At 73.1% G+C, this 113020-nt stretch carries 97 protein-coding genes, 1 tRNA gene, 4 pseudogenes and 3 CRISPR repeat arrays (2 of these 105 running past the window's edge); of the genes and pseudogenes, 61 read left to right on the top strand and 41 right to left on the bottom strand.

Features of this window, described 5'->3' with window-relative positions; all coding sequences use genetic code 11:
* The 5 genes in view from ACLJPL_RS07035 to ACLJPL_RS07055 are tightly spaced (each overlapping or abutting the next) and all read right to left on the bottom strand, a layout consistent with a single transcriptional unit that may run on beyond the window.
* A protein-coding gene (locus ACLJPL_RS07035) for a cytochrome P450 (RefSeq protein ID WP_411079814.1) crosses the window boundary here: on the bottom strand, positions 1-176 show its beginning. 1096 nt of this gene lie to the left of the window's left edge; the window shows 176 of its 1272 coding nt (coding positions 1-176); the start codon lies at positions 174-176; its stop codon lies beyond the left edge, outside the window.
* A complete protein-coding gene (locus tag ACLJPL_RS07040) occupies positions 173-868 on the bottom strand; it encodes a GTP-binding protein (RefSeq protein ID WP_411079815.1) in 696 nt (231 codons plus the stop codon). Before ACLJPL_RS07040 ends, ACLJPL_RS07035 begins: the two co-directional genes overlap by 4 nt.
* Positions 849-1220: a DUF742 domain-containing protein gene (locus tag ACLJPL_RS07045; RefSeq protein ID WP_411079816.1), complete on the bottom strand. Its 372-nt coding sequence runs from the start codon at positions 1218-1220 to the stop codon at positions 849-851. The genes ACLJPL_RS07040 and ACLJPL_RS07045 overlap by 20 nt, the downstream gene beginning before the upstream one ends.
* A complete protein-coding gene (locus ACLJPL_RS07050) occupies positions 1217-1669 on the bottom strand; it encodes a roadblock/LC7 domain-containing protein (RefSeq protein ID WP_411079817.1) in 453 nt (150 codons plus the stop codon). Before ACLJPL_RS07050 ends, ACLJPL_RS07045 begins: the two co-directional genes overlap by 4 nt.
* Positions 1666-3342 carry a sensor histidine kinase gene (locus ACLJPL_RS07055; protein ID WP_411079818.1) on the bottom strand — a complete coding sequence of 559 codons (1677 nt, stop codon included), beginning with the start codon at positions 3340-3342 and terminating at the stop codon, positions 1666-1668. The genes ACLJPL_RS07050 and ACLJPL_RS07055 overlap by 4 nt, the downstream gene beginning before the upstream one ends.
* A gap of 300 nt (positions 3343-3642) precedes the next feature.
* On the opposite strand from ACLJPL_RS07055, the gene ACLJPL_RS07060 reads away from it, so the two are divergent.
* Positions 3643-6540, top strand: a complete 2898-nt coding sequence (locus ACLJPL_RS07060; protein ID WP_411079819.1) for an FAD-binding and (Fe-S)-binding domain-containing protein — start codon at positions 3643-3645, stop codon at positions 6538-6540.
* Positions 6541-6584: 44 nt separating this feature from the next.
* A pseudogene (locus ACLJPL_RS07065) lies at positions 6585-6848 on the top strand (phosphotransferase-like protein); the annotation flags it as partial.
* Between the two features lie 120 nt (positions 6849-6968).
* Here the strand turns inward: ACLJPL_RS07065 and ACLJPL_RS07070 are convergent.
* Complete coding sequence (locus ACLJPL_RS07070) at positions 6969-7793, bottom strand: NmrA family NAD(P)-binding protein (protein WP_411079820.1); 825 nt, start codon at positions 7791-7793, stop codon at positions 6969-6971.
* A 79-nt stretch (positions 7794-7872) separates the two neighbouring features.
* Here ACLJPL_RS07070 and ACLJPL_RS07075 point away from each other — a divergent pair, with 79 nt between their 5' ends.
* From ACLJPL_RS07075 to ACLJPL_RS07085, 3 genes are all read left to right on the top strand, one after another.
* Positions 7873-8850: a helix-turn-helix transcriptional regulator gene (locus tag ACLJPL_RS07075; protein ID WP_411079821.1), complete on the top strand. Its 978-nt coding sequence runs from the start codon at positions 7873-7875 to the stop codon at positions 8848-8850.
* Between the two features lie 163 nt (positions 8851-9013).
* Positions 9014-10102 carry a hypothetical protein gene (locus ACLJPL_RS07080; protein ID WP_411079822.1) on the top strand — a complete coding sequence of 363 codons (1089 nt, stop codon included), beginning with the start codon at positions 9014-9016 and terminating at the stop codon, positions 10100-10102.
* Positions 10099-11550, top strand: a complete 1452-nt coding sequence (locus tag ACLJPL_RS07085; protein WP_411079823.1) for a hypothetical protein — start codon at positions 10099-10101, stop codon at positions 11548-11550. The genes ACLJPL_RS07080 and ACLJPL_RS07085 overlap by 4 nt, the downstream gene beginning before the upstream one ends.
* Positions 11551-11747: 197 nt before the next feature.
* Here ACLJPL_RS07085 and ACLJPL_RS07090 read toward each other — a convergent pair whose 3' ends face one another.
* The gene (locus tag ACLJPL_RS07090; protein WP_411079824.1) at positions 11748-12665 is read right to left on the bottom strand and encodes a LysR family transcriptional regulator; all 918 of its coding nucleotides are present in this window, start codon (positions 12663-12665) and stop codon (positions 11748-11750) included.
* A gap of 262 nt (positions 12666-12927) precedes the next feature.
* Here ACLJPL_RS07090 and ACLJPL_RS07095 point away from each other — a divergent pair, with 262 nt between their 5' ends.
* Positions 12928-13962 (top strand): EamA family transporter, encoded by a 1035-nt coding sequence (locus ACLJPL_RS07095; protein WP_411079825.1) that lies wholly within the window; start codon positions 12928-12930, stop codon positions 13960-13962.
* Positions 13963-14007: 45 nt separating this feature from the next.
* Here the strand turns inward: ACLJPL_RS07095 and ACLJPL_RS07100 are convergent, their stop codons facing one another.
* Both ACLJPL_RS07100 and ACLJPL_RS07105 read right to left on the bottom strand, forming a co-directional pair.
* Entirely contained in the window at positions 14008-14724 is a 717-nt protein-coding gene (locus ACLJPL_RS07100) for an NUDIX domain-containing protein (RefSeq protein WP_411079826.1), read from the bottom strand.
* A gap of 28 nt (positions 14725-14752) precedes the next feature.
* Positions 14753-15790, bottom strand: coding sequence for an oxidoreductase (locus tag ACLJPL_RS07105; RefSeq protein ID WP_411079827.1), 1038 nt, complete (start codon positions 15788-15790; stop codon positions 14753-14755).
* Between the two features lie 72 nt (positions 15791-15862).
* On the opposite strand from ACLJPL_RS07105, the gene ACLJPL_RS07110 reads away from it, so the two are divergent.
* The 13 genes from ACLJPL_RS07110 to ACLJPL_RS07170 all read left to right on the top strand — a co-directional run bounded on the left by ACLJPL_RS07110 (position 15863) and on the right by ACLJPL_RS07170 (position 34684).
* Positions 15863-16516 carry a TetR family transcriptional regulator gene (locus tag ACLJPL_RS07110; protein ID WP_411079828.1) on the top strand — a complete coding sequence of 218 codons (654 nt, stop codon included), beginning with the start codon at positions 15863-15865 and terminating at the stop codon, positions 16514-16516.
* A gap of 212 nt (positions 16517-16728) precedes the next feature.
* On the top strand, positions 16729-17277 hold the full coding sequence (locus tag ACLJPL_RS07115) for a DinB family protein (protein WP_411079829.1): 549 nt from the start codon (positions 16729-16731) through the stop codon (positions 17275-17277).
* A 25-nt stretch (positions 17278-17302) separates the two neighbouring features.
* Positions 17303-17551 carry a hypothetical protein gene (locus ACLJPL_RS07120; protein WP_411079830.1) on the top strand — a complete coding sequence of 83 codons (249 nt, stop codon included), beginning with the start codon at positions 17303-17305 and terminating at the stop codon, positions 17549-17551.
* 119 nt (positions 17552-17670) lie between these two features.
* On the top strand, positions 17671-18483 hold the full coding sequence (locus tag ACLJPL_RS07125; protein ID WP_411079831.1) for a TIGR03084 family metal-binding protein: 813 nt from the start codon (positions 17671-17673) through the stop codon (positions 18481-18483).
* A complete protein-coding gene (locus ACLJPL_RS07130; protein ID WP_411079832.1) occupies positions 18480-20315 on the top strand; it encodes an acyclic terpene utilization AtuA family protein in 1836 nt (611 codons plus the stop codon). Before ACLJPL_RS07125 ends, ACLJPL_RS07130 begins: the two co-directional genes overlap by 4 nt.
* Positions 20312-21910 carry an acyl-CoA carboxylase subunit beta gene (locus tag ACLJPL_RS07135; protein WP_411079833.1) on the top strand — a complete coding sequence of 533 codons (1599 nt, stop codon included), beginning with the start codon at positions 20312-20314 and terminating at the stop codon, positions 21908-21910. Before ACLJPL_RS07130 ends, ACLJPL_RS07135 begins: the two co-directional genes overlap by 4 nt.
* 36 nt (positions 21911-21946) lie before the next feature.
* Positions 21947-23935: a biotin carboxylase N-terminal domain-containing protein gene (locus tag ACLJPL_RS07140; protein WP_411079834.1), complete on the top strand. Its 1989-nt coding sequence runs from the start codon at positions 21947-21949 to the stop codon at positions 23933-23935.
* Positions 23932-25116, top strand: a complete 1185-nt coding sequence (locus ACLJPL_RS07145; protein WP_411079835.1) for an acyl-CoA dehydrogenase family protein — start codon at positions 23932-23934, stop codon at positions 25114-25116. The genes ACLJPL_RS07140 and ACLJPL_RS07145 overlap by 4 nt, the downstream gene beginning before the upstream one ends.
* Positions 25117-25258: 142 nt before the next feature.
* The gene (locus tag ACLJPL_RS07150) at positions 25259-26866 is read left to right on the top strand and encodes a 4-coumarate--CoA ligase family protein (protein WP_411079836.1); all 1608 of its coding nucleotides are present in this window, start codon (positions 25259-25261) and stop codon (positions 26864-26866) included.
* A gap of 51 nt (positions 26867-26917) precedes the next feature.
* Positions 26918-27652, top strand: coding sequence for an enoyl-CoA hydratase family protein (locus tag ACLJPL_RS07155; protein ID WP_411079837.1), 735 nt, complete (start codon positions 26918-26920; stop codon positions 27650-27652).
* A complete protein-coding gene (locus ACLJPL_RS07160; protein ID WP_411079838.1) occupies positions 27640-28245 on the top strand; it encodes a TetR/AcrR family transcriptional regulator in 606 nt (201 codons plus the stop codon). Before ACLJPL_RS07155 ends, ACLJPL_RS07160 begins: the two co-directional genes overlap by 13 nt.
* Positions 28246-28764: 519 nt before the next feature.
* Entirely contained in the window at positions 28765-33984 is a 5220-nt protein-coding gene (locus ACLJPL_RS07165; protein WP_411079839.1) for a hypothetical protein, read from the top strand.
* Between the two features lie 103 nt (positions 33985-34087).
* Positions 34088-34684, top strand: coding sequence for an MBL fold metallo-hydrolase (locus ACLJPL_RS07170; RefSeq protein WP_411079840.1), 597 nt, complete (start codon positions 34088-34090; stop codon positions 34682-34684).
* Positions 34685-34787: 103 nt separating this feature from the next.
* On the opposite strand, the gene ACLJPL_RS07175 is transcribed toward ACLJPL_RS07170, so the two are convergent.
* The 6 genes and pseudogenes from ACLJPL_RS07175 to ACLJPL_RS07200 form a co-directional block, all read right to left on the bottom strand.
* Entirely contained in the window at positions 34788-36005 is a 1218-nt protein-coding gene (locus ACLJPL_RS07175) for a MarR family transcriptional regulator (RefSeq protein WP_411079841.1), read from the bottom strand.
* Positions 36006-36398: 393 nt separating this feature from the next.
* Complete coding sequence (locus tag ACLJPL_RS07180; protein ID WP_411079842.1) at positions 36399-36812, bottom strand: NUDIX hydrolase; 414 nt, start codon at positions 36810-36812, stop codon at positions 36399-36401.
* Positions 36809-37000 (bottom strand): annotated as a pseudogene (locus ACLJPL_RS07185) (NUDIX hydrolase); the annotation flags it as partial. The pseudogene ACLJPL_RS07185 and the gene ACLJPL_RS07180, both read right to left, overlap by 4 nt.
* 27 nt (positions 37001-37027) lie before the next feature.
* A CRISPR array of direct repeats spans positions 37028-37728; the repeat unit is 29 nt; unit sequence GGGACCACCCCCGCGTGCGCGGGGACCAC.
* Positions 37729-38078: 350 nt separating this feature from the next.
* Entirely contained in the window at positions 38079-38660 is a 582-nt protein-coding gene (locus tag ACLJPL_RS07190) for an HD domain-containing protein (protein ID WP_411079843.1), read from the bottom strand.
* A gap of 387 nt (positions 38661-39047) precedes the next feature.
* Positions 39048-39533, bottom strand: a complete 486-nt coding sequence (locus ACLJPL_RS07195; protein ID WP_411079844.1) for a hypothetical protein — start codon at positions 39531-39533, stop codon at positions 39048-39050.
* A gap of 11 nt (positions 39534-39544) precedes the next feature.
* A complete protein-coding gene (locus ACLJPL_RS07200) occupies positions 39545-40153 on the bottom strand; it encodes a hypothetical protein (RefSeq protein ID WP_411079845.1) in 609 nt (202 codons plus the stop codon).
* Between the two features lie 269 nt (positions 40154-40422).
* Positions 40423-41305: direct repeats of the CRISPR family, unit length 29 nt; unit sequence GGGACCACCCCCGCGTGCGCGGGGACCAC.
* A gap of 268 nt (positions 41306-41573) precedes the next feature.
* On the opposite strand from ACLJPL_RS07200, the pseudogene ACLJPL_RS07205 reads away from it, so the two are divergent.
* The 5 genes and pseudogenes from ACLJPL_RS07205 to ACLJPL_RS07225 form a co-directional block, all read left to right on the top strand.
* Positions 41574-42102: pseudogene (locus ACLJPL_RS07205) on the top strand (HAD family hydrolase); the annotation flags it as partial.
* A 344-nt stretch (positions 42103-42446) separates the two neighbouring features.
* Complete coding sequence (locus tag ACLJPL_RS07210; protein ID WP_411079846.1) at positions 42447-43085, top strand: HAD family hydrolase; 639 nt, start codon at positions 42447-42449, stop codon at positions 43083-43085.
* Between the two features lie 44 nt (positions 43086-43129).
* Positions 43130-44314 (top strand): helix-turn-helix domain-containing protein, encoded by a 1185-nt coding sequence (locus ACLJPL_RS07215; protein WP_411079847.1) that lies wholly within the window; start codon positions 43130-43132, stop codon positions 44312-44314.
* Between the two features lie 636 nt (positions 44315-44950).
* A complete protein-coding gene (locus ACLJPL_RS07220) occupies positions 44951-45076 on the top strand; it encodes a hypothetical protein (RefSeq protein WP_411079848.1) in 126 nt (41 codons plus the stop codon).
* Positions 45073-46167, top strand: coding sequence for a methyltransferase domain-containing protein (locus tag ACLJPL_RS07225; RefSeq protein WP_411079849.1), 1095 nt, complete (start codon positions 45073-45075; stop codon positions 46165-46167). The genes ACLJPL_RS07220 and ACLJPL_RS07225 overlap by 4 nt, the downstream gene beginning before the upstream one ends.
* 90 nt (positions 46168-46257) lie before the next feature.
* A CRISPR array of direct repeats spans positions 46258-46774; the repeat unit is 29 nt; unit sequence GGGACCACCCCCGCGTGCGCGGGGACCAC.
* 257 nt (positions 46775-47031) lie between these two features.
* Here the strand turns inward: ACLJPL_RS07225 and ACLJPL_RS07230 are convergent.
* On the bottom strand, positions 47032-47736 hold the full coding sequence (locus ACLJPL_RS07230; RefSeq protein WP_411079850.1) for a uridine kinase: 705 nt from the start codon (positions 47734-47736) through the stop codon (positions 47032-47034).
* 217 nt (positions 47737-47953) lie between these two features.
* Between ACLJPL_RS07230 and ACLJPL_RS07235 the strand changes: the two genes are divergently transcribed.
* A complete protein-coding gene (locus ACLJPL_RS07235) occupies positions 47954-48547 on the top strand; it encodes a hypothetical protein (protein ID WP_411079851.1) in 594 nt (197 codons plus the stop codon).
* Between the two features lie 68 nt (positions 48548-48615).
* Here ACLJPL_RS07235 and ACLJPL_RS07240 read toward each other — a convergent pair whose 3' ends face one another.
* Positions 48616-49152, bottom strand: a complete 537-nt coding sequence (locus ACLJPL_RS07240; RefSeq protein WP_411079852.1) for a VOC family protein — start codon at positions 49150-49152, stop codon at positions 48616-48618.
* 251 nt (positions 49153-49403) lie between these two features.
* Positions 49404-50504 (bottom strand): citrate synthase 2, encoded by a 1101-nt coding sequence (locus tag ACLJPL_RS07245; protein WP_411079853.1) that lies wholly within the window; start codon positions 50502-50504, stop codon positions 49404-49406.
* Between the two features lie 355 nt (positions 50505-50859).
* On the opposite strand from ACLJPL_RS07245, the gene pdxH reads away from it, so the two are divergent.
* Positions 50860-51555: a pyridoxamine 5'-phosphate oxidase gene (gene pdxH, locus ACLJPL_RS07250; protein ID WP_411080039.1), complete on the top strand. Its 696-nt coding sequence runs from the start codon at positions 50860-50862 to the stop codon at positions 51553-51555.
* A 438-nt stretch (positions 51556-51993) separates the two neighbouring features.
* Here the strand turns inward: pdxH and ACLJPL_RS07255 are convergent, their stop codons facing one another.
* Entirely contained in the window at positions 51994-53508 is a 1515-nt protein-coding gene (locus tag ACLJPL_RS07255; RefSeq protein ID WP_411079854.1) for a PQQ-binding-like beta-propeller repeat protein, read from the bottom strand.
* 327 nt (positions 53509-53835) lie between these two features.
* On the opposite strand from ACLJPL_RS07255, the gene ACLJPL_RS07260 reads away from it, so the two are divergent.
* A complete protein-coding gene (locus tag ACLJPL_RS07260) occupies positions 53836-55416 on the top strand; it encodes a PAS domain-containing protein (RefSeq protein WP_411079855.1) in 1581 nt (526 codons plus the stop codon).
* 179 nt (positions 55417-55595) lie between these two features.
* On the opposite strand, the gene ACLJPL_RS07265 is transcribed toward ACLJPL_RS07260, so the two are convergent.
* The 4 genes from ACLJPL_RS07265 to ACLJPL_RS07280 form a co-directional block, all read right to left on the bottom strand.
* The gene (locus ACLJPL_RS07265; RefSeq protein ID WP_411079856.1) at positions 55596-56807 is read right to left on the bottom strand and encodes an ABC transporter permease; all 1212 of its coding nucleotides are present in this window, start codon (positions 56805-56807) and stop codon (positions 55596-55598) included.
* 56 nt (positions 56808-56863) lie between these two features.
* Positions 56864-57694 carry an ABC transporter ATP-binding protein gene (locus tag ACLJPL_RS07270; protein WP_411079857.1) on the bottom strand — a complete coding sequence of 277 codons (831 nt, stop codon included), beginning with the start codon at positions 57692-57694 and terminating at the stop codon, positions 56864-56866.
* Positions 57695-57906: 212 nt separating this feature from the next.
* Positions 57907-58971 carry an efflux RND transporter periplasmic adaptor subunit gene (locus ACLJPL_RS07275; protein WP_411079858.1) on the bottom strand — a complete coding sequence of 355 codons (1065 nt, stop codon included), beginning with the start codon at positions 58969-58971 and terminating at the stop codon, positions 57907-57909.
* Positions 58968-59504: a hypothetical protein gene (locus tag ACLJPL_RS07280; protein WP_411079859.1), complete on the bottom strand. Its 537-nt coding sequence runs from the start codon at positions 59502-59504 to the stop codon at positions 58968-58970. The genes ACLJPL_RS07275 and ACLJPL_RS07280 overlap by 4 nt, the downstream gene beginning before the upstream one ends.
* 133 nt (positions 59505-59637) lie before the next feature.
* Here ACLJPL_RS07280 and ACLJPL_RS07285 point away from each other — a divergent pair, with 133 nt between their 5' ends.
* Both ACLJPL_RS07285 and ACLJPL_RS07290 read left to right on the top strand, forming a co-directional pair.
* A complete protein-coding gene (locus ACLJPL_RS07285) occupies positions 59638-60345 on the top strand; it encodes a response regulator transcription factor (RefSeq protein ID WP_411079860.1) in 708 nt (235 codons plus the stop codon).
* Positions 60342-61517: a sensor histidine kinase gene (locus ACLJPL_RS07290; RefSeq protein WP_411079861.1), complete on the top strand. Its 1176-nt coding sequence runs from the start codon at positions 60342-60344 to the stop codon at positions 61515-61517. The genes ACLJPL_RS07285 and ACLJPL_RS07290 overlap by 4 nt, the downstream gene beginning before the upstream one ends.
* Before the next feature lie 45 nt (positions 61518-61562).
* Here the strand turns inward: ACLJPL_RS07290 and ACLJPL_RS07295 are convergent, their stop codons facing one another.
* A complete protein-coding gene (locus ACLJPL_RS07295) occupies positions 61563-62318 on the bottom strand; it encodes an SIS domain-containing protein (protein ID WP_411079862.1) in 756 nt (251 codons plus the stop codon).
* Positions 62319-62539: 221 nt separating this feature from the next.
* Between ACLJPL_RS07295 and ACLJPL_RS07300 the strand changes: the two genes are divergently transcribed.
* Complete coding sequence (locus tag ACLJPL_RS07300; protein WP_109164245.1) at positions 62540-63232, top strand: metal-dependent transcriptional regulator; 693 nt, start codon at positions 62540-62542, stop codon at positions 63230-63232.
* 800 nt (positions 63233-64032) lie between these two features.
* A complete protein-coding gene (locus ACLJPL_RS07305; protein ID WP_411079863.1) occupies positions 64033-64941 on the top strand; it encodes an alpha/beta fold hydrolase in 909 nt (302 codons plus the stop codon).
* A gap of 72 nt (positions 64942-65013) precedes the next feature.
* Here ACLJPL_RS07305 and ACLJPL_RS07310 read toward each other — a convergent pair whose 3' ends face one another.
* The 3 genes from ACLJPL_RS07310 to ACLJPL_RS07320 form a co-directional block, all read right to left on the bottom strand.
* A complete protein-coding gene (locus ACLJPL_RS07310; RefSeq protein ID WP_411079864.1) occupies positions 65014-66678 on the bottom strand; it encodes a transporter in 1665 nt (554 codons plus the stop codon).
* Positions 66675-67502: an ABC transporter ATP-binding protein gene (locus tag ACLJPL_RS07315; RefSeq protein WP_411079865.1), complete on the bottom strand. Its 828-nt coding sequence runs from the start codon at positions 67500-67502 to the stop codon at positions 66675-66677. The genes ACLJPL_RS07310 and ACLJPL_RS07315 overlap by 4 nt, the downstream gene beginning before the upstream one ends.
* Before the next feature lie 104 nt (positions 67503-67606).
* Positions 67607-68293: a bifunctional DNA primase/polymerase gene (locus ACLJPL_RS07320; RefSeq protein WP_411079866.1), complete on the bottom strand. Its 687-nt coding sequence runs from the start codon at positions 68291-68293 to the stop codon at positions 67607-67609.
* Positions 68294-68573: 280 nt separating this feature from the next.
* On the opposite strand from ACLJPL_RS07320, the gene ACLJPL_RS07325 reads away from it, so the two are divergent.
* Positions 68574-69956: a transcriptional regulator gene (locus ACLJPL_RS07325; protein WP_411079867.1), complete on the top strand. Its 1383-nt coding sequence runs from the start codon at positions 68574-68576 to the stop codon at positions 69954-69956.
* A gap of 197 nt (positions 69957-70153) precedes the next feature.
* Positions 70154-71764 carry a hypothetical protein gene (locus ACLJPL_RS07330; protein ID WP_411079868.1) on the top strand — a complete coding sequence of 537 codons (1611 nt, stop codon included), beginning with the start codon at positions 70154-70156 and terminating at the stop codon, positions 71762-71764.
* A 53-nt stretch (positions 71765-71817) separates the two neighbouring features.
* On the opposite strand, the gene ACLJPL_RS07335 is transcribed toward ACLJPL_RS07330, so the two are convergent.
* Entirely contained in the window at positions 71818-73143 is a 1326-nt protein-coding gene (locus tag ACLJPL_RS07335; RefSeq protein ID WP_411079869.1) for an ABC transporter substrate-binding protein, read from the bottom strand.
* Positions 73144-73317: 174 nt separating this feature from the next.
* On the opposite strand from ACLJPL_RS07335, the gene ACLJPL_RS07340 reads away from it, so the two are divergent.
* Positions 73318-73764, top strand: a complete 447-nt coding sequence (locus tag ACLJPL_RS07340) for an SCO4402 family protein (RefSeq protein ID WP_411080040.1) — start codon at positions 73318-73320, stop codon at positions 73762-73764.
* A gap of 120 nt (positions 73765-73884) precedes the next feature.
* The gene (purU, locus tag ACLJPL_RS07345) at positions 73885-74784 is read left to right on the top strand and encodes a formyltetrahydrofolate deformylase (protein WP_411079870.1); all 900 of its coding nucleotides are present in this window, start codon (positions 73885-73887) and stop codon (positions 74782-74784) included.
* A gap of 28 nt (positions 74785-74812) precedes the next feature.
* On the opposite strand, the gene ACLJPL_RS07350 is transcribed toward purU, so the two are convergent.
* Together ACLJPL_RS07350 and ACLJPL_RS07355 are read right to left on the bottom strand one after the other, a co-directional pair.
* Positions 74813-76273 (bottom strand): zf-HC2 domain-containing protein, encoded by a 1461-nt coding sequence (locus ACLJPL_RS07350; RefSeq protein ID WP_411079871.1) that lies wholly within the window; start codon positions 76271-76273, stop codon positions 74813-74815.
* On the bottom strand, positions 76270-76878 hold the full coding sequence (locus tag ACLJPL_RS07355) for an RNA polymerase sigma factor (protein WP_411079872.1): 609 nt from the start codon (positions 76876-76878) through the stop codon (positions 76270-76272). The genes ACLJPL_RS07350 and ACLJPL_RS07355 overlap by 4 nt, the downstream gene beginning before the upstream one ends.
* A 443-nt stretch (positions 76879-77321) precedes the next feature.
* Here ACLJPL_RS07355 and ACLJPL_RS07360 point away from each other — a divergent pair, with 443 nt between their 5' ends.
* Positions 77322-77696 carry an STAS domain-containing protein gene (locus tag ACLJPL_RS07360; RefSeq protein WP_411079873.1) on the top strand — a complete coding sequence of 125 codons (375 nt, stop codon included), beginning with the start codon at positions 77322-77324 and terminating at the stop codon, positions 77694-77696.
* A gap of 105 nt (positions 77697-77801) precedes the next feature.
* Positions 77802-78329: an EF-hand domain-containing protein gene (locus ACLJPL_RS07365; protein ID WP_411079874.1), complete on the top strand. Its 528-nt coding sequence runs from the start codon at positions 77802-77804 to the stop codon at positions 78327-78329.
* A gap of 68 nt (positions 78330-78397) precedes the next feature.
* Here the strand turns inward: ACLJPL_RS07365 and ACLJPL_RS07370 are convergent, their stop codons facing one another.
* The gene (locus ACLJPL_RS07370) at positions 78398-79975 is read right to left on the bottom strand and encodes a class I adenylate-forming enzyme family protein (protein ID WP_411079875.1); all 1578 of its coding nucleotides are present in this window, start codon (positions 79973-79975) and stop codon (positions 78398-78400) included.
* A 173-nt stretch (positions 79976-80148) separates the two neighbouring features.
* Between ACLJPL_RS07370 and ACLJPL_RS07375 the strand changes: the two genes are divergently transcribed.
* The 4 genes from ACLJPL_RS07375 to ACLJPL_RS07390 all read left to right on the top strand — a co-directional run bounded on the left by ACLJPL_RS07375 (position 80149) and on the right by ACLJPL_RS07390 (position 84458).
* Positions 80149-81366: an amidohydrolase family protein gene (locus ACLJPL_RS07375; protein ID WP_411079876.1), complete on the top strand. Its 1218-nt coding sequence runs from the start codon at positions 80149-80151 to the stop codon at positions 81364-81366.
* Between the two features lie 14 nt (positions 81367-81380).
* Positions 81381-82538 (top strand): acyl-CoA dehydrogenase, encoded by a 1158-nt coding sequence (locus ACLJPL_RS07380; protein WP_411079877.1) that lies wholly within the window; start codon positions 81381-81383, stop codon positions 82536-82538.
* 7 nt (positions 82539-82545) lie between these two features.
* The gene (locus ACLJPL_RS07385; RefSeq protein ID WP_411079878.1) at positions 82546-83541 is read left to right on the top strand and encodes an acyl-CoA dehydrogenase family protein; all 996 of its coding nucleotides are present in this window, start codon (positions 82546-82548) and stop codon (positions 83539-83541) included.
* A gap of 416 nt (positions 83542-83957) precedes the next feature.
* Positions 83958-84458, top strand: coding sequence for an ATP-binding protein (locus ACLJPL_RS07390; protein WP_411079879.1), 501 nt, complete (start codon positions 83958-83960; stop codon positions 84456-84458).
* Positions 84459-84500: 42 nt separating this feature from the next.
* Here ACLJPL_RS07390 and ACLJPL_RS07395 read toward each other — a convergent pair whose 3' ends face one another.
* On the bottom strand, positions 84501-85427 hold the full coding sequence (locus ACLJPL_RS07395; protein ID WP_411079880.1) for a cyclase family protein: 927 nt from the start codon (positions 85425-85427) through the stop codon (positions 84501-84503).
* Positions 85428-85511: 84 nt separating this feature from the next.
* Here ACLJPL_RS07395 and ACLJPL_RS07400 point away from each other — a divergent pair, with 84 nt between their 5' ends.
* The 4 genes from ACLJPL_RS07400 (at position 85512) to ACLJPL_RS07415 (ending at position 89800) form a co-directional block, all read left to right on the top strand.
* Complete coding sequence (locus tag ACLJPL_RS07400; protein WP_411079881.1) at positions 85512-86429, top strand: SDR family oxidoreductase; 918 nt, start codon at positions 85512-85514, stop codon at positions 86427-86429.
* Between the two features lie 237 nt (positions 86430-86666).
* Positions 86667-87833 carry an acyl-CoA dehydrogenase family protein gene (locus ACLJPL_RS07405; RefSeq protein ID WP_411079882.1) on the top strand — a complete coding sequence of 389 codons (1167 nt, stop codon included), beginning with the start codon at positions 86667-86669 and terminating at the stop codon, positions 87831-87833.
* Positions 87830-88879, top strand: a complete 1050-nt coding sequence (locus tag ACLJPL_RS07410; RefSeq protein WP_411079883.1) for a Zn-dependent alcohol dehydrogenase — start codon at positions 87830-87832, stop codon at positions 88877-88879. Before ACLJPL_RS07405 ends, ACLJPL_RS07410 begins: the two co-directional genes overlap by 4 nt.
* 228 nt (positions 88880-89107) lie before the next feature.
* Entirely contained in the window at positions 89108-89800 is a 693-nt protein-coding gene (locus ACLJPL_RS07415) for a TetR/AcrR family transcriptional regulator (protein WP_411079884.1), read from the top strand.
* A gap of 6 nt (positions 89801-89806) precedes the next feature.
* Here the strand turns inward: ACLJPL_RS07415 and ACLJPL_RS07420 are convergent, their stop codons facing one another.
* Positions 89807-90796, bottom strand: coding sequence for a GlxA family transcriptional regulator (locus tag ACLJPL_RS07420; protein ID WP_411079885.1), 990 nt, complete (start codon positions 90794-90796; stop codon positions 89807-89809).
* A gap of 140 nt (positions 90797-90936) precedes the next feature.
* On the opposite strand from ACLJPL_RS07420, the gene ACLJPL_RS07425 reads away from it, so the two are divergent.
* Together ACLJPL_RS07425 and ACLJPL_RS07430 are read left to right on the top strand one after the other, a co-directional pair.
* Positions 90937-91242: a hypothetical protein gene (locus tag ACLJPL_RS07425; protein WP_411079886.1), complete on the top strand. Its 306-nt coding sequence runs from the start codon at positions 90937-90939 to the stop codon at positions 91240-91242.
* Between the two features lie 26 nt (positions 91243-91268).
* Positions 91269-91628, top strand: a complete 360-nt coding sequence (locus tag ACLJPL_RS07430; RefSeq protein WP_411080041.1) for a DUF2809 domain-containing protein — start codon at positions 91269-91271, stop codon at positions 91626-91628.
* Between the two features lie 27 nt (positions 91629-91655).
* Here the strand turns inward: ACLJPL_RS07430 and ACLJPL_RS07435 are convergent, their stop codons facing one another.
* Positions 91656-92006 (bottom strand): hypothetical protein, encoded by a 351-nt coding sequence (locus ACLJPL_RS07435; protein ID WP_411079887.1) that lies wholly within the window; start codon positions 92004-92006, stop codon positions 91656-91658.
* A 175-nt stretch (positions 92007-92181) separates the two neighbouring features.
* On the opposite strand from ACLJPL_RS07435, the gene ACLJPL_RS07440 reads away from it, so the two are divergent.
* Positions 92182-93534, top strand: a complete 1353-nt coding sequence (locus ACLJPL_RS07440; RefSeq protein WP_411079888.1) for an MFS transporter — start codon at positions 92182-92184, stop codon at positions 93532-93534.
* Here ACLJPL_RS07440 and ACLJPL_RS07445 read toward each other — a convergent pair.
* Both ACLJPL_RS07445 and ACLJPL_RS07450 read right to left on the bottom strand, forming a co-directional pair.
* Positions 93524-94162: a flavin reductase family protein gene (locus ACLJPL_RS07445; protein ID WP_411080042.1), complete on the bottom strand. Its 639-nt coding sequence runs from the start codon at positions 94160-94162 to the stop codon at positions 93524-93526. The genes ACLJPL_RS07440 and ACLJPL_RS07445 overlap by 11 nt on opposite strands.
* Before the next feature lie 192 nt (positions 94163-94354).
* The gene (locus ACLJPL_RS07450) at positions 94355-94939 is read right to left on the bottom strand and encodes a CGNR zinc finger domain-containing protein (protein WP_411079889.1); all 585 of its coding nucleotides are present in this window, start codon (positions 94937-94939) and stop codon (positions 94355-94357) included.
* A gap of 181 nt (positions 94940-95120) precedes the next feature.
* Between ACLJPL_RS07450 and ACLJPL_RS07455 the strand changes: the two genes are divergently transcribed.
* The 4 genes from ACLJPL_RS07455 to ACLJPL_RS07470 all read left to right on the top strand — a co-directional run bounded on the left by ACLJPL_RS07455 (position 95121) and on the right by ACLJPL_RS07470 (position 98216).
* Positions 95121-95576 carry a VOC family protein gene (locus ACLJPL_RS07455; RefSeq protein ID WP_411080043.1) on the top strand — a complete coding sequence of 152 codons (456 nt, stop codon included), beginning with the start codon at positions 95121-95123 and terminating at the stop codon, positions 95574-95576.
* A 117-nt stretch (positions 95577-95693) separates the two neighbouring features.
* Positions 95694-96632 (top strand): pyridoxamine 5'-phosphate oxidase family protein, encoded by a 939-nt coding sequence (locus tag ACLJPL_RS07460; protein WP_411079890.1) that lies wholly within the window; start codon positions 95694-95696, stop codon positions 96630-96632.
* A 157-nt stretch (positions 96633-96789) separates the two neighbouring features.
* A complete protein-coding gene (locus ACLJPL_RS07465; protein WP_411079891.1) occupies positions 96790-97002 on the top strand; it encodes a ferredoxin in 213 nt (70 codons plus the stop codon).
* Positions 96999-98216 carry an NAD(P)/FAD-dependent oxidoreductase gene (locus tag ACLJPL_RS07470; protein WP_411079892.1) on the top strand — a complete coding sequence of 406 codons (1218 nt, stop codon included), beginning with the start codon at positions 96999-97001 and terminating at the stop codon, positions 98214-98216. The genes ACLJPL_RS07465 and ACLJPL_RS07470 overlap by 4 nt, the downstream gene beginning before the upstream one ends.
* A gap of 41 nt (positions 98217-98257) precedes the next feature.
* On the opposite strand, the gene ACLJPL_RS07475 is transcribed toward ACLJPL_RS07470, so the two are convergent.
* Together ACLJPL_RS07475 and ACLJPL_RS07480 are read right to left on the bottom strand one after the other, a co-directional pair.
* The gene (locus ACLJPL_RS07475; RefSeq protein ID WP_411080044.1) at positions 98258-99034 is read right to left on the bottom strand and encodes an enoyl-CoA hydratase/isomerase family protein; all 777 of its coding nucleotides are present in this window, start codon (positions 99032-99034) and stop codon (positions 98258-98260) included.
* Positions 99035-99276: 242 nt separating this feature from the next.
* Complete coding sequence (locus tag ACLJPL_RS07480) at positions 99277-101505, bottom strand: acetate--CoA ligase family protein (RefSeq protein ID WP_411079893.1); 2229 nt, start codon at positions 101503-101505, stop codon at positions 99277-99279.
* 258 nt (positions 101506-101763) lie between these two features.
* Between ACLJPL_RS07480 and ACLJPL_RS07485 the strand changes: the two genes are divergently transcribed.
* Both ACLJPL_RS07485 and ACLJPL_RS07490 read left to right on the top strand, forming a co-directional pair.
* Positions 101764-101837: transfer RNA gene (locus ACLJPL_RS07485), tRNA-Met, on the top strand.
* A gap of 300 nt (positions 101838-102137) precedes the next feature.
* The gene (locus tag ACLJPL_RS07490) at positions 102138-103004 is read left to right on the top strand and encodes an NAD(P)H-binding protein (protein ID WP_411079894.1); all 867 of its coding nucleotides are present in this window, start codon (positions 102138-102140) and stop codon (positions 103002-103004) included.
* A 23-nt stretch (positions 103005-103027) separates the two neighbouring features.
* Here the strand turns inward: ACLJPL_RS07490 and ACLJPL_RS07495 are convergent, their stop codons facing one another.
* A complete protein-coding gene (locus ACLJPL_RS07495; protein WP_411079895.1) occupies positions 103028-103495 on the bottom strand; it encodes a MarR family winged helix-turn-helix transcriptional regulator in 468 nt (155 codons plus the stop codon).
* 166 nt (positions 103496-103661) lie between these two features.
* On the opposite strand from ACLJPL_RS07495, the gene ACLJPL_RS07500 reads away from it, so the two are divergent.
* Positions 103662-104837 carry an NAD(P)-dependent oxidoreductase gene (locus ACLJPL_RS07500; RefSeq protein ID WP_411079896.1) on the top strand — a complete coding sequence of 392 codons (1176 nt, stop codon included), beginning with the start codon at positions 103662-103664 and terminating at the stop codon, positions 104835-104837.
* Positions 104838-104979: 142 nt separating this feature from the next.
* Here ACLJPL_RS07500 and ACLJPL_RS07505 read toward each other — a convergent pair whose 3' ends face one another.
* A complete protein-coding gene (locus ACLJPL_RS07505) occupies positions 104980-105942 on the bottom strand; it encodes an AraC family transcriptional regulator (RefSeq protein WP_411079897.1) in 963 nt (320 codons plus the stop codon).
* Between the two features lie 101 nt (positions 105943-106043).
* Between ACLJPL_RS07505 and ACLJPL_RS07510 the strand changes: the two genes are divergently transcribed.
* Positions 106044-107015 (top strand): NAD(P)H-binding protein, encoded by a 972-nt coding sequence (locus ACLJPL_RS07510; protein WP_411079898.1) that lies wholly within the window; start codon positions 106044-106046, stop codon positions 107013-107015.
* 12 nt (positions 107016-107027) lie between these two features.
* Here the strand turns inward: ACLJPL_RS07510 and ACLJPL_RS07515 are convergent, their stop codons facing one another.
* A complete protein-coding gene (locus ACLJPL_RS07515) occupies positions 107028-107918 on the bottom strand; it encodes an NAD(P)-dependent oxidoreductase (RefSeq protein ID WP_411079899.1) in 891 nt (296 codons plus the stop codon).
* A gap of 274 nt (positions 107919-108192) precedes the next feature.
* Between ACLJPL_RS07515 and ACLJPL_RS07520 the strand changes: the two genes are divergently transcribed.
* The 5 genes and pseudogenes from ACLJPL_RS07520 to ACLJPL_RS07540 all read left to right on the top strand — a co-directional run.
* Positions 108193-108522, top strand: coding sequence for a winged helix-turn-helix transcriptional regulator (locus ACLJPL_RS07520; RefSeq protein WP_411079900.1), 330 nt, complete (start codon positions 108193-108195; stop codon positions 108520-108522).
* Between the two features lie 354 nt (positions 108523-108876).
* Positions 108877-110175: a S41 family peptidase gene (locus ACLJPL_RS07525; RefSeq protein WP_411079901.1), complete on the top strand. Its 1299-nt coding sequence runs from the start codon at positions 108877-108879 to the stop codon at positions 110173-110175.
* 271 nt (positions 110176-110446) lie between these two features.
* Positions 110447-111271 (top strand): annotated as a pseudogene (locus tag ACLJPL_RS07530) (ABC transporter ATP-binding protein); the annotation flags it as partial.
* A gap of 263 nt (positions 111272-111534) precedes the next feature.
* Positions 111535-112833, top strand: coding sequence for an FtsX-like permease family protein (locus ACLJPL_RS07535; RefSeq protein WP_411079902.1), 1299 nt, complete (start codon positions 111535-111537; stop codon positions 112831-112833).
* Between the two features lie 146 nt (positions 112834-112979).
* Positions 112980-113020: the 5' portion of a sensor histidine kinase gene (locus tag ACLJPL_RS07540; RefSeq protein ID WP_411079903.1), read on the top strand. 1285 nt of this gene lie beyond the right edge of the window; the window shows 41 of its 1326 coding nt (coding positions 1-41); it begins with the start codon at positions 112980-112982; its stop codon lies off the right edge, out of view.

Genomic DNA, 113020 nt, shown 5'->3' on the forward strand with positions numbered 1-113020 from the left:
GGCACGTCGCCGTCCAGCACGACCGGGGCGACCGCGCCGTGGTCGCGCCGCATGTCGCGGTAGAGCCGCACGGGGTCGCTCTGGAAGCGGGGCCCGGACAGGGGGACGGAGCCGGGGGGCGCCGACCCGGGGGCGGTGGCCCCGTGGGCGACGGGGCAGCCGGGGGCAGTGGTCACGGGGCGGGCTCCGGGGTCGGGGCGGCCGCCGCGAGCGCCGCTTCGGGGGCGTCGGCTTCGGTGGCGGCGAGGCGGGCGGCGGAGAGCGCGGCGAGGTGCTCGACGAGCGTGATGAGCACGTACTTGCTGGAGGACCGGTCGCGGGCGTCGCACTCCACCAGCGGCACGTCGTCCGAGAGGTCCAGGGCCTCGCGGATCTGCTGCTCGGTGTGGAGCGGCCCGCCGAAGTCGTTGCACGCCACGATGAACGGCGTGCCGTGGTGCTCCAGGCGGTCGATGGCGTACCAGGAGTCGGCGAGCCGGCGGGTGTCGACCAGGACGACCGCGCCGAGCGTGCCGGAGAACAGCCGGTCCCACAGGAACCAGAACCGCTCCTGTCCGGGCGCGCCGAAGAGGTACAGCACCGAGCGTTCGTCGAGCGTGATCCGGCCGAAGTCGAACGCCACGGTGGTGGACGACTTGGCCTGTACGCCGTCGAGGTGGTCGACGGCCTCGCCCGCGCGGGTCATCGTCTCCTCCGTGTTGAGCGGACGGATCTCGCTCACGGATCGGACCATGGTGGTCTTGCCGACCCCGAAGCCGCCGACGACGACGATCTTCAGTCCGTTGTCGGCCGTGGCGCTCAGGGCGGCGCGGTCGGAGGCTTCGGAGCGCTCGGACGGTGCGGAGCGGTCAGAGGTTGCGGAGTCCAACGAGCACCTGTTCCAGGATGTCGGGGTCGGGGAGCCGGTCCGCGACACGGGCGGTACGGGGGTGGCGGGCGCTGATCCGGCCGGTGTCCAGCAGGTCGCACAGCATGATGCGGACGATGCCGACCGGCAGGTTCAGGGTCGCGGCGATCTCGACGACGGCGGTGGGCCCCTGGCACATCCGCAGGATCGCGACGTGCTCCGACTGCATGCCGGGGGCCGGGTCGCACTCGGCGACGACGAGCGTCACCAGGTCGAAGGCGGCCGAGTCGGACCGGCTGCGTCCCCCGGTGAGGGTGTACAGCCGGTCCGGATCGTCGTCGCGGCCTGGGCGGGGGCGGGGCGCCGTCGTCATACGGCCGAATTCTCGGCTGCCGCCGGGGCCTCGGGAGCGGGGGCGGGGGCGGGGGAGCGCGGCGGGGCGACCAGGTGTTCGCCGAGCTGCTCGACGAGCTCGCTCATGTTGTGGCCCACCAGGCCCACGTCGGAGTCCTCGTCGGCGACGACGGCCAGGTGTGCGCCCGCGCCCGCCTCGACGATGAACAGCACGCCGCCGTAGAACTCGGCCATCGCGGAGCGTACGCCGCCGGTGCCGTCGCCGAACTCGATGGACGCGCCGTGCGACAGGCTCTGGATCCCGGCGGAGATCGCGGCCAGCTGGTCGGCCTGGTCGACGGAGAGCTCGGGGGTGCGGCACAGCTTGAGGCCGTCGCGGGACAGGACGAGGGCGTGGCGGGCGCCGGGCGTGCGGTCGAGCAGCCCCTCCAGCAGCCAGTTGAGCTTCTCGTCGGTGGTCGCGGTCATCGGGTGTTGCCTTCCGGGTGCGGGGAGTTGGCACGTACCGCCCGGCTGAAGGTGCTGAAGCGCGCTGCCTGCACCTTCGGGTCGGTGGCGGTACGGGCCCGGGGGGTTTCGGCTCCGCCGGGGGTGACGTTGCCGGTGACGTTGCCGGTACGGGACTCGGCGGCGGCCAGCGTGCGGCCGCGGCGGCGCCTGGGCAGGCCGCTCTCACCGAACGCGGGGACGGCCCCGGTGGATTCGGACGCCGACTCCGCCGCGGGGGCCGCCGCCGGGGCCGCCGGGTGGTCCGCCGTCGTGGCCGGGGCCGCCGGGTGGTCCGACGCCGACCCCGGGGCCGACGCCGACGCCGGGAACGCGGAGCCCCGGGAGTCGGCGGAGCCCCGGGAGTCGGCGGCGGTCCGGGCCGGGGGAACGCCGTCCGGGGAGCCCGTGCCCTCGGCCGACGCGTGGGACGGCTCCGGCTCGGCGGGAGCGGCGACGGCGGCCGGGGACGCGGCGGCCGGGAGCGCGGTGGTCGCCGGGGGTGCGGTGGCCGGCGCCGGGGCCGGGGCGGTCGCGCGGGAGATGAGCTCCTGCGGGAGCATCATCAGCGCGCCGGTGCCGCCGCGCGCGGAGGGCCGGAAGGAGACGGTCAGGCCGTGCTTACGGGCCAGCCGGCCGACGACGGCGAGTCCGAGCCGGGTGCCGGAGAGGTTGGTGAGGTCCTGGTTCTCGGCGGAGACGGCCCGCTCGGCGCGGCGGAGCTGCACCTCGCTCATGACCAGGCCGCTGTCCTCGACGGTGATGACGATGCCCGCCGGGACCTCCTCCACGTACACATGGACCTCGGCGGTCGGCGGCGAGAAGTTGGCCGCGTTGTCGAGGAGTTCCGCGAGCGCGTGCATGACGCCCTCGGCCGCGTGCCCGGCGATCGCGACGTCGCTGGTGGAGTGGAGGCGGACGCGCTGGTAGCTGCCGATGCGGCCCATCGCGCCGCGCAGGATCGACTCCATGACGATCGGCTTGGCCCAGCGCCGCCCCGAGCGCGCCCCGGTGAGCACGGCGATGGAGTCCGCGAGCCGGCCCGCCTGGGCGGTGCGGTGGTCCAGGTACAGCAGGTCCCCGAGCACGGACTCGTCCGTGTGCCGGTGCTCCATCTCCCGCAGGTCGGCCAGCATGCTGGTGGCCAGGGCCTGCATCCGGCCGGCCGCGTTGGCGCAGGCCGCGACGGCGGCGGAGCGCTCGGCCTCGGCGCGGGTGGCGCGGGCGGTCAGCCGCTCGACGGAGATGGCCAGGCGGGACTGCTGGTCGGCGGCCTCCGCCGCCATCCGCTCGTTCTCGGCGCGGGCCTCGGCCGCCACCCGGGCGGTCTCGGCCGAGGCGGCGGCCTTGCTCCGGGCGCTCTCCGCGGTGAAGCGCTGGGCCTCGGCGGCGGAGGCGGAGACCAGGCGCGAGGTCTCGGAGGTGAACCGCGCCGTGTCGGCCGCCCGCAGGGCGCGCAGTCTGCGCGCGGTCCCCAGGGTGTGGACGGTGACGGCCACGCAGACGCTCAGCAGCACGGCGGCCGCGCCCGCGCCCCAGGCCAGCGGGGTCCGTACCGAAGCGGGGGCCGCGGCGAGCGCCCACAGCGTCAGCGTGCCGGTGACGGCTGCCGAGATCAGCAGGGCGAGTGCGGTGGGCCGGAGTGAGGGGCGCAATCGGAGTCCTCGGTGGCGGACGGTACGGGACAGAGGGCGGAGGGCGGGGAGCGGAGAGCGGGGGACTTCGGGGACAGGGGGGCGAAATCGCGACAGTTGGCGACCGTGCGAATCAGGACAGTTCATCACGCGGAGGGGTGATCGTTACAACTGGAGCTGTTAATTCCTGCTCAAGTCTTGGTCACTATAGGAGAATTGACGATCTATTTGGGAAGTTCTTGTGGGGTTTTTTGTGTACCTTGGGAGCTTTCGTCCGCCCGCATCCCAAGAGTTCACCTGCTGCGACGGCATCCTGAAGGCATGGCCGAACATCATCGCCCGCATACCGGACCGTCTCCCGCTTTCGTCGCCGCGCTCCGCTCCGCCGTGCGCGGCGAGAGCGACTTCGGGGCCGCCGCCCGCGCCCTGACGACCATGGACGCCTCCAACTACCGCCGCGTCCCGCTCGGCGTCCTCGCCCCGCGCGACGCCGAGGACGTCGCCGCCGCGCTGACGGTCTGCCAGGAGCACGGCGTCCCCGTCGTCCCGCGCGGCGGCGGCACGTCCATCGCCGGGCAGGCCACCGGGACGGGCCTGGTCCTCGACCTCACCCGCCATCTGCGCTCGATCCTCGACCTGGACCCGGCCGCCCGCACCGCCGTCGTCCAGCCCGGCGTGATCCTGGACGACCTGCGGGCCGCCGCAGCCCCGCACGGCCTGACCTTCGGACCCGACCCGTCCACGCACAGCCGCTGCACCCTCGGCGGCATGATCGGCAACAACTCCTGCGGCGCGCACTCGGTGGCCTGGGGCACCACGGCGGACAACGTGCGGGCCCTGTCGGTGGTGCGGTACGGGGGCGAGGCGCTGCGGCTGGAACAGGGCGGAGGCCCTGGGCTTCCCGGGCTCCCCGGCGTACGCGAGGCGTCGGCTCACGGCCCCGAAGGCGTACGCGAACTGATCGACGCCCACCTCGCCCTCCTCCGCACCGGCTACCCCCGCCTCCCGCGCCGCATCTCCGGCTACGCGCTCGACGCCCTGCTCCCCGAACACCCCGGCGGCCCCGACCCCGTACGGGCGTTCTGCGGCAGCGAGGGCACCCTCGCCGTGGTCACCGAGGCGACCGTCCGCCTGGTCGAGACCCCGCGCGCCCGCGCCCTGGCCGTCCTCGGGTACGCCGACGAGGCAGCCGCCGCCGAAGCCGCCCCGGGCCTCCTCCCGTACCGCCCGCTCACCGTCGAGGGCATGGCCGCCGACCTCGTACGCGAACCGGCCGGGCTGCCGCGCGGGGCCGCCTGGCTCTTCGTCGAGACGGGCGGCGACACCCCGGCGCAGGCGCGGGCGCACGCCGAGCGCGTCCTGCGCGGGGCCGACGCGGTGGACGGGACGGTCGTCACCGACCCGGCCGGGCAGCGCGCCCTGTGGCGCATCCGCGAGGACGCCGCCGGGACCGCGACCCGGATGCCGGACGGCAGCGAGGCGTGGCCCGGCTGGGAGGACTGCGCGGTCCCGCCCGCCCGGCTCGGCCCCTACCTCCGCGACTTCCGCGCCCTGCTCGCTCAGCACGGGCTGCGGGGCACGCCGTACGGCCACTTCGGCGACGGCTGCATTCACGTTCGCATCGACTTCGATCTGCTCACCCCGCCCGGGGTCGCCCGGTTCCGCCGCTTCTCCGAGGAGCTGGCGGACCTCGTCGTCGCGCACGGCGGCTCCCTCAGCGGCGAGCACGGCGACGGACAGGCGCGCGCGGAGCTGCTGCCCCGGATGTACGGGGACGAACTCGTCGCCCTCTTCGGCCGGTTCAAGGACCTGTGGGACCCGGACGGGGGCCTGAACCCCGGGATCCTCGCCCGCCCGGCCCGCCTGGACGAGAACCTGCGCTTCGCCGTCCTGCCGCAGCGCCCGGTCGACGTGGCCTTCGGCTATCCGCAGGACGGCGGCGACTTCGCGGGCGCGGTTCGGCGGTGCGTCGGCGTCGCCAAGTGCCGTACGACGCATACGGCACAGGGCGCGGGCGCGGGCGTGATGTGCCCCTCCTTCCGGGCGACCGGCGAGGAGGCCCACTCGACGCGGGGGAGGGCCCGGCTGCTGCACGAGATGCTCGCGGGCGAGGTGATCACGGACGGCTGGCGGAGCACGGAGGTACGGGACGCGCTCGACCTGTGCCTGTCCTGCAAGGGGTGCCGCAGCGACTGCCCGGTGGGGGTCGACATGGCCACGTACAAGGCGGAGTTCCTGCACCACCACTACCGGGGCCGGCTCCGCCCCGCCGCCCACTACGCGATGGGCCGCCTCCCGAGGTGGCTGCGCCTGGCCGCGCCCTTCGCCCGCCTCCTCAACGCCCTGGCCCGGCTGCGCCCGCTCGCCGCCCTCGCGAAACGGCTGGCGGGGATCGCGCCCGAGCGCACGATTCCGGTGCTGGCGACGGAGACGTACAGCCGGTGGCTGCGCGGGCGGCACGGCGAGGGGACGCACATCTACTCGTCCAGTCGGGTGGTGCACCTCTGGGCGGACACCTTCACCGAGTACCTGTCCCCGCAGGTGGGCCGGGCGGCGGTCCGGGTGCTGGAGGAGGCGACGGGGCGTACGGTGCTGCCGCCGCCGAGCGGGTTGTGCTGCGGCCTCACGTACGTGTCGACCGGCCAACTCGACGCGGCCCGCCGGGCGATGCGCGACACCCTGGACCAGGTCGACCTGCTCCCCGGCCACCCGCTGGTCGTCCTCGAACCGAGCTGCGCCGCCACCCTCCGTACCGACCTCCCCGAACTCCTCCCCGACGACCCGAGAGCCGCCGAACTCGCGTCGAGCGTAAGGACCTTGGCCCAGTACTTGGAGGAGTACGCCCCTGACTGGACCCCGCCCCGCGTCGACCGCCCGGTGGCCGGCCAGACGCACTGCCATCAGCACGCGGTCCTGGGGGACGCGGCGGAGCGGCGGTTGCGGGAGCGGATGGGGCTGACGGGCGAACTGAGCGGCGGATGCTGCGGTCTGGCCGGGAATTTCGGCTTCGAGAAGGGGCACTGGGAGGTGTCCGTCGCCTGTGCGGAGGAGCAACTGCTGCCCTCGGTACGGGAGTCGGAGCCGGGGACGGAACTGCTGGCGGACGGGTTCTCCTGCCGGACGCAGTTGGACCAGTTGGCGGGGCGCGGGGCGCGGCACCTGGCGGAGGTCATCGCTGAGGCGCTGGAGGCCGAGGGGGACGGTGAGAGGGGCCGTTGAAACGCGCTTCCCGCGTTCCCGGGTCCGCTTGTGCGGTGACGCGTGTGAAGACTCAGGTGATCGTTCTCAACGGCGGTTCCAGCTCCGGCAAGTCCGGGTTCGCGCGGTGTCTCCAGGCTGTTCTGCCGGGCCCCTGGCTCGGCGCCGACACGATGGTCGACGCGATCCCCGCCGCCCTCCAGCACTCGGAGACGGGGATCGCGTTCGGCCCGGACGGCGGGGTGGGCATCGGGCCGGAGTTCCGGGAGCCGGAGGACGCCTGGACCGAGGGCGTCGCCGCGATGGCCCGCGCGGGAGCCCGGGACATCGCGGCGACCTGGAGGCCGACACCACCACCGCCGAGTCGCTGGTGTGCGCGCGGACGATCGCCCGGCACGTGAGGTGAGTGCGGAGGGCCGCCGGGGGTGCGTGCCGGGCGTCGTGGAGCCTCAGGCCGTGAAGGCCGCGGCGTTCTCCTCGACCCACTGGACGAAGGTCCGCGGGGGCTTGCCGGTGACCCGCTCCACCGTGTCCTGGACGGTGTAGCCGGCCTCCGGCGGGTTGGTCCGCATCGTGAGGAAGAAGTCGACGTCCTCGTCGGAATATCCCGTCCGGCGCCACTGGGCGACGATCTCGTCCTGGCTGAGCTCGACGTACTTCACCTCGCGGCCGAGGGCTTCGCCGATGGCGCGGACCTTCTCCGGCGGGGTCAGCGCCTGGGGGCCGGTGATCCAGTACTCCTGTCCGGCGTGTCCACCGGCGGTGAGGGCGACCGCGGCGACGGCGGCGATGTCCGCGTCGTGCACCATCGCGCTCCTCGCCTCCGGGAACGCCTCCCGCACGACGCCCTCCGTCGTCACGGAATCGGCCCACTCCAGGGCGTTCGACATGAACTCCACCGGCGAGAGGAAGGTCCACTCCAGACCCCCGGCCTCCACGGCCTCCTCCAGCGGGCTCTTGGTCACGTCGCCCTTGAGCACGGTCACCTTGCGGACACCGGACTCCTCGGCCAGCTTCACGATCTCAACGCCGTTCGCCAGCGGCGAGAAGTCCTCACCGCTGAAGCTGATCAGATGCGCGGCGGTCACCCCCCGGAACGCCTCGACCAGGGAACCCGTGTCGGCGAGGTTTCCCGCGATCACCTCCGCCCCGGCCGGCAGATTCGCCTTGGCGGGGTCGCGGGTGAGCGCGCGCACCGGGTGGCCGGCGGCGAGCAACTGCTCCACCAGGGGGCGTCCGACGTTTCCGGTGGCGCCGGTGATGAGAATGGTCATGAGATCTCCTTCGGTCGGAGGCTCACGCTAAAAGCATTCGCGGTCACCTCCTGTCCTCGATCGATGAGAAGGTCGAGGCATGCTGGAAACCTCGGCCCGACTGCTGCGCCTGCTGGCGTTGCTCCAGGCCCACCGGGAGTGGTCGGGGGCCGATCTGGCCGACCGTCTCAAGGTGAGTCCCCGCACGGTTCGCCGTGACATGGACAAGCTGCGGACCCTCGGCTATCCGATCGACGCGACGGGCGGTGTCGGGGGCGGCTACCGACTGGCCGCCGGGGCGTCGCTGCCGCCTCTGCTGCTGGACGACGAGGAGGCCGTCGCGGTGGCGGTCGGCCTGCGCACCGCGGCCGGCGGCGCGATCACCGGGATCAGCGAGATCTCCGTACGGGCCCTGGCCAAGCTCGACCAAGTCCTGCCCTCGCGGCTGCGCCACCAGGTCAACGCGCTCAGCGCCGCGCTGGTGACCATGCCGATGCTCGGCCCCACCGTCGACCCCACGGTGCTGACCGCGATCGCCGCGGCGGTACGGGACCACGAACGGCTGCGGTTCGACTACACCGCACGCGACGGTTCGACGACCGTCCGTGATGTGGAGCCGTACCGCCTGGTCCACGACGGGCAGCGGTGGTTTCTGGTGACCTGGGACACCCACCGGGAGGACTGGCGCCGCTTCCGGGTCGACCGGCTGGCGCTGCGCATCCCCAACGGCCCCCGGTTCACCCCCAAGCCGCTGCCGTCAAGGGACATGGCCGCCTATGTGGCGTCGGCCGTCACCAGCGGCCAGTACCGCTACCGCGCGGTGCTCACCATGCACGGCCCGGCCAGTGAGGTCGTGCTGGAAGTGCCGCCGTCCCTGGGCGTGGTGGAGCCGGTCGACGCCCACACGTGCGTTCTGCGGATCGGGTCCACGAGCCTGGACCACCTCGCGGTCTGGGTGGCCGCGTTCGGCTTCGAGTTCGAGGTGCAGGAGCCGCCGGAACTGGTGGAGCACCTGCGGACGCTCGGCGGCCGGTTGCACCGCGCGGCCCGAGCGCGGGGCGGTGCGACCGACAGCTGAGCCGTGGACGTTTCCACCCATGAATCCTCAGCCCGCAACACCCCGCCCATACAAGGGAAATACCCCACCCGTACGGGAGGAATGCCCGCGTCACGGCCTTCTGCGACACGCTTTACCATCGATGCGTTTGCAGTCATCGTTGTGGTTCGCAAGGGGGAACGTCATGGTGGACGGCGGCAAGCGGCGAAGGAGGTGGGCGGTCCTCGGCGCGGCGCTGGCGGGGGCGGTGCTCATATCCGGCGTCGGGCTCTGGGCGACGGACGGTCGGCCCTTCAAGGACCGCTACTGCTGGGAGTCCTGGCAGCAGGACAGCGGCCCGCGCTTCCTCGGTGACCACGCGCTCGGCAAGTCCGGCTCGGAGCGGGTCGCCGTCGAGTCCGGGACGCCCGGCTCCGGCGGCGGGACGGCGACCTGCACCCTCACCGTGTCGTCCGCCGTCCCCGACGACGACTCCCCGCAGCCGATCGGCTTCCAGGACCGGGTGACCCTCAGCTACGGACCCGTGCCCGAGGCCCCGGAGGAGCGCCGCGACTGGATCGACCGCTACTTCAGCGGCTCGGCCTCGCCGCTGCCGGACGGACTCGACGGGCTCGTCTCGAACGACCGGGCGATGCTGGTCCTGCCCGAGGCGTGCGACGTCGACGGCCGGCCCTCCGCGGTGACGCTGTGGGCCGAGAGCTGGGGCGACGGCCACCGGGGCAAGCGCGCGATGCCCCTGAGCATCGCCACCCTGCCCGACGTCTCCAGGATGCTGCTGGACGCGGCGGACGCCGGGATGCGGAAGGCGGGCTGCGCGCCCGAGGAGCCGCTGCGGACCACCGCGCCGATGGCCCGGCTGGCGGAGGACGGCGACGGCGCCGAGAACCCCGTCTGCCGGATTCCCGGGGTGACGTTCGACCTGGGCGAGGACAGGCGGTACGAGCAGCAGGTGGGGGTGGTCGGGGACCGGCTCCAGACCTGTTCGGTGGTCTCGCGGCAGCTCGGCAGCCCCGACGAACCGGAGGCCCAGTTCGTGATGGCCGCCTCTCCCCGTACGGCGGCGGTGTTCGCCGGACTTCCCGAGGGCGTCGGTCAGGGGCTCGTACGCACCGCCTGCGACGGCCGGAACACGGTGTTCTACGCCCATGTCGGGCCGGGACTCGGTGACGGCGGCGGAAAGAAGGACCGGCAGGTGTTCGAGCGCTTCACCGACGCGGTGGGCCGGCGCGTCGGGTGCGAGCCCGCGAAGGGGACCGAGGGAGCGACGCGATGACGGACGACAGGAAGCCGGGGGCGGCGGGAGAGCCGGGGCCGGAGGCCGCCGCTGATACGGCTGCGGCTCCGGCTGCGGAGGTACGGGCGTCGGCTTCGGTTCCGGAGGCGCGGGCTTCGGCTCCGGCTCCGGCTCCGGCTCCGGAGGGGGCGGCTTCGGTTCCGGAGGCGCGGGCTTCGGCTCCGGCTCCGGAGGGGGCGGCTTCGGCTGCGGAGGCGCGGATTCCGGCTTCGGAAGGGGCCGCTTCGGCTCCCGAAGCGCGGGCTTCGGCCCCCGACGTCCGCAGTCCCGGTGAGCGGGTCTCGGCGCTGCTGCGGCGGCTGGTACGGAGCCGGGTCGCCCGGGCCGTCACCGCCGCCGGTCTCGTCGGCGCGCTGCTCGGCGCGGGTGCGGTCGCGTGGCGGACGGAGACGCTGCCCCTGCTCTCCCCCGACCCCTGCTGGGACAGCTTCGACGACGCGCTGGCCTCCCGGGTGTTCGGCGACCTCGAAACCGTCGCCGAGAACCAGCAGCTCCGCACCGACCCGCGCAGCAAGGCCGTCTCGTACGGGCAGTGCCGCATCTCCGGTTACCGGAACGAGGCGAAGGAGCGGGCGTCGCGCCAGCTCACCGCGCGGGTGCACCGGCCGGCCGGCTACGGCGGCCAGGACCTGTGGCCCGCCGAGTTCCTGGGGGCGGACATGGTTCCGCTCGGTTCGGGGCTGCGCGGCATGGTCTCGCCGTCCCGGGCCTGGCTGGCGCTGCCGGAGAGCTGCACCGGGCCGTCGGGCACCCTGTCGACCCCGACCCTGGTGGACCTCACCATGGGCGACGGGACCGGCGGCGGCATCGTCCCGGAACGCGACCGCGAGGACCGTGCCGCCCTCGCCGCGGCGGTGGTGGCGGTCACCAACGGCGTGATGCGGGAGCTGGGGTGCTCCGGTACGTATTCCGCTCCCGATCCCGCTCCGGACGAGCGCGCCGCCCTCATCGGTTGGCAGCCCGCGAAGCCGGGCGCGTTCTGCGGGGTCGAGGGGCTCGACGTGCCCGCCGCCTACAGCGACTCGCTGCGGCGCGTGCGGGTGCGCGAGGGCGGGGGCGAGGGCGCGGCCCGGACCTGCGAGGCCGGCGGCGTCTACCCGCCGGGCGACCTGAGGCTGACGACGGTCCTCGACCCCGGGCTGGCCCGGGTCTTCACCGACGAGGCGTTCTACGGCGGCACACGGCTGCGCGGTGAGAAGGGCGGCCCTTCGGGCTCCGGCACGATCAACGTGACGCGCGGGGTGTACCTGGCGCGGTGCCAGACCGGTGACGTGGCGTTCGTGGTCGAGCGGCGGAGGTCGATCGGCAGCGGCAAGGGCGAGGGACCGAACCTGGTCCGGGCGCTGCTGCCGAAGTACGTGGAGGCGGAGGCCGAACGCATCGGCTGCGGCACGATCCGGCTGCGGCTGCCGGAGGTCCTGGAGTAGCTGTACGGAGGTCCTGGAGTTCTGGAGTTCTGGAGTTTGCTGTACGGAGGCGGGCGCGGGGCCGGAGGCGGGCGCGGGGCGGCCCGGGCGTTCGCGCCCCCGGCTGGAGCGCGCCCCCGGCCTGGGCGTTTCGCGCGCGCCCGGCCTGGGCGTTTCGCGCGCGCCGGGCCCGGGCGTTCGCCCCCCCCCCCCCCGGCTCACCCCCGCGCGACGATCTCCCGGGCCAGGGCGGCGAGCTTCGGCAGGGCGGGGTGGCCGGGGCCGTCGCGGCGGGCGAGGAGGACCGGGACGCCCGGGGCGTCGTCGAGCGGGACGTAGGCGACGCCCGGGTGCGGGTGCATGGCGACGGTGGAGGCGGCGGAGACCCCGCTGCCGCGCCCGGCGGCGATGGCGGTCAGCCAGTCGTCGGTGTTGGCGACGGTGAGGGTGGCGGCGGGCCGGGCGTGCGGCGGCCACAGCTCGGTGGTCGTGGTGCCGGAGACCGTGTTGAGGACGACGGGGCCGCCCGCGAGGTCGGCGAGGCTCAGCGACGTACGGGATGCCAGCGGGCCGTCCGCCGTCACCGCCGCCACCCGCGCCTCGGTGAACAGCACCTCGGTGACGAGCCCGGGCGTGTCCACCGGTCCGCGCAGGAGCGCCGCGTCCACCTCGCCCCGGGTGAGCCCGGCGGTGCGGTCGTCGATCCGGAGCAGCTCCAGCGGGGTGGCCGGATGCCGCTCCTGCCAGGTCCGCAGGAGCGGTGTGGTGTAGGGGCCGAAGGCCGACCAGGCGTGCCCGAGCCGCAGGGGCCAGTGGCGCAGCCGCCCGGGGTCGAGCGCCTCGTCGAAGGCGGCGACCGCTGCGGCGGCCTTGTCGCGGAAGGCGACGCCCTCGGGGGTCAGGGCGAGATGGTGGGTGGAGCGGTCGACGAGCCGGACGCCGAGGTACTTCTCCAGGGCGGCGAGGGTGCGGGAGGCGGCGGGTTGGGTGAGGCCGATGCGGGCGGCGGCCCGGGTGACGTTGCCCTCCTCGGCCACGGCGAGGAAGGCCCGCAGATGGCGGAGCTCGACGGGGCGGGCGGGGGCGGCCGGGCGGCCCGGGCCCGCCGCGTTTCCCGCGTCTTCAGGATGGCTCATGCGTCCGGAGCATAACGGGAGCCCAGAAGTCATTTCACGGGAGGCGCGCGGGTCCCTAACGTGGAGCCTGCACCGCCGACCGGGCGATGTATCGCTCCGTACCACTTGTACCGTTCGCATCTCTCGTATCGCCCGCATCTCTCGTATTGCTCGTACCCCCCCGTATCGCTCGTACCTCCCGTATCGCTCGTATCGCTCGTACCGTTCGTATCCCCTGTATCCCCCGTATCCCGTTACCTCTCGTGTTTCCGGAAGGCCGCCCGTGAACGTCCAGCGCAGTGCCGCAGAGCCGGCCGCCGCAGCCGTCGCCGTACCCGAGGCGGTGCCCGCCCTGGACGATGCCGTGCACAGGGCCGGCAGCGGGTCGAAGGACGGCCCCGGGCGGGGTGCGGGCCTGGTGCCGATCGTGCTGGTGGTCGCGGGCGGCCTGTCCGTCCAGTTCGGCTCGGCCGTCGCGGCGCTGCTGATGCCGAAGGCGGGGGCGCTGGGCGTCGTCACGCTGCGGCTGGCGGCCGCCGCGCTGATCCTGCTGGTGGTGTGCCGGCCCAAGCTGCGCGGCCACTCGCGCGCGGACTGGGGCACGGTGCTCGCCTTCGGCGTCGCGATGGGCGGCATGAACACGCTGTTCTACCAGGCGTTGGACCGTATCCCGCTCGGCATCGCGGTGACCCTGGAGGTGCTCGGCCCGCTCGCGCTCTCCGTGTTCGCCTCGCGCCGCCTGATCAACGTCCTGTGGGCCGGCCTCGCGCTGGTCGGCGTGGTCCTGCTCGGCGGCGGGGGCTTCGACCGCCTGGACCCGGTCGGTGTGGCGTACGCCCTGGGGGCGGGGGCGATGTGGGCGGCGTACATCGTGTTCAGCGCCCGCACCGGCCGCCGCTTCCCGCAGGCGGACGGGCTGGCCCTGGCGATGGTGGTGGCCGCCGTCCTCTCGCTGCCGCTGGGCATCTGGGAGTCCGGGGCCAAGCTCACCGTGCCCTCCACCCTGGCGCTCGGCGCGGCGGTGGCGGTCCTGAGCTCGGTCCTCCCGTACACCCTGGAGCTCATGGCCCTGCGCCGCCTGCCCGCCTCCACGTTCGCCGTGATGATGAGCCTGGAACCGGCGATCGCGGCCACCGCGGGCTTCCTGATCCTGAACCAGGCCCTGTCCACGACGGACGCCCTCGCCATCGCCCTGGTCATCGGCGCGAGCATGGGCGCGGTCCGCAGCCAGTCGGGGAAGCGGAAGCCGGGGATGCGAAAGATGGGGATGCGGAAGCCGGGGATACGGAAGACGGTGGCGCAGAAGTCGAAGGCGTAGAAGAGGGGAAGGGAGCGGAGAGGGAGGGAGCGGAGGGGAGGCCGGTCACCAGGTGCAGGGCGCCTGAAGGTCCTCGATGGAGTCGGCGAGCTCGGCCGGGTGCGCGGGCCAGCCCGTCCGGTGCCAGTGCTCGATCCGCCAGGACAGCCGGCGCGGCCACAGCGGGGTGGCGGGCAGGTCCGCCACGGGAACCCAGACGGGCACGCCCCCGTAGGTGTCCAGGGTCTCCAGAGGCCCGACGCGCCCCTCGGCCGTCATGAGGAAGTAGTGCTCGTGACGCCCTCCCCTCCAGACCCGCGCCACCTCGCGCCCGATGGTCCCGTGCAGCCCGCTCTCCTCCCGGAGCTCCCGTACGGCCGCCTCCTCGGGAGTCTCGCCCGCCTCGACCCCGCCGCCTGGAATCTCGAAGTGCGGGCCGCCGACCTCCGGCTCCCGGAAGTGGAGGAGCAGCATCCGCCCGTCACGGATCACGATCGCCCCGGCCCGTACCCGTACGGGAGCGAGGGCGGCCGGGTCGTGCACCTCGACCGCCGACGCCGCCCCGGCTCCCCGCTGCGCCCAGGCCCGCAGGACGAGCTCCGCCGTACCGGCCGGCTGGATACGCGCGTGCAGGGCCTCGTCCAGGGAGAGCGCGTGCAGCGCTTCCGGGGGCGTCGACGTACCGGGGAAGACATAGCGCACGCGCCCCGCGTCGCGACGCTCCTCCAGGACGAGCCGGTCGCCGTCGAAGTGCGGGTTCACCAAGTGGGGTTCGGCAGTCATCGGCGGAGGTTAGCAGCGGCGCTCCACGTCACGCGGAGGCCGGGAACGAGAACCGGACATCGGTCAGCTCCTCCGAGACCTCCCACAGCCGCCGTCCGGTCTCCGCGTCGGTGGCCGCCGGGGCGAGCGCGACCGGCGTCGGCCCGCCGCGCAGTTCCCCCCGGCCGTCCGGTCCGATGAGCTCGCCGCTCCGCGCGCCCGGGTCGGTCGCCGCGTACAGCTGCGGGAGCGCGCCGGCGTCGGGGCGCTGGGCGAGCGGGAGGAGGACCCGGCCGAACAGCAGCTTCACCAGGCCCGTCGGCCCGCTCGTCTGGAGGTTGGTGGCGGTGTAGCCGGGGTGCGCGAGCACGCTGCGGACCGGGCTGCCGGACGCGGCCAACCGCCGGTGCAGCTCGTACCCGAAGACGGCGTTGGCCAGCTTCGACCGGTCGTAGGAGACCATCGGCCGGTAGCCGCGCTCGCCGTGCAGGTCGTCGAAGTCGAGGTGCGCCCTGCGGTGGTTGACCGAGGTCACCGTGACGACGCGCGGGTCCCGCCCCTCGGCCAGCAGGTCCAGCAGCAGCCCGGTGAGCGCGAAGTGGCCGAGATGGTTGCAGGCGAACTGCGACTCGTGGCCCTGCGCGCTGGTCGAGCGCGGCGGCGCCATCACCCCCGCGTTGTTGACCAGCACGTCCAGCCGCGAGTGGTCGGCGTGCAGGGCGTCGGCGAACTCCCGTACGGAGTCGAGGTCGGCCAGGTCCAGGCGGCGCACCTCCAGCCGGGCGTCGGGCTGCCGGGCGTCCCGCCGTCCGGCGGTGATGTCCTCGACGGCCCGGCGGCCCTTCTCCTCGTCGCGCACGGCGAGGATCACATGGCCGCCCCGGCGGGCCAGGGCGCGGGCGGTCGCCAGACCCAGGCCGCTGTTGGCCCCGGTGACGACGGAGACGCGGCCGGCTTGGTCGGGGATCCGCTCGGCGGTCCAGCGCTGCTTCGGCGTCGTGCCGGCCGTCGTGCCGGCCGTCGTGCCGGGCGTCGCACCGCGTGCCGTGTCGCGCGTCCCGTCGCCCTGAGTCTCGTTCTGTGTCATGTGGCATACGTTGTCGTCAGTGGCACTTGGTGTCAAGAAGTTATTGGGTGTCATTCATGGCATGGCGCTACGATGAGAGACGTGAGCCCCCGCCCCGCAGTGACCATGGCCCAGCGCAAACGTCAGCTCGTCTCGGACGAACTGACGGAAGCTGCACTCCAGTTGATGGCGCGGGAGGGGTTCGACGCGGTCACGGTCGACGAGATCGTGGCCACCGCCGGAGTCTCCAAGCGGACCTTCTTCCGCTACTTCGCGTCCAAGGAGGACGTGGTCGTCCAGTTCCTGGCCGACATGGGCGCCGGCATGCGCGCCGAACTCGCCGCCCGCCCCACCGACGAGCCCCCCTCCGTGGCGCTGCGGCACGCGGTCTGGGTCGCCATGGCCGCCTGTGCGGACGGCGTCGACCACTCCGGCCGCGCCCTGCGGGTCGTGCAGCTGATCCTGCGCACTCCCGCTCTGCGCGCCCGCTTTCTGGAGCACCAGGGGCAGTGGCGCGACGACCTCGCCGCCGAGGCGGCCCACCGCCTCGGGCTCGACCCGGAGGCCGACCTCTATCCCCGCCTCGCCGCCGGGGCCGCCCTCGCCGCCTTCGACACCGTGCTGCGGCGCTGGAGCGACAGCGGCGGGGCCGAGGACCCCGCCGCACTGACCGACCGGGCGTTCGCCGTCCTCGCCCCGGCACTCGACACGGCCGAGCCGCGCGCCGATCAACGGCCTTCACCCTGACGTCGCGGCGCTCGGCGGCCTTCACCTTGACGCCGCGCCGATCAACGGCCTTCACTCTGACGTCGCGGCGATCAACGGCCGCCGCCCTCAACTCGCCCCGCTCGACAGCCTTCACCCTGAAGTGTGGTGGCTGGCCGAACAACGCTGTCGGCCGGTCTCCGGCGTGCAGAATCGGTTGGTCGATCCGCAAGCCGCGCCAGAAGGACTGCACCATGGAACCGCACCGCACGGACGTCTCGCAGCAGGGTGAGCGTCAGGACCTGCTGGAACTCCTCTCCGACCAGCGCACCAACTTCCTCTACACGCTCGACGGCCTCACCGACGAACAGGCCCGCACCCGGACCACCGCCAGCGAGCTGACGCTCGGCGGCCTGGTCAAGCACCTCGGGGACGTGCAGCGGAGCTGGCTGGCGGTGATCGACGGCTCGGCGCCCGCCGAGGTCAGCGGGTCCGAACTCGACCCCGACGCCAACCGCATGACCGAGGAGGAGAGCCTCGACGCGCTGCGCGCCGCCTTCGCCGAAGCGGCCGAGACGCTCGACCGGGCGATCCGCCGCGAGCCGGACCTCGACCGTGAGGTCACGCTGCCGCGCTACCCCTGGTCGCCGCCCGAGCCGATCACCTGGACCGTCCGCCACATCCTGCTGCACGCGCTCCGCGAGATCTGCCACCACAGCGGCCACGCGGACATCCTCCGGGAATCCCTGGACGGGGCCAGCACCACCCTGCGCATGATGGAAGCCTCCGTACGCGGAGGATGAGGCGGGTCTGCGGGATGCTGAGGGCGTGACCCCGCCGATACGTTCCCGCGCGGCCGTCCTGGTGCCGCTGCGCACCCTGGCCCTGCTGGAAGCGGTGAACATCGGCCTCATCGGCTGGGTCGTGTTCGCCGCCTTCGGCGCCCCCTGCGGCGTCCCCTCCAGCGCCCCCTTTCAGTGCGGCGAACGCGGTGGGCCTCGGCCTGACGGCCAGACGTCGGACGCCGGACGGTCAGTCGGCCAGTGGGCCAGTGGGTCAGTCGGCCAGTGGGTGTGAGGCCGGCCGATCAGCGGTCCGGTGCGCGAGAAAACATAAAATCATGCAAGCGTGCTTGATTGTTTATCGGTCCACTGCCATGCTCCTGGGCACCACACCCGGTCCCGAGGGGAGCGCACGTGTCCGATGTCGCAGCGGTGATCGACGACCTGCGCGAGGAGAGCGACGAACTCGACGACCTGGTCGGGGCGTTGGAGGCCGGTCGCTGGCGCACCCCGACCCCCGCCGAGGGGTGGACCATCGCCCACCAGATCGCCCATCTCGCCTGGACCGACGAGGTCGCGCTGCTGGCGGCCACCGAGCCCGACCGGTTCGCCGGCGAGGTCGCGAGGGCCCTGGCCGCCCCGGACGCCTTCGTGGACGAGTCCACCGCGGCCCTGGTCGCCGTCCTGGCCCCGGACGCCCTGCTCGCGCGGTGGCGGGAGGGGCGGCAGCGGCTCGGCAAGGTGCTGCGGGACGCCCCGGCGGGGACCCGGATCCCCTGGTACGGGCCGCCGATGGGCGTCGCGTCCATGGCGACCGCCCGGCTCATGGAGACCTGGGCGCACGGCCAGGACGTCGCTGACGCCCTCGGGGTCGCCCGGACCCCGACCGCCCGGCTGCGGCACGTGGCGCGGATCGGGGTCCGGGCCCGTGACTACGCCTACGCGGTACGGGGGATGGCCCCGCCCGGCGAGGAGTTCCGGGTCGAACTGCGTACGCCAGAGGGCGAGTTGTTCGCGTACGGCCCCGAGTCGGCCGCCCAGCGCGTCACCGGGCCGCTGCTCGACTTCTGCCTCCTGGTCACCCAGCGCGCCCACCGCGCCGACCTCGCCGTGACCGCCGAAGGCCGCGACGCCGAGCAGTGGCTCTCCATCGCCCAGGCGTTCGCCGGCCCTCCCGGCCCGGGCCGCCCACCGAAGGCGGAGCAACCCGCACGGGACGACCGATGAGCACCCCCGCCGACCGCGCTCCGGCCGCCACTCCCGCCTCCCGCGCTCCGGCCGCCCCCTCGCCCCCCGCCACCCCCGCCGACCGCGCTCCGGCCGCCCCCTCGCCCCCCGCCGCCCCCGTCCTCCGTATCGGCAACGCCTCCGGCTTCTACGGCGACCGCTTCGACGCCGTGCGCGAGATGCTCACCGGCGGCCCCCTCGACGTCCTCACCGGCGACTATCTGGCCGAGCTGACCATGCTCATCCTCGGCCGCAGCCGCCTCAAGGACCCGGAGAAGGGGTACGCCACCACCTTCCTGCGCCAGCTCGAAGAAGGGCTCGGCCTCGCCCACGAGCGCGGGGTGAAGATCGTCACCAACGCGGGCGGCCTCAACCCGGCCGGACTGGCGGACGCGGTACGGAAGCTGGCCGCGAAGGTCGGCGTCCCCGTCCGCGTCGCCCACGTCGAGGGCGACAGCCTGCCCGTGCCGGACGGGTTCCTCACCGCCAACGCCTATCTCGGCGGAGCCGGGATCGCCGCCTGCCTGCGGGCCGGGGCCGATGTCGTCGTCACCGGCCGGGTCACCGACGCGGCCCTCGTCACCGGCCCGGCCGCCGCCCACTTCGGCTGGGGGCCCGACGACCTCGACGCGCTCGCGGGGGCCGTGGTCGCCGGGCATGTGCTGGAGTGCGGTACGCAGGCGACCGGCGGCAACTACGCCTTCTTCGGGGAGCATGATGTGCGCCGCCCCGGCTTCCCCCTCGCGGAGATCCATGCGGACGGATCCTCCGTGATCACCAAGCACGACGGTACGGGGGGCGTCGTCGACCTCGGCACCGTCACCGCCCAACTCCTGTACGAGACCGGGGGAGCCCGGTACGCGGGCCCCGACGTCACCGCCCGCCTCGACACCGTACGGCTCACGGCGGACGGCCCGGACCGGGTCCGCGTCGACGGGGTGCGCGGCGAGGCCCCGCCGCCCACGCTCAAGGCCGGGCTCACCCGGCTCGGCGGCTGGCGCAACGAGGTCGTGTTCGTCCTCACGGGCCTGGACATCGAGGCCAAGTCGCGCCTGGTGCAAGCTCAGTTCGCCGATGCCCTGGAGCGGGGCGGGGCCCGCCCGCCCGCCGAGGTCCGTTGGGAACTGGCCCGCACCGACCACCCCGACGCCGACACCGAGGAGCGGGCCAGCGCCCTGCTCCGGCTCGTCGTCCGCGACCAGGACGCCGAGGCGGTGGGCCGGGCCGTGTCCGGGGCCGCCGTCGAACTGGCCCTCGGCAGCTATCCGGGCTTCCATGTCACCGCCCCGCCCGGAAAGGGCGCTCCCTACGGGGTGTTCGAGGCCGTCCACGTACCGGCGGAAGAGGTCGAGCACACCGCCGTGCTGCCGGACGGGGCCCGGGTGGTGATGCAAAGCCCCGCCAGGACAAGGGAGTTGGCGGACGTCGACGAACCGCCGCTGCCCTCCCCGTATCCCGCCGGGCCGACCCGCCGTGCCCCGCTCGGGCTCATCGCGGGAGCCCGCAGCGGTGACAAGGGCGGGGACGCCAACGTGGGCGTGTGGGTGCGCGACGACGACGCGTGGCGGTGGCTGGCGCATGAGCTGACCGTGACGCGATTCCGGGAACTGCTGCCGGAGACCGCCGACTTGGCCGTCGTACGCCATGTCCTGCCCAACCTGCGCGCCCTGAACTTCACCGTGCACGGCCTCCTGGGGGAGGGCGTCGCCGCGCAGGCCCGGTTCGACCCGCAGGCGAAGGCGGTGGGGGAGTGGCTGCGGTCGCGGTGGCTGCCCATCCCGGCCGCCCTGCTCGAAGGACCCCGTGACCCGTCCCCGGAGGTGCCCGCATGACCGTCCTGCCCACCGGACTCGACCCCGACAGCCCTGAATACGCGGCCAATCGGTCGGCCATGCTGGAAAAGCTCGCCGCGCTGGAGACCGAGCACGCCAAGGCGCTCGCGGGCGGCGGCGAGAAGTACGTGACCCGGCATCGCAAGCGCGGCAAGCTCCCCGCGCGGGAGCGGATCGAGCTGCTCGTCGACCCCGACACCCCGTTCCTGGAGCTGTCGCCGCTGGCGGCCTGGGGCAGCGACTACGCGGTCGGGGCCTCGCTCGTCACCGGGATCGGGGTGGTGGAGGGCGTCGAGTGCCTGATCACCGCCAACGACCCGACTGTGCGCGGCGGGGCGTCGAACCCGTGGACGCTGAAGAAGGCCCTGCGCGCCAACGAGATCGCCTTCGCCAACCGGCTCCCCGCCATCAGCCTGGTGGAGTCGGGCGGGGCCGATCTGCCGTCCCAGAAGGAGATCTTCATCCCGGGCGGGGCGCTGTTCCGGGACATCACGCGGCTGTCGGCGGCCGGAATCCCCACCGTGGCCGTCGTGTTCGGCAACTCGACCGCCGGAGGCGCGTACGTCCCCGGGATGTCCGACCACGCCGTGATGATCCGGGAGCGGTCCAAGGTGTTCCTCGGCGGGCCGCCGCTGGTGAAGATGGCGACCGGTGAGGAGAGCGACGACGAGTCCCTCGGCGGGGCCGAGATGCACGCCCGTACGTCGGGGCTCGCCGACCACTTCGCCGTGGACGAGCAGGACGCGATCCGCCAGGCGCGCCGGATCGTCGCCCGCTTCAACTGGCGCAAGGCGCACACCGATCCGGGACCCGTGGAGCCGCCGAAGTACGACGAGGACGAGCTCCTCGGAATCGTGCCGGGCGACCTGAAAGCCCCCTTCGACCCGCGTGAGGTGATCGCCCGCCTGGTCGACGGCTCGGACTTCGACGCGTTCAAGCCGTTGTACGGGACGAGCCTGGTCACCGGGTGGGCGCGGCTGCACGGCTATCCGGTCGGCATCCTCGCCAACGCGCAGGGCGTGCTGTTCAGCGAGGAGTCGCAGAAGGCCGCCCAGTTCATCCAGCTCGCCAACCAGCGCGACATCCCGCTCCTCTTCCTCCACAACACCACCGGCTACATGGTCGGCAAGGAGTACGAGCAGGGCGGCATCATCAAGCACGGCGCGATGATGATCAACGCGGTCGCCAACTCGAAGGTCCCGCACCTGTCGGTCCTGATGGGCGCCTCGTACGGGGCCGGGCACTACGGCATGTGCGGGCGCGCCTACGACCCGCGTTTCCTCTTCGCCTGGCCGAGCAGCAAGTCCGCCGTCATGGGGCCGCAGCAGCTCGCCGGGGTCCTCTCCATCGTCGCCCGCGCGTCGGCCGCCGCGAAGGGGCAGCCGTACGACGACGAGGCGGACGCCGGGCTGCGCGCCATGGTGGAGCAGCAGATCGAGGCGGAGTCGCTGCCGATGTTCCTGTCCGGGCGGCTGTACGACGACGGGGTCATCGACCCGCGCGACACCCGGACCGTCCTCGGGATGTGCCTGTCCGCGATCCACACCGCACCGGTCGAGGGCGCGCGCGGCGGCTTCGGCGTCTTCCGGATGTGACCCGCACATGATGAATCTTCCGGATGTGAGGCCCAGATGACCATCACCACGCTGCTCGTCGCCAACCGGGGCGAGATCGCCTGCCGGATCTTCCGCACCTGCCGTGACCTGGGCATCTCCACGGTCGCCGTGTACTCCGACGCGGACGCCGACGCCCTGCACGTACGCGGGGCGGACCTCGCCGTACGCCTGCCGGGGGCCGCGCCCGCCGACACCTATCTGCGCGGCGACCTCGTGGTGGCCGCCGCGCTGGCCGCCGGGGCGGACGCCGTGCACCCCGGGTACGGCTTCCTCTCCGAGAACGCCGCCTTCGCCGCCGCCGTGCAGGACGCGGGTCTGGTGTGGGTGGGGCCGCCGGTCAAGGCGATCGAGCTGATGGCGTCCAAGACCCGGGCCAAGGAGCTGATGGGCGGGGCGGGTGTGCCGCTGCTGGCCCCCGTGGACCCGGCGACCGCGACCCCGGACGATCTGCCGCTGCTGCTGAAGGCGGCGTCGGGCGGGGGCGGGCGCGGGATGCGGACCGTCCGCGAACTCGGATCGCTCCCGGGCGAGTTGCTGGCGGCTGCCGCCGAGGCCGCGTCCGCCTTCGGGGACGGCGAGGTGTTCGCGGAGCCGTACGTCGAGCGGGGCCGGCACGTCGAGGTGCAGGTCATGGCGGACGCGTACGACACCGTGTGGGCGCTCGGCACCCGGGACTGCTCGCTCCAGCGCCGCCACCAGAAGGTCATCGAGGAGGCCCCGGCCCCCGGCCTGGACGACGCACTGCGCACCCGGCTGCACGACGCGGCGGTGGCCGCCGCGCGGGCGGTCGGCTACCGGGGGGCGGGGACCGTCGAGTTCCTGGTCTCCGCCGATGGCCGGCCGTACTTCCTGGAGATGAACACCCGCCTCCAGGTCGAACACCCGGTGACCGAGGCCGTGTTCGGGGTGGACCTGGTCGCGCTGCAACTGCGGGTCGCGGAGGGCGAGCCGCTGCCCGCGCTTCCCGAGCCGGCGGGGCACGCGGTGGAGGCCCGGCTCTACGCCGAGGACCCCGCGCGCGACTGGCAGCCGCAGACCGGAACGCTGCGCACGCTGGAGGTCCCGGACGCGCCCGGCCTGCGCCTGGACACCGGGTACACCGGCGGCGACACCGTCGGCGTGCACTACGACCCGATGCTCGCCAAGGTCATCGCCCACGCCCCGACCCGGAGCGAGGCCGTGCGCCTGCTGGCATCGGCCCTGGAGCGGGCCAGGATCCACGGGCCGGTCACCAACCGCGACCTGCTCGTACGGTCGTTGCGCCACCCGGACTTCGCGGCCGGGCGACTCGACACCGGCTTCTACGACCGGCACCTCACCGGCCTCATCGCCCCGGCGGCCTCCCACGACCCGGCGACGGCCGCCCTAGCCGCCGCCCTGGCGCAAGCCGTGAGCACCGCGACCTCCCCCGGCCCCGCCCCCACCCGCTTCGGGGCCTGGCGCAACGTCCCCTCCCAGCCGCAGGTCAAGCGCTACCGCAGCGAACCGGACGGCGCCGAGCACGAGATCGCCTACCGCACCCCGCGCACCGGCGCCCCGGAACCGCACGACGCCCCCGGCGTCCGGGTCCTCGCCGCCGCCCCTCACCGGGTCACCCTCGAACTGCACGGCGTCACCCGGCACTTCGACGTCACCCAGGACCGCGACCGGCTCCACGTGGACACCGCCGGAGCCTCGTACGCCTTCACCGCCCTGCCCCGCTTCACCGACCCCGCCGCACAGACCGACCCCGGCTCCCTGCTCGCCCCCATGCCCGGCACCGTCGTCCGCCTCGCGGAGGGCCTCGCGCCGGGGGCCGTGGTCGAGGCCGGGCAGCCGCTGATCTGGCTGGAGGCGATGAAGATGGAGCACCGCATCCTCGCCCCCGCCTCCGGCACCCTCACCGCCCTGCACGCCGCCCCCGGCCACCAGGTCGAGGTGGGCGCGCTGCTCGCCGTGGTCCAGGAGGACCCGGCCCCCGCCGAAGTCCCCGCCCCCGCCCCCGTATCGGAGGAGAACGCATGAGCACCGTCCGTACCGCCGTCCTCGAAACCGAAGAGCACCAGGCCCTGCGCGCAGCCGTCGCCGCCCTCGGGAAGCGCTACGGGCGCGACTACATGACCACCGTCATCCGCGAGGGCGCCCACACCGACGAGCTGTGGGCGGAGGCCGCCAAGCTCGGCTACCTCGGGGTGAACCTCCCCGAGGAGTACGGCGGCGGGGGCGGCGGGATGGCAGAACTGTCCATCGTGCTGGAGGAGTTGGGGGCGGCCGGCTCCCCGCTCCTCATGATGATCGTGTCCCCCGCGATCTGCGGCACGGTCATCGCCCGCTTCGGCACCGACGAGCAGAAGCGGAAGTGGCTGCCGGGCCTGGCGGACGGCAGCCTCACCATGGCCTTCGGCATCACGGAACCCGACGCCGGGTCCAACTCCCACCGGATCACCACCACCGCCCGCCGCGACGGCACGGGCCCGGACGCGGACTGGGTCCTCACCGGCCGCAAGGTCTTCGTCTCCGGCGTCGACATAGCCGACGCGACCCTGATCGTGGGCCGCACGGAGGACGCCCGGTCGGGGAAGCTGAAGCCCTGCCTGTTCATCGTCCCGCGCGACGCCGAGGGCTTCGGACGGCACCAGATCGACATGGAACTCCACGCCCCCGAGAAGCAGTTCGAGCTGGCCCTCGACGACGTACGGCTCCCCGCCGAGGCGTTGGTGGGCGACGAGGACGCGGGACTGCTCCAGCTCTTCGCGGGACTCAACCCGGAGCGGATCATGACGGCCGCGTTCGGCATCGGGATGGGCCGGTTCGCGCTCGGCAGGGCCGTCGAGTACGCCCGCACCCGGCAGGTGTGGAAGGCCCCGATCGGCTCCCACCAGGCCATCGCGCACCCGCTCGCCACCGCGCACATCGACCTGGAGCTGTCGCGCCTGATGATGCAGAAGGCCGCCCGGCTGTACGACGCGGGCGACGACATCGGGGCGGGCGAGGCGGCGAACATGGCGAAGTACGCGGCCGGCGAGGCATGTGTGAAGGCCGTCGACCAGGCGGTGCACACCCTGGGCGGCAACGGCCTGACCCGCGAGTACGGGCTCGCCTCCCTGATCACGGCGTCCCGGGTGGCCCGGATCGCGCCGGTCAGCCGGGAGATGATCCTGAACTACGTCTCGCACCAGTCGCTGGGCCTGCCGAAGTCCTACTGACACGCCGCGCGCGATCTCTTGCGTCCGACCTCTCCCCCTTCCCCGCCCTCAGGGGCGATTCTGACTCTCCACACCCGCACGGCGTTCCCCGCGACCGCCCCTCCGGCGGCGCGGGGACACCGCGACGACACAGGGGTCCGCCATGGTGTTCCGCAGCGAGTACGCAGACGTACCGGCCCTCGACACGCCCATCCACGAAGCGGTCCTCGGGGAGGCCGCGCGGTTCGGTGACACGGTCGCCCTGATCGACGGGACGAACGGCTCGTCCCTCACGTACGCCCAGCTCGACGGCTTCCACCGCCGCATCGCCGCCGCCCTCGCCGACGCCGGACTGAGGAAAGGCGATGTGCTCGCGCTCCACAGCCCCAACACCATCGCCTACCCGGCCGTCTTCTACGGGGCCACCCGCGCCGGAGCCTCCGTCACCACCATCCACCCGCTGGCCACGGCCGAGGAGTTGGCCAAGCAGCTCAGCGACAGCGCCGCCCGCTGGATCGTCACGGTGTCCCCGCTGCTGGAGACCGCGCGACGGGCCGCCGAACTCGCCGGCGGCGTACAGGAGATCTTCGTCTGCGACCAGGCGGCGGGCCACACCTCCATCCTGGACATGCTCGCCTCCACCGCCCCCGAGCCGGAGATCGCCATCGACCCCGGCGAGGACGTGGCGGCGCTCCCGTACAGCTCCGGCACGACGGGCACGCCCAAGGGCGTGATGCTGACGCACCGCTCGATCGGGACCAACCTGGAGCAGCTGAGACCGTTCATCCCGATGGGCGAGGGCGACCGCATCCTGGCCGTCCTCCCCTTCTTCCACATCTACGGCCTGACGGCGCTGATGAACGCCCCCCTGCGCTGCGGCTCGACGGTCGTGGTCCTGCCGCGCTTCGATCTGGCGCAGTTCCTGGAGGCCATCCAGACGCACCGCATCTCCGGTCTGTACGTGGCTCCGCCGATCGTGCTGGCGCTCGCGAAGCACCCGCTGGTGGGGGAGTACGACCTGTCGTCGCTCCAGTACATCGTGAGCGCCGCCGCCCCGCTGGACGCCGAGCTGGCCGCCGCGTGTTCGGCGCGGCTGGGGCTGCCGCCGGTGCGGCAGGCGTACGGGATGACGGAGCTGTCGCCCGGGACGCATGTGGTGCCGCTCTCCGTGGAGGAGCCGCCGCCGGGCACGGTGGGCAAGCTGCTGCCGAACACCGAGATGCGGATCGTGTCCCTGGAGGACCCGGCCAAGGAGGCGGAGCCGGGCGCGGACGGCGAGATCCTGATCAGGGGCCCGCAGGTGATGAAGGGCTACCTGGGCCGCCCCGACGCCACCGCCGACATGATCGACGCGGAGGGCTGGGTGCACACCGGTGACATCGGCCGGGTGGACGCGGACGGCTGGCTGTACGTGGTCGACCGGGTCAAGGAGCTGATCAAGTACAAGGGCTACCAGGTCGCCCCCGCCGAGCTGGAGGCCCTGCTGCTCTCCCACGAGGACCTGGCGGACGCGGCGGTGATCGGGGTGTACGACGGGCACGGCAACGAGATCCCGAAGGCGTTCCTGGTCCGGGCCGCGACCCCGGGGGGTGCGACGGTGACGGCGGGCGACGTCATGTCGTACGTGGCCGACCGGGTCGCCCCGTACAAGAGGGTCCGGGAGACCGAGTTCGTGGAGGCCATCCCCCGGGCCGCGTCCGGCAAGATCCTCCGGCGCGAGCTGCGCGACCAGGAGACGACGGACCACGCGGAGAAACCGGGGAAGAAGTGACGCTCATGGGACGGACGGGGAAGAAGTGACACTGGGACGGACGGAGAAGAAGTGACCTTCGTTGGACGGACCTCGGACCGGGGAGTGGCGACACTGACCCTGGACTCCCCGGCGAACCGCAACGCGCTCTCGGCGGCGCTGGTGGGCGAGCTGCGGGAGTCCCTGGCGGCCTGCGCGGCCGACGCCGCCGTACGGGCGGTGCTGCTGACCCACACCGGGACGACGTTCTGCGCCGGGGCCGACCTGACCGCGCCGCCGGAGCCGGAGGCGTTCGTGGGCCTGATGCGGGCCATCGTGGCGCTGCCGAAGCCGGTGGTGGCCCGGGTGGAGGGGCACGTCCGGGCGGGCGGCCTCGGCCTGCTCGCGGCGTGCGACATCGCGGTGGCGGGGCCGTCCTCGACCTTCGCGCTCACGGAGTCGCGCCTCGGCCTGGCCCCGGCGGTCATCTCCCTGACCCTCCTGCCCCGCGTGGACCGGAGGGCGGCGAACCGCTACTACCTCACCGGGGAGCGGTTCGACGCGGCGGAAGCGGCGCGGATCTCGCTGGTCACGCTGGCCGCCGAGGACGTGGACAAGGCGCTTGTCCCGGTCCTGGACGGCCTGCGCCGGGCCTCGCCGCAGGGGCTGGCCGCATCGAAGGAGCTGGTCACGGCTACGGTGCTGAGGAGCTTCGACCAGTACGCCGAAGACCTCATCGCCCGCTCCGCCGCGTTGTTCGCCTCCGACGAGGCGAGGGAGGGGATGACGGCCTTCCTCGAACGACGGGACCCCGGATGGGTGCGGTGACCTCTTCCTCCACCTCCAAGGCCGTGCACGCGCCCAAGCAGGACCGCAGCCGGGCGACCCGGCAGCGGCTCCTGGAGGCGGCGGTGGCCTGCCTGGCCGAACACGGCTGGGCGGGCTCCACGGTCTCGGTCGTCGCCGAGCGGGCCGGGGTCTCGCGCGGCGCGGCCCAGCACCACTTCCCGACCCGCGAGGACCTGTTCACGGGGGCGGTGGAGTACGTAGCCGAGGAACGCTCCGCCGCCCTGCGCGCGCTCCCCGTGCAGGGGCGCGCGGAGGTGGTCGCGGCGCTGGTGGACCTCTATACGGGGCCGCTGTTCCGGGCCGCGCTCCAGCTGTGGGTGGCGGCGTCGAACGAGGAGCAACTACGCCCGCGTGTTACGGAGTTGGAGGCGCGGGTGGGCCGCGAGACCCACCGCATCGCCGTCGAACTCCTGGGCGCGGACGAGTCCCGCCCCGGCGCGCGCGAGACGGTCCAGGGCCTCCTGGACATGGCCCGCGGCCTGGGCCTCGCCAACCTCCTCACCGACGACGCCGCCCGGCGCGCGCGGGTGGTGGCGCAGTGGGCGGCGCTGGTGGAGGAGGGGCTGGGGTGAGTTCGGGCGGGGCCTCGGGCGGGGGCGTCGGCCGGGGCAGGGTTCGGTGCCGGTGCCGGTGCCGGTGTCGGGTTCGGGGCCTGTGCGGACCTTCCGGTGTACGGGAGTTGGCGCGCGGATGAGGAGTCGGCGGCGAACCCCCGTATGGCCGTCCGATCGGCTGTGGGCCGCCATGCCGCTGGCTACGTTGACGCTGTGCGCAGGCAGGAATGGTCAGGGAGCGACGGCGGGAGCTCCAGTTCGCGTTCCTCGCTCTCACGTTCTTCGCCGCCGCGTTCCTCGACTGCGCATTCTCCGCTCTCTCCGCTCTCTCCGCTCTCTCCGCTCTCTCCGCCTTCTCCGCTTCCGAGTTCTCTGAGTTCTCCGAGTTCTTCGCGTTCTCCGCACTCTCCGCCTTCGGGCGCGGGCACGAGCGCGCGGGGCGGGGCCGAGGATGCCGGGCCGGCTCCCCGGGCGGTCGGACCGGCCGTCCCGGCCGGTCCGGGCGTCGTAGGCGGGGGCCCCGGCGGCCCGCAGGCCATGCAGCAGACGATGGGGAACGAGGCCACCACCCGGGCGCTGCGGCGGGGGAAGCGGCCCTTCGTCCCGCCCACGCTCATCGAGGAGGGCCCCGAACAGGCCCTCGTACTGCCGCCGTACCTGATGGACCTGGAGGCGGGCGGGCTCTCCACGGCGTACGGGCTGACCGGCCAGGAGTTCGTGGGCAGCGCGATCGCGGCCGTCGTGGGGCACGGCGGCGGCACGGTGGCCGCCATCTCCGCCGAACTGGCCGGACGGCCCGAGTCGTTCTTCGGCGGGGGCCGCGCGTTCGCGGTGGAGGGCGCGGAGGGGGCCCGGGGCGGTGGGGGCGGGCGGGGTGGACAGGGCGGCGGGGGCGCGGGCGGGGGCTTCGACGTCACCGTGTCCATCGCGCCCGCCCCCGACGACCGGCCGCCCGCGTTCTACCCGGCCGCCGACCTGGCCACGGCCGCGCCGGACCCGACCGGAGCGCCCCTCGCCCCCGTGGACGACGCCGAGGGCAAGGAGACCAAGGTCGACGTCCAGCACAACAGTGCGGCCACCGCGAGCAGTTCGGTCGGCAACGCGTCGAGCAAGGGGGCGGGCGGCACGGCGTTCGGGCTCGCGCCGGTCGCGCCGGGGCTGTGGCTGGGCGCGGCGGCGACGGGGAACGTACAGCCCTGGCAGTCCTCGCGGGACTCCCGCACCCAGCGCGGCGTGGCCGAACCCCGCGTGCTGCGCAGCGACAAGGGCTCGGTGGAGGCGCCGCGCCGCGTGGTGTACGTCGTACGGATCCGGCGCCAGGACGGCCCGGACGAACAGGTCTTCCGGGGCTCGGGCAAGCTCACCCAGCGGGTGCCCACCGAGCACCTGATCCCGGCCGGCGCCGCTACGCCGGGCCGGCCCCGGCCGGTGGACGCCGACCTCGGGCGGCGGGTCGCGCTGGCCGACTCGCTGGCCCCGGTCGCCGTGTCCGACGCCGCCGGGCCGCACCAGGGCGGCGGCGGACTCTTCGACGCGGTCGCCTCCGTCCTGCACCCCTCGCTGACCGCACCCGGCGCGCCCGGCCGCTCCCGGCTGTACGAGGCGACCGCCACGCCCACCGTGCTGGAGGACCTGCCCCGGCTGCTGGGCGTGGGCGTCACCGGGGACGACCTGTACGCCAAGGACGGCACCAGCGCGGGCAGTTACCGCATGCGCGGGGTCGTCACCGGACTCACCCCCGCCTGGGGCGCCGGCAAGACCCAGCTCCGTACGCACCAGCAGGCCCAGCACACCGCGACCGAGTCGGCGGGCAAGGGACGCGCGATCGCGGGCGGGATCGGCCCGGCGATCGGGGTCGGGGCGGCGGCCAACGCGGCCGTCGTACGGGCCACCGCGATGCCGGTCGCCGCGGCCCGCAAGGCCCGGTTCAGCGTGAACGAGCAGACCGTATCCAGCCGGCAGGGCGCGGAGGTGCGGGGCGAGAAGGTGCTCTACCTCGGGACCGTGCGGTTCACCGTGGAGGGCACAGGCCCCCGGTCGGCCCGGATGATCCTGCGCCCGCAGACGCGGGTCGCCACGCACGCGATGCGGGTGTGGGTGAGCCTGCGGGCCGACGAGGCACAGGAGTTGGGGCTGTCGCTGCCGCCGGGGGTGACGGCGGGCGAGTTCATCAAGAAGCCGGAGCCACAGGCGGCCCCCGATCCGGACACCGCATCCGAACCCGACACGGATACGGCGTCGGAATCGGGTTCGGCCTCGGCATCGGAATCGGCCTCGGAATCGGCCTCGAGATCGGAATCGACCTCGGGATCGGATTCAGACTCGGAGGAGGCGGCGGCGGAGGCGGCGGCGGACGCACGGCATCTGCCCTTCGGCGCGATGGGATCGAGCGTCACGCTCGGCCGGCTCGACACCGCGCCCATGGTGCAGGCCGTACGGGAACTGTTCGCCACCGATCACCGGCTGGCCGGATACCTGCCCGCGTTCGGAGCCACACGGCCCCCGGCCGACCTCAGCCGGGAGGAGGCCGAGGCACAGCGCGCCAACTACCGCGAGCTGATGGCAGCCCTGTCGGAGACCAACCTGCGCGTGAACAAGGAGCAGTTGCTGTCGACCGGCATCCGGGTCCGGCTGCGCCGCAAGACCACGATGCACTCCCATGACGTACAACTACGGGTGCACGGCACGATCGGCAGGACGCGCCATCTGGGCGAGATCGACGACTGGTTGGTGCGGGCCCACTCCGGCGTCGCGGCCAACGCGCAGAGTGGGCGCAGCAGTTCGCGTTCGATCGGCGGGATGGTGCTGGCGCAGGCCCGGCTGATACCGGGCGTGCTCACCGGCTCGGCCCGCTATGAGCGGAGCAGCTCAGGGGGTCGCCGCAACCAGGGCGGCCCCACGACCCGTACCGACGTCCTCACCAACGGTTCGGAGCGGGCGAGCGCGTTCGGGGCGGCGCTGCGTCTGAACGTGGACGTCACCATGACCTCGCGGAAGCGCAAGCTGGCCCGCACGGTGACCCCGGACGGCCCCGGCCGGGACGCGCCGGAGGCCAAGCTGCTGTCGGGGCTGCACATGGAGGAGCAGGACGTACGGCTGTTGACACCGGCGGAGTTCACGGTCGACACGGCGGAGAAGGCGCGGCTGGACGCGGGCGGCGGACAGGCCCCGGGCCCGGAGCGGGCCGTCGCCGCGACGGGCATCGGGGACCTCGCCGGGGCGGCCCCGACCCCGACCGCCGGGCAGCTGGTACGGGACTGGCAGCTGGTGGAGACGGTGGGCGACGGGCAGCCGGTCCGCGATCTGGCCCTCGCGCTGCTGGCCCGGGCCGCCGCCCGGGGTCAGGCGGGCCGCCAGGACCCGGCGCTGGCCACGGAGGGGCTCGCGCCCCGGCTGGCGGTCGAGGAGCGCTTCGGCCCACGGGCGATCACGGCCTCGCTGCGGCAGGCCGCGTCCTCCGGCTGGGTGGTGAAGAACCTGCGGTACCCGCGCCGGCTGGCCGCGCTGAACGGCGCGGTGGGCACCCGACTGGCGCTGGCAGCACCGCAGTTGGTGCGCGAGGCCGCCGGTCCTGGCACCGAGACGTTCGTGCTGGGCGGCCACCAGGCGGGCGGGCAGCAGGGGAGCGGCACGGCCAGTACGGTGCAGGTCGGAGCGACCGGCGTACAGAACGGGCCCGACTGGCGGGTCGGCGAGGGGCTGTCGGGTCACCGGACGACGAGCGAGGGCGACTCCGAGGCCGCGACCGTGTCGGGAACGGTGGAGCGCAACGCCCACACGCCGAAGAAGGCCCCGCTGTATCTCGTACGGTGCGATCTGCTCGTCACGATGGTGGCGGAGGTCAAGGTCACGGGCGGCGGCCCGTACGTGGCCGGGGCGGCGCGGACGCTGCCGGGCGCGGCGGCGGTGTGGCTGACGGCGGAGCAGTTGCGGGCGGCGGGGGTGGCCCTGCCCGCGTCGGCGCGCAAGGCGCTGAGGATCGAGGACGGCCGCTCGGACACCGGACGCACGCCGGAAGACACCAGCGCCACGACTCCTCCTTCTTCTCCGCCTCCTCTTCCTGCCACTGCCGACCGGGCGGAGGGCTCGGAGCGTACGGGGGCGGCGACGGGGGCGGCGACGGGGGCGGCGACGGGGGCGGGGGCGGCGACGGGTGCCCCGGCCAGGCCGAAACCGACCCTCGCGCGCGAACTGCCGCTCGGCTTCGGCATGATCGAGGACCTGCCGGACTTCGTGCCGCTGCTGGACGGACTGCGCCGCGCCCTGGCGATCACCGGCCAACAGGACGTGGCCGAGGACGTGTTGCCGCACCAACAGCTGCGGGACCGCAACGACAACGTGCAGCGGCTGCTGCGGGTCCTGGACCGGGACGGCTCCACCGGCCTGCTGGCGAGCGCCATGGACGGCGGGGTCACGGTGGAGCTGCTGGACGGCCGCAGGACGCCGTACTGGGCGGTGTTCAAGGTGGACCGCGTCGGGGCGGGGGTCTGGGACGGGGAGGCGGACGACGGCCGGGACATGGAGTACATCACCTCGGCGGTCTCCCAGCAGGCCACGTCTCACGACGAGGGCGAGAGCGTCGGCGTGGAGGGCATCCTCGCGGGCTCCGGGAAGCCGGAGGGCGGGGCGGGGCAGCTCAAGAGCGTGGGCGGGGCAGGCGGGTTGGGCGCGGGCTCGGGCTCGGGGCGCAAGCGCGGCGGCGCGGCGCGGGGCCAGTTGGGCATGAAGACGGTCGCGGAGGCGAAGACGGCGCAGTCCGCGAAGATGCGGGTGCCGATCGTGGCAACCCTCGAACTCCACCGGGGAGACCGCAGGTTGGCCATGGCGGGATCGGGCCGTACGACGCTGGTCCACCGGGTCCTCAAGAGCGACCTCACGGCACTGCGCCGGGTGGGATCCCCGCGCCCCAACGCCCCCCGCCCCGCCCCGGGCGCACCGACCGAAGGACCGGCCGGGCTGGGCGCGTGGCGGTCCGAGGGGGTGCCGCTGCCGATGGAGGCCCAGGTGAACGGCTTCCAGGGAGCGCCGCGCGTAAGGGAGTTGGTGAACACGGCGGTACGGGTGGCGGGCGGCGGCGACCGCTTCCGCCAGAAGGGCCAGGCCGCCGCGTACACGCTGGGCGAGGCGGTCTCCACGGAGTGGCTGATCGCGGCCCTGCCGCTGCTCACCAACGCGGGGGCCGAGCTGCCGCCGGTGCACGCGAGCGGGGCGAAGGGCCAGGACCTGCGGGTCTCGGTCCATGCGCGGCTGCGGGCCGGACGGGTGCTGGGGGCCGGGGACAAGATGACGTTCGAGACGGTGGCCCAGAGCGACCTGGGCGCGCCCCGCCCCACCCAGAGCGACGGCCAGAGCGCGGCCGAACAGGGCAGACAGGCACGCGGACTGCTCGGGGCCGGTGTCCTGAACGCCGACGAGTTCCGCCTCAACCAGTTGATGGCCAACACGGGCGGCTCGGGCTCGGCGAGCGGCGCGGCGGCGCACGGAGCGGGCTCGATGCCCCTGCACAAGCCCAAGTTCGCTTCGGTGCTGGTGCAGTTCACGCTGGATGTACGGGTGGTGGCGCGGGTGACGGACCGCGTGCGCCCTTCCCGTACGGCGGTGGCGGAACGCGACGTGACGCTCCCGCGCCCGGTGGTGATCCGCATGCCCCTCCCGGTGGCCGCGCGCCTCCTGGCAGCTCACCCTGCGGCGATCGCGGACCCCCGGGACCACCTGGGTCTTCAGGCAACGGCGGCTCCACCGCCGGTGATGCCGTGAGCGACGGCCCCGGGCAGGCGGAGTCGGACGTGTGCCGCGTTCGGACGTGTTCGGTGTTCGGGCGTGTGCCGTGTGCGGTGCGGCTGCCGTACGTTGGGACACCATGCAGATCACGAAGTACACCCACGCATGTGTACGGTTCGAGCACGACGGCCGGGTGCTGGTCATCGATCCCGGGATATGGAGCGAACCGGCCGCCCTGATCGGCGCGGACGCGGTGCTGGTGACTCACGAACACGCCGATCACATCGACGTCCTTCGCCTGGCCGGGCTCGGCGTCCCGGTCTACGCCCCGGCCGAAGCGGCCATTCCACGGCTGGAGTTCACGGCGGTGTCCTCCGGCGCGGAGTTCACCGCTGCGGGCTTCCGCGTACAGGCGGTCGGCGGGCGTCACGCGTTCATCTACGCCGGCCAACCGGACTGCGCGAACCTCGGCTACATCGTCGACGAGGCGGTCTACCACCCCGGTGACTCGCTGCACGTCCCCGAGCAGCCGATCGACACGCTTCTGGTTCCGGCCCAGGGATCATGGATGAGGACGGCGGAGGCGATCGACTTCGTCAAGGCGATCGACCCGCGGCGGGCGTTCCCGATACACGACGCCCAGATCAACGATCGCGGCCTGAGCAGCGTCAACGGCTGGCTCGCCCAGGAGACCGGGAGCGCGTACCGCTATCTGGCACCCGGCGAATCCGTCTGAGCGATATCGGACTCGCCCTGATCAGATCAGATGAGATCTGCCCAGCCCAGCCCAGCCCTGACCTGCCCTGATCAACGGTTCCCGGACTCATAGGTTCCCGGACTCATACGGACGTGAGCAGTTCACGGAGGTTGCTCATATGCGCCCTGACGTCGGGACCTTCGGCGGGAAAGACCGGGGCCTCGCTCGCCTCCGGGCGGTGGGCGTCGCGACAGGGGCGGCAGAGGCCGTCCGGGAGGGCTTCGGGACGGCCGGGGGTGCCGCAGCCGGTGCACTCCAGGAGGACGCGGCGGGCAGGCCCGCCGGAAGGGGGGCCTTCGGCGGGCAGCAGGGGCGGGATCTTGTCGGTGAGTCGACGCCGGAGGAAGCCCACGGGGGAGTCGACATGGGCGGGGAGCCCCGCGGTGAGGGCGGCGGTCAGGTAGTCGGCGCTCACACCCCGGACGAGCCACTCCGCCGCCTGCGCCTCCAGGACCGCGCAGTCGGCGGCGGAGAGGGCGAGCCGGTGGTCCTGACGACCGAGACGGGCGAGGGCGAGGTACGCGGGGGAGGGCGGCGCTGCGGGGGCGGGGGCCGGGTGCTTGGGCGCCGGGTCCGGGGGCGGGGCCGGGGCCGTTCCCGGTTCGGGAGGTGCGGGCACTGCGTGCGAGGCCGGGGCCGGGGGCTTGGGCGCTGCGTCCGGGATCGGGGGCGGGGGCGTTTCCGGGGCGGGAGGCGTGAGTGCGGCATCCGGTGCCGGGACTTGGGTGTGGGCTTGGCTGCGCTGATGCGGTACGGGGGTGGGCTCCGGGCCCTGTTCCGTACGGGGGTTCTCCGGCGGCGCGGGCGGCGACTCCGGGTTCGGGACCCAGGGCGGCGGGAGGGCCGCGCCGGGGCCTGAGGCGTCCGGAGGGGAACTCCCGACCCCGGCTCCGGCGGCGTTCTCGGCGGCGAGAAAGGCGTTCCACCACTCGTTGTCGCGGGCGGTGCGGGACCAGAACGTGCGAAAGGCCCACCGAGTCTCGCCGCCCACGCCGATCGCGCACCGTACGCGCCGGAGGTGCCCGGCGACGGAGAGGGCGGTCAGCGCGGTGCTGATGGCCTGCTGCCCGTAGAGCGGAAGCTGCTTGGCCAGTTGCTTGACGCTCATGGCCGCCCCTTCGGGAAGGTGGTCGACGAACCCGGCGACGTACCGCTCGCGAGTAGGCAGAAGGGCGAAGTCATGGCTGGCTCGGGGCAGTTGGCTCGGCGCGGAACGTTTGCCGTACCCGGGCTTGGCCATCGGGTAGGCGGTGGAGCGTGCGGGGGTGAGCGGGGCGGGGCTAGGGTGCTGGGTAGCCACGGGATCGACTTTCTAGGGTAGCGATCTTGCGGTGAGACCCCGGCCTGGTGCTTCGAACACCGCGTCGGGGTCGCTTGGTTCTGGAACCGTAAGCAGTCGTGACGCTCCGCCGCAAGCTGTCACGATTAGTCATACTTGCTGACCGTGACGGGTGGGGGAGGTGGGGAGGGTTTCCCCAACCCCCTTCTTCTACCTACCTGTTAAAGAAGGAGCTCGACCCTCGGCCCTCGCAGCCCGAAGCCCGAATCTCGAACACCAAGCCTCGACCCGGGCCCCCACGCACGTACCCCCGCAAGAGTGAACCGACTTCCCCGGGGCTCGGGTCTTGAGTCGCGGGACCCGAGCCTCGGGGGGGCGACCTCTCTTGCGCGGAGTCGACGCGCCATTCCCCTCTCAAGCGCTCAAGGCGCCGTCAAGGTATTCCTGAACGGGCTGGAACAGGCCGTACGGCACGTACTGCGGGATCTCGCTGGGGGCGACCCAGGCCAGTTCGGCGAGCTCCTCGGTGTCCGCGACGTGGGCCGTGCCGTCCAGCACCTCGCAGGCGGTGTACGACATCAGTCGGCCCGTCTTCGGGTGGACGCGTTCGCCGAGCAGTTTCACGGCCGTCACGGTCAGCCCGGTCTCTTCCTTGGTCTCCCGTACGGCGGCGTCCTCGCGGACCTCGCCGGGCTCGACCTCCCCGGCAGGGAACTGCCAGGAGAGCTGCCCCTCGCTCACCCGGCGGCGGACCATGAGAACACGGCCTTCGTGAACGACGATGGCGGCGGCGATGCCCGGCCGCTCGTCCGTGGTCTGCTGCGTCACGTCTGCTCCTCCAGGGCGGCCAGGATGGGTGGGAAGATCGTATCGACGGAGATGAAGCGGGGCACGGCGTTTCTGGGCACCCACATCACGTCGATGTTCTCCGCGGTATCGCTGTTGGTGGCTTCGCCGGCCAGGTACTCGCAGAGGACGTCGGTCGCGGGGTGAAGGCGGTTCCTGAGGTGCCTACGGGGATGGCGAATGCCCCCCGATCTCGATGGACCACCCCCGCGTGCGCGGGGACCACGTGGAGACGAATTGCTCCTGCAGGGCTGTGCGGGGACCACCCCCGCGTGCGCGGGGACCACTCGGGCATCGTCGGGTGCGTCGCGGGCACCGCGGGACCACCCCCGCGTGCGCGGGGACCACGTCGGCTGGCTGCTCGGGGAGAGGGCGGCCGCGGGACCACCCCCGCGTGCGCGGGAACCACATGGTCGAACACCAACTCGGCCTCCCGCAGGCGGGACCACCCCCGCGTGCGCGGGGACCACGAGGCGGAGGTCGTCATCAGGCGTCGTCGCATGGGACCACCCCCGCGTGCGCGGGGACCACTTCCTCCGCATCTCCCCGTCGGTTGTCGCGCCGGGACCACCCCCGCGTGCGCGGGGACCACCCCTCGCAGGGGACGTTCACGCGGAGCTTGGAGGGACCACCCCCGCGTGCGCGGGGACCACCCGCCGAGGCCGAGAAGGCGACGCACCTCATCGGGACCACCCCCGCGTGCGCGGGGACCACCCGACCAGGGAAGCGCCGTAGACCCGCTGCACGGGACCACCCCCGCGTGCGCGGGGACCACCCTCTGGACCGCGGCCGGTGGCCCGATGCTGGTGGGACCACCCCCGCGTGCGCGGGGACCACCGCGACGGCGGCGGCGGCGGAGGCATGTCCCAGGGACCACCCCCGCGTGCGCGGGGACCACAGTTCCTGACCTGGTGGTTTATGTCGGCAGAGGCTCGTTTTTCTTCACTTCTTGAGAAACGGACATATCTACCGGTCCCCCCAGTGATCCTCAGATGAAAGCCGTGCGGCCCCCATTATCTCGATGCGTCACTTCCGCAATGCGACCGCAGCAGCGGAAGCGGGCTGGGTGGCGGTGCTTTCCTGTGCCCCTGGTCGCCTCCACGATCGCCCCACGATGCGCGCGGAGGCGTTCGACGTAGGCGAGTGTCTGGTGAACAAGACCCGGGAGTAAGGCACCTGGGCCGGCCGGCCGACCAACCGACCGGCCCGGTGCCGTGTCGGAGAGCGCCCCTCACTCCGGACCCAGGGCTATTTCTCGCCCTCCCCGAGGGCGGTGCGGAGCCAGTCGATCGTCCCCTGAGCCAGGAGCTCATCGGCCAGCTCGTTCGCAGTCTTCGTGATGAGGCGACGACGACTGTTGTCGATCCAGCGCTGGGCGTTCTCGTAGCCCTGATTCTTGTACTCGATGCCCTGGAGGAGGCATTCCAGCTTGTCCGCGTCGCGAGCGCAGACCGCCTCCGGTGACTCCTTCGCCTCGTATTCCGCCACCAGCTCGCGGACCGCCGAGGCCAGGATCTCGGGCATACCCGCCGTCTGGTCGGCCGTGACTTCCTGAGGGTCGCCGGCGGGCGCGTACTTCTTCCCGAGGTGGTTCACGTCCCCGGTCCGGCTCTCCTGCGTGTCGTGCCACACAGCGAGGTAGGCGGCTCGGGCGGGGTCGGCGCCCTCCAGCTTCGCAATGATCGTGGCGATCAGCGCCGTACGCCACGAGTGCTCGGCGACGCTCTCGGGGTCACGGACCCCAGCCATCCACCAGCCCGTGCGCCGCGTCTGCTTCAGCGTGCCCGCCTCGTACAGAAAGCGGCCCACCGCAGACAGGTCGTCAGCCACGATCCCCTCCTCTCATGTCACGATCCTGAACGTGCGGGTGACCGTGTCCCCCTCCCGCGCTCAGCCCGTTAACTCGGCCATCTCACGGCGATCTCCTCGTCTGCCAGCGGGTCCTTGCCCATCGTCAGCTCCCCTCGATCACCGGATCAGGGCCTCCGCGACGCCCCGCCCGATCGCTTCATCGTGCCACGGACGCGGAGGTCCGAGGGGAAGGTCGCACGGCCTCACCGCCGCCCCTAGTCTCGCCGCGTGAGGACGTTCGTGTTCGGCATCGGTGAGACTCTCGGCCGTGACCACCGTTACTGGACGGACTGGGAGCGGGGGAACGTCCTCGCATGCGGCGGACGCACCCGGCTTCGGCGGCGGGGGGCTTTCGTGCGTCCAGGGCTACCCGCGACGAGCGGCCCCGGCGGGCCAGACCACGTCGACGGCCAGCCCTGCCTGTCGGGCCTGTTCGACGGTGTCAGCAGTGCCGCCCCCCTTACCCGATGGGGGCGTGCCGTCCCAGACCGCGACGAGGCGGTCAGCTCGGCGCAGCAGCTCGGCATTGGCCGCCTCGTAGGCAGCCCGGTTCGCTGTTGGGTGGGGCAGAGTCACCACGTCCTCGGCGGCCTCGACGAGATGGTCGAAGACGGCGGCGTGGTCAGACTTAACCTTCGCTGCGCGGTAGTCCTGGGAGGGGATCACCGCGACGAGACGGCCGCCGATGGCGGTGACCTCTTCCGCGAAGAGGCTGTCCGACCCGGCGGCGATGCAGGAGACGCCGGTCAGGTCGTCGCTGTACTCGGCGAGCAGCTCGCGCAGCGCGGCCCGTACCAGCGGCACGCTCTCGTCGGTCAGGTCCATGTGCCCAGTCACGGCAAGTGTCGTCATGCGCCTGTTCCTCAGCTCGACAGCAGGTCGCGGATACTATCGCGCGCCTCGCGCACTGGACGCGACGCACTGTGCCCCACGGTGTAGGGGTACAGCTGCCCAAGCTGCGTACGGACACGCCCCGACTGGGTGCCTCGCGCGGCCTGCACGGCCAGGCCCGTTTCGGTGGCGGCCGCTTGAAGATCTCCGGTGAGGAACTGACATTCGGCCAGGCCGATGCGGTCGAGTGCGTGGGAGCGCCCGGCTTCCGCACCTCGGGACGACAGGGCAGTCCGAATCGCCTCTGCGGCCTCTGCGGCCTCTGCGGCCTCTGCGGCGTGCCGACGTGGGTCGGTGCGCGCGAGGTCGAGGAGTCGGCCTCCGGTAACCCCCGCGAGTTCAGCCTCGTCGAAGTAGGCGATCCAGTAAGGCTCGTCGCTGTCGGTACCGGCACCGGCGAGGTCCTCGGCCGCCTTGGCGGTGGCCCGGTGGAATCCGGCGGTGCGCCCTTGTGCGGCGTAGGCCCAGGCTTCGCGGGTGTGGAGCATGGCGCGGGCCCGGGGACCGATCACGTCGCGGGCGCCCTCCAGAGCAAGGTGGATCAGCTGGAGCGCGTCGTTGGCACGATCGCGGTAGAGCATCTGCCGAGCCATTCCGGCCAGCACGTTGGCCCCGAAAACGACGTCGCCTCCGGCGTGGGCGGCGTTGTTGCGGGGCGATGATGGCTGGGACGAGCCAGCCTTTGAGGCTGTCGAGGAGCGCGGCACCGGATACCGCAGTACTGGCAACTGCGCGAGTGAGGGCCCTTCGGCCCATCAAGAGATCACTCCTGGTGAGGTGGGCGGCGAGGCTCACGGTGGCGTCGGGCCGCCATGGGATCTCGTCTGTGTCCGGCCGGTCACCTGAGGCTCGAACGACCCCCGCGTACGCGGGGACCACAGCGGTCCGAACACGATGTTCCGGGCGCAGCTGGGTCCACCCCCGCGTGCGCGGGGACCACGCCTCGACCACAAGGGCGAGGTCGGCCGAGCGGGGACCACCCCCGCGTGCGCGGGGACCACCGGAGCAGCCCCCACTTCGCCCACGTCCGCCCGGGACCACCCCCGCGTGCGCGGGGACCACTCGTCGGGGGCCGGCCACCGCCCCTTGGAGACGGGACCACCCCCGCGTGCGCGGGGACCACGACGTCGACAAGATGACCAGCAGCCTGGCCCGGGGACCACCCCCGCGTGCGCGGGGACCACCTGGACCGGACCTTCGCGTCGCTGGTCGAGGTGGGACCACCCCCGCGTGCGCGGGGACCACCCGATTCCGAACGCCAGAGTGATCCTGTTTCGGGGACCACCCCCGCGTGCGCGGGGACCACCTGAGGGTGCGCCCGTTGTAGGCGCTGCTCCAGGGACCACCCCCGCGTGCGCGGGGACCACCGTGGGGCAGGAAGTCGTCATGTCGAAGCCGGAGGACCACCCCCGCGTGCGCGGGGACCACTCGCGCTCGCCTACGCGGGCACCGTGAACGCAGGGACCACCCCCGCGTGCGCGGGGACCACTATGTGATCAAGATCGGGTAGAGCGTCCGCAGGGGACCACCCCCGCGTGCGCGGGGACCACGTCGAACGCCGCAAGGAACCCGACCGCGAACGGGGACCACCCCCGCGTGCGCGGGGACCACAGGCGCTGTCTCTGGTTCAGGTACTTCGTCTAGGGACCACCCCCGCGTGCGCGGGGACCACGGAGATGTTCAGCGTCGGGCGCGGCGTGATCAGGGACCACCCCCGCGTGCGCGGGGACCACAGTTCCTGACCTGGTGGTTTATGTCGGCAGAGGCTCGTTTTTCTTCACTTCTTGAGAAACGGACATATCTACCGGTCTCCCCAGTGATCCTCAGATGAAAGCCGTGCGGCCCCATTATCTCGATGCGCCACGTCCGTAGCGCGACCGCAGCAGCATTCCCTCCGGACCGCGAACTCCATCCTGCCCCCTGAGCCAGGTTGCTGCGACGACCGCTGGAGCGGAAACGGGCAGGGTCATAACGGCGCTTTTGTGTGCCCCTGATCGCCCCATGATTCGCGCGGTGGTGTTCGACGTGGGCGAGTGCCTGGTCAACGAGACCCGGGAGTACGGCACCTGGGCCGACTGGCTCGGCGTCCCTCGCCACACCTTCGCCGTGCAGTTCGGGGCCGTGATCGCCCAGGGCAAGGACTACCGCGAGACGTTCCAGGTCTTCCGCCCCGGCTTCGACCTGACCGAGCAGCGCCAAGCGCGTGCGGATGCGGGACAGCCGGAGCACTTCGACGAGTCCGATCTTTACCCCGACGGCCGCGACAGCCTCAAGGCCCTCCGCGCCGAGGGGCTGTGGCTTGGCATCGCAGGCAACCAAACGGTGCGCGCCGGCGGCATCCTTCGTGACCTTTTCGCCCGGGACGTCGATCTGATCGGCACCTCCGACGACTGGGGGGGCGTCGAAGCCGGACCCGGAGTTCTTCCGCCGTGTCGCCGCCGTCGTCCCGGTCGAGCCCAGCGAGATCCTGTACGTCGGCGACCCCGTCGACAACGACCTGCGCCCCGGTGCCGCAGCGGGCATGCATACGGAAAGCGAGCCGCCGGAGTCGGGCCATCAGCCACGGCCCCGTGGTGGCCGACGAGCCGTTCGGCGTCCGCGACGTTCACGATCATCGCTACGCCGCCGTGGTGCCGGATCCTGAACGTGCGGGTGATCGTGTCCCCCTCCCGCGCCCAGCCCGGCAACTCAGCCGACCTCACGGCGATCTCCTCGTCCGCCAGCGGAAACTTGCCCATCGTCAGCTCCACTCGGTCACCGGTGCCAGAGCCCCCGAGGGGCCCCGGCCGGCCGCGACCCGTTTCATCGGGCCACGGGCGCAGGGACCCGGAGGGGGAGGTCGCGCGGCCTCACCGCCGCCCCTAGTCTCGTCGCGTGAAGACGTTCGTGTTCGACATCGGTGAGACTCTCGTCCGTGACGACCGTTACTGGGGATCCTGGGCCGACTGGCTCGGCGTCCCCCGGCACACCCTGTCGGCCCTCGTCGGCGCCGTCACCGCTCAAGGGCTGGACAACTCCGAAGCGCTGAAGCTCGTGAAACCGGGCATCGACATTCCCGCCGAATACGCTGCCCGGACGGCAGCCGGACGAGGCGAGTACCTCGATGAATCCGATCTGTACGAGGACGTCCGCCCCGCGCTCGCCGGACTGCGGGAACTTGGGATGCGCGTCGTCGTCGCGGGCAACCAGACAGTGCGCGCCGGTGAACTGCTCCGGGCACTGGATCTTCCCGCCGACCTCGTGGCGACCTCCGGGGAATGGGGCTGCGCCAAGCCTTCGGCGGAGTTCTTCGCACGAGTCCTGGACGCGTCCGGCGCCCCAGCGGGGGAGACCGTGTACGTCGGTGACCATCCAGCGAACGACACCCTCCCCGCCGCCGGAGCCGGACTGCGCACGGCGCACATCCGCCGCGGCCCATGGGGGCATCTGTGGGCGGACGACGTACAGGTACGCGGGAAGGCCGACTGGGTGTTGGGCTCCCTCGCGGAGCTGACTGCGATCGCGGAAGAATAGACGAAACCGCATCCGCACCGTCATCGCGCGGGTACGTTCAGTGGGTGTCCGCCGACAGCCCACGTGAGATCGGTGAGCGCATCGCCGCCCGCCGCCGTGCACGCCGCCTTACCCAAACCGCCCTCGCCGCAGCCGCCCACGTCTCGTACGCGACTGTCCGGGCCATCGAGCGAGGAGCCCGTAGTCCCGGCGACGACGTACTGGAGGCGATCGCCGACACCCTCGACGTGGACGCCGCACAACTGCGTACGGGATACCTGGGCGCAGAGCGGCGCGTCCACCGAGCGCTCCCCGCCTTGTCGGAGGTGATCGCCGGATACGACCTCCCCCTGGGCCCGCCGATTCGTCCGCCTGGGCAGCTGGCCGAGGGGATCACCACCGCTATGGACTGGCGTCTTCGTGCCCAATACGGCCGGATCGCGGCCACCGTCCCCGATCTGCTGGCCGATGCCATTCGGTACGTTCACACCGCTCCCAGCGTCGAACACCGCCACGCCGCAAGGATGTTGGCCTCCGCTGCCCGAACCGCCGATGCCCTGGCCTACAAGCACGGGGCGCGTGATCTCTCCGCGCGGCTCATCGACCTGATGCGCTGGGCGGCCGACCGTGCCGCTGATCCCCTCGTCCGTGCGACGGCCGCATACGTTCGCGCCGAGACGTTCTTCGCCGCTCGCTCTCACACAGCCGGCCTTGTCTCGCTGGAGCGTGCCGTCGATGCCTCTCCGCCGCCGACCGGGCGTACGGAGGCAGCCATTCGCGGTGCCCTGCACATGAGGGCCGCCGTGATCGCGAGTCGCGCCGGCAGCACGGACGCGGCCGACACCCACTTGACCCACGCTCGACAGCTGGGTGACCAAGTCGGCCGAGAAGGAACGTACTTGGGTACGACATTCGGTCCCGAGAGCGTGCGCGTCCACGAGGTGTCCATCGCGGTCGGCCTCGGGCCCGAGCACGTCGACCGCGCCCTTCGTGCCGCCCACGCGTGGAAGCCGAGCGCCGACGTGCCGGCCGAGCGCCGCAGTGGGTTCTACATCGAGCTCGCCAGGGCACAGGACTGGGCAGGTCGACCCGTGGACGCCTTCGACAGCCTGAAGACGGCTCGTGCCGTGGCACCGCAGCACACGCGCGAACACCCCTGGGTCCGCGAGGTCGTCAGGAATTTACGCCGCTTCCATCGCGCCGACGCCGAGAGCCTGTCGCACTTCGCCCGCTGGGCCGGCGCTGTCTAGATCGATGGCCAACTGCTACAGGCTGTAGCAGTTGGGCCGCTTCCGAGCACCGATCCTCTACCTGTCCGGAACATAGGTAGAGGAGGCTGGATGACCACCCCCGCACGCGGGACCCCTGCTGGGCGAGGCACCGCGTATGAAAGCAGCGACACCGCGTACCGCACACTCTTGGGCCACTCGACGGCCTGCCCCACCTGCCGTGCAGGGGTCTCCTGCCTCACAGCCGCCAAGCTCGGTCGCGCCTGGCGTGAGGCGCGCAGATGATCTGCGGCCGCTGCGACAAGGCCGATCCCGCAGGGGCAGGCGGAGAAGATCCCGATGTACGGGGCATCCGGCGCGGGTACGACGATCGTGCTGCATCGGGAGCCGTGCTCGATGCCTCGTCAGGAATCTCTGGCTTGGCCTCAGGGGGGCCGGTGATCGCCCGGTCCGCGACGGACGTCCGTACCTGCGAAGCCTGCTGGAATGCGCCGGTAGCCGCTGTCCGGCGCACCTCTGGCGGTCGGGATCTCCTGTGCCGGTTGTGCGCCGAGGGAGGATACCCCCGCCGTGTCGACCTGTTCCCGCCGTACGGGATCTACGGGCTCCGCCGCCCGCCCAGCTGACCAATTCCTCAATACGATGGAGAAACACACGATGAGCACTACCCACGTTGACGACGGCAAGCACGGCGGGCCGCCCTCCGACAAGCCGTGGACGCCGCCCTCGGAGCCGAAGCCGTCCCCGGACGGCAGCCGCCCCCAGTACGCCCCGCAGTCGTGAGTACGGCACAGGAGATCCCCACGTACCCGGCTCTGGTGCAGGATCTAGCCGACCGAGGGCTGTTGGACGCCCGTTGGCGGCAGGTGTTCGAGGCCGTGCCGCGCAGCCGGTTCATTCCGATGGATGCCTGGCGGCAGTTGCCCGACCGGTGCGTGCCGGTCGCCGGCGGTACGGAGGCGTGGCTGGCGTTGGTGAACAGCGACGAGCCGGTCGTCACACAGCTCGACGACGGGGCCGAGGGCGGGCCCGGTGTGGCGACGTCGTCGAACTCGATGCCGTCGATGGTGGCCCGGATGCTCGGCCTGCTCCAGGTCGAGGACGGGCACCGGGTGCTGGAGATCGGGACCGGGACGGGGCACGTCGCCGCGCTGCTCTGCGAGCGGTTGGGCGACGACCTGGTCCACAGCGTCGAGTTGGACCCTGTGGTGGCCCGGCAGGCGGCCGACGCCCTCGCGCAGGCCGGCTACCGGCCGCACCTGCGAGTGGGGGACGGTGAGCAGCCCTGGCCCGGCCTGGGGCTCGTCGACCGGCTGATCGCCACCTGCGCCCTGCGGCACGTCCCGTACGAGCTGATCCGGCAGGTCAGGCCCGGCGGCATCATCGTCGCCCCGCTCGCCCGGGAGTTCTGGTCGGGGGCCCTGGTCCAACTCCGTGTCCAGGACGACGGCACCGCGACCGGGCCGTTTCGCGGCGGGGCGATGTACATGCCGATGCGCTCCCACCGCGCGCCCGATCTCCACGAAGTGCGGGGCAAGGGGCGCGCCCGCGCCGCCGGCCTGGACCCCGCCCTGCTCCTCGACCTCGGCTTCGCCCTGTACGCCGGGGCCCGGCTGCCCGGGGTACGGCTCATCCATCAGGAGGTCCCGGAAGGCGCCCAGGTGTGGGTGACCCGCGAGGACGGGGCCGCCACGGGGGAGGAGGTGTGGCAGTACGGGCCCGGACTTCTGTGGGAGGAGATCGAACAGGCTTGGTGGGAGTACGAGTCGGCGGGACGCCCTGACGCCGAGCAATTCGGGCTGACCGTGGGCGACCGGGGACAGCATGTGTGGCTGCGTGACCCGAATGAGGTCATCCGGGCCAGGAGGGGTTAGGCGGCCAGGGGGCCCACCGTACGCACGGTGGGCCCCCTGCTTGCTAGTTGCTTGCCAGCCTTGCGACCCACGGGGCGGAGCAGGGGAGCCGGCAGCAGCCCCGCGTGCGTGGGGACCACGCCATACGCACCGACCGGGTCAGGCCCGTGGCGGGACCACCCCCGCGTGCGCGGGGACCACAGCAGGTCCTTGCGGAGCCGGGCCTCTTGGACGGGACCACCCCCGCGTGCGCGGGGGCCACTGGAGGCCGCACCGGCCGCAGGAGTACGTCGCGGGACCACCCCCGCGTGCGCGGGGACCACTTCGCCGGGTCCACCTGGAAGTGGTTGGCGATGGGACCACCCCCGCGTGCGCGGGGACCACTCGGACGGGAAGGTCGCCGGCGGGCTCAGCGAGGGACCACCCCCGCGTGCGCGGGGACCACCTGAGATGTGCCGCACGAACGCTGACCTCCTCGGGACCACCCCCGCGTGCGCGGGGACCACCCCACGATGATGCCGAGGAACGCAAGGTCGGGAGGACCACCCCCGCGTGCGCGGGGACCACAAAAGCGACGCGTTGCGGCGGCCGGTCCAGGAGGGACCACCCCCGCGTGCGCGGGGACCACCGTTCGTGACCTGCGGGTTTAGGTGGTGGGGAGCCTGTTTTCCCTTACTTCTTGAGAAACGGACATATCTCCCGCCCTCCCCCGCGTGCGGCCTTCCGTCAGAAGCTGTGCAGCCCCCATTATTCCGAAGCGCCACCGCCGCCACGCACACACCCGCCCGCGAAGTCCGGAAGCCGCCGCAGGCGAAGCGAGCGTCGGCCGATGAGCGGCGTTCGTCTCGGTGGCGGCGGGCTGGGGCGGCAATCGGGCAGCGGCGGCTAGCCGTTGGTGAGGCGGGGGCGGGCGAAGTCCGTGTTGTCGATGATCGCGTTCATCCTCGGCAGCGGGTCCACCTCCTCCAAGTAGAGGCGCTCGGCTGCCAAGTAGCGGTCGCGGTGGAGGGCCTCCGCGGTCGAGCCCGCCCAGTCCTGGTCGCGCTCCGCGCCCCGGCGTACGGAGAGTTCGGCGTCGACGTCCAGCCAGATGCGGAAGTCCCAGTACGGGTCGATCTCCGGGCGGAACGCGAAGACGCCGTCCACGATCAGTACCGAGTCCGGGGTGAGCGGGGTCGTCCGCGTCGAGTGGTCCCGTTGGGTGAGCGGGTCGATCGAGCAGAGGGCGCAGGACGTGGCCTCGGGGGAGCGGCTGGGGTCCAGCAGGAGGCGCTTGGCCGTTTCGTAGTCGTACGCGTTGCGGTAGTAGCCCTCGCCGGACTCCCGGTCGTACAGGTGGCGGTCCTTCCACGGGTTCTTGAAGTCGTCCAGTGTGGCCCGCAACACCGGACGCCCCGACTCGGCTATCCGCGCCGCGAGTTCATGGCCGAAGCTCGTCTTTCCCGCTGCCGTGAAGCCGTCGATGCCCACGAGCAGGCGGCCCGGTGCGCGGGCCAGGGCCCGTTGCGCGATCGATGCGACCAGGCGGGTCCGGTCGGCCGAGGCCGGCGGCGGGCAGGGCTGTTGCCAGGAGGAGGTCGAAAGGTGCACGTCTGTCGATGCCGATGCCGATGCCGATGCTGATGTCGATGTTGCTGGTGTTGTCGCTGCTGCCTCATGTGAACCCATGCAACGAACCTAGGCAGGGCGGAGCCGGAGGGGGTAGGCATCTCGGTCGACCGACACCCGTTGTCAGTGGGGTCTGTCACAGTGAGTGGTGTCGGACAGCGGCCCGTGAGCGGGCGGCAGTCAGGGGGGAGAGATCGCCGTGGGAGATTACTTCCAGACCATCGTGGATCGCGACGTCACCGAGGACGCCGCCGGGCCGCTGGCCGCCCGTGTCGTGGCGTGGCTGGTGGCTGAGGGAGTCATCGGGGCCGACCGCACCGAACCCGGGTTCGGCGCCGGGCCCGGATACCCGCCGGGGCCCCGCATACGGGCGGTCGTCGACAGCCGGGGGTGGAGCGAGCCGTGGCAGGGCGGGGCGCTCGACGTCGTCACCGGGCGCACCGTGTTCGACGCCGGGCAGGGGGCCGACCCCTCCTCGGTGGACTGCCCGCGGTGTGAGCGGTCCACCGAGTTCCACGACGAGGACTGGGAGGAGATACCCGGGGCCTGGGAACCCTTCTCCGTTGCGATCGCCGATTGGGGGGCGGGTGGCGGCGGTCAGGGCCTTGTGGAGTGTGCGCACTGCGCTGTCACGTCGCCGCTCACCGAGTGGACCGGCATGGAGGACTGCTTCGCCTTCGGTGCGCTGGGCTTCACCTTCTGGGGGTGGCCCGAGCTGGCCCCGGACTTCCTCGCAGCCTTCGACCGCCGGCTGGGCGGTCACCGTACGGCCCTCGTGCGCGGGAAGCTCTGAGCCGAGCGTTGGCGTGGAGAGGTGCACTGCCCCGTCGCCCGTCGGTACCGCCGTGTCCCGGCGATCTGTTACGCCGACGCCGCATCCGGCTCCATCGGGCCCGCCTTCTCGTGCGGGCCCGGGGTCACCGCGTCCGCTGCCGTCAGCTCGTCCTGTGCCTTGATGTCGCGGGTCTGCTCCTCCACCCACTCGGGGCTGATCGCCGGGGTCTCGCCCGGGACCTGGTCGGTGACGAACAGGCAGAACGGGTGGCCCACCGGGTCGAACAGCACCCGTACGTCGTGCTGCGGCTGGAACTCCGCCGGTGTCGCGCCCTCCGCCACCGCGTGGGCCACGCCCGCCTCCAGGTCCGTCACCTCGAAGTCCAGGTGCAGCATCATCAGCTGGTCGCCGGGGGACGCGGGCCAGACCGGGGCGACGTACGCCTTCTCCGTCTGGAAGCTGATGCCCGCGCCGCCGCCCGGCGGGAGGAGCTTCACCCAGTCCGGCTCCTCCTGCACCGGCTCCCACCCCAGGAGGCGGCGGTAGAAGTCCGCCAGTTCCGCCGCGTCCGGGGCGTCGAGCACGGTGCTGGACAGGGTCAGGGTCGGTCGGGGGGTGGTCACGGTGGGCCTCCTCGTGCCGGAGGTGCGCCGACGATGCGCCGCACCCGGGTTGTGCCGGTACGTGTACCCCGTCGTCGCCCATCCACCGGGGAGGGCGCTCCGGCCGGGCCGGCCCCTGCCCACCCCTGGTCCGGCCCAGCCCCGACCCCGGCCTGTCTCCGACCCGCCCCGGCCCCGACCCCGACCCGACCCCGGCCTGTCTCCGACCCGCCCCGGCCCCGACCCGGCCCGGCCCCACCGGGGCCCACCCCTCACCCCACGATGTCCGCGTAACCCTCGATCTCGCGCGGGTTCCGCGTGCCCGGGCCCACGTATGTCGCGGACGGGCGCACCAGGCGGCCCGTGCGCTTCTGCTCCAGGATGTGCGCCGACCAGCCCGCCGTACGGGCGCACGAGAACATCGACGTGAACATGTGCGCCGGGACCTCCGCGAAGTCCAGCACGATCGCCGCCCAGAACTCCACGTTCGTCGCCAGCACGCGGTCCGGACGGCGCGCGTGCAACTCCTCCAGCGCCGCCTTCTCCAGCGCCTCCGCCACCTCGAAGCGCGGCGCGGCCAGCTCGCGGGCCGTGCGGCGCAGGACGCGGGCGCGCGGGTCCTCGGCGCGGTAGACGCGGTGGCCGAAGCCCATCAGGCGCTCGCCCCGGTCCAGCGCCTGCTTCACATACGCGCTGGCGTCCCCCGTACGCTCGATCTCCTCGATCATGCCGAGGACCCGGGACGGGGCCCCGCCGTGCAGCGGGCCCGACATCGCGCCCACCGCTCCGGACAGCGCGGCCGCGACGTCCGCCCCCGTCGACGCGATGACCCGGGCGGTGAACGTGGAGGCGTTCATCCCGTGCTCGGCCGCCGAGGTCCAGTACGCGTCCACCGCCTTCACGTGCTTCGGGTCCGGCTCGCCGCGCCAGCGGATCATGAACCGTTCCACCACCGACTGCGCCTTGTCGATCTCGCTCTGCGGCACCATCGGCAGCCCCTGCCCGCGTGCCGACTGGGCGACGTACGACAGCGCCATCACGGCGGCCCGCGCCAGGTCGTCCCGGGCGGTCGCCTCGTCGATGTCCAGCAGCGGCTTCAGGCCCCACACGGGCGCCAGCATCGCCAGCGCGGACTGCACGTCCACCCGGATGTCACCGGAGTGCACGGGGATCGGGAACGGCTCGGCCGGCGGCAGCCCGGGGTTGAACGCCCCGTCCACCAGCAGGCCCCAGACATTGCCGAACGAGACGTGACCGACCAGATCCTCGATGTCGACCCCGCGGTAGCGGAGCGAACCGCCTTCCTTGTCCGGTTCGGCGATCTCCGTTTCGAATGCGACGACTCCCTCAAGACCGGGTACGAAGTCGGACATCAGGCGGCTCCCTCAGTTCGGCGGCGGATGGGCCACGGCCACTTCCGTACGCATACGGAACCGTACGCATACGAATGCCGACGCCCGAAGCCCGGCGTCCGGTGTGCGGCGGACGGGCAACCGGTGTACGACGGCCGCGGCTGTGCGAAGGCCACAGGGGCCTGTCCCAAGATATTGGCGGGTACCCACGGAGCGGGGAAGCGTGACATCCGGCACAGGACCCCATTTCGACGGTGCGTGGTTACGGCCCCTGTGCGCCGGGCACACTCGGCCGCTGCGGCAGGATGGGCCCGTGCCCACACCAGAAGGTTCTTCGGGACCCCTCCCCGACGATTCCACCACCGATCCGGCGGCCATGCGCGAGCACTACCGCTCCGAGGACTTCACCGAGCGCGATCTCAGCGCCGACCCCATGGACCAGTTCGCCCGCTGGTTCCGCCAGGTCGCCGTGGGCGGCGTGCTCCACGAGCCCAACGCGATGATCGTCTCCACCGCCACCCCGGACGGCCGCCCGTCCTCGCGCACGGTGCTGCTGAAGCAGTACGACGACCGGGGCTTCGTCTTCTTCACGAACTACACCTCCCGCAAGGGCCGCGAGCTGGCCGCCAACCCGTACGTCTCCCTGCTCTTCCCCTGGCACCCCATGGCCCGCCAGGTGATCGTCACCGGCAGCGCCGTGCGGGTCTCCCGCGAGGAGACCGTGGGCTACTTCCGTACCCGCCCGCACGGCTCCCAGCTCGGAGCCTGGGCCAGTGCCCAGTCCACGGTGGTCGCCTCCCGCGAGGAGCTGGTCAGCCGGTACGAGGAGCTGGCCGCACGTTACCCGGAGGGCGAGAAGGTCCCCGTTCCGCCGGACTGGGGCGGCTTCCGGGTGATCCCGCAGACCATCGAGTTCTGGCAGGGGCACGGCAACCGGCTGCACGACCGCCTGCGGTACGTGAGGGAGGGCGCGGAGGACGCGAAGGGCGGGGAGGAGCGGGAGGGCGCGGAGGCGGCGTACGGGGAAGGCGCGGAGTCCGCCCGGTGGCGGGTGGAGCGGCTCTGCCCGTAAGCCGTAAGCCGTCATCCTGTTCGCAGGTTCGCAGGTTCGCAGGTTCGCAGGTTCGCAGGTTCGCAGGTCCGCAGATCCGCAGATCCGCAGGTCCGTGACTGTGCGCGTAACCCGTCACTCTGCCCGTAAGCCCATTGCCTGGGGAAACGCAGATTGCCTGGGAAACGCAGAAACCCGCAGGCTCTGGTTCCTCCGTGCACGAAGGAGCCGGCCGGACTTACCGGCGAGCCTGCGGGTCGGTGACTGCTGGGAATTGGCCGGCGTCCGGCCTCGCTCTGCACAGAGCGCGACGACGGGCGTCAGCCCGCGGCCACCTCACGAGTCCGAGAAGAAATCACTTCCGGAACACCTCCTTTCCTGTGTGCTGAACAGCCTAGGAAGCCCGGGCTGGAGCCTCAACCCATTTATTTCGAGGGTCCGGAGGACAGCGGCCGAGGATCAGTGACCGGTGAAGCCGAGGGTCATGGGGACGTCCCCGATGAAGAAGCCGGAGACGCGGTGGAAGAACAGGCGTCCGTCCTCGTAGAGGATCCTCTCCTTCATCCCGGGCCCGGACATCTGCGCCGTCGCGTTCGAGGCTTCGAAGGTGTCGGGCTGCTTCAGGAGCACGGTCTGCTCGCCGTCCGCCGCAGCGAGGTGCAGCACACCGCTGCCGCGCTTCCCCGTACCGGCGTTGCTGTAGGCCACGACCCCGTCCTCCTCGGCACGCAGGGGCAGCATCTCCGCGGAGCCCACGCCGTCGACGGTCCATGTGCGCCGACCGGTGCCGGCGTCGAACGCCGCGATGTGGTTGCCGCTGGTGAGGTGCTCCCGCCTGCTGGCGAGGTAGACGGTGTCCTTCGACGCCGCGACCGCGTGGCATCCGGTGCTCCCGCAGCCGGGGACGTAACCGTCGATCTTGATCGTCGACTTGATCGAGCCGTCCGGGTTGAACGTGAACAGCCTGTTCGCGTCCAGGGAGTCCTTCCCATCACCCACATGGGAGGCGACCACCAGCGGCTCGGCCGAGGCCAGGTAGGCGTACCCCAGTCCTGCGGGCAGCTTGATGGTCCGGGACGGCTCGCCCGTACCCGGCTCGCGCTGCGTCACCGTGAGCCGGTCGCCGCCGCAGAGGGCCATGCTCGTCAACGTCGTGCCGCCGAGGAACTCCTCGTAGCCGCATCCCTGCGGGGGCGAGTCCCACACCGTCCTGCCGGTGTCGACGGTGAATCCCCACGACGAGTCCTCCGACCAGCCGACCGCGGCGAAGTCCTCGGTGACGGCGACGCTGAGGTCCAGCCCGAGCGTGGCTTCAGGCAGGGTCTTCTGCCAGACCTTGCGGCCCTGGTTGATGTCGATCACCGCGAATTCGGTGCACTTGCTGCGGTCCTTCTTGGACCCGGCGAACGCCACCGCCACGTAACCCTTGCTGGTCACCTCCTGGGACGCGCCGCACAGATCGCCGTCCAGCGGCACCGCCCAGGTCTGCTTTCCGCTGTCCAGGTCATAACCGAGTACGGAGAAGAGGCCGCCCGAGACATAGGAGCGCGACGTCACCCATGTGCCGTCCGCCCGGTGCGAGTCGCCTTCGACGTCTTCCTTCGGCGGTGGCACCGTGAGCAGTTGGCGTCCCTGAGTGGAGGGGGCCGTCTTCGTCGGTGAGCTCCGCTTGCCGTCAGCCTTCGACTTCTGCCGCTGGTCGTCGTCGGGCTGGAGGAACGCGAAGGCGCCGGCGGCCAGGACCGCCACGGCCGCGGTGACGCAGCCCGCGATGACCGCTGTCCGCCGCTTCCTGCCGCCGCCCGGCCGCCCCGGAGGGGCCGGGGGCCGGGGGAAGTTCGGCGGCGTCGAACCGTACGGAGGCTGAGCGCCCTGCCACCCGCCCGTGTACGGGGGGCCGAATCCCGGAGGCGATGTCGGGTGCGGGGGCCCCGGAGTTCCTGGCGGGACGGGCGGCATGGGCGGCTGCGACATGCGACGTTCAGCTCCTCGTGGACCCGGCGGTGAGAGCCCCCTGCGGCAAGCGGTGGCCCGGTATCGCCACAGGCTACGAGAGGGCGGCCTGCGTGACGGCAGTCAGGGGCCTCGGGACGAAAGCGGGGTTACGGCTTCGGGGCGAAGTTTCGGGGCGAAGTGTTGTCGGAGTCGACACCGTCCGCTGGTTCGAACGACCGGTCCCGGTTGGCTGGATCGGGTAGGGGAGGGGGACGGGTTTTCGAGAAATCGCTGTGTGATGCGTCATATTCGAGTTCAATGGTCTGACGTGCGGCCATGGCGGACACGTCCTGCAGGGGGCCCGGGATGAGTGTTTCCACGAGCAGGGGGACGACCGACGCCCTCGGCCCCGATCCGTTTCCCGGGTCCGAGCTGCTGGCCGCCCTGCTCGACGGCATGGATGCCGCACTCTGCGCGTTCGACGCGGCCGGCGCCGTCACCCACTGGAACCGCGAGGCCGAGCGCATCCTCGGCTGGTCGGCCCAGGAGGCCGTGGGGCGTACGGGGTTCGCCGGCTGGGCGGTCCGCCGGGCCGACGCGCACGAGGTGCAGGCGCGGCTGATGTCCGCCATGGACGCGCCGGGGCGGCAGGTCCATGAGTTCGCGCTCCTGCGCAAGGACGGCAGCCGGGTGCTGGTGCGGACCCAGTCCGCCCGGGTGCTGGGCGCGGACGGCAAGCCGGCCGGGGTGTACTGCGCGTTCAGCGAGGTGCACGCGCAGATCGATCTGGAGCGGGCCATCGCGCTGAGTGAGGCGCTGCTGGAGGACGCGTCCTGGGGCGTGGTGCTCGTCGACGTCGACCTGCGCCCGACCGTGGTCAACGCCTACGCCTCCCGCGCGCTCGGCGGCGGTCGCACCGCCCTGCTGGGCCGGCCGCTGGGCGAGCTGGTGATCCAGGGCGTCGAGGAGCTGGAGGCGGCCCTGCACCATGTGCTCGCCGAAGGCGCGCCGGCCGCCCCGGCCGAGCTGTGGGTGACGTTGCGTACGGCGGAGGGCGAGCGCCGCCGGTGCTGGCGCAGCGGGTTCCTGCGGCTGGCCTCGCCGCTTACGGAAGAGCCGGTTCCGCTGGGGGCGGGGTGGCTGTTCCGGGACGTCACCGTCGCCAAGCTCGCGGAGCAGGCGGCGGACCGGCTGCGGTTCCGGACGAGTCAGCTGCACCGGGCGGCGCGTACGGCCTCCGAGTGCGAGGACCCGATGGAGGCGGCGACCTCCCTGCTCGACTTCGCCCTGGCCGGGTTCGCCGACCATGTGCTGCTCGACCTGACGGAGGGCGGCCTGACGGAGGGCGGCCTGACAGAGGGTGACCTGATGGAGAGTGGCCCGGCGGGGGGTGACCCCGTGGCGGGTCATGCGGTGGCGAGGGGCCCGGCGGGGAGCGATCCGGCGTCGGGTGAGCGGACAGGGGGCGGGCCGGTGGGGAGTGACCCGGCCCTGGGCGAGCGGCTGGTGCTGGTGCGTACCGCCGCGACCCCCTCGGACGCGCCCGGGCCGTGCCTGCTGGTCGCCGGTGGCTCCATCCCGGTCCGGTACGGACCCGGGCACCCCGCCCTCCAAGCCGTCGAGCGCACGGGATCGGTCCGTACGAGTGCGGGCGCCGCCCGGGACGCCGAAGGGGCGGCGGGAGGGGCGAGCGGAGGGGCGGCCGGGGGGACCACCGGAGGGGCCGCGGCCTGGGCGGCCGAGCGTCGCTGGCCCAAGGACGCGGCCCACGCCCTGGCCACGGTGCTCCGGAGCCGGGGGCGGACGCTGGGCGTGCTGACGTTCCTGCGCGCGGCGAACCGGCCCGCCTTCGAACGCCCGGACACGGCGTACGCGGAGACGGTGGCGGCCCGGGTCGCGGGAGCCGTCGACCTGGCGCGGGCGCTGGGGGCGCGGGCGGGGAAGTAGGCGGGACCCACCCCTGCCCCCGTCCCCGTCCTTGCCTCCACGCGCCCCACCCCCGCCCCCGTCCCTGCCCCCACGCGCCCCACCCCCGCCCCCGTCCCTGCCCCCACGCGCCCCACCCCCGTCCCTGCTCCCACGCGCCCCGCCCCCGCCCCTATCCGCGCCCCCGCCCCACCCCCCCCTCACGCCGCGTGCAGCGCCAGTGTCGGGGAGAGGCGGGACGCCCGGACCGCCGGGTAGAGGCCCGCCACCGTGCCGATCACCAGCGTCGCGCCGAAGCCCCCGCCGACCGCCCAGAGCGGGACCACCCACGGCAGCCCGCCGGAGTGCGCGTACACCCCCGTCGCCGCCGCGCCCAGCGCCACCCCCGCCAGACCGCCCAGGCCGGACAGCATCAGGGACTCCGTGACGAACTGGATCCGGATCTGGCCCCGGGTCGCGCCCAGCGAGCGGCGCAGCCCGATCTCGTACCGCCGCTCCAGAACCGAGATGATCATGGTGTTCGCGACCCCTACGCCCCCGACCAGCAGCGCGATGCCGCCCAGGCCCAGCAGCAGGCTGCTGAACGCCCCCTCGGTCGCCGCCTTCGCGCGGAGTGCCGACGACGGGTCGGTGACCTTGACGTTCTGCGGGTTGCGCGGGTCGACCGTCGCCGCCATGACCTTGCGTACGTCCCGCACCGCCGCGTCGTCCGACCGCTCGTACACCGACGTCGGGTGGCCGGCGAAGCCCAGCAGCCGCTTCGCGCCCTCCCAGCCGACCAGCGCGGAGCGTTCGATCTCCGGGGCGAGCGGCAGTGGGGCGAGGATGCCGGTGACCGTGAAGTACCGGTCGCCCAGCCAGACTTGCTGCCCCGGCTTCGTGATGCCGAGGCGATCGGCGGAGACATGGCCGAGCACGACGGAGGGGTAGCGGCCGGTCGCCGCGTTGAGCCAGGAGCCGGTGCGGACCTCGCCGCGCAGTACGCGCAGCAGGTCGGCCGTCGTCGCCCTGACCGCGATCCCGCCCGTGTCGCCCTCGTCGATCTTCTCGTTGCGGCGGACGGTCGCGTCCAGGTCGGCGGTGGCCCCCACCTCCCGAACTCCCTTGATCCGGCCCACCATGGCGACCGCGTCCTCCGGCAGCCGCACCTCCTCCCCGGCGAACATCGAGTCGCCGGGGGAGGCGACGAGGAGGTTGGTGCCCAACTTGTCCAGTTCGCGCAGGAGTTGGGCCTGGCTGGAGGCGGAGATGCCGACCACCGAGATCATCGTCGCGATGCCGATGGCGATGCCCAGGGCGGAGAGCACGACCCGCATCGGGCGGCTGCGCAGGCCGGACGAGCCGACGTGGAGGACGTCCCGGGGGCCGAGACGGGCCGCCTTCAGCCGACTGCGGGCCGTGCCTCGATTCACCGTTCCGCTCCGGGGCGTGCCCCGGCCGGCAGCTCCACCCCGGGCCGCGCCCCGGCTCACAGCCCCGCTCCCGTCGCCGGCGGAGACACCGACGTCGACACCGAGGCCGACGTCGACTCCGACACCGAGGCCGACAGCGACACCGAGGCCGAGGCCGAGGCTGACGTCGACGTCGGCGTCGAGGCCGACGCAGAGGGATTCCGTACGTCCGCCACCACCTCGCCGTCCCTGATCCGCACCTCGCGCGGCAGGCCCGCCGCGATCTCCGTGTCGTGCGTGATCACCGCGATCGTCGCCCCCTCCCTGTTCAGGTCCCGCAGCAGCTCCATCACCGCCGCCCCCGACGCCGAGTCGAGCGCCCCGGTCGGTTCGTCGGCCAGCAGCAGCGCGGGCTCACCGACCACGGCCCGCGCGATGGCGACCCGCTGCTTCTGGCCCCCCGAGAGCTGGTGCGGCTTGTGGTCCAGGCGGTCCGCCAGCCCGACCCGCTCCAGGGCTTCGGCGGCCTTGCGGCGGCGTACGGCGCGGGGGAGGCCCGAGTAGAGCAGGCCCTCCGCCACGTTGTCGCGGGCACAGACGCCCGGGACCAGGTGGAACGCCTGGAAGACGAAGCCCACGTGCTGGGCGCGCAGGGCGGAGAGGCGGCGGTCGGAGAGGGCCGCCACGTCGTGGCCCGCGATGTGGACGGAGCCGGCGGTGGGGCGGTCCAGGGTGCCGATGATGTGCAGCAGCGTGGACTTCCCGGAGCCGGACGGGCCGACGATGGCGAGGAGTTCGCCCTCCGCCACGGTCAGGTCCACCCCGCGCAGGGCGGTGACCCCGCCCGCGTACTCCTTCGTGACGCCCCGAAGGCCGACGACCGCAGCCCTGCCCTCGACGCTCCCCACATGTCCGACGCTCCCCGCACGCTCGACGCTCCCCACGTGTCCGGCGTACCCGGCAGGCTCTGGGCTCCCCGCATGCCCGGCGCTCCCCGCAGGCTCTGGGCTCCCCGCATGCCCGGCGTACCCCGCATGCCCGACGCTCCCCGCACGCTCGGCGCTCCCCACATGTCCAGCGCTCCCCGCACGCTCGACGCCCCCCGCATCTTCAACGCCGCTCATATCCTCGGCACCCCGACCTTCATGCCCTCGCGCAGCCCGCCGCCGGACACCTCGACCCGGCCCTCCGCGAACATGCCCAGCTCCACCGCCACCTCCCGGGCCGCGCCGCCCCGTACGACCTCCACCCCGAAACCGCCGCCCGGCAGGGCCAGCAGTGCGTTGACCGGGACCGTCAGCACGTCCTTACGGGTCTCGCCCGTCAGGTTCACCGTGACCGGCGACTGGTCGAAGCCGCCGATGTCGTCCGGCTGGTCGAAGGACACGGTCAGGGTGACCTTGGGGCCGTCGTCCTGCGGGTCGTTGCCCGGCTTCGCCGTCCGGCCGACCGAGGAGACCGTGCCGGGCGCGCTGCCGCCGTCCGGCAGATCGACGGTCACCTTCGTGCCCGCCTTCGCCAACCGGCTCTCCGAAACGTCCAGTTGGAAGGTCACCACGCGTTCGGAGCCGGTCGTGGTGAGGACCGGGGCGCCGGGCTGGGCCAGATCGCCGGTGGCCGCCGCCACGGTCTTGATCCGGACCTTCCCCGGGGCGAACGCGACGTCCCGCGGGCCCACTTCGCCCGTCTGCTTGTCGCCCCGCGCCTTCTGCCAGCGCTTGACGGCCGCCGCCGTCAGCTCGGTGTACTCGGTGTCCGGGGTGAAGCCGGTGTAGCCGAGGTCGGCGAGGTTGCGTTCCAGCTGCTCGACGTCGCGGCCCTTGTCGCCCGCCTTCAGCGTCCGGTACATGGGGCCGGCCCCGTACATCAGCCGGACCGCCCGGCCGTCGACCTCGTACAGCCGCTCGTTCCGCCGCACCGTCGAGCCGGTGCGCGGGGTCCAGGTCAGGGTGCCCGCCGCGGCCGCGTTGATCTTGCGCTGCCTGTCGTAGCCGAGCGTCCCGTCAGCCTGGGCGCTGTCGCGCAGGTCGCCGCGCTCGACCGGGGCGGTGGCCGGCGGCAGGGCGCTGTTCTTCGCACCGGCCGGCTCCGCACCGCCCCCGCCGCCGAGCTGGGTGACCGCGATGGTCCCGGCGGTCACGGCGAGCACCGCCAGGGCCGCCGCCGCGGCCCGTCCCCGCCTCACCGGCCCACGCTCTCGCACGCCTTGTTCGCCCGCTCGAACTTCTTCATGTCCTCGCCCTTCGGCGCGGGCATCGCCGCCACCGACCCGCCGTCGAACTTCGGGTCGGGCATGTCGAAACCGTTCTCGCGCATGCACCGGGCGAAGGCGACCATCTTGTCCTTGTCCGCCTGGGTGAGCTCCTTGGGGCCGCCGCCGACCGCCTTGTCCTCGCACGCCTTGAACGCCTTCTCCATCTCCTTCTTGCTCTTCGAGCCGCCGTCGATGGTCACGCCGACGCCGTTCTCGCCCGCCTTCGGCTCGGGGATCTCCAGGCCCTGCTCACGGAGGCATGCGCGGTGCTCCAGCGCCTGGTCGTCCTTCGTCTTCGTGGTGTCCGACGCCGATCCGCCGTTCTTCGTGCCGCTGCCGCTGCCGTCGTTGCCGCCGCCGCCCGAACAGGCCGTGGCGGACAGGACGACGGTCGCGGCGAGCAGGCAGGCTGCGGCGACGGTGCGCCGCCGCCGGGCGGGGGCGGCAGGGGTCCGGTTGCTCATGAGGGGCTCCTCGTACGTTGCTGACGGGCCGGGTCCGAAACGGACGGCCCGAGCGTGCGCGAGGAGGCGGTTTCGTTTCCCTCAGCGCCGATGCTTACACCGGCGAAACATCGCTTTCGGGTACACAGGGCCCATGCGGGTGCTGGTGGTGGAGGACGAGGAATTCCTGGCGGGGATGATCGCCGAGGGGCTGCGCCGTGACGCCGTCGCGGTGGACATCGCCCCGGACGGGCCGAGCGCGCTCGAGAAGCTCCGGTTCGGCGCGTACGACGTGATGATCCTGGACCGCGACCTGCCGGGGCTGCACGGCGACGAGGTGTGCCGCCGGGTCGTCTCCGCGCGCCTGCTGACCCGCATCCTGATGCTCACCGCCTCGGGGGCCGTACGGGACCGGGTTGCCGGCCTCGGGCTCGGCGCGGACGACTACCTGACCAAGCCGTTCGCGTACGACGAACTCCTCGCCCGGGTCCTCGCGCTCGGCCGCCGCGCCCGCCCCGCGCTCCCGCCGGTCCTGGAACGGGCCGGGCTGACGCTCGACACCGCCCGCCGCCAGGTCTGCCGCGACGGCCGCTACCTGTCGCTCTCCCGCAAGGAGTTCGCCGTGCTGGAGACCCTGCTGCGGGCCGAGGGCGCGGTCGTCAGCGGCGACGACCTGATCGAGGAGGTGTGGGAGGAGGACACCAGCTACCGCACCAACGCGGTCCGGGTGACGCTCTCCAAGCTCCGTACGAAACTGGGGACCCCGCCCGTGATCGAGACCGTGCCGGGAGCGGGGTACCGCATCGGTGAGGGGCCCCCGGCGCGGGACGGCTCCGCGGCGGACGGCGGGAGCGCCCGGTGAACAGCGAACGCGCCCGGCTCACCGCGCTCTACGGCGGGCTGCTGGTCCTGGCCGGCGTGCTGCTCATGGGGCTCGTCTACTTCCTGGTCGGCGAGGGCCTCTACAGCAATGTGCTGACCGCCGTCTCCCCGGCCGTCCCCGCCGTCCCGGCCTCCCGGACGGACGGGGTGTCCGCCCCGTTTCCGCCCTCCTCCGACTGGGCGCGGACCACGATCGTCGAATCCGGGCAGTACGCGGTCGCGCAGAAGGTCAGCACCGCCGCCGGGGACGCCGTGCTCAGCCAGTTGCTCACGGTCTCCGGCATCTCCCTCGCCGTCTACTCCGCGCTCTCCGTCGCCCTCGCCTGGTGGATGGCGGGCCGGGTGCTGCGGCCGGTCGGGGTCATCACCGCCCGCGCCCGCCGGCTCTCCGGCAGCAACCTGCACGAACGCCTCGCGCTGAAGGCCCCGCCCGGCGAGCTCAAGGAGCTGGCCGACACCTTCGACGGGATGCTCGACCGGATCGAGGAGCTGGTCGCCGCCCGGCAGCGGTTCGCCGCCAACGCCGCCCACGAGCTGCGCACCCCGCTCGCCGTCCAGCGGGCCGCCGCCGAGATCGGGCTCGCGGACGATCCGTCGCCCGAGAAGGTCGCCTGGATACGGGACAAGCTCATCGACACCGCCGACGACAGCGAGCAGCTCATCGAGGGCCTGCTCCTCCTCGCGGTCTCCGACGAGGGCCTGCGCCGGCGCGAACGGGTCGGCCTGGACGCCACCACCGCCACGGTCACACAGGCGCTGGCGGCGGAGGCGGAGGAGCGGGACGTCACCGTCGACGTGGCGGCCCGGCCGGTCAGCGTCGAGGGCGACCCGGTCCTCCTGGACCACCTCGTGCACAACCTGGTCGCCAACGCGCTGCGCCACAACCACCCGGGCGGGACCGTGCGGGTCCGGGTCGGCCCGGGCGGCCTGGAGGTCGCCAACACCGGGCCCGTGGTGGACCCGGCGACCGTGCCGCTGCTGTTCGAGCCGTTCCGCCGGGCGCGGGCGCGACGCCACGCGCCGGGCGAGGGGGCGGGGCTCGGGCTCTCCATCGTGGCGTCGGTGGCCCGGGCGCACGGCGGGGACGTCGGCGCGACGGCGAACCCGGGCGGCGGACTGACGGCCCGGGTCACACTGCCGACGTGCCCGTAGGACGCACTGCCGACGTGCCTGTTGGGCGTACTGCCGGGGAACGCCTCAGTGGCGGTAGAAGATCCGGTCCCGGTACTCCGTCATGACCCGGCCGTTCCAGTCGTGGCCGCCGTCGACGTTCGCCGAGCGCAGGAGCGGCGGCTCGATGCCCCGGGCCACCAGCTGCTCGGCGGCGGCGGCCAGCGTCGCCTGCATGATCGCGCTGGTCACCACGGTGGAGGCGGGGGCGAAGGGGGCCTCGATGCCGGGGTGCGTCAGCTCCGCGTCCCCGATCGCGATCTTGCTGTCCAGCACGACGTCGCAGTGGTCGCGCAGGAAGCCGCCCGAGACGTGCCGGGAGCGGGTGTTCTCCGCGTACGCCACCGAGGTCACGCCGATGACCTTCAGCCCCAGGGCCCGGGCGTTCTGGGCCATCTCGACCGGGAGCGCGTTGCGGCCGGAGAGCGAGATGATGACGAGGGCGTCGCCGGAGGCCGCGGGGCTGGAGTCCAGGACCGCCGACGCCAGGCCGTCCACCCGCTCCAGGGCGGAGCCGAGGGTGGCGGGCATGACGTCCACGCCCATGGTGCCGGGCACCGTGAGCAGGTTCATCAGGGCCAGTCCGCCCGCCCGGTAGACGACGTCCTGGGCGGCGAGGGAGGAGTGCCCGGCCCCGTAAGCGAACAGCCGGCCGCCCGCCTCGACGGTGTCGGCGATCACGGTTCCGGCGGCCGTGATGTTCGCCGCCTCCTCGTCGCGGACCTGCTGGAGCAGGCCGATCGCCGCATCGAAGAACTGACCGGCCAGCTTGCTTTCGCTCATCGAGGAGAGCCCTTTCGGCGGGATTGCGAGGGGATTTCGGCGGGGCGGGAATGGCTGTGCCGCCGATCACGTTGCGGTCTGGACCAGTGGCCTGTCAATACCGCCAGGCGGCCTCCGTCGCACGGTCTTCGGTCGGCGCGGCACGGTTGTCGGCGCTATGCGTCAGAATTGGTGCAGGGCCATCGCACGACGTTTTCTAGTCACAGCATCGAGGGGCACGTATGTCCGGACTGATCGACACCACGGAGATGTATCTCCGCACCATCCTCGAACTGGAAGAGGAAGGCGTGGTCCCCATGCGCGCCCGGATCGCTGAACGGCTGGACCAGAGCGGTCCGACGGTCAGTCAGACGGTGGCCCGCATGGAGCGCGACGGCCTCGTCCAGGTCGCGGGGGACCGCCACCTGGAGCTGACCGAGGAGGGCCGCCGCCTCGCGACGCGCGTCATGCGCAAGCACCGGCTCGCCGAGTGCCTGCTCGTCGACGTGATCGGCCTGGAGTGGGAGCAGGTCCACGCCGAGGCGTGTCGCTGGGAGCACGTGATGAGCGAGGCCGTCGAGCGGCGGGTGCTGGAGCTGCTGCGCCACCCGACCGAGTCGCCGTACGGCAATCCCATCCCGGGCCTGGAGGAGCTGGGCGAGAAGGCCGAGGCCGATCCGTTCCTGGACGACTCCATGGTGAGCCTGGCCGAGCTCGACCCGGGCGCGGAGGGCAAGACGGTGGTCGTGCGGCGGATCGGGGAGCCGATCCAGACGGACGCCCAGCTGATGTACACGCTGCGGCGGGCCGGGGTCCAGCCCGGTTCGGTGGTCAGTGTGACGGAGTCGCCGGGCGGGGTGCTGGTCGGGTCCAGCGGGGAGGCGGCGGAGCTGGACGCGGACGTGGCTTCGCACGTGTTCGTCGCCAAGCGGTGACGCCTTCGGCGTCGCGCCCCGGGGTGACCCGGGGCGCCCCGGGCCCGCGTCGGTAGCGCGGGTCGCCTCCGCGAGGGTTCCGTCCTCGAACGCCGGACGGGCTGGGGCGGGCCGGACTCGCTGGAGTGGGCCGGGGTGGGTTTCCCGGCGTAACAGCAGCGGGCGGGCGGATCGCGTGCCAGGCTGAGGCCAGGCATATGACCTGGGGGTGCCGGCCGGTCGCGGCCGGCACGGTCGGGGAGGGAGCAGGGGATGCGCCCGTCGTACCGGCACGCTCATCGCACGGTGGCTGCCACGCTCCCGGACGCCCAGGTCAGGGACGGTCTGGTCAGGGACGCTCCGGCCGTGGGGGCCCCGGCCGTCAGCGTTCCGGCCGAGAGCGCCCCGGTCGAGAGCGCCCCGGCCGAGAGCGCCCCGGCCGTCAGCCTTCCGGCCGTGAGGGCCCCGGCCGAGAGCGCTCCCGCCGGGGCTCGCCCCTCCTCTGCCATCGTTGTCGTGGACAAGGGGCGACCCCGGCACCCGAAGGCGCCGGGGTCTGTCCTCCCCTGTGCTGACCCGGAGCCCCGAGCTCCCAAGGTCAATCCCTGCGGGCCCCTGTCCCCGAGCGGCCCGCCTCCCGTTGAAGATCTCCCCACGGCCGGCGGCGGCAATCCTCGACGGGTGTCACTCGAAGGTGGGGTGTTGAGCGGCGGATCGCCGTTTTCGAATAAGAGTTCGATAGCCTGGCCGTCGCGGCCGCGTGATGACCGCGGTGACCGAGGACCCATGGTGATCGAGGACCAGAAGGGGGTGCCAGGACTATGGTGCGGCGCATCGATGTGACCGGTTTCGACGGCGTACGCCTCGCGGCGTGGGAGTTCGCGGATCCGCCCAAGGAGCGCGTGGAAGCGGACGGTCCGGAGGCGGACCGCGCTCCCGGGGTCTTACTGCTGCACGGACTGATGGGCCGGGCCTCCCACTGGGCCCCCACCGCCCGCTGGCTCTCCGAGCGGTATCGCGCGGTCGGCCTCGACCAGCGCGGCCACGGCCGCAGCGACAAGCCCGCGGACGGACCGTACACGCGTGACGCGTACGTCGCCGACGCCGAGGCCGCGATCGAACAGCTCGGGCTGGGCCCCGTCACCGTCGTCGGCCACGCCATGGGCGCGCTCACCGGCTGGCAGCTCGCCGCTAAGCGCCCCGACCTGGTCCGCGCCGTCGTCATCTGCGACATGCGGGCCTCCGCCCTCGGGGCCGCCTCGCAGCGCGAGTGGAGCGACTGGTTCGCGTCCTGGCCGCTGCCCTTCGCCACCCTCGCCGACGTGCGGAAGTGGTTCGGGGAGGACGACCCCTGGGTGGAGCGGCCGAACCCCTCGCGCGGCGAGTTCTACGCCGAGGTGATGGCGGAGACGGAGGACGGCTGGCGGCCCGTCTTCTCCCGCGGCCAGATGCTCAGCTCCCGCGCCACCTGGGTCTTCGACGCGCACTGGGAGGAGCTGACCCAGGTGCGGTGCCCCGCCCTGGTGCTGCGCGGGCTCGACGGGGAGCTGGGCCGGGCCGAGGCCCAGGAGATGGTCCGCGTCCTGCCCCGCGGCCAGTACGCGGAGGTGGCGGACGCGGGCCACCTCGTCCACTACGACCAGCCGGAGGGCTGGCGGGCGGCGGTGGAGCCGTTCCTGGAGCAGCTCGCCGAGGACGCCCGGGACGACCGGGAGCCGGTCGCCCCGTGACACCCCCCGGCGCTCACCCCCTGAGCCCGGCCGAGTGGGGGCTCACCCCCTGAGCCCCGGCCCGGCGGGCGCTCACCCCTTGCTGACCGCCGTCAGGATCTCCGGGAGCCGGTTCGCCGTACGCCGTGCGGCGATCCTCAGGCCCGCCCACGCGAGGAACGCGCCGTAACCGAGCCCGGCCAAGATCACCAGCCACAGGGCGTCGCGGTGGTCAGCTACGTGCAGCCAGATCGTCAGCGCGATCACCGGTCCGGCCAGCACCGGCGCGGCCAGCATGCCGCCGAGGATGGAGATCCACGCGATCCCGCCCTGCCCGGGGGCCACGTTCTTGAACGCGCCCTCCTGCGGGATCGAGTACGGGAAGCGCGCCGAGGCGAACGCCCCGATCGCCAGCATCGCGCCCAGCAGCGCGAAGGACAGGCCCATGACGCCCGGCAGCGGCTGCCAGTCGCCCAGTATCGCCGCCGTCACCAGGCAGACGACCAGCGTGTACGGCAGCGTGATCAGCAGCAGGGCCAGCGCCCGGGCCCGCAGCTCGACGTACGCGTCCCGGGTCGAGGAGATCGTCAGGGCCACCATCCAGAAGGCGGAGGTGTCCTGGCCGAACTGGTTGAACATCTGCATGCCGAGCATCCCGGCGACGAAGCACGCGAAGTAGACCGAGCCGGTGCCCTGGAGCGCGTTGAGCAGCGGCACGATCGCGCCGATCGCCAGCGCCGTCACCCAGGCCGCCTTGGTCTTCGGGTCCCGGGCCACATACCGCAGGCTCCGCCGCACCACCGTCTCCGTACGCCCCTCGGGCAGCAGCCCCGAGAGCCCGCCGGCGCGGCCGGAGCCCGGCTCCTTGTCCTTGCGGCCCTCCTTGCGGGCCGGCGCGGCGGCGGCCAGCGTCGAGCCGTCCGGCGAGGTCATCAGCTTCGTCAGGCTCCGCTGCCACATCCACATCAGCGCCACCAGGGCCGCCGCCGTGATCAGCAGCTGGACGACCGCCACCCCGTACGAACCGCCCGACGCCGCGTCCACCGCCGCTATCGCGGAGGCGCCGGGCAGCCAGCGGGCCACGTTCGCCGCCGGTTCCAGGGCGGAGAGCCCGCCGGCCTGGCCGAGCCGCTGCGCGCCGAAGTTGACGAACTGGATGCCCACCGCGATCACCAGCCCGCTGAGCACCGCGAGGTCGCGGCCCTTGCGGGAGTTGAGCAGCCGTACGTTGGCGGTGGTGACGGCCCGCGACAGCGCCACGCACAGCAGCATCGCCAGCGGGACCCCGAGCACCGCGAACACCATGCCCGCCGCCCCGTGCGCCAGCGCGAGGACCGAGCCGACGACCAGGCAGAGGGTGAACAGCGGGCCGATGCCGATCATCGACGAGACCAGCAGGGCCCGGATCAGCGGCCGGGGCCGCAGCGGCAGCATCACCAGCCGGGTCGGGTCGAGGGTGTCGTCGCCGCTCGGGAAGAACAGCGGCAGCACCGCCCAGCCGAGCGCCACGAAGGCCGTGAGCAGCACCGCGACCGTCCCCGCGTGCTCGTTGCCGCGCAGCAGGATCAGTCCGAGCACCTGGCCGGCGGCGACCAGCAGCGCGAAGACGAGGGAGACGACGAACGCCGTCGTCCGTCCGGCCGACTGCCGCAGCCCGTTGCGCAGGATGGTCAGCTTCAGCCGTACGAAGACCGGGGTCAGACCTGTCGTCGGCGCGGCCGGAGCGGCGGCGGCGACGGGGGCGTCCAGCACGCTCATCGGGAGCCGCCCAGCCAGTCGAGGGAGTCGCCGGCGTCCCGGCCGCTCGCGCCGACCAGTTCGAGGAAGGCGTTCTGGAGCGAGGGGGCGTCGCCGCGCACCTCGGCCAGGGTGCCCTGGGCCCTGATCCGGCCCGCCGCCATCACGGCCACCCAGTCGCACAGCGACTCGACGAGCTCCATCACATGGCTGGAGAACACCACGGTCGCCCCGGAGCGGGTGTAGCGCTCCAGCACCCCCCGGATGGTCTGCGCCGACACCGGGTCGACGCCCTCGAACGGCTCGTCCAGGAAGAGCACTTCCGGGTTGTGGAGGAGCGCTGCGGCCAGCCCGATCTTCTTCCGCATCCCGGTCGAGTAGTCGACCACCAGCTTGTGCTGCGAGCCCGCGAGATCCAGTACGTCCAGGAGCTGGCCCGCCCGCTTGTCGACCTCGTCCCCCGGCAGCCCGCGCAACCGCCCGTTGTACGCGAGCAGTTCGCGCCCCGACAGCCGCTCGAAGAGCCGCAGCCCCTCCGGCAGCACCCCGATCCGGGACTTCACCGCGACCGGGTCCGTCCACACGTCGTGGCCCGCCACCTCGATCTTCCCCATGTCGGGTCTCAGCAGCCCGGTGACCATGGAGAGCGTGGTCGTCTTGCCCGCCCCGTTGGGCCCGACCAGGCCGACGAACTTCCCGGCCGGCAGCTCCAGATCGATCCCCGACACGGCGACCTGGTCCCCGAACCGCTTCCACAGCCCCTGTACGCGCACAGCGGGGGGCGCGGTCCGCGCACCGCCCGCCGCGGCGTCTGTCTTCGTACGCGCATCTGCCCGGTCCGGCATGGCACAGCCTTTCGATATCCCCATAGGTGGGGACCACCCTACGAAAGACCCCTTCCGGCCCTGCCTACGAAAGACCCCTTCCGGCCCTGGAACCGCAAGGGTGCTCAGGAAGCCCGGGTGCGGGCGTCCGCCGCCTCGCGGGCGCAGGCGTACGCCAGTGGGCTGATCAGCTCGTCCACATCGGGCAGCCAGCGGTTGGCGTGGGTGGGCCTGCGGGCCCACTGCACGGCCCCGCGCCCGCCGAACCGGGTCGGCGGGGCGGCGACGTAATGGCCCTCGCCGCGTCCGGTCAGGCCGATCGCCTCGGCGTTCCAGCCGAGGGCGCGCACCAGCTCGGAGGACTTGGCCGCCGCGCCGGGCAGCACGAAGAAGAACATCCGGCGGTCGGGCGTGCGGGTCACCGGGCCGAGCGTGAGGTCCATCCGCTCCATCCGGGCCAGCGCCAGGAACCCGGCCGACTCCGGGACCTCCAGCGCGTCGAACGCGCGGCCGGTCGGCAGGAGCACCGAGGCGCGCGGCTGCCGGGTCCACATGCGCCGGGCGGCCGCACCGCTGCCGGTCGCCGCTCCCGCCCAGTCGGGCCGGTCCGCGTGGGCCCCCGGCAGGGCGCAGGCGGCCTCGCCGCAGGAGCACCGCTCCCTGCCCTCCACCGCCTCCAGCCAGGCGCCGGGGAACACGTCCCAATGCCGCTCTTCCGCGTACCGCACCGCGGCGTCGAGCAGATGCTCGCTCCGCTGCTGGGGGACCTGTGCGGCTTCCATGACTCCGATGGGCTCTTCCACGACCAGCACAACTACCGCCGCTGACCGGGGTTACGGGCGTGGCGGACCGGGTCACGGCGCATCGATTCCGCACGCGGGGCGCATCGGAGCACGGGCGGGGGCGCGCGTGAGGCGGTGGACCGATGCGCGGGTAGCACCCAGCGGGGCCGGGCAACTCGCCATGCCCGTACCGAATGCCGATGGAATATGCGCATTTCTTGTGTATGCGACGGGCAGTGATCCTTCCATCGATCACCGCGTATCCGTGTATCTGCGGATCCAGGCATTTCAGACTGTTCCAGGGGGAAATATGGCAGCAAGGCCACTCGTAGCCCGCCAGCCCAACGAACGGCTCCAGACGCTCATCCAGGAAGCCGCCTGTTCCAACGCGGGCCTCGCGCGCCGCGTCAACATGGTCGGGGCCGAACGCGGCCTCGATCTGCGGTACGACAAGACGTCCGTGGCCCGCTGGCTGCGCGGACAGCAACCCAGGGGCCGGGCCCCGGGCATCATCGCCGAGGCGCTCGGCCGCAAGCTCGGGCGTACGGTCACCATCGACGAGATCGGCATGGCCAACGGCAAGAACCTGGCCTCCGGCGTGGGCCTCCAGTACGCGCCGACCGTGGCCGGGGCGATCGAGCAGGTCTGCGAGCTGTGGCGCAGCGACGTCGGCCGCCGCGATCTGCTCACCGGCTCCGCCGTCGCCGCATCCGCGCTGGTCGAGCCCAGCCGCGACTGGCTGATCTCCGGCAAGGACCCCCAGGTCGAACGGGTGGCCGGGGCCCGGGTCGGGATGGCGGACGTGGCGGCGGTGAAGGCGATGACGACCGCCCTCACCGACCTCGACCACCGCTTCGGCAGCGGCCATGTCCGCCCGGTGCTGGTGCACTACCTCAACAGCGTGGTCTCCGGCCTGCTTTCGGGGGCGTATCGCGAACAGGTCGGCCGCGAGCTGTTCGCCGCCGTCGCCCGCCTCACCGAACTCGGCGGCTACATGGCGGTCGACACCGGTCAGCCCGGCCTCGCCCAGCGCTACTACATCCAGGCGCTGCGGCTCGCCCAGGCGTCCGGGGACCGGGCGTACGGCGGCTATGTGCTGGCCGCCTCGATGAGCCACCTCGCCGCCCAGCTCGGCAACCCGCGCGAGATCGCCCAACTCGCCCGCGCCGCCCAGGAAGGGGCCCGGGGCCAGGTCACCCCCCGCGCCCAGGCGATGTTCTACGCGGCGGAGGCCCGGGGCCACGCGCTGCTCGGGGACGCCCGGACCTGCCAGGTGGTGATGGGGCGGGCGGTCGCCGCGCTGGAGCAGGCCGATCCGGAGACGGGCGACGACCCGGACTGGATCGCGCACTTCGACACCGGCTACCTCGCGGACGAACTGGCCCACTGCCACCGGGACCTGGGCCAGGCGCCCGAGGCCGCGCGGCGGGCCAAGCAGGCGCTGGCCGCCCTGCCGGAGACCCGGGCCAGGCGCCGGGGCATCGGGCTCGTGCTGCTGGCCTCGGCCCAGGTGCAGCAGCGCGAGGTGGAGCGCGCCTGCCACACGGGGACGCGGGCGATGGAGCTGCTGGGGACGGTGCGCTCCAGCCGGGGGGCCGAGTATCTCGACGACCTCCAGCGGCGGTTGGCGCCGTACGGGCAGGAGCCCGCGGTCCGGGAGTTCGGCGAGCGGCTGGAGCTCCAGGCGGCGTGAGAGGAGGCGGTGGGGGAGGAGGACGCGCCGGAGCGGGGAGGGGGGTGCGCCGGAGCGGCCCTTAACAGCGCCTCGGGCGGGCTGGATGTTACCCACCCTGTGAAGGGGTGGTGAGGGGGACCACGCGCTTGGCGGAGCCGGGCGGCCACCCGATAGCGTGAGCTGACGATTCCGTTGGTTCACACGTAGGAGTCCCGGTGACGCAGAGCGGACAGGGCGGCGAGCAGGAGCTCCCCGCTGGACGACCCGCGCACGAAGGTGTCGTGCTGCCCGCCGACGGCGGCGCCCCCTGGCACCCGGGGGCGCCCACCGCCGGCCAGGGCGGACAGGACGGCCAGGGCGGGCAGGCGGCGCCCGCCGGCGGGCAGCCGTGGGGCCGGCCCTGGGGGCCGCAGTCGGACGCCCCGCAGCAGCCGGACCCGCAGGCCCCGGGAACGTACGGGTACCCGCCCCAGCAACAGCAGCAGGGGCAGGCGTACGGGCAGGTGGCGGGGGCGTACCAGCAGCCGCAGCACTCCGACCCGTACCAGCAGCAGTACCAGCCCCAGCCGCCACAGCAGTACCAGCCGCAACAGCCTCACCCCCAGCACTCCCAGTCCCAGCCGCACCATCCCCAGTCCCAGCACCCCCAGCAGTCTCAGCCGCAGCCCCAGTCGTACGCCCAGCCGCTGCCGCCGGAGGCCGTGCCGGGGGCCCCTGGCGGGGACGTGGACGCCACGCAGTACATCGCGCCGGTCCCGGGCGGCGCGGGCCCCGGCGGGATGCCGCAGGGCGGGCTGCCGCAGCCGGGCGGGGACGCCGACGCGACGCAGTACATACCCCCGGTGCCCGGAGGGGCACCGTACGGGATCAGGCCGGGCGCGCCGGAGGACCACCGGCAGCCGCCCGCCGAGTTCGACAACCTGTTCCGCACGGAGGAGCCCGCGGGCTCGACGCAGCAGATGCCGCGCTTCGACGCGGCGCAGCAGCCGCCCCGGCAGGGGTACCCGGCCCAGGGCCACGCCCAGCACCCCGCCCCGGGGCAGGGCCAGGCCCACCGGCCCCAGCAGCCCTACCCGGGCGGCCAGTTGCCGCCCCAGGCGTCGCAGGGCTACCAGTCGGGCCTCCAGGGCCTCAGGGGCGCGGGAGGGGCGGACGAGCCCCCTGTACGCGACACCGGGGACGCCCCGCGCAGGCGCGCGGCCCACATTCCGCTCATCGCCGCGGTCGTCGTCGGCTGCGCGGTCGTCGGACTTGGCGCGGGCGCGCTGCTGAGCACCAGCGGCGACGACAAGGGCAAGGACGACAAGCAGCCGGTCGCCTCGCAGAGTTCACCGGCTCAGAGCCCCACCACGAAGGCGGCCGTCGACCCCGCGAAGCCGCAGGCCGAGGCGCTGGACAAGCTGCTGGCCGACAGCAACAACAGCCGGGCGGCGGTGATCAGCGCGGTCGAGAAGATCAAGTCCTGCAAGGAGCTGGACCAGGCGAACACCGATCTCCGGGACGCCGCCCAGCAGCGCCGCGACCTGGTGACCCGGCTGGACGGCCTGACCCTGGACAAGCTGCCGCAGCACGCGGCGCTGACGTCCTCGCTGACCCGGGCGTGGAAGGCATCCGCCGCGGCCGACGAGCACTACGCCACCTGGGCCCGGCAGGCCAAGAAGAGCAAGCACGTCTGCAAGGGCGGTCAGGCCAGGTCGACCAACGAGACGGCCCGCGCCAACCGGCAGAGCGGCGAGGCCACCAAGGCCAAGCAGGAAGCGTCCGGGCTGTGGAACGCGATCGCCCAGAAGTACGGCCTGACCACGCACACCCCCGTCGAGCTCTAGGGTGTGTCCGGCGGATCCTGACCAGGTCCGGCCCCTGATCCGCCGGAAATACCCTAGGGCGCGTCCGGCGACGGGGAGCCCGTGCGGTCGGCCGAGCGGCCGGCCCCCGTGCGCCGGGCGTCCGACAGGGCCTCCGCGACGTCCACGAAGCCCTTCTTGTAGGCGATCAGCCGTCCCTCCCGCACCACCTGGAACGTCACGTCCGCGTTGACGATGCGCGGGTAGGGCGAGGTGCCGAGCAGGTCCTTGAAGCGCCAGCGGAGCACCGGGGTCAGGCCGCCCGTGTCCACCTCGGCGCCCCGGTTGAGCGAGGAGGCCACCTTGTTCGCGGTGACCGTGTCGTCGCCGATCGCCTCCACGACCGCCCGCAGGGCCGTGTACGCGATCCAGGTCGTCTGCACGCCGGTGTCGTCCGGGTCGATGCTGTTGTCCCCGAAGGCGTACTTCCGGATCACCTCGCGCATCCCGTTCCATCGCGCGTCGCCCGCGTCCGGGTACCAGCCGGTGATGTAGGCCCCCTCGAACGGGCTCTCGCGGCCGCCGGTGCGGTTGATGAGCGGCTGGCTGACGCTGCCCAGCACCGAGGAGATCTTGACCCGCTCGCCCTGCGGCTTCAGCCGGCGGAAGGAGTCGAAGAAGGTCTCCGTACGGCTGCCGAGCACGGCCGTGACACAGCTGCCGCCCGCGCCCGGCTTCAGCGCCTTCGCCGCCTGCTCGTCGTAGGAGGTGGCGTTCTCCGGGGCCAGGATGTCGGTGGACTCGGGCCGGTCGGCGGCCAGCAGCCCGGTGTTGAGGAGCTGCGGCATCCGGGCGCCGCCGAGCGAGTCCGGGCGCACCAGGGAGACCCGGTCGCAGCCGCGCGCCAACTGCCGCCCGTGGCCCGCCAGCAGCGCCGACTGGCCGCCGTTGACCGGGTAGGAGAGGTAGCTGCGGAACTCCTCGTCGGACGCGCCGTAGCCGCCGATGTACGGGACGCCGCCCGACTCCAGCACCGGCATGAAGCTCTGGCCGTGCCGGCTGTACGAACCGACGACCGCGGCCACCTCCCGGTCGACGGCCTGCCGGGCGCACCGCTCCGCGCCCATGGCGCTGTCGCCCTCGTCGCAGACGATCACCCGCAGCTCGCGGCCGTCGATGCCGCCCTGGTCGTTGATCCAGCGGGCGTACGTCTTGGCCATCGCGGGGACGCCCGGCGTGCTCACCGCGTCGGCGTCGTCCACCTTGTCGGGGGCCCAGGTCATCACGGTGACGGGCTCCCCGGAGCCCCCCGAGCCGCCGGGGAGCACGCCGCAGCCGGACAGCAGCAGCGCACCGGCAGCCGCCGTACCGATGAGGGAGGGGAAGGGGCGGGGGAAGGCGGTACGTCTCCGTCCGGTCATGGAAAGCAACGCTCCCGCCCCCGGTGTAACGCCGTGGTGTGCGGTGCTCAACGCTCGGTGACGTCCAGGTGAATTGCGGGGGGCCGCGCGGGCCCGCCTCACAGGAACGTACGATCGACGATCGTGCAGCAAGGTTCGGAGAACTCTTCCCGTCGCGGCCGTCGCTCCTCCACCATGGGCGGCATGCCGCTCACTGACATGCCGTGGTGGCGCTGGCGCACCAACGTGCGCTCGGCGCTGCACATGCTCTCCGACCCCGTCTTCCACCACGAGTGCTGGCTCGCCGGCCGGGAGGGGTACGGGGACGTCACCGACGCCGTGTACCGCCTGGTCGAGGACACCTGGCTCGACAACTGGTCCGCCGAGAAGTACGTCGGCACCATGTTCCGGGACTCCGCCGAGGCGGCCGCCGTGGACGCCGCCGCCCTGCGGGTCCTGCGGATCATGCACCAGGTCGGCGCGGACGCCCCCGTCTCCGCCTATCTGGAGCACCCCGGCTGGCCGGAGGCGGTCCAGGCGGCCCGCGAGGCGCATGTGATGCTCGCCACGAACGACGCCGAGGACCCGGACATCCCGCCGCGCTCGCTGGACGTCATCCGGATCATGACGCGGGCGGCCTGACGATCACGGCGGCGTGACGGCCGGGGACACGGCCGCGCGACGACGACGGCGGACACGGCGGCCGGGGCCGCATGCTGACCACGGCCGCCCGGCACCGGGCGGCTGTGGCACCCTACGAGGATGACCGCACCGCAGCCCACCGGCACCCCGGCCGCCTCGGACACCGCCCTGCCCGAGCAGTACGTCCTCACGCTCTCCTGCCCCGACAAACAGGGCATCGTGCACGCCGTCTCCAGCTACCTCTTCATGACCGGCTGCAACATCGAGGACAGCCAGCAGTTCGGGGACCACGACACGGGTCTGTTCTTCATGCGCGTCCACTTCTCGGCGGACACCACGGTCACGGTCGACAAGCTGCGCGCCAGCTTCGCCGCGATCGGCGAGGCGTTCCGGATGGAGTGGCAGATCCACCGGGCGGCGGAGCGCATGCGGATCGTGCTGATGGTCAGCAAGTTCGGCCACTGCCTCAACGACCTGCTGTTCCGCTCCCGTACCGGAGCGCTGCCGGTCGAGATCGCGGCCGTGGTCTCCAACCACACGGACTTCGCCGAGCTCGTCGCCTCGTACGGCATCCCCTTCCGCCACCTCCCGGTGACGAAGGACAACAAGGCGGAGGCCGAGGCGCGGCTCCTGGAGCTCGTCCGCGAGGAGGACGTCGAGCTGGTCGTCCTCGCCCGCTACATGCAGGTCCTCTCGGACGACCTGTGCAAGCAGCTGAGCGGCCGGATCATCAACATCCACCACTCGTTCCTGCCGAGCTTCAAGGGCGCCAAGCCCTACCACCAGGCGCACGCGCGCGGTGTGAAGCTGATCGGCGCCACCGCGCACTACGTCACCGCCGACCTCGACGAGGGCCCGATCATCGAGCAGGAGGTCGAGCGCGTCGGCCACGACGTGACCCCCGACCAGCTCGTCGCGATCGGCCGGGACGTGGAGTGCCAGGCGCTGGCGCGCGCGGTGAAGTGGCACGCGGAGCGGCGCATCCTGCTCAACGGCCGCCGCACGGTGATCTTCAACTAGCAGCTCTCTCACGGGCGGCTACAGGCGGCTACAGGCGGCTGAGCGAGGCCGACGCGAACAGTACGTCGCGGATGGCCTCGCGGTCGCCCTCCTGACCGGCCGCCGCCTCCACCGGCGAGATGTGGCCCGCGACCAGCTGGCAGAACTCCACCCCGTCCAGGGCCACCTGCGCCACCGCCCGGTCGCGCGAGCCCTCCGCGTCCGGTGAGTCCAGCGAGATGTACCAGTCACCGCCGCCGTGCCCCTCCACCTCCAGGTGGACGGACCGGCCGGGCTCCCCGGCCGCCGCCAGGTCCCTGGCCGGTGCGGCGAGCCCCGCACGGCGGCGTGCCGCGAGGGTGGCCGGGAGCAGCCGCGCGGCCAGGTCGATCATCCGGTGGAGATGGGCGGCGGACGGCGGCTTGTACGGGTACGCCACCGCGTCGGCGATGTCCGTGCCGTGCACCCAGCACTCGAAGGCCCGGTCCAGCAGCGCGTCCTGGAGCGGCAGGGCGAACTCCCCGTACGAGACGGGGCGTTCGGCGGCGTCCGGCCCGGCGAGCGACGCCGAACGGATCAGCTCGTGGGTCAGGTCCCGCCAGGGCTCGCGGACCGCCCGGGTGGCGGGCGGGCGCGTGGCCGCCCAGTACGTCTCGGTGCGGCGGGTGGGGGAGAGCGGCGCGTCGGCGGGGCCGAGCGGGTCGTCCAGGCCGAGCGCGGCGGCGACCAGCCCGTCGACGGCCATCAGATGGCCGATCACTCCGGCGACCGTGGTCCTGCGGGCGACCGCGTGCTCGTCCTCGAACCACTGGAGCCGCACCGGCGCGTGCCAGTCGGAGTCCCCGATGTCCCTCAGCAGCGCGTCCAGCCGGGCGGTCTCGGCGTCGTACGGGGTGGCCCACTCCGGCACCGGGACCAGGGCCGGGCGGCGTCCCAGGCAGCCGTCCAGCACCCGGCTCCGCAGGGTCGGGTCGAGGTCCAACGAGCCGTCCGTGTGCAGCAGCCCCACCGCGTCCCGCAGCCGCAGCGCCTCCTCCGCGCAGGGCGCGCAGTCGGTGAGGTGCTCCTCGACGGCCGCGGTCTCCTCGGCCGAACAGGCGGAGAGCGCCCAGGCGCCGAGGAGGGCCTTGAGGACCCGGTGGGAGAGGACCGGGGTCGCGGCGGTCGCGGCGGCGGTAGTCACGGCGGCGAGGGGCGGGTCCGCCTCGGGGTCGTGGCCCGGTACGTCGTCCTCGTCCACGGGGGCTTCGTCCACGGGATCTTCCGCTACGGCAGCCTCCCCTGCGGGAACTTCCACCACGGGAGCTTCCCCTGCGGGAACTTCCACTACGGGGGCATCCGCTACGCGAGCGTCCGCTACAGGACCTTCCGCTACAGGACCTTCCGCTAGGGGAGTCCGCTCCACCGCCTCCAGGTCGAGGTCGTCCGCCGGGCCCCGGGGACCCGGTATGCGTCGCGCGCCCCGCACCTCGTCGTCGCGTCCCCTGCTCTCGCGCCCGTCCCCGTTCATCGGGTCTGTCCGTGACCGGGCGACGGGGAACCGGACGACGGGGCTCCGCCGAGCGGGCGGGTGTTCGCGGTGGACAGCAGTTGGAGGCCGAGCCGCAGCCGGCGGCGGGCCTCGTCCTCGGTGACGCCGAGGTCGGCCGCGGCCTGCCGGTAGTCCCGGCGCTGCACATACGCGAGCTCCAGCGCCTGCCGCAGCGAGACGGGCATCGAGGACACGATGTAGTCGGCGCGGGCCGCCGCGGTGGCACTGCGCACCCGTCGCTCCAGCTCCTCCGGGTCCGGCACCGCGCCCTCGCCGTGCTCCTCCTCGTACGAAGAGGCCGCCGACCGGCGGAGCCGCTGCTCGGACCGGCCGTGGGCGAGCCGGGCCACCCAGGAGCGCATCGAGCCCTGCTTCGGGTCGTACGCCTCCGGGTTCTCCCAGACCTGGGCGAAGACCTCGCGGGTCACCAGGTCGGCGGCGTCCTCGTCGTCGAGCATCCGGTGCGCCTGGCTGTGCACGAGGGCGGCGAACCGGTCGTAGAGCTCGCCGAGCGCCGCCGCCTCACCGCGTGCCAGCCTCTGCTGCATCGTGCGGTCCCAGCGGGGCGGTGCGTCCTTCGCCATGAAACCCCCAGCCCCCGGCCCTGTGCCCAGCTCCGTCATCGGCCTTGATCCGCCTTGATCCGCCCGGACCCGCCCTGCGTCCACCCGGTGGATCCGCCCGGCGGGATCCGTCCTGGACCCCCTCTGGGTCCAGCCCCTTCCCTCGTCGTCCGAATGTAGTCCGCCCCGAGCGCCGCGCACCTGCCTTTGCCGCAACTGTCCGGTGTCCTTTGCGGCAAAGGTCCGATGTAGGGGCGGAGTGGACGCCAGGAATCCTTTTCGGCCGTCCTCGTCCGATCCGGCGGCCCTGAGCAGGGAAAACCGGCCGAAGTGATCATTTCCACCGGAAACCCCCTGGGCCTCGGAGGGCAGGGCGGTGTTTCATGGATGTGCGGTTGGGCAGCCGCGAGGAGGAACGGAAACTTCCGGATTTCCGGGAGCCCCGGAACGAGAGGTCCAGTCGCGTGACGCTGAAGGTGGACGAGACCGAGCAGGGCGACTGGACCGTGTTGCGGATAAGCGGTGAACTCGATCTCGTGAGCTCACCCGTCGTGCGTCAGTCCGTCCACGAGGCGGTGGCGGAGGGGCAGCACGACGTGGTGCTCGATCTGTCCGGCGTCTTCTTCTGCGACTCCAGCGGTGTGAACGTGCTGATCGCCTCGCGCCGGCTCATGAAGTCCTGCGGCGGCCGGCTGCGGCTGATCCTCCCGGCCCGGGGCGCGGAGGACGGTTCCCACGTCAACAAGGTGCTGGGCGCGCTGGGCGTGCGCAGACTCTTCGACGTCTACCCCGACGCGGTGTCCGCCGTGGACGAGGCGTCCGAGCCCCTGACGGCCTGAGCGCGGCGGTGACGGGCCCGTGGCGGCCGGTGCTGAAGCGAGGTTGTCACACAGGAGGCGTCGCTCGGTGACACGTGAAGGCCCCGGGCGACGTACGCTCCCCGCATGGACAGCGCAGAGTACGAGCGAAAGATCGCGCACCGTTTCGCGGCCTTCGACCAGGACGGCAACGGCTACATCGATCGCGCCGATTTCAACGCCGCAGCCGCCCGTCTGCTCACCGAGTTCGGTACGACGGCCCGCTGCGACAAGGGCCAGGCGCTCTACACCGGGGCCGAGGCGTTCTGGCAGGGCATGGCGGGGATCGCCGACGTGGACGGGGACCAGCGGGTCACCCGTGAGGAGTTCGTCGGCGGGGCGGTGAAGCGGCTGCGGGACAATCCCGAGCGGTTCGCGGAGATCGCCCGCCCCTTCCTGCGGGCGGCGATCGCGGTCGCGGACAGCGAGAACGAGGGCGGCCGGGCGTCGGTGCCCTCCGTGGAGCGGGCGCTCCGGGTCCTGGGGGCCGGCGCGGAGATCGCGGGGATCGCGGCCCAGTCCCTGGACACCGACCGGGACGGGCTGATCGCCGAGAGCGATGTGGTGGGCGCGCTCGCCGTGTACTTCACGGTGATCGAGCCGGACGCCAAGTAACCTCCGGCAGGCGTACGGGGGTGGCCGCGCCGCCCCCGTAACCCGCTCGGGCATCCTCGTGAACCCGCTCAGGCGCCCCCGCCGAAGCGCTCCCGCAGCCGGTACTTCAGCACCTTGCGCAGCGTCTCGTTGCGGGGCAGGGCGTCCACCACCTCCACCTGCTCCGGCACCTTGTGGACCGAGAGCCCCGCGTCCCGCAGATGGGCCGAGACCTCGGCCAGGGTGAGGGGCGGCGCGCCCGGCGGCTGTTCGATCACCGCGCACACGCGCTCGCCGCGCTCGGCGTCGGGGAGCCCGACGACCGCCGCGTCGGCCACGCCCGGGTGCTGGTGGAGCAGGTCCTCGATCTCCTTGGCGGAGATGTTCTCGCCCTTGCGGATGATGACGTCCTTCAGCCGCCCGGTGAGCGTGAGGTGCCCGCTCTCCCGGAGCCGGCCGAGGTCCCCGGTGATCAGGAACCCCTCCGCGTCGAAGGCGGCGGCCGAGGACGCGGCGTCCAGATACCCCCGGCAGACCGCCTCCCCGCGCAGCCGCACCTCCCCCTCCACGCCGTACGGGAGCGGCTTCCCGTGCTCGTCGGTGATCCGGATCTCCATCCCCTCCGGCGGCCGGCCCTCGGTGAGGGCCAGGTGCTCCGGGGTGTCGTCCGGCGCGCCCATGGTGATCATCGGGACCTCGGTCATCCCGTACCCGTGGGTGAGCTGGACCCCCATCTCCCGCACCACCGCGTGGTACACCTCCGGCGGCTTGGGCGCTCCGCCGCCCGCCAGCAGCCGGAGGGAGGGGATGAGCGGCGTGCCCGGGTCCTTGCGCTGCTCGGCCAGGAACATCGCGTAGAAGGCCGTCGACCCGCCCGCCACGGTCACCCCGTGCCGCCGGTAGCCGGCCAGCGCGTCCGGCAGCGCGAACTGCTCGAACATCACCGCCGGGAACCCGTACAGCAGCAGCATCACCGTGTAGTCGGGCCCGGCGACATGCGCGTACGGGAACGCCATCGAGCCCACGTCGTCCGCCGAGAGCCGCAGGGCGTGCGCGAGGCACGAGCCCGCCGCGATCAGGCCGCGGTCGGTGTGCAGGACCCCCTTGGGGTCGGAGGTGGTGCCCGAGGTCCAGTAGATCCAGCGCACCTCCTCGCCCGACGACGGCTCCGGCGGGGGCGGCAGCACGGCCGGGTCGCCGTCGGGGAGGACGTCGTACGCCTCGAAGACGTACGGCGGCTCGGGCAGTTCCCCGGCGATCCGCTCGGCCATCGCGGTGTGGTCGAAGCCGCGCCACACGCCCGGCACGGCGAAGAACGCGGCCCCCGACTCCCGTAGCGCGAACCGCACTTCGCGGTCCCGGTAGAAGGGGATGACCGGCGTCTGTACGGCCCCGAGCCGGGTCAGGGCGAAGCAGAGCAGGGCGCTTTCCAGCCGGGTCGGCAGTTGCCAGGCCACCACGCTGCCCGCCCGCACGCCCATCCCGTACAGCCCGGCGGCGACGCGTTCGGCCCGGTCCCGCACCTGCCCGAAGGTCAGGGTCCGGTCCTCCTGGAGCAGGACCGGGCGGTCGGGGGTGAGGGCGGCCCGGGCTTCGACCAGCTCCCAGAAGGTGCGGGAGCCGCCCAGGGCGTACGCGGTCGCGGTCACGTCGTTCACGGCGGTCACAGGGATCCCTCCGAACTGACGGCCAGTCAGATATTGCGGAGAGCGTAGGGCTCCGCGCCTTGTCGGTCCAGGGGTGCGGGGCTAGCCTGAGTGCCGCAATCCAATCTGACGGACCATCAGAAAGCGCCTGGGGACGGCACGGTCGGCAGGTGCGCCGGAGGGGACGACACACCATGACGGATGACGGCACCACGACGGATACGGAACTGCCCCGGATCGTCAGCGTCGACGACCACGTGATCGAACCCGCGCACCTCTTCGCCGTCTGGCTGCCCGCGAAGTACCGCGAGCGCGGGCCGCGGCCGCTGACGGCGGGCATCGGGGAACTGGCGTACACGGGCGGGAAGTACGTCATCACGATGGACCCGGACGGGCCGCCCACCGACTGGTGGATCTACGAGGACCTGAAGTTCCCGTACAAGCGGAACATCGCCGCGGTCGGCTTCGACCGCGACGACATGACCCTGGAGGGCATCACCCGGGCCGAGATGCGGCCCGGCTGCTGGGATCCGGCCGAACGCCTCAAGGACATGGACCTCAACCACGTCGAGGCGTCCCTCTGCTTCCCCACCTTCCCGCGCTTCTGCGGGCAGACCTTCGCCGAGGCGCACGACAAGGAGGTCGCCCTCGCCTGCGTGCGCGCCTACAACGACTGGATGGTCGAGGAGTGGTGCGGCGACAGCGGCGGCCGGCTGATCCCGCTCTGCATCATCCCCCTCTGGGACATCGGCCTCGCGGTGGCGGAGATCAGGCGGAACGCGGCGCGCGGGGTGCGCGCGGTGACCTTCTCCGAGATCCCGACCCACCTGGGGCTGCCGTCCATCCACACCGGCTACTGGGACCCGTTCTTCGCCGTCTGCCAGGAGACCGGCACCGTCGTCAACATGCACATCGGGTCCAGCTCCCAGATGCCCGCCGCGTCCCCGGACGCGCCCCCGGCCGTACAGGCGTCGCTCTCCTTCAACAACGCGATGGCCTCGATGATGGACTTCCTCTTCAGCGGGGTGCTGGTCAGGTTCCCGACGCTCAAACTGGCGTACAGCGAAGGCCAGATGGGATGGATCCCCTACGCCCTGGAGCGCGCCGACGACGTGTGGGAGGAGCACCGGGCGTGGGGCGGGGTGCGCGATCTGATCCCCGAGCCGCCGTCCACGTACTACTACCGGCAGATGTTCTGCTGCTTCTTCCGCGACAAGCACGGCATCGCCTCGCTCGACGTCGTCGGCCGCGACAACGCCACCTTCGAGACCGACTACCCGCACGTGGACTCGACCTTCCCGCACACCAAGGAGGTCGCGCTCGACCACGTCAAGGGCCTGGACGCGGCGACCGTCCACAAACTGATGCGCGGGAACGCGATCCGGATGCTCGGCCTGGACCTGGACGAGTAGGCGGGGGCAGGGCGGTGGATCTCGCGGACACGGAGGCGGAGAGGGAGTTCCGGGCGCGGTTGCGCGAGTGGCTGGCCGCCGTGCTCCCGGCCGTCCCGCCGAAGCCCTCGCCCGACGACTGGCCCGCGCGCCGGGCGTACGACACGGCCTGGCAGCGCAGGCTGTACGACGCCGGGTACGCGGGGCTGCACTGGCCGGTGGACGCGGGCGGGCGGGGCGCGACCCCGACCCAGCACCTCATCTTCCTGGAGGAGACGGAGAAGGCCGGAGCCCCGTACGTCGGCGCGAACTTCGTCGGGCTGCTGCACGCGGGCCCGACCATCGCCGCCGAAGGGACGCCCGGGCAGCGGGCCCGCTGGCTGCCGCCGGTGCTGCGCGGCGAGGAGATCTGGTGCCAGGGGTTCAGCGAGCCGGAGGCCGGTTCCGACCTGGCCGCGCTGCGGACGCGGGCGGTGCGCGACGGGGACGACTACGTGGTCAGCGGGCAGAAGATCTGGACCTCGCACGCGGAGGTGGCGAACTGGTGCGAGCTGCTCGTGCGCACGGACCCGGACGCGCCGAAGCACCGGGGGATCAGCTGGCTGGCCCTGCCCATGGACGCGCCCGGCGTCACGGTCCGGCCGCTGCGGACGCTGGCCGGGTCGACGGAGTTCGCGGAGATGTTCCTCGACGAGGTCCGGGTGCCGGCAGGGAACCGGGTCGGGGCCGAGAACGACGGCTGGCGGGTCACCATGGTCACCCTGTCCTTCGAACGCGGTACGGCCTTCGTCGGCGAGGTCGTCGCCTGCCGCCGCACCCTGGACGCCCTGGCCGCCGAGGCCCGGCGGAACGGGCGGTGGGACGACGCGGTGCTGCGCCGCCGCCTGGGCCGCCTGAACGCCGAGTTCCGGGCCCTGTGGCGGCTGACCCAGTGGAACGTGGGGGAGTCGCAGCGCACCGGCGGGGTCCCGGGCGTCGGCGGGTCCGTCTTCAAGCTGCGCTACTCCGGGGCCCGGCAGGAGCTGTACGAGGCGGCGGCGGAGGTGCTGGGGGCGGAGGGCGCGTTCGACGTGGACCGGGAATGGGTCCTGGACCGGCTCTCCTCCCTCTCGTACACGATCTCCGCCGGCACCTCGCAGATCCAGCGGAACATCGTCGCCGAGCGCATCCTCGGCCTGCCGAAGGGGCGCTGAGGCCACCGTGGACTTCCAGCTCTCGGACGACCAGCGGGCCCTGCGGTCCGGCATGCGCGACCTGCTCGGCGCGGTGTTCGACCGGGACCGGATGCGGGCGGCGGTGGAGCGGGGCGGGGCGGTGGACCGGGGGCTGTGGCGGGAGCTGGGGGCGGCCGGGTTCTTCGCGCTGCGGCTGCCGGAGGAGGCGGGCGGGGTGGGGCTCGGGCTGCCGGAGGCGGTGCTGCTCTTCGAGGAGGCGGGCCGGGCGCTGCTGCCGGGCCCCCTGGTCGCCACGCACCTGGCGGCGGGCCTGGTGGAAGGGGCGGCCGAGGGGGAGGCGGTGGTGACCGTCGCGGAGGGGGGCCTGCCGGTGGCGCACCTGGGGGGCGCGGACGCGGTGCTGGCGGGATCCGGCGCACTCACCGGGGAGGCGTTGCGCGCCTTCGCGGCCGAGGCCCGGCCCGTACGGTCGATGGACCCGCTGACTCCGCTGCACGAGGTGGAGGGGCGTGAGCCGGTCACGGAGGCGTACCCCGGCGCACTCCGTTGCGAAGGGGCGCTCCTCACCGCCGCCGAACAACTCGGCAGCGCTACCCGTACCACCGAAACAGCCGTTCAACACGCCCGTGCGCGCGAACAGTTCGGAACGCCCATTGGATCTTTCCAGGCGGTCAAACACCTCTGCGCCGACATGCTCGCCCGCACCGAACCGGCCCGTGGCGCCGTCTACGCGGCCGCCGTCACCGGCGACCCGGTGGAGGTCGCGGCGGCCAAGCTGCTCGCCGACGAGGCGGCCGTCCGCAACGCGCGGGACTGCCTCCAGATCCACGGCGGTATGGGGTTCACCTGGGAGGCAGATGTTCACCTCCACCTGAAACGGGCCTGGCTCCGGGCCGCCCGGTGGCTCACGGCGGCGGAGGCGGAAGAGGTTCTGGCCGCCGCTCTGGGCCCCGCGGGACCGCTGTCCGGCGGCTCGGCGGCCCACGGCCGGCGGAGATCGGAAGTGGAGGGCCGAGGGTGACACAGCGGAGTCGGCCGGTGTCGATACCGGGTTGTGTCCTTTGCGTGATTCGTCACCGGGCGGAGTCGGGGCCGCGCTCGGGTACGCTCCGTGGGATGCGAGTGGTTCTGGAACCGGGCGATCCGGGGGCGGCCTGTGCGGCGGCTCCGGTCCGGACGATGCGCCTCGCGCGTACCCCGAGGAGATGTGCCGGGCCTGCCCGGGAAGCGATTCCTGCGGTGCCGGCGCGCTCTTGTTCGACTCCCCGCAACGTGCGTCGCACAGTATGCACCACGGGTACTCCTTCGCGCTGGAATATGCCCGAAGCGCTTGTTGCGGTGACTGTACGTCAACCATGCTGTCGCGTAAGGGAATCACGTTCCGTGACCCTGAGGAGGCGCGAGGCGATGTGTCCGCCGGTTCGGATGGTGTGAGCGGTGCAGGTGCTTCAGGTTCAGTTGGAGGTCGGCCCGGACCCCGCGGAGGTGGGGCGGGCCCGTAGATGGGCGCGGTCGCGTCTGGTCGGATCCGGGATAGGGGATGACGAGCCGCTCGCCGAGACGCTCATCCTGCTGATCTCGGAGCTGGTCACCAACGCGGTCGTCCACACGGGCTGCCCGGCCGTGCTGCGGATGCTGTTCGGCACGTCCGGCGCTTCCGGTACGGGCGGGACCGTCCGGGTCGAGGTCGCGGACGCCAGTGACTGCCCCCCGCGCCAGCGGCATGCGGCGGGCGAGGACACCGGCGGCCGGGGCCTGGAGCTGGTGGACGGCCTCGCGGACCGCTGGGGCTGGCAGCCGGAGGGGGCCGGGAAGCAGATCTGGTGCGAGATCGACCGGGGCGGCCCGGTGGTCGCCCCCCAGGCTCCGCCGCCGGTCGTGGTGCGGGACTCCGAGGTGCGCGAGTCGCCCTCCTGCCTCTTCACCAACCTGGCCTGAGCCGCCCGCGTACGGACGGCGGGCCCAGGGGCTCGGGGGCCGCTACAGGACCGCGACCGGGGCGACCGGTGATCCGGTGGCCCCGGTGAACGGCTCCGGCGCGGCGGTGAGCAGGAAGGCGTACCGCTCCTCCTCCGCACAGGCTGTGGACAGCGCCTCCAGGTCCCAGTTCTGGCCCTGGAGCATGCCCATCTCGACGAGGTGGAGCGCGTGCACGGGCATCCACAGGTCGTCGATCTCCGGCGGGAAGATCTCGAAGGTCAGGGTGTCGTTGGCGACCGCCGCCACGTCCCGGGCGTGGAACCACTCGGGCGTGCGCACGGAGAGCCCGGGTGACGGATAGCCGTACGCGTGCCGGTCCCCGGCGTGCAGGACCCGTACCTGCCCCGTCCGTACGAGGACGATGTCCCCGGCCCGTACGCGTACGCCCCCGAACTCCTCCGCCGCGTCCAGGTCCTCCGGCGTGACGGCGTGCGTGCCGGACAGCCGGTCCACGCCCCGGGCGCGCGCGACGTCGAGAAGGACCCCGCGCGACACCAGGTGCCCCACCGCGGCGATCGAGGAGAACTGTGCGCCGGCGTGCGCCGTGATGGTGTCCGCCGGGCGGCCGTTGTAGATCCTGCCGCTGTGCGAGACATGGGTGAGGGCGTCCCAGTGGGTCGCGGCCTGGAGCCCCATGGTGACGGCGTCGTCGCTGGTGGCGACCGCACCGGGGCCGAACATCTCCTGGTTGATCTGGACCATCGTGTGCAGCGGGTCGATCCGGCCCGGGATGAGCCCGCTCTGCACGCCGCCCTGCCGGAGAGGGAGCGCGAGCGGTATGCGGCGACCGCTCCGGACGGCGGCGACGGCCTCCCGGACGACGGCGTCGGTGACCAGGTTCAGTGTCCCGCGTTCGTCGGCCTCGCCCCAGCGCCCCCAGTTGTTCACGCGCCCCGCGATCTCGTGGAACTCGGCCGGCAGGGACATGGGGACCTCCTGGGTCTTGTGCCGGGGCATCGGGCTGCCCGTAAAATCTAACGGTCCGTCAGAAACCGCGGGAAGGGGCCGGGCATGGGGAACTTCTTGGCAGGCAGGGTGGTCGCCGTCACGGGGGCCGGCCGGGGCATCGGGCGGGCGGTCGCGCTCGCGGCGGCGGCGGAGGGGGCGCGGGTCGTCGTCAACGACTACGGCGTCTCGGTGGAGGGCTCCGAGCCGACGAGCGAGGTCGCCCGGTCCGTGGTCAAGGAGATCGAGGCGGCGGGCGGTTCGGCGGTCGCGGTGGCCGACGACATCTCCACGATGGCGGGCGGGCAGCGGATCGTGGACACGGCCCTGGCGGAGTACGGGCGGCTCGACGGGGTCGTGTGCGTGGCCGGGATCCTGCGGGAGCGGATGCTGTTCAACATGTCCGAGGAGGAGTGGGACCCGGTCCTCGCCACACACCTGAAGGGCACGTTCACGGTCTTCCGCGCGGCCTCGGCGGTGATGCGGAAGCAGGAGGGCGGGGGCACGCTGATCGGGTTCACCAGCGGCAACCACCAGGGGAGCGTGTCCCAGGCCAACTACAGCGCGGCGAAGGGCGGGATCATCTCACTGGTCCGCAGCGCGGCGCTGGGCCTGCACCGGTACGGAGTCACGGCCAACGCGGTCGCCCCGGTGGCCCGGACCCGGATGTCGGCCGGGGTGCCGATGGAGCTCGCGGAGATCGGTGAGCCGGAGGACGTGGCGGCGCTGGTGGTCTACCTGCTGAGCGAGCGGGCGCGGGCGGAGAAGATCACCGGCCAGGTCTACACGATCGCCGGCCCCAAGATCGCGGTCTGGGCCCAGCCGAGGGAGCTGCGGGCGGGGTACGCGGAGGGGGCGGCCTGGACCCCTGAGCGGATCGCGGAGTTCCTGCCGGGGACGGTGGGGGTGGACCCGATGCCGATGCTGGCGCGGGTGGAGGAGATGGCGGAGGCGGCGAGGCGGGGGGCTCGGCCGAATCAGTGACCGCCCTCGGAGGCTCCGCCCCCGAACCCCCCGGTCCTCAATCGCCGGACGGGCTTGATTTCGCCCCCCGGTCGTCCAGTACGGGCTTTGAGGGCCTCCGGCGGTTGAGGAGCGGGCGGCCGAACAAACCAAGCCCCTCCGGTGATTGAGGAGCGGGCAGCCGAACAAACCAAGCCTCTCCGGCGATTGAGGAGCGGGGGTCTGGGGGCGGAGCCCTCAGAGCGACAGGAGGCATGCATGGAGTTCCGGTTCGAGCCCGAGGACGAAAAGTTCCGCACCCGCGCCCGCACCTGGCTGGAGACCCGCCTTGCCGCGACCCCCGCCCCCGAACCCCACGCGTGGGAGCGCGAGTTGGGGCGGGCCGGATGGATCGGGATCGGGTGGCCGGGCGACGGCGGCGACGCCGGCGACGGGGCGCGCTACGGCAACCGCCCTGCCGCCCTCGCCCAACAGGTCGTCTGGGCCGAGGAGTACGCCCGCTCCGCCGCCCCGCCCCGGATGGGCCACATCGGGGAGAACCTCCTCGCCCCCACCCTCATCACGTACGGCACCGAGGAACAGAAGCGCCGCCACCTGCCCCCGATCGCCCGGGGCGAGACCCTGTGGTGCCAGGGTTACAGCGAACCGGGCGCGGGGTCCGACCTCGCGGGCGTGCGGACCGTCGCCACCCCGGACGGCGCGGGCGGGTACACCGTGACCGGGCAGAAGATCTGGACCTCGCTGGCCCAGGACGCCGACTGGTGCTTCGTCCTGGCCCGCACCGAACCCGGCTCCACCCGCCACCGCGGTCTGTCCTTCCTCCTGGTCGAGATGGACCAGCCGGGCCGGATCGACGTGCGGCCGATCCGGCAGCTGACGGGGACCAGCGAGTTCAACGAGGTCTTCTTCGACGGGGCGCGGGCCGCCGAGCTCGTCGGTGGCGAGGGCAACGGCTGGCAGGTCGCGACGGGCCTCCTCGCCCTGGAGCGCGGGGTCTCCACCCTCGCCCAACAGATCGGGTTCGCCGCGGAGTTGAAGAAGGTGGTCGCCGCAGCCGTGGCGAGCGGGGCCGCCGACGACCCGGTCGTCAGAGCCCGGCTCGTACGCCAGTGGGCCGAGCTGGTCACCATGCGCCGGCACGCCCTGCGCACCCTCGGCGCCACCGGCGACCCGGGAGCGCCCAGCGTGGCGAAGCTGCTGTGGGGCGGCTGGCACCAGCGGCTGGGCGAGCTGGCCGTGCAGGTGTCGGGCGAGGCGGGGGCGGTCGGCCCCGAGCCCTGGTCGGCGTCCGACCCGTACCGCATCGACGACGCACAGCACCTGTTCCTCTTCAGCCGGGCCGACACCATCTACGGCGGCTCCGACGAGATCCAGCGGAACATCATCGCCGAGCGGGTGCTCGGCCTACCGAGGGAGCCGAGATGAGAGGCGTCGTCTTCGACGGCACACGGACCGAGGTCGTCGACGACCTGGAGATACGCGATCCGGGCCCCGGCGAGGTGCTGGTGGCGGTGGCCGCCGCCGGGCTCTGCCACAGCGACCTGTCGGTGATCGACGGCACGATCCCGTTCCCCGTCCCCGTCGTGCTCGGCCATGAGGGGGCGGGCGTGGTGGAGGCGGTCGGCCCGGGCGTCGGGCACGTACGGCCGGGTGATCATGTCGCGCTGTCCACCCTCGCCAACTGCGGGGCCTGCGCCCAGTGCGACCGGGGCAGGCCCACGATGTGCCGGAAGGCGATCGGCCGGCCGGGGAGGCCGTTCTCGCGCGGGGGCGAGAAGCTCTTCCAGTTCGCCTCCAACTCGGCTTTCGCGGAACGTACGTTGGTACGCGCCGTCCAGGCGGTGAAGATCCCGGCCGACCTCCCCCTCACCTCCGCCGCCCTGATCGGCTGCGGGGTCCTCACGGGCGTCGGGGCCGTACTCAACCGGGCCAAGGTCGACCGGGGCGACAGCGTCGTCGTCATCGGCACCGGAGGCGTCGGCCTCAACGTGCTCCAGGGGGCCCGGCTGGCGGGCGCGCTCACCGTCGTCGCCGTCGACAGCAACCCGGCGAAGGAGGCGGTGGCCCGGCGGTTCGGGGCCACGCACTTCCTGACCGGCGTCGACGGCGTACGCGACATCCTCCCCGAGGGGGCCGACCACGCCTTCGAGTGCGTCGGCCGCACCGAGCTGATCCGGCAGGCGGTCGACCTGCTGGACCGGCACGGCCAGGCCGTCCTGCTGGGCGTCCCGGCGGCGAGCGCGGAGGCGTCGTTCGTCGTCTCCTCGATGTACCTCGACAAGTCGATCCTCGGCTGCCGTTACGGCTCCTCGCGCCCGCAGCGCGACATCGCCCTGTACGCGGACCTCTACCGGGAGGGCCGGCTGCTGCTGGACGAACTGGTCACCGAGACCTACCCGGTGGAGGACTTCGCCAAGGCCGCCGACGACGCGCACCACGGGCGGGTGGCGCGGGGGGTGCTGGTCTTCTGATCCACCGGAACGGTGGGGTGCGCGTCGGTCGGTCGGCCCGGCGGGCCCGCCGGGCCCGGTGCGGGTCATGGGTCTCTCTCGACTAGAGGCTTGTGTGTTCGTCAGAAGATGTAACGCATCACGAACTGAGGGGTCGAGAGGTCTCGTGATAGCTTCTAACGAAACTTTGAGTACATAGCCTCACGGCTTTCGCGTACGCAGCCTCACGGCTGGGGAAGGCGGCACATCATGGGGAAGGCCGACGCCGCGACCCCGCGCGAGCGCTACCGCGCCCAGGTCCGTACGGAGATCAAGGGGCACGCCTGGGAGCAGATCGCCACGGCCGGGGCCTCCGCGCTCTCCCTCAACGCGATCGCCAAGCGGATGGGCGTGAGCGGGCCCGCGCTCTACCGCTACTTCGCGGGCCGGGACGAGCTGATCACCGAGCTCGTCCGGGACGCGTACCGCAGCCTGGCCGACACCCTGCGCACGGCCGCCGCCGAAGGCGCCGACCTGGCGGGGCTGGCGCACGCCCTGCGCGGCTGGGCGCTGGAGGACCCGCACCGGTACTTCCTCCTCTACGGCACCCCGATCCCCGGCTACCACGCGCCCGACGACACCACCGCCATCTCCGCCGAGATCATGGCGACCCTGCTGGACGCCTGTGTGGCGCTCACCCCGGGCGGGCGGGAGGCCCCGGGCGGGCCGGGAGCTTCCGAGGCCCCGGACGTCTCCTTCGCCGCCCACCTGGCGAAGCACCGGGACTGGGCCGGCGACCACCCGGCCCCGCCCGCCGCCCTGCGCCTGGCCATGAGCTTCTGGACCCGGATGCACGGCGTCCTGTCCCTGGAGCTCGCCGGCCACTTCACCGGCATGCGCTTCGACCCCGCCCGGCTCTTCGCGGCCGAACTGGACGACCTGCTGCCGAACCCGACGACGTAACAGCGCCTACGGGGTGTCCGCCGACGCCCGGAACGTACGCCGGTACACCGTCGGCGGCACGCCCAGCGCCGCCTGGAGGTGCTGGCGCAGCGAGGTCGCCGTGCCGAAGCCGGCGTCCCGGGCCACCTGGTCGATCGACAGGTCCGAGGACTCCAGCAGGTGCCGGGCCCGCTCCACCCGCTGCTGGGTCAGCCACTGGCCCGGGCTGACGCCCACCTCCTCGCGGAAGCGGCGCGTGAAGGTCCGTACGCTCATCGCCTCCTGCTGGGCCATGTCCCGCAGCAGGATCGGCCGGTCCAGCCGGGCCAGCGCCCAGGCGCGGGCGGCGGTGGTGGTCGCGAACTGCGGTTCGGGGACGGGCCGGTGGATGTACTGGGCCTGCCCGCCGTCCCGGTGCGGCGGGACGACCGTGCGCCGGGCGATCTCGTTGGCGACGGCGGCTCCGTGGTCGCGGCGCACCAGGTGGAGGCAGAGGTCGATCCCGGCGGCGACCCCGGCCGAGGTGAGGACGTCGCCGTCGTCGATGAACAGGACGTCCGGGTCGACGCGGACCTGGGGGAAGGTCCGCTGGAAGTGGTCGGCGGAGGACCAGTGCGTGGTGGCGGGGCGGCCGTCCAGATACCCGGCGGCGGCGAGCACGTAGCTGCCGGTGCAGATGGAGACCATCCGGGTGCCGGGCCGGATGCGGGCGAACGCGGACGCCAGCTCCTCGGTGAGCCTGCCCTCCTCGAAGACGGGGCCCAGTTCGTAGGAGGCGGGGACGACCACGGTGTCGGCGGTGGCGAGCGCCTCGGGGCCGTGCTCCACGAGGATCGAGAAGTCGGCGTCGGTCCGCACCGGCCCCGGCGGGCGGACGGAGCAGGTCACGACGTCGTACAGCTTCCCGCTCCTGCCGCCCGGCGTGGAACTCAGGGAACGGCCGAAGATCCTCTGGGGGATGCCCAGTTCGAAGGGGAGCAGTCCGTCCAGGGCCAGGACGGCGACGCGGTGCGGCATGGCGGGCCTCCTCGAAGCGCGCCGGCGGGCTCGTGGGGGCCCATCGGGGAACGCGCTGGTTGGTATAGACCAGGGGCTGGTACAGGTTAGCGACGTGAGGGAGAAGCCGACAGGGACCGCGTCCATTCCCAACGCCTCACGTGACACCCGGCCCCCGCCGCTTCCGCCGCTTCCGCGCCTTCCCGCCCGAGGCCCGGAACCGGCTGCGCGTCTACGATGTGGCCGGTTCGCTTCTGATGGCCGGGGCGGGCCGCGCCCTGGCCGGCCCGCCGGCCGTGGCGGTGGGCGCGCCGGAGCTGTTCGTGGCGGCGGGCCCGCCGGAGCTGCTCGTGGCGGTGGGCGCGCCGGAGCTGTTGGTGGTGGTGGCCGTGATCAACGTGGGGGTGGTGGTCGTGCTGTCAGCGGTCCGGTCGATGCGGCGGCTGAAGAGGGTGGGGCTCGCGTGAGGTGTTCCTCGCTCCGGACCCGCGCGATGGCGGCCGTCGCCGCCGCCGTCACCGTCGCCACGGGCCTCGCCGTGCGCGCCGGGGGTGACGGCGTCTTCGCCAAGTACGCGGGGAGCGCGCTCTATACGGTGCTGCTCTGCGCCCTCCTCACCCTCTGCGCACCCCGCGCCCGCCCGATCACGGTGGCCGGGGCCGCACTCGCCCTCAGCTGGGCCGTCGAACTCCTCCAGCTCACCGGCGCGCCCGCCGACCTCTCGGCGCACAGCACGGCGGCCCGGCTGGTCCTCGGCTCGACGTTCAACGCCCCGGACCTGTTCTGGTACGCGGTGGGCGCGGCGGCGGGGTGGGGCGTCCACGCGGGAGTCCGAAGGCCGGCTGCGCCGTAGGACGGCTGTACCGGCTTGTGTCCGCGCCTACCCCTGCTCCAGTCGCGCCTGCTCCTGCCGGCGGCGCTCCTCCACCCGTTGCATCTCGATGACCTCCAGGACGTGGGCGCTGGTCTGCCGGCGGACGGCTCCGGCGACGAACAGCGCGGTGCCCAGCACCGACAGGGGTACGGAGACGGCCAGGAGGGTGAGTTGCTCGGGCCATGCCGTGGTCAGGGAGCAGGGGACGCTGGACTCGTAGCAGGTCACGTCGGCCACGTCCGTCAGCAGGTAGGCCAGCCGCGCCCACGCCGCGCAGGCGGCCAGCAGCAGGACCGCTCCCCACCCTCGCATCGCCGTCGACGTGCGATGGAACTTCTGGCGTGCGATCCACTGCATGAGATCCCCCGGATCCGTTGCGTACGCGACGACGGCGGCCGGTCGGCCGCGTTGACGAACGCGATGGTACGTAGGCGGGTTCGGGCCGCCGCCCGCCGGGCCGTGGCCCGATCCCTGCGAACCATGGCCTTTCGGCCACTCGTGGGGAAACGCGCAGGCCAAGAAGCTGGTCCACGTGACCGAGACCATCGAAACCGCCGCCCGGGACGACGACCGGCGGCCGCCCCGCGAGGTGCGCCGCCGTCGTCCCCGTACCCACTGGGCGTGGGTCGTCGCCGCCGTCACCTTCGTGACGATCATCGGCGGCGCGGCCTTCAACTCCCTGCCCGGGCTGCTGATCGACCCGCTCCACAAGGAGTTCGGCTGGTCGCGCGGCGAGATCGGGCTCGCGGTCTCCATCGACATGGCGCTGTACGGGCTGACCGCTCCGTTCGCCGCCGCGCTCATGGACCGCTTCGGCATCCGGCGGGTCGTGGCGGTCGCGCTGACCATGGTGGCCTCCGGGGCGCTCGCCAGTGTCTGGATGACGGCCTCCTGGCAGCTGATGATCTACTGGGGGCTGCTCGTCGGCCTCGGCACCGGGTCCATGGCGATGGCGTTCGCCGCGACCGTCACCAACCGCTGGTTCGTCGCCCGAAGGGGCCTGGTCACCGGCATCCTCACGGCGGCGGGGGCCTCCGGGCAGCTCGTCTTCCTCCCGCTCTGCGCCTGGATCGTCGACGCCCACGGCTGGCGGCCCGCCTCCGTCACCGTCGCCCTCGCGGCCCTGGTCGTCGTCCCGTTCGTCTGGCTCCTGATGCGCGACCACCCGGCCGACATGGGCCTCGCCCCGTACGGCGGTGTGTACGTCGAGAAGCCCGCCCCCGCCCGGGGCGCCGCGCGCCGCACGGTGTCGGTGCTGTTCAAGGCCGCCCGCACCGGCCCGTTCTGGCTGCTGGCGGGCACCTTCGCCATCTGCGGGGCCTCCACCAACGGCCTGATCCGCACCCACTTCGTCCCCTCCGCCCACGACCACGGCATGCCGATCACCGCCGCCGCCTCGCTGCTGGCGGTGATCGGGGTCTTCGACGTCGTCGGCACGATCTTCTCGGGCTGGCTCACCGACCGCTTCGACGCCCGCCGGCTGCTCGCCGTCTACTACGCGCTGCGCGGGATCTCGCTGCTCTTCCTGCCGATGCTGATGGCGCCCGAGGTCCAGCCGCCGATGGTCTTCTTCATCGTGTTCTACGGGCTTGACTGGGTCGCCACGGTCCCGCCGACGCTGGCGCTCTGCCGCGAGCAGTACGGCGAGGACAGCGCCATCGTCTTCGGCTGGGTGCTGGCCTCGCACCAGGTGGGCGCGGCGGTGGTCGCGTTCCTCGGCGGGGCGGCACGGGACGTCTTCGGCAGTTACGACGTGGTCTGGTACGCGTCGGGGGCGCTCTGCGCGGTGGCGGCGCTGATGTCGCTGGTGATCCGGCGGGCCGCCCGGGCCGAATCGGCAGTTCCGGGTGGAAGGGACCGGCCGGTGGAGGACGCTAGCGGCTGAACCGCCCGAACATCCCCCGGTGGAACAGCAGGGGCTCCCCCTCCGCCGCCGCGCCCAGCGCCTCCACCCTGCCCACCACGATGAGGTGGTCCCCGCCGGTGTGGACGGCATGGACGCGGCAGTCGACCCACGCCGGTACGGAGTCGAGCAGCGGCGACCCGGTCGCCGGGGCGTCCTCGTACGCGACCCCCGCGAACTTGTCCGCCCCGCTCACCGCGAACCCCCGGCACAGGGACCCCTGTTCGGCCCCCAGGACGTTGACGCAGAAGGCCCCGGCGCGGGCGATGCGCGGCCAGGTCGCCGACGTACGGGCGACCATGAAGGCGACCAGGGGCGGGTCCAGCGACAGTGAGGCGAAGGACTGGCAGGCGAAGCCGGTGGGGCCGTCCGCGTCGCGCGCGGTGACGACGGTGACGCCGCTGGCGAAGTGGCCCAGCACGCGCCGGAATTCGGCCGGGTCGACCGGGAGCCGTTCGCCGTCCCGGACGGCTCTCAGATCGGGCCGGGGCAGCGCCTCCGGCGGCGTGTGCGGCGGTCCGGCTGTCGTGTGCGGCCGGGGCGTCGCATGCGGTCCGGCTGTCGTGGCGGCGCCTACGGACCTGAGGTACCGGACGGCGGTGGCGGCCATGCCTGCGTGTCCCATCACGTCATCCATTAGAACTGACGGAACGTCAGATGTGAACGGGTGGGCCGAGGAGGCTTGTTGTGGACCGCCTCCAGGAGGGGGCCGGGTCATGGCGTATCGGGGGTGGCATGCGGGGCCGCCCGAGCAGGCGCGGCTCCCGTCGATGACGGCGCGGAGCGTCTGCGCTCCAGGCGTTCAGGATCCGGTGCGGCGGGCGTAGTGGCGTTGGGCCTTCGCGCGGTTGCCGCAGCCGGCCATCGAGCACCAGCGGCGGGTGCCGTTCTTGGAGACGTCGTAGAAGTGCAGGACGCAGGAGTGGTTCGCGCACGGGCGGATGCGGTCGGGCCGGTCGGCCACCAGGCGCAGCCAGCTCTCGGCCGCGTACCAGGCGGGTCCCCAGGAAGGGTCGTCCACCTCCACCGCCGACTGCGGGAGCCCGTCGCCCCCCAGGGTGCGGCGGATGCGCCCGTGGGACAGCACCGCGTTGAGCGCCGCCGCGTCCTCGGCGGCGGCCGGTTCCCGCCGGGCGGCCGACGCGGCCAGTGCGTGCAGCGTGGCGCGGGTCTCCAGCAGCCGGGCCAGCGTCTTCGCGTCGGCCGCCGGGGCGAGGGCCTTCGTCTGCTCGCGTACCGCCGTACCGCTCAGCCAGAGGGCGAGGCCCTCCTCGGACGCGAGCAGGTCGCGCGGGCCCTCCGCGTCGATCCACCGGGTGTTGAGCAGGTCGAGGGCGAGGGGTTCGCCGGTCAGCGGCCTGGGGTCGGCCCCGGTGGGGTGCGGCACGGCTGGGTCCTTCCGTCGCCGGTTCGGTGGATGGCCCCGTCGGGCGGGGGTGGTGCTGCCCCGATGGTAACCGGACAAACGAAGAACACCGGTTGACCGGGTCGAGGTCTAACCCTTAAAGTCGAATTCAATGGTTACGCGATCCATCGCGGCCCTGACCGAAAGCATGGGGACGGACAACATGAGCAAGGCGAAGAACCTGCAGACCGGCCACGTCGGCCTCAACGTCACCGATCTGGCCCGTTCGATCGCCTTCTACCGCGAGGTCTTCGACCTGGAGGTGGTGAGCGAGAGCAAGGACGGCGACCGCCCCTGGGCCATGCTCGGCCGCGACAACCGGCTCGTGCTGACCCTGTGGCAGCAGAGCGAGGGCGTCTTCCCCACCGGTCTGCCCGGTCTGCACCACCTCTCCTTCCAGGTGGACGACATCGAGGAGGTGCGGGCCACCGAAGAGGTCCTGCGCACCCTGGGCGCCGAGTTCGCCTACGACGGCGTCGTGCCCCACGGCGAGACCGGCACCTCGGGCGGCATCTTCTTCGCCGACCCGGACGGCATCCGCCTGGAGATCTACACGTCCACCGGGGCCGACCCGGCCGACGCCCCCACCTCCGGCGCTCCCACCTGCGGCTTCTTCTAGACAGCGGCAGCCACAGACGCCGGCGGCCACAGCACCACCGGCGGCCACAGCACCGCCGGCGGCCAACCGGCAGCCACAGCCACAGCAAGAACCCTCCTTCGGTGAAAGGCGTGAGTCATGGGCGGCTACCACCACGGTGAGATCGCCGTGCAGGAGCGGGCGGGATTCGTCCGTCCGGCCGGACAGGCCCACGGCTCCATCGACAACACCGTTCCCCCCGTGGCGGCGGCCTTCCTCGCCCAGCAGCCCTTCATCGTCATGGGCGGCACGGACGAGCGGGGCCGGATCTGGGCGACGCAGCTCACCGGGGAGCCGGGATTCCTGACCGTCCCCGAGCCGCACACCCTGAACATCGGGGCGCTGCCCCCGCCGGAGGACCCGCTCGCCGGGCTCCTCGCCGGCGCCGGAAGCGGCGTCGGCGGGGAGCCCGCCCGGATCGGCATGATCGGCATCGAACCGGCCACCCGCCGCCGGATGCGGATGAACGGCCGGGCGTTCCGCGACGGCGACGGGCTGCGCGTCGAGCTCGACCAGGTCATCTCCAACTGCCCCAAGTACATCCAGAAACGGGACCACCACCCGGTTACGGAGACGGGGTCGCCGGCCTCCTCCCGTACGGCCGTCGACAGCACGGAGCTCAGCCCCGGCCAGCAGCGGACGCTGCGGGCGGCCGACACCTTCTTCGTCGCCACCGCCTCCGACCGGGGCGACGCCGACGCCTCGCACCGGGGCGGCAACCCGGGCTTCGTCCAGGTGCTCTCGCCCCGGCTGCTGCGCTGGCCGGACTACGCCGGCAACGCCATGTTCCTGACCCTGGGCAACCTCGAACTCAACCCGGCCGCAGGGCTTTTCGTCCCCGGCTGGGAGACCGGCGCCTCCCTCCACCTGACCGGCTCGGCCCGCACGGTGTGGGACGAGGAGGAGGTGGCCCGCCACCCCGGGGCGCAGCGGCTGGTGGAGTTCGAGATCACCGCCGTACGGGAGATCAGCGCGGCCTCCCCGCTGCGCTGGTCCGCGCCCGCCTTCTCCCGCTTCAACCCGCCGACGACCGGTTGACCCGTCGACGGTCCGCAGTCGCGCTCCACCGCGCTCCACCGCGCTCCACCGCGCTCCACCGCGCTCCACCGCGCTCCACCGCGCTCCACCGCGTCCCGCCGTGTCCGACCGCGCCCCACCGCGTCCCGCAGTGCCCCACCCCCAGTGAGGAGCCATCATGCAGATCACCGTGGATTTGAACCTCTGCGAGAGTCACGGGAGTTGCGTATTCGCCGCGCCCGAGGTCTTCTCGTTCGACGACGACGACTACCTCCTGTACGAGCCCTCGCCGGACGACGGGCTGCGCGACGCGGTCGAGAAGGCCGCCGCGTCCTGCCCCGTCCGCGCCATCACCGTGGCCGCCGCCCCGCGCCGGGCGTCAGCCGCATGAGGGCCGTCGACCACCCCAGCGACCTGGTGATCGTCGGGGCCTCGCTGGCGGGTCTGCGGGCCGCCACGGTGCTGCGCGCCGAGGGGTACACCGGGCGGCTGACCATCGTCGGCGCCGAGCCGTACGCCCCGTACGACCGGCCGCCGCTGTCCAAGCAGTTCCTGACGGCACCCGCCCCGGCCGACACCGGCCTCCCGGTGCCCGAGGGCCTGCGGGCCCGCTGGCTGCTGGGCCGGCCGGCGGTCCGGCTCTGCCCGTTCAAGCGGGTCGTCACCCTCGCGCAGGGCACACGCCTGTACTACGACGGTCTGTTGATCGCCACCGGAGCGGCGGCCCGGTCCGGTGTCCTGCCCGGCGAACCGGGGCCCCGGCAGGGCGTGTTCACCCTGCGCGGCCGTGACGACGCGGCGGCGCTCCGGGCCCAGCTCGTCCCCGGGCGGAAGCTGCTCGTCGTCGGGGCCGGATTCCTCGGCGGCGAGGTCGCGGCGGCGGGCCGGGCGCTCGGCCTCGACGTCACCCTCGTGGAGGCCGGGGCCGTTCCGCTGGAGCGCGCGGTGGGCACGGAGGTCGGCGCGTTCATGGCCATGCTCCACCGGGAGGCGGGCATCGACCTGCGGACCGGCGCCACGGTGGCCGAGTTCCGCACCGGGCCGGACGGCCGGCTCACGGGGGCCCGGCTGTCGGACGGGCGGACCGTCGCGGCCGATGTGGCGGTGCTCGCGCTCGGCGCGGTCCCGGCCACGGGGTGGCTGGCCGGTTCGGGCATCGAGGCGGCCGGGGGAGTGCCCTGCGACAACCGGCTGCGGGCCCTGTTCCCGGACGGCCAACCCGTGCCCGGCGTGGTGGCGGCGGGCGACGCGGCCCGGGTCCCGCAGCGCCTGGCCGATGGCGCGGCCTGGAACCTGGGCCACTGGGCCGGCGCGGCGGACCAGGGCGCGGCGGCCGCCCGTACGCTGCTGCGGGGGGACGCCGCCCCGGTCTTCGACGAGGTGCCGTCCTTCTGGTCGGACCTGCACGGCGTGCGGCTCCGCTCGGTGGGGCTGCCGGGCCTCGCCGACACGGTGGAGGTCCACGAGTGCGACCGGGAGGCCCGGCGGCTGGAGGTCAGCTACCACCGGGGCGGCCGTCTGGTCGGCGCGCTCACCATCGGCCGGACCTCCCGGCTCGCCGCCTACCGCCGGACCCTGGCCGACGCGATCCCGCAACTGGCCTAGGGTGTGTCCGGCCTATCCGGTCAAGATCCGCCGGACACGCCCTAACGCCCGAGGTATGTGGGTGCCCGCCGCTCGACGAAGGAGGCCACCCCTTCGTTGGCGTCCCGGGTCGTCATGTTGATCTCCTGGGCGGCCGCCTCCGCCGCGAACGCCGTCGCCCGCTCGCTGTCCAGGGAGGCGTTCACGAGCTGCTTGGTCAGCGCGAGCGCCCGGGTGGGCCCCTCGGCCAGCCGCTGGGCCCACTCCCCGGCGACGGCCGCCAACTCCCCTTCCGGGACCGTACGGTTGACCAGCCCCATCCGCTCCGCGTCCGCCGCGCCGAGGGCGTCCCCGAAGAACATCAGCTCCTTCGCCCGCTGCGGTCCCACCAGCCGGGGCAGCAGATAGGCTCCGCCGCCGTCCGGGACGAGACCACGGCGTACGAAGACCTCGATGAACCTCGCCGTATCGGCCGCCAGGACCAGATCGCAGGCGAACGCCAGATGCGCCCCGATCCCGGCGGCGGTCCCGTTGACGGCGGCGATCACCGGCTTCTCGCAGTCCAGCACGGCGGCGATCAGCCGTTGCGCGCCGCGCCGGATCGTCCGGGCGACGTCCCCGGGAACGCGTTCGCGCCCCGGGTCCCGGCCGCCGCGCAGGTCCGCGCCCGCGCAGAAGCCCCGGCCGGTGGCGGTGAGCACGACGGCCCGTACGGCGGGCTCGGCGGAGGCGTCGGCCAGCAGGGCGATGACCCGCTCGCGCTGCTCCCAGGTGACGGCGTTCATGGCCTCGGGCCGGTTGAGGGTGATCCACAGGACCCCGGCGTCGACGCTGTGCAGGACGGTCGATTCCGGTCCTTCGGCGTTGCGGGGGGCGGACGCCTCCGGCCCTTCTGTGTTGCGGGGGGCGGACGCCTCCGGCCCTTCTGTGTTGCGGGGGGCGGACGCCTCCGGCCCTTCTGTGTTGCGTGGGGCGGACGACTCCGGTCCGTCGTCGACGCTGTGCGGGACGGTCGGCTTCCGACCGTCGTCGACGCTGTCCGGGGCGGTCGACTCCGGTTCTCCGCTTACGGGTTGGGGGCTCACCGGCACACCGCCAGCGCGTCCAGAGCCACCGCGCCCTGTCCGCGCCCCAGCACCACCAGCGGGTTGATGTCGAGCTCGGCCAGATCGTCGCCCAGCTCCAGGGCCATCCGCTGCACCCGCAGCACGACCTCCACCAGCGCGTCCACATCGACGGGGGCCCCGCCGCGCACCCCCTCCAGCAGCGCCCGGCCGCGCAGCTCCCCGAGCATGTCCCGGGCCTCCTTCTCCCCGAACGGCGGCACCCGGACCGTCGTGTCGTGCAGCACCTCCACCAGGACCCCGCCGAGCCCGACCGTGACGGTGGGCCCGAAGAGGGCGTCGTGGGTGACGCCGACCATCATCTCGACGCCCCTCTCGACCATCTGGCAGACCAGGATGCCGTCCAGGTCGACCGACTCGAAGCGGGCGATGTCGGTCAACTCCCGGTAGGCGTCCCGGACCTGGCTCGCGGAGGTCAGGCCGACCTTCACCAGGCCGAGTTCCGTCTTGTGGGCGAGACGGGGGCCGGACGCCTTCATCACGACCGGGTAGCCGACCGGCCCGGCCGCCCGGACCGCCCCCGCCGCGCTGGTCACCAGCTGCTCGCGCGGCACCCGGATCCCGTACGCGCGCAGGAGCTGCTTCGCCGCGTGTTCGCTGAGCTGCTGCCCCGGACGCATCAGGCCGCGCGCCTTGCGGAAGGAGGGGGAGGGGGTGCGGGGGGCGTCGTCGAAGGGAGAGCGGTAGCCGGAGGCGAAGCGGTGGTGGCCGAGGTAGGCGCGTACGGCGGTGACGCAGTTGCCGAACGTACGGAAGGTGGCGACGCGGGACGAGCCGAGGAGCGTGGAGCGGTAGGCGTCCTCGGTGCCCACGGGGGAGCCCCAGATCACGCAGACCAGCTTGTCGGTGGCCTCCGCCGCGTCCACCAGGTCCTGGGCGAGCCGGTCGCTCATGGGCGGGAACGGGCCGGTGATCGGACAGATCAGCACCCCCACCGCCGGGTCCGCGAGGATCGCGTCGATGATCTTCCGGCCGCGCGGGTCGCCGACCGGGTGGCCGCCGTTGTCGACGGGGTTCGCGACGTCCAGGTAGCCGGGTATCCAGGTGTGCAGCTCGTCCTGCTTGGCCCGGGAGAGGGTGGGCAGGGAGAGCCCGGCGGCGGTGGCGAGGTCCGCGAAGTGGGCGCCGGTGCCGCCGGAGATCGAGTAGACGGCGACGCCCTGGGCCTGCGGCGGCCTGGCCCGGGCCAACAGGGCCGCGGTGTCCTGGAGTTCGTCCAGGCCGTCCACCCGGATCACCCCGAACTGCCGCATCGCCGCGTCCACCACCTGGTCGGCCCCGGTCAGCTTCCCGGTGTGCGAGGCGGCGGCCCTGGCCCCCCGCTCCGTACGCCCCACCTTCACCGCCACCACCGGCACCCCGGCCCGGGCGGCCCGGTCGGCGGCGAGCAGAAAGGAACGGCCGTCCTTGAGCCCCTCTACGTAACAGGCGATGGCCCCCACCTCGGGGCGCTGGGCGAAGTACGCGAGGAAGTCGGCGGTCTCCAGATCGGCCTCGTTGCCCGTGGGCGCCCAGTGCGAGAGCCGGATGCCCAGCGCCTGGAGGGCGTGGAGGGGGCGGCCCTGGTGCCCGGACTGGGTGATCAGGGCGATGGCGGGGCCCTCCAGGTCGTCCCGGAACTCCTCGAACGCGTTCAGGTTGGTGTTCGGCCCGAGCAGCCGCAGCCCGGACCGCTCCACGGCCGCCGCCAGCCGGGCCTGCGCCACCGCGCCCGCCTCCCCGGTCTCCGCGAACCCGGAGGCGAAGGCCACCGCGAAGGGCACCTTGGCCTCGGCGAGCTCCTCGATCACCGGGAGCGGGTCGGCCACCAGGAGGACCGCGAGGTCGACCGGTTCGGGCAGCTCGGCGACGGACGGCACACAGGACAGCCCGAACACGGCCTCCCGCGTCGGGTGCACCGGGTGCAGCCGCGCCCCGACGCGCTCGGCCCAGGCGATGAGCTGCCGGGTGATGCCGGCGTTGGGCCGCCCCTCGGCGTCGGAGGCCCCGACGACGGCCACCGAGCGCGGCCGGAAGAAGCGGTCCAGGTCGGGCACGGGCAGGTGCAGCGGCCGTCCGCTGACGTCGAGCCCGCCCTGCCGGGTGGCGGTGGGCAGGCTGACGACGGCGGCGTGCGGCTCCTCGCCGCAGGCCACCACCCGGGCGCGGAAGTCGGTGGTGAGGGTGCCGTGAGTCGATCCAAGCATCGTTCCGCCACTCCTGCTCGATGGTCCGCCGGCCCGGTGTCCGTGGGGGCAGGCGCGGTTGGCTGACGCTCTGTCAGGTTACTGAACTGACGGCCCGTCAGGAATGGTCGTGCAGGCAAAGGCTCCGGCCGGCCGGCCGGCGGGCCGGCCGGCGGGCGGGGGTCGGGCGAGGGGCGGCCTGTGGTCCGGCGGTGGCCCGGTTGCGGATCGGCGGTGGTCATGGAGGGGTGCGAAGTGGCGTAGGGTTGGGTTCACCGACGCGGGGTGGAGCAGCTCGGTAGCTCGCTGGGCTCATAACCCAGAGGTCGCAGGTTCAAATCCTGTCCCCGCTACTGATGAACGCGTGAACGATGAGGCCCGGATCTCTTGGATCCGGGCCTCATTCGTGCGTCCATGGGGGTTCACCCCTCCCGTACCGCAGGGAGCCTGCGAGGACCGGGCGGATACTCCTCCCGTACCGCAGGGAGCCTGCGAGGACCGGGCGGATACTCCTCCCGTACCGCAGGGAGCCTGCGAGGACCGGGCGGATATTCCTCCAGCCGCGGAGAGCCTGCGAGGACCCGGACGGACGGACATCCCTCCCGGACGCTGAACCATGTGCGGAGCGCGGGCGGCCGGGCGAGGCTTGGATCATGACTCAGACAGACGCAAAACACGTTCACTCGCCCGTTCTGGTGATCGGCGGCACCGGCAAGACCGGCCGCCGCGTCGTGGCCCGCCTCCGTGCGCTGGGGGTGGAGACCCGGGCGGCCTCGCGGTCCGGCGAGACCCCGTTCGACTGGACGGACCCCTCCACCTGGAAGGCAGCCCTGGACGGGGTCGCCGCCGTCTACATCGTCCCGCTGGACGCCTCGCCCTCCCCGACGCCCGCTTTCGTCGAACAGGCAGTGGCCTCCGGGGTGCGGCGGCTGGTGCTGCTCTCCGCCCGGGGCGTGAACGTCCCCGGCTACTTCGGCTCCCCCGACTACGACGGCGGCCCGCATGTCCAGGGCGAGGAGGCCGTGCGGGCCTCCGGGGTGGAGTGGACGATCCTGCGGCCCGGGTGGTTCGCCCAGAACTTCACCGAGGGCGTCTTCCTCGACGAGGTGCGCGGCGGCTCCCTGACCCTGCCCGTGGGGGACGGCGAGGCCGCGTACATCGACGCGGAGGACATCGCCGCCGTTGCGGTGGCGGCGCTCACCGAGGAGGGTCACGAGGGTGAGGAGTACGAGCTGTCGGGCCCCCGTGCGCTGGGCGTCGCCGACGTCCTGGACGAGATCGCCAAGGCGAGCGGCGTACGCGCCTCCTACGTCCCGACCGAGGAGGCCGCGTTCCGGGAGGGGCTGGTCGCGCAGGGGATGTCGGAGGTGGAGGCCGCGCTCTGGACCGCCGCGCTGGACCCGATCCGCACGAGTCGGGAGGCCGCGCTGAAGGACGGCGTCCAGCGTGCGCTGGGCCGCCCGCCGCGCGACCTCGCCGACGTCGTCCGGGATGCGGCGGCGGAGGGGGCCTGGGGCTGAGGAGGAGCAAGGGCGTGGGGGGGCTAGCCCAGTGTTCCGCCGGTGTTGCGGATCATCTGCTGGAGCACCCGGAGGGCGGTGGCGTAGTCGGCGTCGTCGATGCCCTGGTGGATACGGGCGCGGATGGCCGGGGCGTGCCGCTTGATCCCCACCCGGGCCTCCTCGCCCGCCTCGGTGATCCAGAGCCGCTCGTCAGCGTCCCGGGTGAGCCATCCGCGCTCCAGCAGGACCTCCGACTCGGCCGTCAGGTCGTCCTCCGGCCGGATGTAGGTGTGCATCGCCTGCTGGAGTTCGGGGACGGTCATGCCCTGACCGTCAGGGGAGAGGTCGTTCGTCGACAGGTTGCGCAGCAGCCAGAACTGGGGCTGGGTGAAACCGAGTTCGGCCTGCTGCTTCCGGGTGTACGCGATGAGCGCCTCGTAGGCCACGCCGGTCCAGTAGGCGGCGGGCTGCCCGGCGAGTTCGGCGTCGGAGACATGCTGGGTCGTCATGGTGGGGCTCCCTGCGGTTGTTGGCTGATGAGTTCAACGTAAAACCTCAGGTTAAGTTGAGGTCAAGAGGTGGCCGGGGATGCCGTCGAGCTCCGCGCGGTAGGGTCTGCACGGGGGGTTCGGGGCTTACAGGGTTCGGGCCCGCACGGCGGACGGGGGAGGGCTCGTGGAACGGTCACGTGTGCTGCTGGTGGACGCGGCTCCCGGTGCGCTGCTCGGCCGGGAACTGGAACGCCTGCTCGGCCACGGTCTGGCCGTCACGCTGAACCTGCGCAGGGTGGCCGACCACGCCGGGGTCCGGGCAGCTTGGGGCGGCCGGGTGGAGTTCACGGACTTCGACCCCTTCGACGAGGCCGCGCTGCTTGCCGGGGCGGTACGGGACGGGCTCGGTCACCACGCGGTCAAGTCCCGGGCCGGGGTACCGCTGCGCGCCGACTTCCTCGAGGGGGCCACCCGGCCCGGACTGGCCCACCCGCTCCGCGTGGTCGGCCGGGCCGGGGCGGGCACCGATCACGTCGATCTGGCGGCCGCCGCCCGCCACGGGGTCGCGGTCACCCATACACCCGGCTCCAACGCGGCTGCGGTCGCCGAGTTCGCCCTGGCCCAACTGCTCGCGTTGACCAGGGGGCTGCGGTCGTACGACGAGGCCGCGCACCGGGGCGAGTGGCGGGCGTCCACGGCCCCGCCGCCCGAGCTGTCGGAGCTGACGCTGGGCATCGTCGGAGCCGGCCGGACCGGGCTGGCCCTGGCGGGGCGGGCGGGTGCGCTGGGCATGGACGTCCAGGCGTTCTCGCGGCGGCGCGACCAGGCAGCAGCGCCACGCCCGACAGCAGCGCCACACCCGACGTCAGGGCCACACCCGACATCAGGGCCGCACCCGACGTCAGGGCCACACCCGGCATCAGGGCCACACCGGGCAGCGACACCTGCGCCTCGGCCTGCCCTCACTCTCCCCGGCCTGCTCGCGACCAGTGACGTGGTCTCCCTCCACCTCCCGCTCACCCCTGGGACCCGGGGGCTGATCGGGCGGGCGGAGCTGGCGCTGATGCGGCCGGGGGCGATCCTGCTGAACACCGCCCGGGGCGGGATCGTCGACGAGCAGGCGCTCGCCGAGGCCCTGCGCGACCCCGCGCATCCGCTCGCGGCGGCCGCCGTCGACACCTTCGAGCACGAGCACGCGGCCTTCGCCTCGCCACTCCTCGGCCTTCCGAACGCGCTGCTGACCCCGCACGTCGCCGGGATGACCAGGACCGCCATGGCCACCGCCGCCCTGCGCTGCGCGGACCATATCGCCGCCCTGCTGGCGGGGCGGCGAGAAGGCGTCCCGGTAGTCACGGCCTGACGCGGGCGTGCCTCTTCCGTCTGGCCGCCCCGCCCGGCCTGCCTCTCCTGCCCGGGTCCTCACACCTCGCCGGAGCCGCCCGGCCCCCTCACCCCGCCGGAGCCGCCCGGCCCCCTCACCCCGCCGGAGCCCCCCGGCCCCCTCACCCCGCCGGAGCCGCCCGTACGGGCCCGACCGACGCGGGCCCCTGCCGGTACGCGCTCGGGCTCTCGCCCCGCAGCCGTTTGAACGCCGCGCTGAAGCCGAACGCGTCCGCGTAGCCGACCCGCCGGGCCACCGCCGCCACCGTCAGCTCCGGGCGGGTCAGCAGGTCCGCGGCGAGGGTCATGCGCCACTCGGTCAGGTACGCCACCGGGCCGTCCCCGACCAGCTCCGTGAACCGCTTCGCCAGGGTCGTCCGCGACACCCCGGCCCGGGCCGCCAGCTCCGCCGTCGTCCAGGGGTGCGCCGGGTCCTCGTGCATCGCCCGCAGCGCGGGCCCCGCGACAGCGTCGCCGAGGGCCCCGTACCACCCCGGCGGCTCGGCCTCCGGCCGGTCGAACCAGTCCCGCAGGGTGCACACGAGCAGCCAGTCCAGCAGCCGGTCCAGCACGATCTGGTGCCCCGGCCGCGCACCGCAGATCTGCGCCGCCAGGTAGTCGCGCAGCGGCGAGCAGTCGCCCTCGTCGGGCACCAGGAGCACCGGCGGAAGCGCCCGGAGCAGGCGTTGGGGAACCTGCTCCTGTACGTCGTAGGCGGCGGCCAGCAGGACGGTGGGCCCCTCCAGGTCGGGCCCCTGGCCGGGGGAGGGGGCCATGTCCTCGCCCCAGCGCACCTCGCGCACCCCCGCCCCCACGTCCGTACCGTGTGCCTGTGCCTGTGCCTGTGCCGGGTCGTCGGTGAAGGTGAACGACGCCGGCCCCCGTACGATCACGGCCTCCCCGAGGGCCAGCCGCAGCGGCTCCCCGCCCTCCGGCACGATCCACCCGGCGCCCCGCAGCGGCAGGCACAGGGTCAGGTAGGCCCCGTCCGTGAACCTCAGGGACCACGGCGGCCACAGCACCGAACGCCCGAATACCGCACCCTTGCCCCGCACGCCCCGCAACAGCTCGTCGAACACGTCCATGACGCCACGATAGGCAGAAGTGCCGCACGAGCGGACGCCCGCCTATGCACGGCGGACGGGTGCCCATGGTTCGAGGGGCGGTCGCGCGATGAACTTGCCCCATGACTGCGAAGAACACGAAGACCGGGAAGAACACGGAAACCGCGAGGACCACGGAAGCCGGGAAGGACACGGAAACCGCGAGGACCGCAGAACTCGGGAAGAGCACGGAATCCGCGAAGAGCACCGCGTCCGGCGCGCACCACGCCCCGCCCACGGTTCTCGTCCTCGGCGCGACGGGCAAGACCGGCCGCCGGGTCGTCGCCCGGTTGCGCGACGCCCAGGCGGTCACGGTCCGGGCGGCCTCCCGCTCCGGCGAGGTCGCCTTCGACTGGACCCTCCCCGACACCTGGGAACCCGCGCTCGCCGGAGCCGACGCGGTCTATCTGATCGCCCCCGACGACCCCGGCCCGGTCAAGGCGTTCGTGAAGCAGGCCGACGCCCTGGGCGTACGCCGCTTCGTGGCCCTCTCCGGCCACGGCATCGAGGGGGCGGGGGACGACTTCGGCCAGGGCATGGCGGCCGCCGAGACGGCCGTCCAGGAGTCCGGGGCCGAGTGGACGCTCCTGCGCGCCAACAACTTCTTCCAGAACTTCGACGAGGACCTGTGGCTGGCCCCGCTCCGGGCGGGCCGGCTGGGGCTGCCGATCGGGGACGTGCCCGAGCCGTTCATCGACACCGACGACGTGGCGGCGGTCGCGGCGGCCGTCCTCACCGAGGACGGGCACGCGGGCCGCACCTATGTGCTGACGGGCCCCCGCGGGCTCACCTTCGCCGAGGCCACGGAGACGATCGCCCGCGCGGCGGGCCGGCCCATCCGTTTCGAGGAGCTCACCCCGGCCGCGTACCGCGCCGAACTCCTCGCCGAGGGCTGGCCGGAGGCGGCCGCCGACGCCCTGGGCGCGATGTTCGCCCTGCACCGGGCGGGCCACTCGGCCGAGGTGACCGACGACGTCCGCCGGGTGCTGGGCCGCGACCCCGCCGACCTGGAGCCGTGGGCGCGGCGCATCGCGGCACGGGGGACGTGGGCGTGATCGGGGCGCGGTTCAGGCAGGAGGCGCGGGGCGCTTGAGCACCTCCGTCAGGGCCGAGACGCTGTGGCCCCCGTGGCCCGCGTCGACGGCCCGGCGGAGGAGGTCGTGGAACGGCTGGTGCCACTCCACATCGAGGTTCGCCTCCTCGGCGAACTCCTTGTCGTGACCGGCCCCGGCCAGGAACAGATCGACCGAGGACGCGGCGGCGCTGTAGTCCCCGCGGTCGATCTCGTCGGCGAAGACCGGCAGGACCGAATTGATCATCTCGAACCACTTGACGCTGAACCGCACCATCGAGGCGACCTCCAGGCCGCGCGCCTGGAGCGCCGCCGCGCCCTGGAAGAAGCCGACGAGCGCGGGGAGCAGCGTGCCGCCCACCGCCATCTCGTAGAGCGCGGCCAGGTCGGCGTCGTCACCGAGGTGGACGGTGTCGCCGCCCAATACGCGGAGCGTGGGGGCGAGTTCGTCGAAGGCGTCCTTGTCGCCGCCGTAGTAGAGGAGCGTGTCCTCGGCTCCCACGGCGGACGGAACGTTCTTGATCGCCCCGCCGAGATACCGCGCGCCGTGACCGTGCGCCCACGCGGCCATCGCGCGGGCGCCGGCCGGCGACCCGCTGTTGAGGGTGACCAAGGTGCGCCCCTTGAGCGCCCCGGCGGCCGGGGTCAGTGCCTCGATGGTGTTCTCGAACGTGGTCAGACAGGCGATGACCAGGGGACTTTCCGCGACCGCCGCATCGGTTGTCAGCGCGTGCCGGGCCCCCTGGGCCGCGAGCGGCGCGGCTTTCGCCGGGGTCCTGTTCCATACGGTGGTCGGGTGCCCGGCCTTGAGGTACGCCTCGGCCAGGGCGCCGCCCATCGAGCCCAGCCCGATGACGGTCACGGGGGTGGGGTGCTGCTGGGCCATGAGGTGCTCCCGTCGAATATCCCCGTCGCTCGACGCGTGCGGGGCATGAATCGTGAATCGTGCTGCGGCAGGGGTTGTCGACACCCTGCTGTGCGATGTGTGATCCATGCTGCGGGGGTACGGAATGTTTCTGCAAGTACCTACAATTCTGTTCGGTACCCACAGTTTTGTCAGGGGAGCGGTCATGGGGGCTGTCACGGGAAACGGTCATGGGGGGCTGCCACGGGGAACGGTAACGGGGGGCTGCCACGGGAAACGGTCATGGGGAATGGTCATGGGGAAGCGGAATTACACCTGCGGGCTGGATGCCGCCATCGACGTCATGGGAGGGAAGTGGAAAGGGCTGATCCTGTTCTGGCTGGATGACGGCCCGCTGCGGTTCGGCGAGTTGCGCCGGACCGTGACCGGTATCAGTGAGCGGATGCTGATCCTGCAACTGCGGGAGCTGGAGGCGGGCGGCCTGGTGCACCGCGAGGTCCACCAGCAGGTGCCGCCGAAGGTGGAGTATTCGCTGACCGAGTTCGGCCACTCGCTCATCACCGCCCTCACCCCGCTCGGCCAGTGGGGCGAGGACCACATGGAGCGCCTGGAGAACCGGCCCTGAGGGGCGGTTTTTCCGAACGTGGAACAGGGGGACCGCCCCATCGTCCGCCCCGCCGCCCGCTGCGTACCGTCGCATCTCGCGGCGGGGCGGTCTCGGCTCCGAGCGCACGGTGTCCCCCTCCCCGAAAGGCGCCCCATGGGTCTTCTCGACAGGTCCCCCATCACTGCGATCTTCACGACGTCCGTTTCCCGTCGCCGCCCCGTGCGATCGGCGGCCGTCGTCTCTCTGGCCACCGCCTTCCTTATGGGAGCCGTCGCCTGCTCTCCTATTTCGGGCGGTTCCGGGAAAACCGCCGTATCGCAGGTTTCGGCGGAAACGGAAAGCCGTCATGGTTCGGCGCAGGGAATATGGCGTATGGACGGTTACGGAACCGTCGTCGTCGTTGACGGAAAGCGGCTGCGGACGTACGAGACCACGGCGATCAGCTGTATCCCCGGCACTGTGGAGGCCGACAGGATCGGCCCCCCGGATCCGGACGGCAGGACGGAATTCGTGCCACGGGAAACCGGCGCGGCGCATATCACCGTGACACCGGTCGGCCGCCGGTCGGCCGGTCTGCGATTCGCGGACAATGTCGGCGTACGCGTTCTGCACCGTATGGCGTCACTGCCCGAGAACTGCTCACGCGGGCCCGGCGACGATCCGCGCACCGTCTTCGACGTCTTCTGGCGCACCTATGCCGAGAACTACCCCTTCTTCGCGGCCAAGGGCATCGACTGGAAGGCCCTGCGCGACCGCTACCGGCCCGAGGTCACCGCAAGGACCACCGATGACGAACTGTTCGCCGTTCTCCGGGACATGATCGAACCCCTGCATGACGCGCACACCAGCCTCATGGCGGGCGAGGGAAGGGCGTTCGCCGGGATCCGGGCGGACACCGAGCCGCCGACCCGGGAACTCATCGCGCGGATCGAGCAGGCGACGACGGAGAGCGTCGGGGGCGGTCTGCGGCGCTGGGGACAGGGCACGATCGGTTACGCCGACCTTCCCGAGGGACTCGGCTATCTGCGGATCACCCGCTTCAGCGGCTTCACGGAAAAGGGCGACCACGCGGGGGACATCGCGGAACTCGACCGGGCTCTGGACGCCGTGTTCAGCCGGAACCGCACCACCGGCCCCCGGGCACTGCGCGGGCTCGTCATCGACCTCCGCTTCAACGGCGGCGGCTCCGACGCGCTCACTCTGCGGGTCGCCTCCCGTCTGACGGACCGGACGTACACCGCCTACAGCAAGCACGCCCGCAACGACCCGGACGACGCAAGGCGGTTCACCGCCGAGCAGTCCATCCGCGTCAGGCCCCGCGCGGGCCGGCCGGTGTTCACCGGGCCCGTGGCGGTCCTCACCGGACGGCTCACCGTCAGTGCCGGCGAAACCTTCACGCAGGCCCTGTCGGGGCGTTCTCCGGAGCCCGTGCGCGTGGGCGAGAACACCCAGGGCGTCTTCTCCGACACTCTCGGACGGACACTCCCCAACGGCTGGACGTTCTTGCTGCCCAATGAGGAGTTCCTGACGGCGGACGGCACCACGTTCGACGGTGCGGGGATCCCGCCCGCCGTCCGGACCCCCGTCTTCACCGAAGACGAGTTCGCCGCCCGGCGCGACACGGCCCTCACCCGGGCCCGCGCGTTGCTCGCCCGTGGCGGGATGTCCTGAGGCGCCGGCTGCCCCGAAGCTCTGCTGACGTCCTGACGTCCTGACGTCCTGACGTCCTGACGTCCTGACGTCCCGGCGTGTTGATGCCCTGACGTTCCGCTGGCGTCCCGAGGTGCTGGCGTCCTGGGGTGCTGGCGTCTTGAGGTGCTGACGTCCTGAGGTGCTGGCGTCCCGAGGACGTGCGGTCGGCGGCGGGGTTCGGATTTCCCGCACCTTGATTCGGGGGACCGCATCATACCGCTCCCCACCTGCGCATTCGTACCGTCGAACCATGCGAACGAACAAGAACGACGACCCCCGGAACGCGGCTTCCGCCCCGGCCCTCCGGCGGCCCGCGTCCGAGTGGGCCCTCGCCATGGACGGGGTCACCCGGCGCTACGGCCGGGGTGCGAAGGCCGTGCACGCGCTGCGCGGAGTCGACGTACGGCTGGCGCACGGGAGCTTCACCGCCGTCATGGGCCCCTCCGGCTCCGGCAAGAGCACCCTCCTCCAGTGCGGGGCCGGCCTGGACCGGCCGACCGGCGGGCGGGTGCTGCTCGGCGGGCAGGACATCGGGCGGATGGGGGAGCGGAGGCTGACCCGGCTGCGTCGGGAGCGGGTCGGTTTCGTCTTCCAGTCGTTCAACCTGCTGCCGGCGCTGACCGCCGAGCAGAACGTCCTCCTCCCGTTGCGCCTGGCCGGCCGGCGTCCGCACCGTGCGGAGGCGGCGCGGCTGCTGGCCGAGGTCGGGCTCGGGGACCGGGGCGGCAGCCGCCCCGGCGAGCTCTCCGGCGGCCAGCAGCAGCGCGTCGCCATCGCCCGCGCGCTGATCACCGGCCCCGCCGTGGTCTGCGCCGACGAGCCCACCGGGTCCCTTGACCCGGCCACCGCCGAGGAGGTCATGGGGCTGCTCCGGCGGGCGGTGACCGAGCTCGGCACCACCGTCCTGATGGTGAGGCACGACCCGGTCGCGGCGGCCTGGGCGGACCGGGTGATCTTCCTCGACGCCGGGCGGGTGGCCGACGTGTACGACTCCTCGGGCACGCCGACGTCGTCGGCCATCGCCACCCGGATGCGGCAGCTCGCCGCGCGCCGGGGACCGGCCCGTGCGTCCGGCGGTGCGTTGGCTGACGTGTCCGGTCGTGCGTTGGCCGGCGCATCCGGCGGTGCGTCGGCCGACCTGTCCGGCCGTGCGTCGGCCCGCGTGTTCGGTCGTACGTCGTCCGACGCGTCCGGCGGTGCGTCGGCCGACCTGTCCGGCCGTGCATCGGCCCGCGTGTTCAGTCGTACGTCGTCCGACGCGTCCGGCCATGCGTCCAGCCGTACGTCTGCCCTCGCCCCCGTCCATCAGGCAGTGGTCACCCAGGCAGGGGTCACCGCATGACCACCCGCCTCGCCCGCGCCTCCGTCGCCGCCCGGCCCTCCGTCTTCGGCGGCGTCTTCGCGGCGCTCACCCTCAGCGCGGCCGTCGTCACCGCCTCCGTGGGCGTCCTCATCTCGTCGGAGGTGGCCCCGGCGTCCGCGCGGCGCACCGAGCTGTCCGCGATGGGCCTCGTCTTCACGCTCGTCACCGTCTACCTCTCGATCTTCGTCATCGCGCAGGTGATGGCCCTGGCGGTCGCCCAACGCGCCCCGGAGACGGCCCTGTTGCGCGCGGTCGGCGCCTCGCCCGGACAGGTGCGGCGGATGGTCGCGGCCGAAGCCCTGCTGACCGCGCTGCCCGCGCTCCCGGTCGGCTGCCTCATCGGGTGGGGCCTGGCGGACGCGTGGTGGAACGGGATGGCCGCCCACGACATGACCCCGCCGGGTGCGGGGCTGTCCATGGGGGTCGTGCCGCTGCTCGCCTCCGCGGGGGTGCTCCTGGTGACCTCCCAGCTCGGCGGCCTGCTCGCCGGTCTGCGCGCCGCCCGGTCCCGTCCGGCCGCCGTACTGGGAGAGGCGCGGGCGCCCGGGGGCGGCGGGACCGTGGTCCGGCTCCTGCTCGCCGCCGTCGCGGTGGCCGGCGGCATCGCGATCACCCTCGCCTCGCTGGCGGGCCCCACCGCCGAGGCCGGCGAAAAGATCCCGCTCATACTGATCTGCTACCTGGTGGCCGTCGGGCTCGCCGGGCCGGTGATCGGCCGCGTCGCGTCCCTCCTGCTCCGACTGCCCCTGCGGATCCTCGGGGGCGGTGTGGGCGAGCTGGCGGCGGCCAACGGGCGGGCCCGCTCCCGCCGGCTGTCCTCGGCGATCACACCGGTGGCGCTCCTGGTCGGGTTCTCCCTGGTCAAGTTCGCCGCGCTCGCCGGGCAGCCCCGCATCGCCTGGATCGACGTCTTCGGCACCGGGCTCTACGCCGTCTTCGCGGCCCTGGTCGTCGCCAACACCATGGTCATGCTGACGGCCGAACGACGCCGTGAGATCGCGCTGCTCCGCGCGGTCGGGGCGGGGGCGGGGCAGGTGGTGCGGATGGTGCTCCTGGAGGGGCTCATCGTGGAGGCGGCCGGCTTCGGCGCGGGTCTGCTGATGACGTTCGCCGTCATGCTGCCCCTCGGTCCGGTGGCGGGCTCCATGTCCGCCCTGCCGTCGACCGCCTGGGCGGGTACGGTGTCGGGCGTCGTGGTGGTGGTGCTCGGGGCGTCGGCGGCTCCGCTGGTTCTGTCGCTGCGGAGGGTGGAGGGGCGGCCACAACTCCCTTGAGCGGGACGCTGGTTGCCTGCGATGCGATGGGGCGACCCGGGCCCCGGGGGCGGGCCGCCCCCGGCCCGTACCGCCCCCGAACCCGCATGCCTACCCGCCTTCACCCCTGCCGCTCCACGCCCTACCCGACAAGGAACCGTCCCCAGATGCCCCCCGCCGAGACCGAAAGGGCCGACAGGCCCGACAG

It is taken from the genome of Streptomyces sp. cmx-18-6 (genome assembly GCF_046548915.1).
Classification (GTDB): Bacteria; Actinomycetota; Actinomycetes; order Streptomycetales; family Streptomycetaceae; genus Streptomyces.

Excerpts from the sequence above, each read along its gene's own strand:
- ACLJPL_RS07045 (WP_411079816.1), bottom strand. The coding sequence starts at position 1,220 with ATGACGACGGCGCCCCGCCCCCGCCCAGGCCGCGACGACGATCCGGAC.
- ACLJPL_RS07050 (WP_411079817.1), bottom strand. The coding sequence starts at position 1,669 with ATGACCGCGACCACCGACGAGAAGCTCAACTGGCTGCTGGAGGGGCTG.
- ACLJPL_RS07060 (WP_411079819.1), top strand. The coding sequence starts at position 3,643 with ATGGCCGAACATCATCGCCCGCATACCGGACCGTCTCCCGCTTTCGTC.
- ACLJPL_RS07070 (WP_411079820.1), bottom strand. The coding sequence starts at position 7,793 with ATGACCATTCTCATCACCGGCGCCACCGGAAACGTCGGACGCCCCCTG.
- ACLJPL_RS07075 (WP_411079821.1), top strand. The coding sequence starts at position 7,873 with ATGCTGGAAACCTCGGCCCGACTGCTGCGCCTGCTGGCGTTGCTCCAG.
- ACLJPL_RS07080 (WP_411079822.1), top strand. The coding sequence starts at position 9,014 with ATGGTGGACGGCGGCAAGCGGCGAAGGAGGTGGGCGGTCCTCGGCGCG.
- ACLJPL_RS07085 (WP_411079823.1), top strand. The coding sequence starts at position 10,099 with ATGACGGACGACAGGAAGCCGGGGGCGGCGGGAGAGCCGGGGCCGGAG.
- ACLJPL_RS07090 (WP_411079824.1), bottom strand. The coding sequence starts at position 12,665 with ATGAGCCATCCTGAAGACGCGGGAAACGCGGCGGGCCCGGGCCGCCCG.
- ACLJPL_RS07100 (WP_411079826.1), bottom strand. The coding sequence starts at position 14,724 with ATGACTGCCGAACCCCACTTGGTGAACCCGCACTTCGACGGCGACCGG.
- ACLJPL_RS07105 (WP_411079827.1), bottom strand. The coding sequence starts at position 15,790 with ATGACACAGAACGAGACTCAGGGCGACGGGACGCGCGACACGGCACGC.
- ACLJPL_RS07110 (WP_411079828.1), top strand. The coding sequence starts at position 15,863 with ATGAGAGACGTGAGCCCCCGCCCCGCAGTGACCATGGCCCAGCGCAAA.
- ACLJPL_RS07115 (WP_411079829.1), top strand. The coding sequence starts at position 16,729 with ATGGAACCGCACCGCACGGACGTCTCGCAGCAGGGTGAGCGTCAGGAC.
- ACLJPL_RS07130 (WP_411079832.1), top strand. The coding sequence starts at position 18,480 with ATGAGCACCCCCGCCGACCGCGCTCCGGCCGCCACTCCCGCCTCCCGC.
- ACLJPL_RS07135 (WP_411079833.1), top strand. The coding sequence starts at position 20,312 with ATGACCGTCCTGCCCACCGGACTCGACCCCGACAGCCCTGAATACGCG.
- ACLJPL_RS07140 (WP_411079834.1), top strand. The coding sequence starts at position 21,947 with ATGACCATCACCACGCTGCTCGTCGCCAACCGGGGCGAGATCGCCTGC.
- ACLJPL_RS07145 (WP_411079835.1), top strand. The coding sequence starts at position 23,932 with ATGAGCACCGTCCGTACCGCCGTCCTCGAAACCGAAGAGCACCAGGCC.
- ACLJPL_RS07150 (WP_411079836.1), top strand. The coding sequence starts at position 25,259 with ATGGTGTTCCGCAGCGAGTACGCAGACGTACCGGCCCTCGACACGCCC.
- ACLJPL_RS07160 (WP_411079838.1), top strand. The coding sequence starts at position 27,640 with ATGGGTGCGGTGACCTCTTCCTCCACCTCCAAGGCCGTGCACGCGCCC.
- ACLJPL_RS07165 (WP_411079839.1), top strand. The coding sequence starts at position 28,765 with ATGCAGCAGACGATGGGGAACGAGGCCACCACCCGGGCGCTGCGGCGG.
- ACLJPL_RS07170 (WP_411079840.1), top strand. The coding sequence starts at position 34,088 with ATGCAGATCACGAAGTACACCCACGCATGTGTACGGTTCGAGCACGAC.
- ACLJPL_RS07195 (WP_411079844.1), bottom strand. The coding sequence starts at position 39,533 with ATGACGACACTTGCCGTGACTGGGCACATGGACCTGACCGACGAGAGC.
- ACLJPL_RS07200 (WP_411079845.1), bottom strand. The coding sequence starts at position 40,153 with ATGCTCTACCGCGATCGTGCCAACGACGCGCTCCAGCTGATCCACCTT.
- ACLJPL_RS07220 (WP_411079848.1), top strand. The coding sequence starts at position 44,951 with ATGAGCACTACCCACGTTGACGACGGCAAGCACGGCGGGCCGCCCTCC.
- ACLJPL_RS07245 (WP_411079853.1), bottom strand. The coding sequence starts at position 50,504 with ATGTCCGACTTCGTACCCGGTCTTGAGGGAGTCGTCGCATTCGAAACG.
- pdxH (WP_411080039.1), top strand. The coding sequence starts at position 50,860 with ATGCGCGAGCACTACCGCTCCGAGGACTTCACCGAGCGCGATCTCAGC.
- ACLJPL_RS07255 (WP_411079854.1), bottom strand. The coding sequence starts at position 53,508 with ATGTCGCAGCCGCCCATGCCGCCCGTCCCGCCAGGAACTCCGGGGCCC.
- ACLJPL_RS07260 (WP_411079855.1), top strand. The coding sequence starts at position 53,836 with ATGAGTGTTTCCACGAGCAGGGGGACGACCGACGCCCTCGGCCCCGAT.
- ACLJPL_RS07280 (WP_411079859.1), bottom strand. The coding sequence starts at position 59,504 with ATGAGCAACCGGACCCCTGCCGCCCCCGCCCGGCGGCGGCGCACCGTC.
- ACLJPL_RS07285 (WP_411079860.1), top strand. The coding sequence starts at position 59,638 with ATGCGGGTGCTGGTGGTGGAGGACGAGGAATTCCTGGCGGGGATGATC.
- ACLJPL_RS07295 (WP_411079862.1), bottom strand. The coding sequence starts at position 62,318 with ATGAGCGAAAGCAAGCTGGCCGGTCAGTTCTTCGATGCGGCGATCGGC.
- ACLJPL_RS07300 (WP_109164245.1), top strand. The coding sequence starts at position 62,540 with ATGTCCGGACTGATCGACACCACGGAGATGTATCTCCGCACCATCCTC.
- ACLJPL_RS07305 (WP_411079863.1), top strand. The coding sequence starts at position 64,033 with ATGGTGCGGCGCATCGATGTGACCGGTTTCGACGGCGTACGCCTCGCG.
- ACLJPL_RS07310 (WP_411079864.1), bottom strand. The coding sequence starts at position 66,678 with ATGAGCGTGCTGGACGCCCCCGTCGCCGCCGCCGCTCCGGCCGCGCCG.
- ACLJPL_RS07315 (WP_411079865.1), bottom strand. The coding sequence starts at position 67,502 with ATGCCGGACCGGGCAGATGCGCGTACGAAGACAGACGCCGCGGCGGGC.
- ACLJPL_RS07325 (WP_411079867.1), top strand. The coding sequence starts at position 68,574 with ATGGCAGCAAGGCCACTCGTAGCCCGCCAGCCCAACGAACGGCTCCAG.
- ACLJPL_RS07335 (WP_411079869.1), bottom strand. The coding sequence starts at position 73,143 with ATGACCGGACGGAGACGTACCGCCTTCCCCCGCCCCTTCCCCTCCCTC.
- ACLJPL_RS07340 (WP_411080040.1), top strand. The coding sequence starts at position 73,318 with ATGGGCGGCATGCCGCTCACTGACATGCCGTGGTGGCGCTGGCGCACC.
- purU (WP_411079870.1), top strand. The coding sequence starts at position 73,885 with ATGACCGCACCGCAGCCCACCGGCACCCCGGCCGCCTCGGACACCGCC.
- ACLJPL_RS07350 (WP_411079871.1), bottom strand. The coding sequence starts at position 76,273 with ATGAACGGGGACGGGCGCGAGAGCAGGGGACGCGACGACGAGGTGCGG.
- ACLJPL_RS07355 (WP_411079872.1), bottom strand. The coding sequence starts at position 76,878 with ATGGCGAAGGACGCACCGCCCCGCTGGGACCGCACGATGCAGCAGAGG.
- ACLJPL_RS07365 (WP_411079874.1), top strand. The coding sequence starts at position 77,802 with ATGGACAGCGCAGAGTACGAGCGAAAGATCGCGCACCGTTTCGCGGCC.
- ACLJPL_RS07375 (WP_411079876.1), top strand. The coding sequence starts at position 80,149 with ATGACGGATGACGGCACCACGACGGATACGGAACTGCCCCGGATCGTC.
- ACLJPL_RS07395 (WP_411079880.1), bottom strand. The coding sequence starts at position 85,427 with ATGTCCCTGCCGGCCGAGTTCCACGAGATCGCGGGGCGCGTGAACAAC.
- ACLJPL_RS07400 (WP_411079881.1), top strand. The coding sequence starts at position 85,512 with ATGGGGAACTTCTTGGCAGGCAGGGTGGTCGCCGTCACGGGGGCCGGC.
- ACLJPL_RS07405 (WP_411079882.1), top strand. The coding sequence starts at position 86,667 with ATGGAGTTCCGGTTCGAGCCCGAGGACGAAAAGTTCCGCACCCGCGCC.
- ACLJPL_RS07410 (WP_411079883.1), top strand. The coding sequence starts at position 87,830 with ATGAGAGGCGTCGTCTTCGACGGCACACGGACCGAGGTCGTCGACGAC.
- ACLJPL_RS07415 (WP_411079884.1), top strand. The coding sequence starts at position 89,108 with ATGGGGAAGGCCGACGCCGCGACCCCGCGCGAGCGCTACCGCGCCCAG.
- ACLJPL_RS07420 (WP_411079885.1), bottom strand. The coding sequence starts at position 90,796 with ATGCCGCACCGCGTCGCCGTCCTGGCCCTGGACGGACTGCTCCCCTTC.
- ACLJPL_RS07430 (WP_411080041.1), top strand. The coding sequence starts at position 91,269 with ATGGCGGCCGTCGCCGCCGCCGTCACCGTCGCCACGGGCCTCGCCGTG.
- ACLJPL_RS07435 (WP_411079887.1), bottom strand. The coding sequence starts at position 92,006 with ATGCAGTGGATCGCACGCCAGAAGTTCCATCGCACGTCGACGGCGATG.
- ACLJPL_RS07445 (WP_411080042.1), bottom strand. The coding sequence starts at position 94,162 with ATGGCCGCCACCGCCGTCCGGTACCTCAGGTCCGTAGGCGCCGCCACG.
- ACLJPL_RS07455 (WP_411080043.1), top strand. The coding sequence starts at position 95,121 with ATGAGCAAGGCGAAGAACCTGCAGACCGGCCACGTCGGCCTCAACGTC.
- ACLJPL_RS07460 (WP_411079890.1), top strand. The coding sequence starts at position 95,694 with ATGGGCGGCTACCACCACGGTGAGATCGCCGTGCAGGAGCGGGCGGGA.
- ACLJPL_RS07465 (WP_411079891.1), top strand. The coding sequence starts at position 96,790 with ATGCAGATCACCGTGGATTTGAACCTCTGCGAGAGTCACGGGAGTTGC.
- ACLJPL_RS07470 (WP_411079892.1), top strand. The coding sequence starts at position 96,999 with ATGAGGGCCGTCGACCACCCCAGCGACCTGGTGATCGTCGGGGCCTCG.
- ACLJPL_RS07480 (WP_411079893.1), bottom strand. The coding sequence starts at position 101,505 with ATGCTTGGATCGACTCACGGCACCCTCACCACCGACTTCCGCGCCCGG.
- ACLJPL_RS07490 (WP_411079894.1), top strand. The coding sequence starts at position 102,138 with ATGACTCAGACAGACGCAAAACACGTTCACTCGCCCGTTCTGGTGATC.
- ACLJPL_RS07495 (WP_411079895.1), bottom strand. The coding sequence starts at position 103,495 with ATGACGACCCAGCATGTCTCCGACGCCGAACTCGCCGGGCAGCCCGCC.
- ACLJPL_RS07505 (WP_411079897.1), bottom strand. The coding sequence starts at position 105,942 with ATGGACGTGTTCGACGAGCTGTTGCGGGGCGTGCGGGGCAAGGGTGCG.
- ACLJPL_RS07510 (WP_411079898.1), top strand. The coding sequence starts at position 106,044 with ATGACTGCGAAGAACACGAAGACCGGGAAGAACACGGAAACCGCGAGG.
- ACLJPL_RS07515 (WP_411079899.1), bottom strand. The coding sequence starts at position 107,918 with ATGGCCCAGCAGCACCCCACCCCCGTGACCGTCATCGGGCTGGGCTCG.
- ACLJPL_RS07520 (WP_411079900.1), top strand. The coding sequence starts at position 108,193 with ATGGGGAAGCGGAATTACACCTGCGGGCTGGATGCCGCCATCGACGTC.
- ACLJPL_RS07525 (WP_411079901.1), top strand. The coding sequence starts at position 108,877 with ATGGACGGTTACGGAACCGTCGTCGTCGTTGACGGAAAGCGGCTGCGG.
- ACLJPL_RS07535 (WP_411079902.1), top strand. The coding sequence starts at position 111,535 with ATGACCACCCGCCTCGCCCGCGCCTCCGTCGCCGCCCGGCCCTCCGTC.